General features: G+C 60.0%; 83 protein-coding genes and 6 pseudogenes. 44 read left to right on the top strand and 45 right to left on the bottom strand.

The genetic code is table 11. The annotated features are described in order from the left end of the window. Positions 1-81: 81 nt before the first annotated feature. Complete coding sequence (locus tag FEZ63_RS08140; RefSeq protein WP_150943176.1) at positions 82-330, bottom strand: hypothetical protein; 249 nt, start codon at positions 328-330, stop codon at positions 82-84. A 148-nt stretch (positions 331-478) separates the two neighbouring features. Between FEZ63_RS08140 and FEZ63_RS08135 the strand changes: the two genes are divergently transcribed. The 6 genes from FEZ63_RS08135 to FEZ63_RS08105 all read left to right on the top strand — a co-directional run bounded on the left by FEZ63_RS08135 (position 479) and on the right by FEZ63_RS08105 (position 7382). Then, the gene (locus FEZ63_RS08135) at positions 479-2311 is read left to right on the top strand and encodes an adenylate cyclase (protein WP_150943174.1); all 1833 of its coding nucleotides are present in this window, start codon (positions 479-481) and stop codon (positions 2309-2311) included. A 237-nt stretch (positions 2312-2548) separates the two neighbouring features. Next, entirely contained in the window at positions 2549-3358 is an 810-nt protein-coding gene (locus FEZ63_RS08125) for a transporter (RefSeq protein WP_150943171.1), read from the top strand. 234 nt (positions 3359-3592) lie between these two features. Beyond that, positions 3593-3814 carry a hypothetical protein gene (locus FEZ63_RS08120; RefSeq protein ID WP_150943169.1) on the top strand — a complete coding sequence of 74 codons (222 nt, stop codon included), beginning with the start codon at positions 3593-3595 and terminating at the stop codon, positions 3812-3814. A gap of 132 nt (positions 3815-3946) precedes the next feature. Further along, positions 3947-4303, top strand: a complete 357-nt coding sequence (locus FEZ63_RS08115) for an HdeA/HdeB family chaperone (RefSeq protein WP_150943167.1) — start codon at positions 3947-3949, stop codon at positions 4301-4303. 130 nt (positions 4304-4433) lie between these two features. Further along, the gene (locus FEZ63_RS08110) at positions 4434-5876 is read left to right on the top strand and encodes a DUF1254 domain-containing protein (RefSeq protein ID WP_150943165.1); all 1443 of its coding nucleotides are present in this window, start codon (positions 4434-4436) and stop codon (positions 5874-5876) included. Between the two features lie 63 nt (positions 5877-5939). After that, positions 5940-7382, top strand: a complete 1443-nt coding sequence (locus FEZ63_RS08105; RefSeq protein ID WP_338042201.1) for a DUF1254 domain-containing protein — start codon at positions 5940-5942, stop codon at positions 7380-7382. Between the two features lie 330 nt (positions 7383-7712). On the opposite strand, the gene FEZ63_RS08100 is transcribed toward FEZ63_RS08105, so the two are convergent. Further along, on the bottom strand, positions 7713-8612 hold the full coding sequence (locus tag FEZ63_RS08100; protein ID WP_150943162.1) for an alpha/beta fold hydrolase: 900 nt from the start codon (positions 8610-8612) through the stop codon (positions 7713-7715). Positions 8613-8616: 4 nt separating this feature from the next. Continuing rightward, positions 8617-9273, bottom strand: a complete 657-nt coding sequence (locus FEZ63_RS08095) for a DUF2239 family protein (RefSeq protein ID WP_150943160.1) — start codon at positions 9271-9273, stop codon at positions 8617-8619. A gap of 145 nt (positions 9274-9418) precedes the next feature. On the opposite strand from FEZ63_RS08095, the gene FEZ63_RS08090 reads away from it, so the two are divergent. Next, positions 9419-9754: a GIY-YIG nuclease family protein gene (locus FEZ63_RS08090; protein ID WP_150943158.1), complete on the top strand. Its 336-nt coding sequence runs from the start codon at positions 9419-9421 to the stop codon at positions 9752-9754. Between the two features lie 362 nt (positions 9755-10116). After that, positions 10117-10929 carry a hypothetical protein gene (locus tag FEZ63_RS08085; protein ID WP_150943156.1) on the top strand — a complete coding sequence of 271 codons (813 nt, stop codon included), beginning with the start codon at positions 10117-10119 and terminating at the stop codon, positions 10927-10929. 349 nt (positions 10930-11278) lie between these two features. On the opposite strand, the gene FEZ63_RS08080 is transcribed toward FEZ63_RS08085, so the two are convergent. The 3 genes from FEZ63_RS08080 to FEZ63_RS08070 form a co-directional block, all read right to left on the bottom strand. Then, positions 11279-12505, bottom strand: coding sequence for a hypothetical protein (locus FEZ63_RS08080; RefSeq protein WP_244622707.1), 1227 nt, complete (start codon positions 12503-12505; stop codon positions 11279-11281). A gap of 182 nt (positions 12506-12687) precedes the next feature. Continuing rightward, the gene (locus tag FEZ63_RS08075) at positions 12688-13695 is read right to left on the bottom strand and encodes a DUF1254 domain-containing protein (protein ID WP_244622741.1); all 1008 of its coding nucleotides are present in this window, start codon (positions 13693-13695) and stop codon (positions 12688-12690) included. A gap of 195 nt (positions 13696-13890) precedes the next feature. Further along, the gene (locus FEZ63_RS08070) at positions 13891-14712 is read right to left on the bottom strand and encodes an acid phosphatase (RefSeq protein WP_150944108.1); all 822 of its coding nucleotides are present in this window, start codon (positions 14710-14712) and stop codon (positions 13891-13893) included. 207 nt (positions 14713-14919) lie between these two features. Here FEZ63_RS08070 and FEZ63_RS08065 point away from each other — a divergent pair, with 207 nt between their 5' ends. Together FEZ63_RS08065 and FEZ63_RS25555 are read left to right on the top strand one after the other, a co-directional pair. After that, positions 14920-15663, top strand: a complete 744-nt coding sequence (locus FEZ63_RS08065) for an AraC family transcriptional regulator ligand-binding domain-containing protein (protein ID WP_244622706.1) — start codon at positions 14920-14922, stop codon at positions 15661-15663. A gap of 14 nt (positions 15664-15677) precedes the next feature. After that, positions 15678-15920 carry a helix-turn-helix transcriptional regulator gene (locus FEZ63_RS25555; RefSeq protein ID WP_244622740.1) on the top strand — a complete coding sequence of 81 codons (243 nt, stop codon included), beginning with the start codon at positions 15678-15680 and terminating at the stop codon, positions 15918-15920. A gap of 372 nt (positions 15921-16292) precedes the next feature. Here the strand turns inward: FEZ63_RS25555 and FEZ63_RS25550 are convergent, their stop codons facing one another. Further along, positions 16293-16475 carry a hypothetical protein gene (locus tag FEZ63_RS25550; RefSeq protein WP_244622705.1) on the bottom strand — a complete coding sequence of 61 codons (183 nt, stop codon included), beginning with the start codon at positions 16473-16475 and terminating at the stop codon, positions 16293-16295. Between the two features lie 519 nt (positions 16476-16994). On the opposite strand from FEZ63_RS25550, the gene FEZ63_RS25545 reads away from it, so the two are divergent. Both FEZ63_RS25545 and FEZ63_RS25540 read left to right on the top strand, forming a co-directional pair. Then, positions 16995-20675 carry an NACHT domain-containing protein gene (locus FEZ63_RS25545; protein WP_244622704.1) on the top strand — a complete coding sequence of 1227 codons (3681 nt, stop codon included), beginning with the start codon at positions 16995-16997 and terminating at the stop codon, positions 20673-20675. A gap of 14 nt (positions 20676-20689) precedes the next feature. Then, positions 20690-22609, top strand: a complete 1920-nt coding sequence (locus FEZ63_RS25540) for a hypothetical protein (protein ID WP_244622703.1) — start codon at positions 20690-20692, stop codon at positions 22607-22609. Positions 22610-23138: 529 nt separating this feature from the next. On the opposite strand, the gene FEZ63_RS08055 is transcribed toward FEZ63_RS25540, so the two are convergent. From FEZ63_RS08055 to FEZ63_RS08040, 4 genes are all read right to left on the bottom strand, one after another. Then, positions 23139-23642 carry an NAD-dependent epimerase/dehydratase family protein gene (locus tag FEZ63_RS08055; protein ID WP_244622702.1) on the bottom strand — a complete coding sequence of 168 codons (504 nt, stop codon included), beginning with the start codon at positions 23640-23642 and terminating at the stop codon, positions 23139-23141. 58 nt (positions 23643-23700) lie between these two features. Further along, positions 23701-24357 (bottom strand): SDR family oxidoreductase, encoded by a 657-nt coding sequence (locus FEZ63_RS08050; protein ID WP_150943152.1) that lies wholly within the window; start codon positions 24355-24357, stop codon positions 23701-23703. Positions 24358-24436: 79 nt separating this feature from the next. Next, a complete protein-coding gene (locus FEZ63_RS08045; RefSeq protein ID WP_150943150.1) occupies positions 24437-24817 on the bottom strand; it encodes a nuclear transport factor 2 family protein in 381 nt (126 codons plus the stop codon). 63 nt (positions 24818-24880) lie between these two features. Beyond that, positions 24881-26038 carry an NADH:flavin oxidoreductase/NADH oxidase gene (locus tag FEZ63_RS08040; RefSeq protein WP_150943148.1) on the bottom strand — a complete coding sequence of 386 codons (1158 nt, stop codon included), beginning with the start codon at positions 26036-26038 and terminating at the stop codon, positions 24881-24883. A gap of 147 nt (positions 26039-26185) precedes the next feature. Here FEZ63_RS08040 and FEZ63_RS08035 point away from each other — a divergent pair, with 147 nt between their 5' ends. From FEZ63_RS08035 to FEZ63_RS08025, 3 genes are all read left to right on the top strand, one after another. Further along, positions 26186-26815 (top strand): TetR/AcrR family transcriptional regulator, encoded by a 630-nt coding sequence (locus FEZ63_RS08035; protein WP_150943146.1) that lies wholly within the window; start codon positions 26186-26188, stop codon positions 26813-26815. 18 nt (positions 26816-26833) lie between these two features. After that, on the top strand, positions 26834-27112 hold the full coding sequence (locus tag FEZ63_RS08030) for a hypothetical protein (protein ID WP_150943144.1): 279 nt from the start codon (positions 26834-26836) through the stop codon (positions 27110-27112). A gap of 503 nt (positions 27113-27615) precedes the next feature. Next, positions 27616-27846 carry a hypothetical protein gene (locus FEZ63_RS08025; RefSeq protein WP_150943142.1) on the top strand — a complete coding sequence of 77 codons (231 nt, stop codon included), beginning with the start codon at positions 27616-27618 and terminating at the stop codon, positions 27844-27846. A 199-nt stretch (positions 27847-28045) separates the two neighbouring features. Here FEZ63_RS08025 and FEZ63_RS08020 read toward each other — a convergent pair whose 3' ends face one another. The 10 genes from FEZ63_RS08020 to FEZ63_RS07975 form a co-directional block, all read right to left on the bottom strand. After that, positions 28046-30832, bottom strand: coding sequence for a UvrD-helicase domain-containing protein (locus FEZ63_RS08020; RefSeq protein WP_150943140.1), 2787 nt, complete (start codon positions 30830-30832; stop codon positions 28046-28048). Between the two features lie 254 nt (positions 30833-31086). Then, complete coding sequence (locus FEZ63_RS08015) at positions 31087-32340, bottom strand: hypothetical protein (RefSeq protein WP_162419705.1); 1254 nt, start codon at positions 32338-32340, stop codon at positions 31087-31089. A gap of 248 nt (positions 32341-32588) precedes the next feature. Further along, a complete protein-coding gene (locus tag FEZ63_RS08010; protein ID WP_150943136.1) occupies positions 32589-33011 on the bottom strand; it encodes a hypothetical protein in 423 nt (140 codons plus the stop codon). Between the two features lie 342 nt (positions 33012-33353). Beyond that, positions 33354-34994, bottom strand: a complete 1641-nt coding sequence (groL, locus tag FEZ63_RS08005; RefSeq protein WP_150943134.1) for a chaperonin GroEL — start codon at positions 34992-34994, stop codon at positions 33354-33356. Positions 34995-35038: 44 nt separating this feature from the next. Beyond that, positions 35039-35356, bottom strand: coding sequence for a co-chaperone GroES (gene groES, locus FEZ63_RS08000; protein WP_150943132.1), 318 nt, complete (start codon positions 35354-35356; stop codon positions 35039-35041). 360 nt (positions 35357-35716) lie between these two features. After that, positions 35717-36205: an HU family DNA-binding protein gene (locus FEZ63_RS07995; protein ID WP_150943131.1), complete on the bottom strand. Its 489-nt coding sequence runs from the start codon at positions 36203-36205 to the stop codon at positions 35717-35719. Between the two features lie 903 nt (positions 36206-37108). Beyond that, complete coding sequence (locus tag FEZ63_RS07990) at positions 37109-39736, bottom strand: AAA family ATPase (protein WP_150943129.1); 2628 nt, start codon at positions 39734-39736, stop codon at positions 37109-37111. A 2-nt stretch (positions 39737-39738) separates the two neighbouring features. Then, positions 39739-40995, bottom strand: a complete 1257-nt coding sequence (locus FEZ63_RS07985) for a metallophosphoesterase family protein (RefSeq protein WP_244622701.1) — start codon at positions 40993-40995, stop codon at positions 39739-39741. A 235-nt stretch (positions 40996-41230) separates the two neighbouring features. Beyond that, positions 41231-42286 carry a nucleotidyl transferase AbiEii/AbiGii toxin family protein gene (locus FEZ63_RS07980; protein ID WP_150943128.1) on the bottom strand — a complete coding sequence of 352 codons (1056 nt, stop codon included), beginning with the start codon at positions 42284-42286 and terminating at the stop codon, positions 41231-41233. Further along, positions 42279-42872, bottom strand: a complete 594-nt coding sequence (locus FEZ63_RS07975; protein WP_150943126.1) for a DUF6088 family protein — start codon at positions 42870-42872, stop codon at positions 42279-42281. Before FEZ63_RS07975 ends, FEZ63_RS07980 begins: the two co-directional genes overlap by 8 nt. Before the next feature lie 133 nt (positions 42873-43005). Here FEZ63_RS07975 and FEZ63_RS26190 point away from each other — a divergent pair. Next, a pseudogene (locus FEZ63_RS26190) lies at positions 43006-43187 on the top strand (peptidase T); the annotation flags it as partial. Between the two features lie 48 nt (positions 43188-43235). Continuing rightward, positions 43236-43379, top strand: a pseudogene (locus tag FEZ63_RS26185) (peptidase T); the annotation flags it as partial. A 285-nt stretch (positions 43380-43664) separates the two neighbouring features. On the opposite strand, the gene FEZ63_RS07965 reads toward FEZ63_RS26185, so the two are convergent. Both FEZ63_RS07965 and FEZ63_RS07960 read right to left on the bottom strand, forming a co-directional pair. After that, positions 43665-44291 carry an HAD family hydrolase gene (locus FEZ63_RS07965; RefSeq protein WP_162419704.1) on the bottom strand — a complete coding sequence of 209 codons (627 nt, stop codon included), beginning with the start codon at positions 44289-44291 and terminating at the stop codon, positions 43665-43667. Positions 44292-44424: 133 nt separating this feature from the next. Next, positions 44425-44673, bottom strand: coding sequence for a WGR domain-containing protein (locus FEZ63_RS07960; protein ID WP_150943122.1), 249 nt, complete (start codon positions 44671-44673; stop codon positions 44425-44427). 744 nt (positions 44674-45417) lie between these two features. On the opposite strand from FEZ63_RS07960, the pseudogene FEZ63_RS07955 reads away from it, so the two are divergent. Both FEZ63_RS07955 and FEZ63_RS07950 read left to right on the top strand, forming a co-directional pair. Beyond that, positions 45418-45726 (top strand): annotated as a pseudogene (locus FEZ63_RS07955) (FAD-dependent oxidoreductase); the annotation flags it as partial. A 65-nt stretch (positions 45727-45791) separates the two neighbouring features. Then, complete coding sequence (locus tag FEZ63_RS07950; protein ID WP_162419703.1) at positions 45792-46502, top strand: polysaccharide deacetylase family protein; 711 nt, start codon at positions 45792-45794, stop codon at positions 46500-46502. Between the two features lie 510 nt (positions 46503-47012). Here the strand turns inward: FEZ63_RS07950 and FEZ63_RS07945 are convergent. The 4 genes from FEZ63_RS07945 to repA all read right to left on the bottom strand — a co-directional run bounded on the left by FEZ63_RS07945 (position 47013) and on the right by repA (position 51079). Next, positions 47013-47210: a WGR domain-containing protein gene (locus tag FEZ63_RS07945; protein ID WP_244622700.1), complete on the bottom strand. Its 198-nt coding sequence runs from the start codon at positions 47208-47210 to the stop codon at positions 47013-47015. Positions 47211-47534: 324 nt separating this feature from the next. Then, on the bottom strand, positions 47535-48683 hold the full coding sequence (gene repC / locus FEZ63_RS07940; protein ID WP_150943116.1) for a plasmid replication protein RepC: 1149 nt from the start codon (positions 48681-48683) through the stop codon (positions 47535-47537). 171 nt (positions 48684-48854) lie between these two features. Then, positions 48855-49871 (bottom strand): plasmid partitioning protein RepB, encoded by a 1017-nt coding sequence (gene repB, locus FEZ63_RS07935; RefSeq protein WP_150943114.1) that lies wholly within the window; start codon positions 49869-49871, stop codon positions 48855-48857. After that, a complete protein-coding gene (gene repA / locus FEZ63_RS07930; RefSeq protein WP_150943112.1) occupies positions 49868-51079 on the bottom strand; it encodes a plasmid partitioning protein RepA in 1212 nt (403 codons plus the stop codon). Before repA ends, repB begins: the two co-directional genes overlap by 4 nt. A gap of 640 nt (positions 51080-51719) precedes the next feature. On the opposite strand from repA, the gene FEZ63_RS07925 reads away from it, so the two are divergent. Further along, positions 51720-51920 carry a hypothetical protein gene (locus FEZ63_RS07925; protein WP_162419702.1) on the top strand — a complete coding sequence of 67 codons (201 nt, stop codon included), beginning with the start codon at positions 51720-51722 and terminating at the stop codon, positions 51918-51920. A 281-nt stretch (positions 51921-52201) separates the two neighbouring features. After that, the gene (locus tag FEZ63_RS25135) at positions 52202-52672 is read left to right on the top strand and encodes a hypothetical protein (protein WP_150943108.1); all 471 of its coding nucleotides are present in this window, start codon (positions 52202-52204) and stop codon (positions 52670-52672) included. A gap of 993 nt (positions 52673-53665) precedes the next feature. Here the strand turns inward: FEZ63_RS25135 and FEZ63_RS07910 are convergent. Next, a complete protein-coding gene (locus FEZ63_RS07910; protein ID WP_150943106.1) occupies positions 53666-54559 on the bottom strand; it encodes a recombinase family protein in 894 nt (297 codons plus the stop codon). A gap of 614 nt (positions 54560-55173) precedes the next feature. On the opposite strand from FEZ63_RS07910, the gene FEZ63_RS07905 reads away from it, so the two are divergent. After that, complete coding sequence (locus FEZ63_RS07905) at positions 55174-56319, top strand: RHE_PE00001 family protein (protein WP_275552341.1); 1146 nt, start codon at positions 55174-55176, stop codon at positions 56317-56319. Positions 56320-57422: 1103 nt separating this feature from the next. On the opposite strand, the gene FEZ63_RS07900 is transcribed toward FEZ63_RS07905, so the two are convergent. The 11 genes from FEZ63_RS07900 to FEZ63_RS07850 form a co-directional block, all read right to left on the bottom strand. After that, positions 57423-58937, bottom strand: a complete 1515-nt coding sequence (locus tag FEZ63_RS07900; RefSeq protein ID WP_244622739.1) for an FAD-dependent oxidoreductase — start codon at positions 58935-58937, stop codon at positions 57423-57425. A gap of 84 nt (positions 58938-59021) precedes the next feature. Beyond that, positions 59022-59732, bottom strand: coding sequence for a GntR family transcriptional regulator (locus tag FEZ63_RS07895; RefSeq protein WP_150943104.1), 711 nt, complete (start codon positions 59730-59732; stop codon positions 59022-59024). Further along, the gene (locus FEZ63_RS07890) at positions 59729-60463 is read right to left on the bottom strand and encodes an N-acetylmannosamine-6-phosphate 2-epimerase (RefSeq protein WP_150943101.1); all 735 of its coding nucleotides are present in this window, start codon (positions 60461-60463) and stop codon (positions 59729-59731) included. The genes FEZ63_RS07895 and FEZ63_RS07890 overlap by 4 nt, the downstream gene beginning before the upstream one ends. Further along, entirely contained in the window at positions 60460-61446 is a 987-nt protein-coding gene (locus tag FEZ63_RS07885; RefSeq protein ID WP_150943099.1) for an N-acetylglucosamine kinase, read from the bottom strand. The genes FEZ63_RS07890 and FEZ63_RS07885 overlap by 4 nt, the downstream gene beginning before the upstream one ends. Then, entirely contained in the window at positions 61443-62462 is a 1020-nt protein-coding gene (locus tag FEZ63_RS07880; RefSeq protein WP_201274115.1) for an ABC transporter ATP-binding protein, read from the bottom strand. Before FEZ63_RS07880 ends, FEZ63_RS07885 begins: the two co-directional genes overlap by 4 nt. Next, the gene (locus FEZ63_RS07875; RefSeq protein ID WP_150943094.1) at positions 62446-63456 is read right to left on the bottom strand and encodes an ABC transporter ATP-binding protein; all 1011 of its coding nucleotides are present in this window, start codon (positions 63454-63456) and stop codon (positions 62446-62448) included. Before FEZ63_RS07875 ends, FEZ63_RS07880 begins: the two co-directional genes overlap by 17 nt. A 79-nt stretch (positions 63457-63535) precedes the next feature. Next, positions 63536-65017 carry an ABC transporter substrate-binding protein gene (locus FEZ63_RS07870; RefSeq protein WP_162419700.1) on the bottom strand — a complete coding sequence of 494 codons (1482 nt, stop codon included), beginning with the start codon at positions 65015-65017 and terminating at the stop codon, positions 63536-63538. 81 nt (positions 65018-65098) lie between these two features. Next, entirely contained in the window at positions 65099-65986 is an 888-nt protein-coding gene (locus FEZ63_RS07865; RefSeq protein ID WP_150943091.1) for an ABC transporter permease, read from the bottom strand. Then, positions 65983-66906: an ABC transporter permease gene (locus FEZ63_RS07860; protein WP_150943089.1), complete on the bottom strand. Its 924-nt coding sequence runs from the start codon at positions 66904-66906 to the stop codon at positions 65983-65985. Before FEZ63_RS07860 ends, FEZ63_RS07865 begins: the two co-directional genes overlap by 4 nt. A 15-nt stretch (positions 66907-66921) precedes the next feature. After that, positions 66922-67893: a Gfo/Idh/MocA family protein gene (locus FEZ63_RS07855; protein WP_150943087.1), complete on the bottom strand. Its 972-nt coding sequence runs from the start codon at positions 67891-67893 to the stop codon at positions 66922-66924. A gap of 454 nt (positions 67894-68347) precedes the next feature. Next, a complete protein-coding gene (locus FEZ63_RS07850) occupies positions 68348-68743 on the bottom strand; it encodes an SET domain-containing protein (protein ID WP_244622697.1) in 396 nt (131 codons plus the stop codon). A gap of 123 nt (positions 68744-68866) precedes the next feature. On the opposite strand from FEZ63_RS07850, the pseudogene FEZ63_RS07845 reads away from it, so the two are divergent. Beyond that, positions 68867-69270 (top strand): annotated as a pseudogene (locus FEZ63_RS07845) (IS6 family transposase); the annotation flags it as partial. A gap of 473 nt (positions 69271-69743) precedes the next feature. On the opposite strand, the gene FEZ63_RS24950 reads toward FEZ63_RS07845, so the two are convergent. Continuing rightward, positions 69744-69992 carry a hypothetical protein gene (locus FEZ63_RS24950; protein WP_244622738.1) on the bottom strand — a complete coding sequence of 83 codons (249 nt, stop codon included), beginning with the start codon at positions 69990-69992 and terminating at the stop codon, positions 69744-69746. A gap of 535 nt (positions 69993-70527) precedes the next feature. Here FEZ63_RS24950 and FEZ63_RS07835 point away from each other — a divergent pair. Then, positions 70528-71282 (top strand): annotated as a pseudogene (locus FEZ63_RS07835) (IS5 family transposase). 94 nt (positions 71283-71376) lie between these two features. Further along, complete coding sequence (locus FEZ63_RS07830; RefSeq protein ID WP_150943081.1) at positions 71377-71808, top strand: transposase; 432 nt, start codon at positions 71377-71379, stop codon at positions 71806-71808. A 13-nt stretch (positions 71809-71821) separates the two neighbouring features. On the opposite strand, the gene FEZ63_RS07825 is transcribed toward FEZ63_RS07830, so the two are convergent. Next, on the bottom strand, positions 71822-72196 hold the full coding sequence (locus FEZ63_RS07825; RefSeq protein ID WP_150943079.1) for a nuclear transport factor 2 family protein: 375 nt from the start codon (positions 72194-72196) through the stop codon (positions 71822-71824). Positions 72197-72298: 102 nt separating this feature from the next. Between FEZ63_RS07825 and FEZ63_RS07820 the strand changes: the two genes are divergently transcribed. The 7 genes from FEZ63_RS07820 (at position 72299) to FEZ63_RS07790 (ending at position 80528) form a co-directional block, all read left to right on the top strand. Beyond that, a complete protein-coding gene (locus tag FEZ63_RS07820) occupies positions 72299-72778 on the top strand; it encodes a MarR family winged helix-turn-helix transcriptional regulator (protein WP_150943077.1) in 480 nt (159 codons plus the stop codon). Between the two features lie 334 nt (positions 72779-73112). After that, positions 73113-74156, top strand: a complete 1044-nt coding sequence (locus FEZ63_RS07815) for an extracellular solute-binding protein (RefSeq protein WP_150943075.1) — start codon at positions 73113-73115, stop codon at positions 74154-74156. A 245-nt stretch (positions 74157-74401) separates the two neighbouring features. Then, entirely contained in the window at positions 74402-75622 is a 1221-nt protein-coding gene (gene hutI, locus FEZ63_RS07810; RefSeq protein ID WP_150943073.1) for an imidazolonepropionase, read from the top strand. Continuing rightward, a complete protein-coding gene (gene hutH, locus FEZ63_RS07805) occupies positions 75619-77163 on the top strand; it encodes a histidine ammonia-lyase (RefSeq protein ID WP_244622696.1) in 1545 nt (514 codons plus the stop codon). Before hutI ends, hutH begins: the two co-directional genes overlap by 4 nt. Before the next feature lie 96 nt (positions 77164-77259). Continuing rightward, positions 77260-78924 (top strand): urocanate hydratase, encoded by a 1665-nt coding sequence (hutU, locus tag FEZ63_RS07800; protein ID WP_150943071.1) that lies wholly within the window; start codon positions 77260-77262, stop codon positions 78922-78924. 47 nt (positions 78925-78971) lie between these two features. Then, complete coding sequence (locus tag FEZ63_RS07795) at positions 78972-79559, top strand: HutD/Ves family protein (protein WP_150943070.1); 588 nt, start codon at positions 78972-78974, stop codon at positions 79557-79559. A 9-nt stretch (positions 79560-79568) separates the two neighbouring features. Next, the gene (locus tag FEZ63_RS07790) at positions 79569-80528 is read left to right on the top strand and encodes a UTRA domain-containing protein (RefSeq protein ID WP_150943069.1); all 960 of its coding nucleotides are present in this window, start codon (positions 79569-79571) and stop codon (positions 80526-80528) included. An 87-nt stretch (positions 80529-80615) separates the two neighbouring features. Here the strand turns inward: FEZ63_RS07790 and FEZ63_RS07785 are convergent, their stop codons facing one another. Further along, on the bottom strand, positions 80616-81353 hold the full coding sequence (locus FEZ63_RS07785; protein WP_244622695.1) for an aspartate/glutamate racemase family protein: 738 nt from the start codon (positions 81351-81353) through the stop codon (positions 80616-80618). Positions 81354-81629: 276 nt separating this feature from the next. On the opposite strand from FEZ63_RS07785, the gene FEZ63_RS07780 reads away from it, so the two are divergent. The 5 genes from FEZ63_RS07780 to FEZ63_RS07760 are packed head-to-tail and all read left to right on the top strand — an operon-like array spanning position 81630 to position 86256. Continuing rightward, the gene (locus tag FEZ63_RS07780; protein ID WP_150943068.1) at positions 81630-82736 is read left to right on the top strand and encodes an NAD(P)/FAD-dependent oxidoreductase; all 1107 of its coding nucleotides are present in this window, start codon (positions 81630-81632) and stop codon (positions 82734-82736) included. Next, positions 82720-83022, top strand: coding sequence for a (2Fe-2S)-binding protein (locus FEZ63_RS07775; RefSeq protein ID WP_150943067.1), 303 nt, complete (start codon positions 82720-82722; stop codon positions 83020-83022). Before FEZ63_RS07780 ends, FEZ63_RS07775 begins: the two co-directional genes overlap by 17 nt. Beyond that, positions 83019-84452 (top strand): FAD/NAD(P)-dependent oxidoreductase, encoded by a 1434-nt coding sequence (locus FEZ63_RS07770; protein ID WP_150943066.1) that lies wholly within the window; start codon positions 83019-83021, stop codon positions 84450-84452. Before FEZ63_RS07775 ends, FEZ63_RS07770 begins: the two co-directional genes overlap by 4 nt. Beyond that, positions 84449-85000, top strand: coding sequence for a TIGR02444 family protein (locus FEZ63_RS07765; RefSeq protein ID WP_150943065.1), 552 nt, complete (start codon positions 84449-84451; stop codon positions 84998-85000). Before FEZ63_RS07770 ends, FEZ63_RS07765 begins: the two co-directional genes overlap by 4 nt. Next, complete coding sequence (locus tag FEZ63_RS07760) at positions 84997-86256, top strand: DUF3422 domain-containing protein (protein WP_150943064.1); 1260 nt, start codon at positions 84997-84999, stop codon at positions 86254-86256. The genes FEZ63_RS07765 and FEZ63_RS07760 overlap by 4 nt, the downstream gene beginning before the upstream one ends. A gap of 35 nt (positions 86257-86291) precedes the next feature. Here FEZ63_RS07760 and FEZ63_RS07755 read toward each other — a convergent pair whose 3' ends face one another. Together FEZ63_RS07755 and FEZ63_RS07750 are read right to left on the bottom strand one after the other, a co-directional pair. Further along, positions 86292-86879 carry a UbiX family flavin prenyltransferase gene (locus FEZ63_RS07755; RefSeq protein ID WP_150943063.1) on the bottom strand — a complete coding sequence of 196 codons (588 nt, stop codon included), beginning with the start codon at positions 86877-86879 and terminating at the stop codon, positions 86292-86294. Between the two features lie 110 nt (positions 86880-86989). Next, entirely contained in the window at positions 86990-88318 is a 1329-nt protein-coding gene (locus FEZ63_RS07750) for a UbiD family decarboxylase (RefSeq protein WP_150943062.1), read from the bottom strand. A gap of 486 nt (positions 88319-88804) precedes the next feature. Between FEZ63_RS07750 and FEZ63_RS07745 the strand changes: the two genes are divergently transcribed. The 7 genes from FEZ63_RS07745 (at position 88805) to hutG (ending at position 97574) form a co-directional block, all read left to right on the top strand. Continuing rightward, positions 88805-90301 (top strand): aldehyde dehydrogenase, encoded by a 1497-nt coding sequence (locus FEZ63_RS07745; protein ID WP_150943061.1) that lies wholly within the window; start codon positions 88805-88807, stop codon positions 90299-90301. Positions 90302-90360: 59 nt separating this feature from the next. Next, on the top strand, positions 90361-92046 hold the full coding sequence (locus FEZ63_RS07740) for a thiamine pyrophosphate-binding protein (protein WP_150943060.1): 1686 nt from the start codon (positions 90361-90363) through the stop codon (positions 92044-92046). Between the two features lie 407 nt (positions 92047-92453). Beyond that, positions 92454-93479, top strand: a complete 1026-nt coding sequence (locus tag FEZ63_RS07735) for an ABC transporter substrate-binding protein (RefSeq protein ID WP_150943059.1) — start codon at positions 92454-92456, stop codon at positions 93477-93479. A 157-nt stretch (positions 93480-93636) separates the two neighbouring features. Next, the gene (locus FEZ63_RS07730) at positions 93637-94728 is read left to right on the top strand and encodes an ABC transporter ATP-binding protein (protein ID WP_150943058.1); all 1092 of its coding nucleotides are present in this window, start codon (positions 93637-93639) and stop codon (positions 94726-94728) included. After that, positions 94725-95594 (top strand): ABC transporter permease, encoded by an 870-nt coding sequence (locus FEZ63_RS07725; protein ID WP_244622694.1) that lies wholly within the window; start codon positions 94725-94727, stop codon positions 95592-95594. Before FEZ63_RS07730 ends, FEZ63_RS07725 begins: the two co-directional genes overlap by 4 nt. Further along, entirely contained in the window at positions 95594-96406 is an 813-nt protein-coding gene (locus FEZ63_RS07720; protein ID WP_150943057.1) for an ABC transporter permease, read from the top strand. The genes FEZ63_RS07725 and FEZ63_RS07720 overlap by 1 nt, the downstream gene beginning before the upstream one ends. Before the next feature lie 106 nt (positions 96407-96512). Continuing rightward, the gene (gene hutG, locus FEZ63_RS07715) at positions 96513-97574 is read left to right on the top strand and encodes a formimidoylglutamase (protein WP_150943056.1); all 1062 of its coding nucleotides are present in this window, start codon (positions 96513-96515) and stop codon (positions 97572-97574) included. Between the two features lie 288 nt (positions 97575-97862). Here the strand turns inward: hutG and FEZ63_RS07710 are convergent. Further along, positions 97863-98914, bottom strand: a pseudogene (locus tag FEZ63_RS07710) (IS3 family transposase); the annotation flags it as partial. Positions 98915-98967 lie beyond the last annotated feature (53 nt).

The raw sequence follows: 98967 nt of genomic DNA, 5'->3' as shown, positions 1-98967 counted from the left end.
CTGCTTATCGACAGTAAGCCGAAGCCGACGAGGATCGTACTTCGGAAATGTGCCAGGACCAGACTCTCCTCCAGTTCCAGGCTATTGTTGCGAATGCCGATCCAGCTCGGTCGCCAATTCGGCCGCGAGATCCATCACCAGCTCCCGGTACTCGGTGCAACTCGCCTCGTTCACGGACGAGGACGAGCGCTCCCACCGTGCGAGGACCGCCTCGGCCTCGGCGAGATCCTCGCAGAGAGACAGGAAGCTGTCGTCCGTCCTGGCTAGTTCCGCGATGGCGTGCCCCCGATCCGGAAAGCGAGCGATGGCGGCCTGAACCGCGTGATGCATGGCGCAACCTCCCCGTTGCCGATGTCGGGCAGCGCAGGTGCGCCGGCCCACGACGAAGAGCTTCGCCTCTGGCGCGACGCATGGGGAGTAGATTACTGTAGGTTACGGTAGGACGTGCGTCGCGCGCGTCGCACATAGGGACCAGCCCATGGATGGCGGCAGCAACAGCAGTGCCTCGCAGCGGGCCGCAATTGCGCCTGCTGCGGATGATGTGCGTGCCCAACTCGACCGCCTCATCGCCAGCCCCGATCTCGACGTTCCGGCGCGGGCTCGCAAGTTCTTGCGCTACGTCGTCGAGGAGACACTCGCCGGCCGCGCCGACCGCATCAAGGCCTATGCCATCGGCACCGAGGTGTTCGACCGCGATCCGAGCTTCGACGCCCAGACCGATCCGGTCGTGCGTATCGAGGCCGGCCGGTTGCGTCGGGCCTTGGAGCGCTACTATCTGTCGGGCGGCCTGTCCGACCCGGTGGTCATCACCATTCCGAAGGGGGCATACGTCCCGCACTTCGCCTTACGAACGCATGCGGTGGGCGCTCACGCCTCTGCGGTGGATGCTTTGTCCCCTGCGGCACCGCCGACCGGAGGACCTGTCGTGGCACCGCCATCGCGGCAGTGGGGACCTTGGCTCGGCGTGGCGGTCGCAATCGCCTGCCTTGTCGGGCTCGTGCTGTGGGGCACGTTGCGCGTCGGTCAGCCCCCAGACGCCCAAGCATCGGCGCCGTTGCCTCTTGGGGGACCGACCCTCGTCGTGATTCCCTTTGCGGACCTGGGAGAACGCCCGGAGACCAGGGTCTACGCCGACGGCCTGACCGAGGAGATCCTCAGCCAGCTCGCCCGCTTCAGGGAGATCACCGTTCTCGGGCGAGAGACGTCGCGGGGCATTCCGGCGGGTGCGGATGCCGCCCGCATCCGTCGTGATCTCGGCGTTCGATACGTGCTTGAGGGAAGCGTCCGAGCCGCAGAGAACCGCCTGCGCGTGACAGGCCGCCTGCTCGATGCCAGGACAGGTACCGTCCTGTGGTCTCATACCTTTGATGCCGACCTGCTGGTCCGCGACCTTATCACGATCCAGGATGATATAGCGCGGAAGGTCGCCACCGCCGTGGCGCAGCCCTACGGCATCATTCACCGGGCTGACCAGATCCGTAACGGCGCACGCTGGCCGGACGACCTCGAAGCCCCAGCGTGCGCGCTGGGGTTTTACGCTTACCGCGCCACCCTGTCGGAGGAGAGCCATGCCGCGATCCGGAGCTGCCTAGAACAGGCCGTGGCGCTCCATCCGGCCCATGCGACCGCCTGGGCGATGCTGTCCCACCTGTATCTCGACGAGGACCGGTTCGGATTCAATCCGAGGGCGGGGTCCAGCACCCCGATCCAGCGCTCGCTCGATGCCGCCCGCCGGGCGGTTCGCCTCGATCCGGCGAATGTGCGGTCCCTCCAGGCCCTGATGGTGGCGCTGTTCTTCGCCCAGCAGCCCACCGAGGCGCTGGAGGTCGGCGAACGGGCGGTGGCGCTGAACCCGAACGACACCGAGCTGCTCGGCGAGTTCGGGACCCGTCTGGGCCAGGCGGGAGCCTGGCAGCGCGGCGCCGAGCTGCTGGAGCAGGCGCTCGCGCGCAACCCAGGCCATTCCGGCTACTACAGCGGGACGCTGGCGGTGTACGCCTACATGCAGCGCGACTATGCTCGCGCCGAAAGCCTGATCAGGCAGGCGGCGCTGAAGAAGTTCCCGCCCTATCACTTCGTCGCCGCCGTGATCTACGCGCAGATCGGCAAGTCGCAGGAAGCCGCCGAGGCCCGCGACGAGTTCCTGCGGATGCGGCCGACGATCTTCGAGCACTGGGACGAAGAGATGGCGAAGCGGAATTACCGGCCGGAGGATGTCGCCCATTTCGCCGAGGGCGCCCGCAAGGCGGGTTTTCCTGTCCCGGTTCAGACGGCTGCTGAAAGCCTTCTGGCGGCTCGCCTGGAGCATTGAGCTGCTATCCCACCACGTAAATTACAGGATGCTACAGGCGCCAGGACCTCTCGATTGCTAGTTTCCGCAGCGGAATTTGGAAGGCCTCCGCGTTGCGACGGAGGTCGACGATTCGACTGCGCGAAATTGCGTAATGCGAGCTTTCAAGGGGATTGCGATGACAATGGATTTAACCCGCCGGCAGGCTCAAAGGCTTTCGGCATGATGACAGCGAAGGCATGCAGTCTGGGGGTTTCTATGCATTCCTATAGGCGCGCCATTGCGGCAGGGTTCGTCTCTTTCCCAGCTTTTGCTGGCTACGCGGTGGCGCAGGAAGAAGACCTCGCGAAGAAACTCAGCAATCCCGTGGCTGCCCTGATCAGCGTGCCGTTTCAGTTCAACTACGACGGCAGGATCGGCCCCGGTGACGACGGTGGGCGCGCGACGCTGAATATCCAGCCGGTCATTCCGTTTGCCATCAATCCGGAATGGAACGTCATCTCGCGGACGATTCTTCCCATCATCTCCCAGTGGGATATCGCGCCCGGAACAGGCCGGCAATTCGGCTTGGGCGACACGACGCAGAGCTTCTTTTTCTCCCCTTCGACACCAGGTCCCAGCGGGATCATCTGGGGCCTTGGTCCTGTCGTGCGTCTTCCGACCGCGACGGACGACCTGCTCGGCGGCAATCGATGGGGCATGGGACCGACCCTCGTCGTTCTCAAGCAAACCGGCGGATGGACTATCGGCGCTTTGGCCAACCACGTCTGGTCCGTCGGTGCCGCGACGCGCAGCGGCGCCGGTCCCGTCAACGCTACCTTTTTGCAGCCCTTCGTCTCCTACACGACTGCCGATGCGTGGACCTTCACGCTCAACACCGAGTCGACCTACGACTGGGCGAACGACAAGCTCACTGTCCCCATCAACGCCGTCGTGGCGAAGCTGATCAAGGTCGGGACGCAGCCGATCAGCCTGTTCGTAGGCGCTCGTTACTATGCCATGTCGCCGGAATCCGGACCCAAAGGACTTGGGCTGCGCGCCGGCGTGACCTTGCTTTTTCCCAAATAGGTCTCAGGGGCCTGCCCGCGCCAATAGTGCCATCGACATGTCAGGGAGGACATCATGAAGCCGCTCCACAGCAAACTCTCGGTACTCGCGTTCTCCTCTCGGCCACTGTGGTCGACATGAGGAACACTGGAAGATGATCTTCATGTCACCCCCTGAGTGCGATCGCAGATGCACTAGCCGTGAGGCTGGCTCACCTTGGCGTCGCCTGGCGCGACACAACAAAAGGAGAATTTCATGAAGCTGTTCCTGATCGCCGTGACCCTTCTCGGAGGGACCTTCGCTCTGAGCGCGACGGATGCGGGTGCCGCGGTGTGCGCCCGCGGCGTCTATCGCGCCGGCTGCGCCGGCCCGCGCGGCGCCGTTGTCGCGCCACGCCCCGTCGCTGTCCGGAGAGTCGTCACGCCACGGGTGGTTTGCGCCCGCGGAATGTACCGCGCCGGTTGCGTCAGCCGGTAGGCGCTGCGCCCATGATAACGGCCGGAAGCGCTACGAATTCGACATAGTCCAGCACGGGGCCTGTGCTTGGCGTCACGAGCCGTTGCTGAAATCGTCAGAAGTCCATCTGATACAAACCAAAAGGAAACCAACATGCGTACGCTTTTTCTTGCCACGATTGCCCTCGCAGCATGCATCGGATCTGGCGCCAATGCCCAGGTGGAGTTGAAGACCTATGCCGATGCCAAAGGATTTATCGACGTCCAAGCCTTAACCTGCGCCCAACTCGCCGGAACGTTTCAGGAAGATGCGGACCTGCTGACAACCTGGTACAGCGGCTGGTACAACGGCCTGGCGAAGAAGCACTACATCGACATAAGCCGTTCGCGCGAAGCCGAGCACGAGACGATTGTCTATTGCAAGGCCAATCCAACGGTAAAAGTCATCAAGGCGATGGGCCTGGTCTTTGACAAAATGCGCAAGGAGCAAGGAATCGTACTGGCGAAATAGCCGCCAGTGCTACCGCAGCCACCCACTGGTTAGTGGGCACTGTTGCATTGCAAACTTGGTGATGGCGATGGCTGCGTGCGTCGGCTGCCACCCGCGCCTGACCACAAATTGACCAAAAGAAAGTGCTCCGATGCTGACGAAACGCGACCTGCTTCGCTCTGCGGCGATAACCGCGCTCGCCGTCGCGACGGCGAAGTCCACGCCGGCAATTGCGCAGAACAAAGCCGAATGGCCTAACCTGTTGGAGGCCAAGGACATCGCCGAAGAAGGCTTCATCTACGGCTTACCGCTCGTGATGAATTATGCGGTCATGCAAGAATTTGCCGTGGACAAGAACTCGGGGCAATTCAAAGCGCCCTTCAACGAAATCAACAGCATGCACCACGTCGCCACCCCGGCGGATACCGCAATCATCACGCCGAACAGCGACACCCCTTACTCGTTCGTCTGGATGGATTTGCGCGCTGAACCGATGGTCATCTCGGTGCCGGCGATCGAAAAGGACCGCTACTACTCGGTCCAACTCATCGACGGCAACACCTACAATTTTGGCTACATCGGCACGCGCGCCACAGGGAGCGAGGCGGGTGAGTATCTGGTGGTCGGGCCCGATTGGAAAGGTGAAACACCCAGCGGGATCGAGAAGGTCTTCCGATCGACGACACCCTTCCCGCTCGCGATTATCCGTACGCAACTCTTCGACCCCGGCGACATGCCAAACGTCGAGAAGATTCAGGCCGGTTACAAGGCGCAGCCGCTCTCTGGCTTTCTTAAACGTCCGGCTCCGCCCGCCGCGCCCAAGATCGAGTTCCTTCCTGCCACCACCGCGGGGATCAAGGACAACTTTTTCCAGTATCTCGACGCCGCTCTGCAATACGTCCCCGAGACGCCAAGGGACAAGGCGATTCGCACGAAACTTGCGAAGATTGGCATCGGCCCCGGCAAGACCTTCGTGTTCAAGGATCTATCGCTCGAACACAAAGCCGAAATGCTGATCGGCATGAAGCAGGGTGACGACAAAATCGACAAATGGCTGGCCAGCGGAAACAAACCCATCAACGGCTGGAACGTCAGCTCGCTTCTTGGCGACGAGGCGTTCTACAACGGCGATTGGTTACTGCGGGCCGGGGCTGCCAAGGCCGGTCTCTATGGCAACGATGCCGTGGAAGCCATGTACCCCTTCACCCGCACGGACGCGACGGGTGAGCCGCTCGACGGAAGCAAGCACAAGTACACGATCACCTTTCCCGCCGGGCAACTCCCGCCGGTGAATTCTTTCTGGTCGGTAACGATGTATGACGGCAAGAGCCAGCTCCTGGTCAAAAACCCAATCAACCGCTACCTCATCAACTCGCCGATGGTGCCCGGCATGAAAAAGAACGCAGACGGCTCGCTGACGCTGTACATTCAAAAAGACAGCCCAGGCGCGGATAAGGAAGCAAATTGGCTTCCGGCACCCAATGACACAATCTATCTCGTGATGCGCCTGTACTGGCCGAAGACCGAAGCGCCTTCAATCCTGCCGGCGGGCGAAGGGACGTGGCAGCCGCCCGGTATCGCCGTGGCGCAATAAGCATTCCCCGATCATGAATACCTCGACCAAGCCGCCGTGTGTGGCGTCGGACGTCGATGAGGAGTGAACAATGATACGTATGACGAGACTGCTTTGCGTCACCGCCGCGGTGGTGCTGATGGGCTTGGGCACCGCTTCCGCCGAACGCTGAATCTCAATTACGGCTATCCGTCGGCCGATACCGTTGACAAAATTTACGACAACCTGGATCGCTCGCGCGCGCTACAGGCTTATCTGCTGGCGATTCCCATCGTCAATCAGGCCGGCATGCGCGAATCGCTACGCAAGTTCGGACCAGATAACCAGACCAACGTGATCTGGGAAAGTCTGATGGATTCCAAGACCGTCGCGCTGACTGGCAACGACAACACGATCTACAACTTCATGTGGGTCGACACGAGCAAGGGACCGGTGGTGGCCGAGATTCCGCCCAAGGTGCTCGGGACGGTCGACGACTTCTGGTACAAGTGGGTGGGCGACATCGGCATGACCGGGGCCGACAAGGGCGAGGGCGGCAAGTACCTCCTGTTGCCGCCTGGATTCAAGGGCGACATACCAGCCGGATATCATGTTTTGCGGCCGAGCACCTTCGGCAGCTACCTCGTCTTTCGCGCTTTCCTTGTAGACGGCTCAACCCAACCTGCGGTCGATTCGGTCAAGAAGAATCTGCGGATCTATCCCTTGGCCGAGGCCGCAAACCCGCCGCCGACGAAATTCACCAATGCCTCTGGAATTCCTTCGAACTTCGTCGCACCGGGCGACTACACGTTCTGGAGCCTGTTGAACCAAGTCATCCAGGAAGAGCCGGCGGAGGGTTCCGATCCCACGACCTTGGGCCTGTTCGCGTCGATCGGCATCGTCAAAGGCCAGCCCTTCAATCCCGATGAGCGGATGAAGAAGATTCTCACCGACGCCGCCAACATCGGCGCCGTTACGGCGCGGACCATCGCCTTCAAGGTTCGCGCGAAGGACGCGTATTTCTATCCGGACAGTGCGTGGCGTCTGCCGTTTTTGGGCGGCTACAAGTTCGAGACAGCGCCCGGTGTTAGCAACTTGGACGGTGCCGTCTTCTTTTACTACTTTGCAATTGCCGTGACGCCGGCGATGGAGGAGAAGATGGTGGGCTTGGGCTCGCAATATCCCTGGTCGGTTCAGGATTCAAAGGGCGATCCCTTGGATGGCGGCAAGACTTACAAGCTGCGCCTGCCGCCAAATATCCCGGTCAAGGATTTCTGGTCGGTCATCGTCTACGACAACCAGACCCGCTCGATGGTGCAAACCGACCAGCAAGCCCCAAGCGTCAGTAGCCAGAGCAAGGGCGTCAAGACCAATGCGGATGGTTCGGTGGATGTCTACTTCGGACCCAAGGCCCCGGCAGGAATGGAAAACAACTGGGTGCAGACGATTCCGGGCAAGGGCTGGTTCACGCTCCTTCGCCTCTACGGTCCGCTGGAGCCATGGTTCAACAAGACCTGGAAGCCCGGCGAGATCGAACTCGTCAGGTAGGAAACGCTGGCGGCAACCTGTTCGCTGAGAGATGGCTGCCAGTGTGGCAGCCATCGAGTTGCTACATTAGCCAGAACCAAGCCGTGGCTTGCGTTCCGACCAGCAGCCGTCTGCATGTTCGGTTTGGGTCAAAGTTTGATCTCTAAAGATCGCATTTAACGTCTGCTTCCCGCCCGTGAGCTGAACAACGCCGTACTTCCGAGATGTGCCATTTGCAGTCCTTCGCCCGCGAGCGTCGCAAGGTTTGCGGCACCGCGACGCAAAACGTAAGCGGTGTCGTGGCGGTTGGGAGCAGCGGGGATTGAACCTTTGAGTGCTTGGAGTGTCGCTTCAGCGCCTTGATGACCGCCTCGCTGTCCGGTCAATGGCCTCGATAATCGTCCGATCCAGCGCAGGCGACAAGTCATGCCCCATTCGCTCGATCAGCATGAGGTCCGCGTTCGGGATCGAAGCTGCGGTGTCCTGGCCACAAGCCGGAAGGATGAGCGGATCATCAGTCCCATGAATAACGAGCGTCGGTGCGGTGATGGTCGCCAGACGCGGGCGACGATCACCGGTCACGGCCATCGCGGCGATCTGCCGTCCGGAGCCGCCGGGATAATAGGCGCGCCGGGTCTCCTCCAGGATGAGGAGGCGATGGGCCTCCTCGTCGAACGCATGGCCGCTGCCGGCGATGCGGCGTGCGAAGGCAAGCCTGTGCGCGAGGAAGCCCGCTTCGTCCGAGACGGGATCCGGCGCCGGGCACGTCATCATCGCCATGACGTCCGGTGCCGCCTGCGGCAGCATGGGATTGCCCGTGCTCGACATGATCGAGGTCAGGGACAGCACCCGCCCGGGATGCTCGCTCGCCATGATCTGGGCGATCATCCCGCCCATCGACCGCCCCACGGCATGCGCCCGAGCAATGGCGAGGGCGTCGAGCAATCCGATGGCATCCGCGGCCATGTCGTGGAGCGTATAGGAAACCTCGGGCCGCTGTCCGGCCATGAGTGCTGCCGCCAGCGCACCGAAATCCGGCGGAGGGCACTGGTGGAAATGGGTTGAGCGCCCGGTGTCCCGGTTGTCGAACCGGATCACGCGATAGCCCCGCGCCGCCAGCGCCTCGCAGAACGGAACCGTCCACCGGATCATCTGCGTACCCAACCCGGCGATCAGCAGGATCGCTTCGTCGGCCCCGTCGCCCAAACTTTCATAGGCCAGATCGATCCCATTGGCTTTCACGACAGTCATGGTGCTATTCCGTCCGGGTTGAGGTTGGATGAGCCCGCGGGCCAAAGGCCAGGCGCAGGACGTGCGACCGGATGTCTTGCGGCCAATCCGCGATCCATTGCTCCAGCCTGGGGCGATCATCCGCGAAGAGCGCGCGCGTCGCCTCCTCATAGCCGGGCAGATCGCCCGCGATCGCCAGCATGAACTGATAGGCGGCATCCTGGGCGGCACGTCTTTGTTGTCGCGTCGCCCCGCTGCGCCGGGCGTCGTCCACTAGCCGTCTCAGGACGGCCGATGCGCCACCCGGCTGAGCGGCCAGCCATTCCCAGTGCCGCGGCAGCAATGTCACCTCGCGCGCAACAACGCCCAATTTCGGTCGCCCCCGGCCTCTTGGTTCGGAGGTCTCGTCTCTCGCAGGTTCGGATGCCTCATCCGCACCGGTGCGGTAGCGCCCGGCAGACGACCGGGAAGGCTGAGACAATCTTTCGATGATGTCGGCCTCTGACCCACGCAGATCCAGATCGACGATGCGGCCGGTCGCATCGTCGAAAACGAGGATCGCGTGCGATGAGCCGTTGTCGGTGGCCGCTTTGACCGCGAGAGCCACGTCGACAAGCGGGCCCGAGAGGAGCAGTCGATGACCGTCGAAGGTCGTGCAAGGTTTGGAGATGAGGTCGGACACGTTCAGCACCACAGGTTTCGCGTCGTTTATTATCCGGATAAAATCCCTGCGTCAATATTACCCGTGTAATATTCATGACGAGCGTCCTTCCGGGACCACGAGGCGAAACGCAATCGTCTCGCAACGTATTGAAAGGGGTGGAGGGATGAAGGGCGAGGCGCGCAAGGCGGCAGTGGCAGCCTACAAGGAACGCAAGGTCGTCGGTGGGGTCTATGCGGTTCGCTGCGCGGCTTCCGGTGAGACCTGGGTCGGGCACTGGCCCAACATTGAGACCATCCAGACCCGCCTATGGTTCACGCTCCGACAGGGCACGCATCCCAGAAAGGAGTTGCTTGAGGCTTGGCGTCGCCATGGCGAGTCGCAATTCAGCTTCGAGGTTCTGGAAAGGCTTGAGGATGAACCATCATCCTACACGCGTGACTCGGATCTGAGGGATCTGGCATCCCACTGGCGGGGAAAATTGAAGGCGAACCCGATATGAAAGGTGAAGAAATTTCAAATTCCGTCTGTCATGCGGGCGCGTCTGACCTGATCCATCACGGATGAGTAACATCACGAGAAAGGCCGTACTTCGTCTCTCAGAAGGACCGCTTTGGGTCAAAGTTCGACATCGAGAGTTTACAATGAACGTCCGCTTGCCGCCTATACGCTGACCAAAGCGGTACTTCGGACACGTGCCAGCAGTGGAACTTCAATAAGCAACCCTCAAAGGCAGCTTCGCGCCGCACTCCGGTCGTTCAAAGCGTCATAGCTGTTTGCCAAAAGCTGCCACGGACGCTTGGGCCGTAGCAGGGGGGCTGCCGAACAGAAAGGATCGCAATTCAGCTGCAAAGGTGGCAGAAAATGACAATCACCGCCTTCTTGAGAAGCCAGCATATTTTGATCCCACTGCCCCTAGAATATGAAACTATCGAAGCGAAGCTCAGGGCGCGGTCGATCACCGGCCATGAAGCTTCTCAAGCCATCTTTGTGGCGCGCCGTCGACTGGGATCTCCTTGGCATTGGAAATCTTGGAAGGCTGCACGAAAGCAGGTGCTGCGATCCGCCTGTGAAACCTGCGGAGCAGGCGAGGAAGCAATACTCTATGTGCAGCATACCGTCCGACTGCCTAGCATCAGCACACATAAAGAACTGGCAAAGCGCAACCTAGCGGGCAGAGAGATTGAGCCCATCGACTACTCGAGCATTCGGCAGCAAATGTATGCGATCCGAGACGCCGCTGAGCCAGAAGAGCGCGATTGCTGCCCAAAATGTGCCAGCCTATCTATTCAGTATCGGAAGCAGGCGGCGACTTGGATTTGTAACAGCAAGTCAACGGGGCGCTATTGTGCGCACGTGTTCACGGTGCCAGCCAAAAAGGCTGCTCTAACAGCTGATCAGAAAAAGTCGATCAATCGAGAGAAACATCGGACTTGGCGAAACACGATTCTCAATCGCGAGGATGACTGGATGCGGGACGCCATGCTCGCCTGGATAGGCGAAATGAGAGTTTACCTTTCGCTGCAACACACGAAGACTCTATGCAAGCGCTGTGCTTTTCTTGAGGATATGACGGACCAAAAGCCGTGCCGATCTTGCGGGTTCGCCTACCCAAGGACCGAGCAGGTTTGCCCTGACTGCGAACAACCGGATGGCGCTCAACCGATCATCGGTTGAGTTGCAGGTGCCACAGACTGTCGATGAGCCCACAAATAGCTATCCTCTGCTGTGCGCCGCATCTCTGCCGTGCAGATCAGCTTTGTTACATCCTGAAAGCAGACATTGGCTGCGGCGACGCTGGAGCATGCCACGAGTTCCCGTTGATCACTTCAGTCCACCAAAAAACTATCTATCCGTGTCGACCCGCGAAGTGAGCTTTGACGCTATCCGGATCGTCACTTTCCAGGAGCGCAATTCCCGACGGTCCGACACGCGCGCCACAGAACAACCGCGCCTGTCGTACGATATTGACACGATCTCTTCGCGCCCGATGAACGAAGCGAGCGGCAGTGGTGAACTATGTGCATCACAGCAGGAGCAATTTCTTTAAGATGGATAGGACCTCTTTGTATGGCAGCATCGTCGCCCCCACCACTGCGAAGGGAATAAGAGCTGCTGCGGCGACGGGGGCTACGGCTGTCCTGCTAACGAGGATCGTTGAAAGCTTGCTCATCGCCTCGTAGTGCTTGCCCGGATCCGACAGTTCCGTGTCTGGCTCGGGCATAGGATCCGAAAAGACATTCCGGCCGATAGCCTTCCGCTCGGCAGATCGATAAAATTGTGTTGCCTGAGCACCCAGCAACGACAACCCTTGCTCCTTCAATTGATGAAGCGGAGGGGTGAAGGCGGATAGCGGATAGGCGAAGAGACTGATGACGATCGAGAGCCAGCCGCTCATGACCATACTTAACGTCGTCGCGGATAGGTCTTCATGGAAGCTGTACTTTGCGACTGCTGCGGCTACGGCGCAGCTCATTCCAAAGACGAAAATGGCATAGGCGTTCGGATATTGACCCAGGAACGCCAATCCGCCGTTGCCGTCGGGATGGGTTGCAACCAAGCGGAGCTCAAGCTTGGCGAACTTTCGGAGCATGCGAGCCCACAAAAAGTGCCGCCACACACCCCGCAGAAAGAGGAAGACGAACAATGGAAGGCTGAAGCAGATCGACCACCAACCGGCAAGCGTAATTCTATTGCCTTCAAGCAAATGCTCAACCGCCCATGATGATGCTCCTACTGTGTGAAGATTCAGATAGGAAAGGATCGAAGCGAAAACCGCCAAGGCTAGGCAAATGAACTCCGCTCCCCGAGAGTCGCGCTGGCGAAGTGCCGACGACACAATAGCTGCGGCGACCGGAATTGACGTCGGAGCGACGATTGGCGCGCGCACCAACTGGGACAGCTTTGCTTTCAAGCCCTTTTCCACCTGTTGCTCAGCCAGAATGAAAGCACCGATCCCGATGAAAAACTTCGCCCATACTCCGAGATCGGCGAGATAGGCTCCTTGGCCGCGCTCCAAGGAGAGACTGCGTGGTAGACCAAGCAGAAAAGGAACGCCCCAAGCCAAGGCCACGAACAAGGCCGCTCGAGATCCTACATGAAGCGCGTTCCGCCGAAGCAATCCCAGTTGCTCTTGCAGATCGAAGAAAGGTCCGCCGTGGGACGCGAGAAATTCGACCAGATCAGGGGCGGCGCGCAGGGACGGATCTCCCGCCGCCACTTTCGCTGGGGCCGGAGCAGCAGTCTCGTTCACTTAGCAAGCCACTTCTTGGATAGGATTTTTGAGGACGTCTCGGGTAACATACCCGGCGGTTGGACCTGTAACGACGCCGGAACGGCGAGCGACCGCCGTTCGGTTCCACCATTCGGCCAACGGCAAGCTTGGGTGGTAAGTTATCGCTGTTTGCCGGAGCAAACGGACGAGGCTGATGCCTTCTACGATGCAGGTTGCGCCTCCGGCATCTTCCACTCGCCGTTCAGGATCACGGCTCGAGGACGGTAGAGACGAAATGTGTAATTCCACCCCTGCGTAATCGGCAGGCAATTCGCGATTTTCCCGTCGCAGCCGCCGAACTGGATGTCGATCGCGCCATCAGCGCTCTTCTTTCCGGTGAGGCTGTTGACCGAATAGGCGTCGTAATCGTTCTTCTGGAAGAAGCCCTTGTCGTTATAGACGCTGATCGACCAGAACGCATCGACGGGGACCTCCTTGACCCTGAGCTTGTAAACCGTTTTGCCGTCGTTTTTGGCCGGGGTCACTGAGGGATAGGATGCGTCCTTGTCGGGGTTGCCGCCCCAGCCGGCTGCCGTGCCTATCAGGTGCTTGACCGGATCGACCTTTCCCTTCGGGCCGAAAGCGTTGGTGAAGCTGCCGGATGCCGCGGACAGCGCTTCGAGCGCCTCACGGATCTTCTTCTGTTGAGCCAGATCCCAATTCGGGGCCTCGAACTTACCAACCGACTTCTGCTCCACCTTCAGCGCATCTTGCAGAGCGTGAACCTGCGCGAGGTCCTTGGTGTCGTTGGGATCGACAAGGATACGGACCGCAGCGAACACGTAACGGGTGCCGACCGTGTCCTTGGTGAGCGTCGTGCGGCCGGGCTCGTAGACCACCATCGGCGTGTAATGGTCTTCGTTGATGATCTGCATCGAGATGAAGCGCTTGCCGGCATCGGGAAGGGTGATGGTCACCGGGCCGGCGTCGAGGTCGAAGAGCGCCTGGGAATAGAGCGTATCCCGGTTCATCCGGACCACAGGCTGCTTGTCGATCGGCGTCGGTGTCCTGCTATGGACGAACTTGCCGAGGCCGCCGTCATCGGCCGTTTTGGCCATATAGAAATCGGTCTCGGCTCGCTTGAAGTTGTCGACATTGACCGGAACCGACTGTGAGAACGCCGCGCACGGCGCGAGAACCAGGAAACTCAGGCTGCAGACCATCGTCATTCGCATTGAACGGCACCTCATTGGCGTGTTTGATACATTTGCTCATCGGTGCAAGACCGAGTGGGTCCGCGCCCGTGCTTCGGCTGATCGTCGGCTGTGGGGCGGGAGATGCCCGTAATCCGCCCAGCTAGGAATGTCCGGTTCCGGGCGGCGAGCCAATGTCCGGAAGCGGCGCGCAGCGCCTCCCGGCCCCATTTATCGCTCGGACAGTGCAGCAGCCTCGGCGGCGCATTCGGAGACCGAGGGCACCTGCTTCGCGGCCTTCACCTCCGCTTTCACGGCTTCCAGATCGGCGAGGAAGGTCGGATCGGTTTGCAGTCGCGCGACGGTCGCAGCGCCCATGATCCGCCCGGCATCGACGTCGCTCTGCCAATGGGCATCGCAGACCACGCGGCTCTGCCCGAACTCGATGCCGCGCTTGAGCAGCGCATCGGAGCGCTCGGGATTGATCTGCGCGAAAACGAGAGCCCATCCCCAGCCGGCCGCCGTGTGGCCGGACGGGTAGGAACCGTCGCTCCGCAGAATGGCCTCCTGATCCGCCCGGCAGGTCGCTTCGTTGTGAACCACGAAGAGTCGGACCCGGTTGTACTTGTTCTTCACGCCATAGGTGGAGAGGCCGAAATCGGACAGCATCTTCTGCATCATCGCGTAGAGGCGCGGGGTCTGCCCGCTGTCGATCCGGACACCCATCGCGCAGGAGAAATGGTCGGCGGCCTGCGGAAAGGCGAGATCGGCGTCGGCATGGGCGAGCTTCCAGCGCTCGGTGTTTCGCAAGGGGATCGTCGCGCTACGCGCTTCCTCATCCCGGGCGAGCGCAGCCGAGCCCGTTTCGGGTGGCGGGCCGAGCAGCATCAGGCTGTTCGGCAGGTCGGACTGCTTGAGATACCCCGGTGCGATCTGGAAATGCGGGTCTGTGACCTCGGGCTGGGCTTCGTCCGCCTGCGCCAGAGCCTGCCCGCCGAGCGCGAGCAGCGCCAGCAGAAAAACATGTGCGGCCCGCACCGCAGTCCCGGTCATCGACATTCCCACTCCTTTCGACACTACCAAACGCATGAAGGCCCGGTCCTCGGCAGGCGAATCCCGTGGCGAGCATTTCGTGCACGAGCAGCTTGCCCGTCTTGCCATTTCACGCCAATTGCGACCGGCTATGCTCGTCTCCGCCGGTCGCGAATCCCCCGTGATTCGGTTTTGTGAAAAGCATCAACCCGGTTGCGGCGAGGTCCGATGGCTGATATCCCCTTGACGCGCGGCCAGTTCCTGCTGCCCTTCGTCAGCATCCTCGACGAAATCGGCGCTCCGACGGAGACGCTCCTGGAGAGGTCTCGGCTGCCATCATCCCTAGCCGAAAAGAGCGACCTCTACCTCCCGCTCCTGCCAGCGCTGCGCTTCGTCGAGACTGCCCAGAGAACCCAGGGCATCGAGGATTTCGGTTTTCTCGCCACCCGGCGCCTGCATTTCTCCCATTTGAGGGAAAAGACACGGGCCCTGATCGCGCATTCCCCGACGCTGCTCGTCGCGCTCCGGCACGCTTGCCATTGGGCGTCGCGGGAAGACACCATTCTGAGCATGTGGATCGAACATGACGCGGATCATGTGCGGGTCTGCAGCAGGCTCGCCGGCACAACCGGGCTCCTGCATCTGAAATACGCGCAATGGATCCAGAATATTTTCCCGATCTACATCGTCCGGCAATTCGCTGGGCCCGACTGGATGCCGACGGCGATTGCCTTTGAATCGTCTTATGCGCCGAGCCCGGCAACGCGATCGTCCTGGCCGAATGTGCGGTTTCTGTCTCATCAGCATGCCGCTTGGATCAGCATGCCGATCACGCTTCTCAGCCTCTCCAACCGGTCGACCGCCTTGTTTGCGCCGCCGCGGGACCAGGAGGACGGCCCGCCCGGTTACGACATCGTCGAACTGCTCAAGCTGATGCTGCCTGCTTATCTCGAAAGGGAACAACGGCGCTAGCCGACGTCGCCGACATCGCAGGCGTTAGTACGCGGACGCTTCAACGCAAGCTCGCCCATCTCGGCCTTACCTATTCGGACATACTCAAAATGGCAAGATATGAGAATGCGAGCCGGCTTCTGCGCGACACCGATTGCAGGATCATCGATGTCGCCTTTTCCTCCGGCTACACGGACCCTGCGCATTTCAGCCGCGCCTTCCGCCGGATGGCGGGCGCCACGCCGCGTCAGTTTCGTGAGCAATCGCGCCTTGGCTAAGCGTCCGCTATCGCACATACGAAGTCCTGAAGCTGCCAGTCTGCTGACGGCCCCCAGAATTGTCGCAAGCTGATTGGCAAATGCGCGCCCGGGCGTTGGGCCGGGAGAACTCCGGACGGGACCGCCCCGGCCCAACCGAAACGCACTTCGCGACGGTGACTAAATCAATGATATCCGCCAGAGCCGGACATTCCCCGGTTAAAAGCTCGGAATTGGCTGTTTTGGCGCTTTTGCGGCATGTATGCGCCGGCTTATTAGCGCGAAAGGTCGGAAGTAGTGCCAACAATCGACAATGCAAGTGATACTGTTCGCGCATCCCGCGCCGGCCACACCTTTCACGAAAGGTGGGCCGCACGCCGCGCGTTGCAGCTTCTATTTCCAAGCGATGGCCTCAATGCCATTGCTGTCGAGAATATTTCGCATACCGAAACCTCCAGCCCCGGTCAGCGTGCTGAGGAAGTCGCTGACCTCGTCTTCTATTACGGGTCCGGAGACAATTTCGAAAGCTGCACCCGACTCGAAACCGTGCAGTTCAAATACCGGCTCGACGAGCAACCCGTAACGGCCTCCTACCTCAAGAAGACCGTTCAGAAGTTTGCCGACACGATCGTTGGCTACGAAGTCACGCTCTCGGCGACGGATGTGGATGCGAAGGCCTCCTTCATATTCGTCACCAATGCGCCCTTTTCAGACTCCCTCTGGAAAGCGATCGCCTCGGTCATAGATGGAAGCACACCGTCCGACCCCGGTGCCGCAACGCAGGCCAGAAATCTCCGGCGCTGGTGCACCGAACGCAAGCTCTCCGACCCTGCACGCCTCTTCAGGTGCACAGTCTTCAAGGCCGCCGAGGAAGGCCTCGCGGCTCAGGACAGGGCCCTGAAACGGACCTTGACGGACTGGTCTGCGGGCGAAGACATCGAAGCGAAAGCCCGACTCTTCGAGCTACAGAATCTTGTCGTTAAGAAAGCCGGACCTTCCGGCCAGACGAACAACCTCATCCGTCGCGAAGATATCCTTCACGCACTGGATTGCGAGGTCGAAGATCTTTTTCCGGCCGCAGAGCGTTTCGCTCCGGTGGCCGAGGTCATCGAGAGGAAAGAGCTCACCATCGCGGCTGACCTTCTAAAAAGTCGCCTTCCCGTCTTCGTTCACGCCGATGGCGGCGTTGGAAAGACGGTTTTTGTTCAGAGCCTGGCCGCGATAATGACGAACGAATTCGAAGTTGTCGTTTTCGATTGTTTTGGCGGCGGCTCCTATCGGTCGGACAATCATTCTCGCCACTTGCCGAAGATCGGCCTTCTCCAGATCGTCAACGAGCTCGCTGCAAAAACACTCTGCGATCCAATTCTGCCGAGCGGCGACGACAACCGAAAGATCGTGCGCGCGGCGCGGCGACGACTGGCACAGGCCGCGAAGGCAGTCCGCGCACAATCGAAGAAGAGCGGCGTCCTCCTTATCATCGACGCCGCTGACAACGCGCAGCTGGAAGCCGATGCAAGAGGCGAGCAGTCCTTTGCAAAATTGCTGCTTGAAACGGTTGATGAAGAGCCCATCGAGGGTGTCGCTCTTCTTCTGACGGCCCGGCCATACCGCAAGGCAGGTGTCATAGGACGCACAACTGTGACGGAGATTGAGCTTGGTCCCTTCACAGATGGAGAGGCCAGAGCGTTCCTGGCGGCTCGGAAACCCGATGCCTCCGCTGTCGAGATAACAACCGCCTTGACCCGCTCGATGCGAAACGCTCGCGTGCTCGATTATCTCGTGCAGACTTGGGACACCAACGTCGTGGCAAGCGACGCGGCGTCTCCCATCACCGTCCCTGAAATCATCGCGCAACGATGCAGCAATATTATCGGCGACCTTCGTACTGCCGGGTGGAGCGATGCGGAAGTCGTTGAATTCTTCGTTGCGATATCTCTCCTGCCTCCCCCTATTCCGCTGGACGAACTTGCCCTGGCGCTCGGCTGGTCGATTTCTCACGCAAGGACAGCAGCTTCCGATCTCGCGCCCTTCCTCGAGATGACTTCGCACGGGGTCATCTTCCGCGACGAGCCGACCGAAACATACATTCGGGAGACATACTCGCAGCAACCGGAAGCCCAGCGATCCATTGCCGACCGCCTCATCGCCGCTCAATCGACCTCGACATACGCAGCGGAAGCGCTTCCCCACTTCCTCGTTGTCATCAAAGACAGCAACCGTGCCTTTGCGCTCGCCGACTCGACGAGCTTTCCTACATCGGTTCAATCGGACTTCGGAAAGCGTCGCCTGACACTGGCGCGACTTCGCTCAGCCTTTCGCTTGGCCGCCAATGAAAGTGACTTCGATCGCCTCATAGGTCTGAGTATGCGGCTTGCCCAGGTCACCACCGCTAATCTTCGCGGCGACGAGTTCATCAGGCGAGCACCAGAGCTAGCCATTCTTCTCGGCGATGCGGACTCCTATCGCCGTCTTGTAGCCGACCGTACCGGCTGGAGAGGGGCAAAAAGCGCACGTCTTACAATCGCCCACCATTTTGCGCGCGATGACGCCGAAGCAGAAATCCAGAGTGAAAACACAATCCGGTGGATCAACTGGCACGTGCAGCAACCACGCGACCGGACCGAGCGCAATCCACCTGGCCCCGACGCCAAAGATTACGCGGCCATCCTGTTGCACAACGTGATTGGCGGCGCGTTTGAAAACATCGACCGGAACCTTTGCCGGTGGAACGACGGGTTTTCATTTTCGGTGTCTACCGAGCTAGTCCGACTGCTGGAGCTCTACGACACCGTCATCCTTCGAAACCTCGTAGAGTTCGCAACCAGTGATAAGTGTCGCTCGAAGATGCTCCAGCTTAGGTTGTTAGCTCTTCCGAGGCTGCTCACGCAAAAGCAGATCAAGCTGCTTTCCGCCGCGATCGGGACACCTTCGCCTATCGAGAACGATGAGAGCGAAAGCTTCTCGCTTCAGCCGCCAAAGAGCAGCACTGGGGAGATCATAGGAGCTGCATTGACGGCTCTCGTTTCGAGCTCCCGAAAAGCGGCCGCCACTATCCTCAGAAGTGTCGTTGTCGATCGCCCGTCCGCCTACGACTATAGCGACCAATATGGCTACTCTCGCGCTTGGGGACCCGTTCGCTATGCGGCTATTCGCACCTGGTCATCGGGCAAGCAACTAAAGTTTCATCATCTGCTGCCGCGGGACGTGAAGATCGACACGCCCGCAAAGGCGATTACGTCCAGGACTGAGGCCAAGACGTTTCTAAGAAGCCTGACTGAACCGAAGCCACCATCCAAACTAAAGAAAGGGGAGAAGAAAGGCGTTCAGGCAAAGTTTAGCGATAAGGAAGCCGCTGAGATAAGTGAGGGTATCGAACTCGCCCTGTCGCTCCTTCGTCCAATTGAGGAAGCGGTTCTTTCCCGGAAGGGCATTACTGCTGCGACTGTCTCTGCCTTCATGTCGGTCTGGGGCAAGTTGTTGCGCGACGATGTGCATTGGCGGGCCGATAAACCCTCGGACTTGCTCGCTCGGACGGCCGGCTTTGGATGCCTCAACATCCTGCTGACGCATGCGCAAGAGATTACGGCCGCGCAGGCAGAGGAAATCGCAACCACGCTTTCCACTGGCCGCTTCTACGTGTCTCAGAAGATCGATGTACTGTCGGAGCTTGCGAGAAACGGCGAGTTGCATAAGGCGGCGGGCCGGTTTGCGCAAGCGATCGCGGGACAAATCCGGCAAGACGACAATATCGGCCTGCGTGGTGAGTACTACTCCGATCTGGCGAGCGCCTTGGCCCCGATGAGTGTTGATGAGGCGAAGGAGTACTATCTGCAGGGCCTCGCACAGCTCGATCAGATGGGCGGAGAGAGCTACGATCAGATCTACTCGCTGCTCCATTTCGCGGCGGTCCAGAGTGGCGGGTTCCTGGCGCAGCAACTCGGCCAGCGTCTCATGAACCTCTGCCAGACTATCGTTTCCAACGATTCAAGCAAGTTCGGATGGACGCTGTTTGCGCGCGCTGCTGCTAACTCTATCGGCTTTCCTGCAATCATGAAGTTGGTCAGATGGCACGACCAGGATGTGGCGCAGCTATCCTACGGTCTGCCGCAGCTCGGGTGTTTCCTTGCCGAGAAGGGTCACCTCGACCCTCGCCGGGCAGCGTTCATACTCACAATCTGCGAGGACCATGGCTGGCATGACTGGAGATCAGGTGAGGCAATGGCTCATCTGTTGGAGATGTCGCAGCCCGTGGATCGAAAGCGCATCTTTTCCGCCATATTGTCCAAACTTAAAGCCGAGCGCCCATTTGGGGGGTGGCCCGGTCTCTGGGAAGGATATCTCACAACGGCATCCAAATTCCCGGGCCTCATTACGGCCAGTGATGTAGCTGAGCTAGAGGCGCTTAGGTCTGAGGCACAAACGAAGCAGGATGAGTTCAATTCCCGAAACAGCTCGTCGCGTGATTTTGTCACCAACGCCCCTGCAAAGCCAACTGAAGGGGAAGTTGCAGGTCGCATCGCTGAATGGGTTGCCAGGTGCGACGTTTCCAGCGCGCCTTCGATCGACAGCATTCTGAAAGAGATCGGCCTTGCCGAGAACCTCCCGTACGACACCCGCCAGCGCTTCATCCTGGCACTTCGCGCGGCCTGTCCTTATGCGGAGCGCCTTCCTTTTCTCCTTGCGGTCATCGACGCGACAGATTTTGGCTACGCTCAATCGCTCGACATCGTGTCGGAATGCATCGCCAGTGGAAAAGCTCCTCGGCTCACTTAGTCTCTCAGACAGGATTGCTCGCCAAACGCCTTTTCGACGCGAAGGGCATTGAACTGTTCGAGGGCCAATTCTCCAGTGTCTCTCGCGGAATCCAACAGCTAGCGGATTTCTGCGGTGATAGCCGACTGGTGCTTGAGCTTATCATCCGCAAAGTGGTGGCCGATGAGGCAGAGCTCGACGGCGATCAATGGCTGCAGCTTGCGACAGCCCTTTGTGACCTGGCATCGGGACCAGCGAGCCTCGCGGGCCTGGAATTGATCCTCTCGGGACCGGCCTCTCGTTTCGCTGATGAGATCGGCGAAGGGCCTTTGCGCCCAGAGCAAATTCAAAGCGTGGGCGAAACAGATCTGCTGGCTGATCTGCTGTGGCATCTTCTCGGCGATAGTGATGCGTATATCCGGTGGACGGTTGCGAGAGGCATAAGCGATTTGGTGCACCTCGGTCTGATGGAAGAAGTCGACGCGCTGCTTGCACGGTTCGATCTGAGAAGCATCCCCGCGCTCGCATCCACCGAACACCCTCTTTCCTTTCAGAACTCTCAGCAGTGGCTGTTGATGGGATTGGCTCGGGCGACATGGCGTGAGCCCGGCGTACTGGCAAGTTTGCGGCCCACTCTCCTCAAGCTTACGAAGAGGGAGGATATTCACCTCGTCAACAAGACGCATCTGTTGCGGGCGCTCGCTAACATCGACGGCGGGTTACAAGAACGCGATGTGGCCGCCTTGCGAAGCGCTAACGATGAGCCTGCCCAGGGCGTTATCGTCAAAGATTCCTACCCCTCTGGCGCCGGCCCTGAGACTACGTTTCACTTCGACTACGACTTCAAAAAGACGGAGATTTCCGGTCTAGCGCGGCGGTTCAACATCCCCCAAGCAAGTGTCGTTGAGGCGATGGAGAAGGAGATATCCCGGCTTTGGCCAGAAGCGACCTCAATGGACTTCTTTCCCGGTCGATCCCGCTATCAGTGGGACGTGAGCGATCGTTATGAGTTTTATCGGGAGCATGTCCAACGACATGCCTTGCTGAGTGCCGCTACCACCTTGTCCAAGCGCGTCCCCGTCGTCATCAAGAGCTACGAGGTCGATGAGGAGTCACCATGGATTGGTTGGCGCGATCGCTATGACGTGACGTTCGATGATGGGTCGTGGTTGTCGGACAGAAAAGATCGGGTGCCGCTACAGGCGGGCGAGAACTTCCTCGGCAAGAGGATAAATCGACAAGACACTCTGAGAGACCAGGAAACCATCCTTCGCCAGCTTGGCTTCTTGCCTGCTGCGAAGGAAGCGCTTCTACCGATCTATGGCAGATGGACGGCGCCGGACGGTGTGACAGTCAGCGTCACTTCGGCGCTGACAGATCAGAAAGGCGCAGTCGGCAGGTGCAAAGATTTCGCCACACGGCCGGCAGGTGACTTCTGGCTCCCTGAGTTCTGGGATGGCGGCTACTACGATCATCGCGACCGTCAGGAGAGCCCGTTTGCTCCATTGATCTGGGCCCCGGAGTCACATGGCCTCGGTATCGACGAAGGTGACGAGCTTGCGGCTCAGGGTCCGGCGATCCGTCCTCGCCTTGGAATTGACTTAACCATGCCGCTTGGCATTCACCAGAAGACAGTCTCGACAGACTGGCTCGCGGCCGACGGCAGTCTTGCATTGCGGAGCCAGGTTTGGGGAAGCTGGAAACCGGACCCCGATCAGCGCCGCTCGCGTCATCATGATGACGGAGAAATTCTCTGGGCGTCACCAACCTGGCTAGACGGCGCTCTGAAAGGCATGAAGCAGCAGCTCGTTACCACGATCACTTTAAGGAAGTACAAGTCGTCGAGAGATTATGACGATTCCACAGGAGTGAAATTGGTTCTAGTAGGGCTACGGCAGAAGGACGGAGGCATGCGATTCTGGCACGCGAAGAAGGCCTCTAGCCAAGACTACTAGCCCCTAACCACGACAAGCTCGGCATTGACGGGGATCCTGCGCGAAGCGCTGGGGCAATGCCGTTATCGCTACCCGCGCTTCGATGACACGCAGCCGTTGTGACGAGTCTGACAGCGTAGTCTACGCCCGCTTGGGCCACTTCCGGCCCTAGGCTTCCATCGACGGTATGTCCGCTTCTCGTTGAACGTCCCCAATAGCGGACTGTCCGCTACCGGCCCCAGAATTGTCGCAAGCCGATTGGCAAATGCGCGCCGCGAAGCGGACGTTCGATGTACTTCCGGAATGTGCCATTAGACGACATTCCTGGCGATACTTGATCGAACATTGCCTGTTCCGCCGAGGCTAGCCCGCCAGGGGAAAACGGAAGCGAGTGGTCTCGATCTTGTCGACAACGGCCACGCGCATCAGGTCAAGTCCCCGGAAGAGATGATATGGGTCCCGGGACGCCCCGCGATAGCCGCCTCGATCATGGCGGCAGCAATTCTTCCAGCCGGATTGATGCGCCAAGCCCGCGGAAGCGCCGGACCGATCACCGAAGAGCTTCCGCCGCGATCCGCTCGGCCGGACGGAATTCGTCCCGCTTTCCGCCGATCAAGCCCGGCCGCGCGAAGGTCAGGGAGCGAAAGCCCATTCCGGTGAGCTCTTGCTCCACCTCACCCTTCACCCGATTGTAGAAGATGTGGGAGGTCGGGTTTGCGCCGATCGCCGAGTTCAGGACGAAGGTCCGCGTTCCATGCTGCCTGGCAAGTTTGGCGACAGCGAGCGGATAACCGTGATCGACACGGCGAAAGGCCTGCTTCGAGCCGGCTGTCCGCATGGTCGTGCCAAGGGCGCAGATGACCGCGTCGGCCTGCCACCATGCCGGGTCCTCGGGCAGGCTATCGAAATCCACGACCGGTGCGAACAGCCGGGGGTGCTCGGGCAACGCGCGGCGAACGGGCGCGATCAGCCTGTCGACGCGCCGGTCCATGAGCGCCACACGCAGGACATGGCTGCCGACGAGGCCCGTTGCACCTACGAGCAGAAGCTTCATGCCAGTCAACCTCGATGCCTGCCGATTTCATTTCATTATGTTGGCGTGGGGTGAACGCCTAGCGGCTTGCGATCCGCGTCAGGGCGTCACCGATCGGCGTGTCGCCTTCCGTGAGCTCGATGATGACATGGTTCACCTCCGGTCGCTCGATGATCTCCACAAGGGTAGCGGCGACATCGTCCCGGGGAACGCTGCCGTAGGGGATGGCGACATCGGCCCGTGCCCTGCCGGTGCCGGGAGCATCCGACAGCGTTCCCGGCCGCAGGATCACCCAGTCGAGATCCGTGGCGACCAGATGGGCGTCGGCGAGCTTCTTGACGCGGATGTAGTTCTCGAAGCCTTCGGAGCGCTCGCCAGCGCGCAGGGCGTCCGGGAACACCGAGACGAGCAAGAAGCGGGAGACGCCCGCGATCCGCGCAGCCTCGACGGCGAGCTCCAGCCCGCGTCCGTCAATGGCGTTGGTCACCTCCATGCCCGCGCCACCGGCGCCGGCGGAGAAGACGATCGCGTCGCTGCCCTTCATGAGCCCGGCCAGCTCGGCCGCCGACAGCTTCGTCAGGTCCCCCAACACGGGCGTGGCACCGCGCGCAGCCAGATCGTCCGCCTGCTCGGGGTTGCGATGCAGAGCAATCGGCTGATGACCACGCCGCGCCAATTGGTTTGACATCCGGCGTGCGACCTTGCCTGCCGCCCCGATGATGAAGACTTTGGACATGGTCGTATTCTCCTGTGTCAGCGTTGTTCGTCGACATGGCGCGGACGGGATCCCGTCCGCGCCGCTCGGAAACGAGAGATCACGCGCTCGGATGCGTGTGATAGATCTTGCTGACGACGGTCCACTGGCCGTCGACCTTCAGTAGGTTGAAGAAGTCGGTGAAGCGGTAGCCGGAGATGTTGTCGGTATCGACACGCGCGCTGGCCGCGGTGCCGACGATATCGACGCGGACGATCGCAGCCTTGGCGTTGGGCGATGGCTTGAACGCGCTGTCGATCGTGTCGAACAGCCCCTGGATCGGGCCGCCGGCCAGCTTGCCGTCTTCGATGCCGAAGATGGTGGCCTTCTCGTTGAAGGCCGGCTTCATGATGGCGCTGTTGGCCTTCGCGCCGCCTTCGTTGTACTTGTTCAGCACCTCGACGATGGCGTTGTATTCGTCAACATAGGTCGGGTTGGACATCTCGTGGTTCCTTTCTTGAGAGTAGCCCCCGGAGGCTGCCGGGACAGGAAGTACCGGAAGGGTTCAGGCAGCGGCTTCCTGATCCGGAGCCCATGGGCCGAGCCTTGTGAGCTTTCGCTCACGGCCGTTCAGCCACCAGCCGATCTGCGGCGGCCAGTTGTCGAACGGGCTGTCGGGATTCGCCGCACCCAGCGCCTGCTCGGCATGCAGGGCGAAATTCGGCTCGCGCAGTGCCTCGCGCCCGAGGGCGACGAGGTCGGCTTGGCCCGAGGCCACGACCGCCTCGGCCTGGCGCGGGTCGACGATCAGACCGACGGCCATCGTCCTCAGGCCGGTCTCGGCCTTGATCCGCTCGGCATGGGGCACTTGGTAGCCGTAGCCATTGGGATACTCGTAGGGCGTGCCAATGCCGCCGGTTGAGCAGTCGACCACGTCGACGCCGATCCTGGCCAGTTCCCGCGCGAAGGCGATGCTGTCCTCGATCGTGACGCCGGCGCGGCTGCCGTCCACGGCCGAGATGCGCACGAACAGCGGCTTGTCCTTGGGCCAGATGGCGCGCAGCTCGCGGGCGATCTCCAGCGGCAGTCGCATCCGGTTCTCGCGGCTGCCGCCATACTCGTCGCTCCGCTTGTTGGTGAGCGGGGACAGAAAAGAGTTCAGGAGGTACCCGTGGGCACAGTGGAGCTCGAGCGCCTCGACGCCGGCTGCAAGTGCACGCTGGGCTGCGGCGGCGAAGTCCGTTCTCACCTTGATGATGCCTTCGGTGTCGAGTGCTGTGGGCACGAGCCAGCCTTCAGCGACCGGCAGCGCACTTGCCGAGACGATTGGCCACGGATGGTCGCCGCGGCCATGGTCCTCGGCCGCCAGCGGGCCGTCGCCGTAATACGGGCGCTGCATCGCGGCCTTCGGGCCCGCATGGGCTATCTGGATCGCGGGCACCGCGCCCTGCTTCTTCAGGAAGGTGGCGATCGATGCCAAGCCCTCGATCTGGGCGTCATCCCACAGGCCAAGGTCACCGTGGGTTATACGGCCCTCGGGTGAAACGGCAGTGGCCTCGATCATCACCAGGCCGAAGCCGCCCAGGGCGAACTTGCCGTAGTGGACAAGGTGGTAGTCGGTCGCGAAGCCATCCAATGCGTCATACTGGCACATGGGAGAGACCGCGAGGCGGTTGCGCAGCGTCACGCTGCGAAGGGTGAGTGGGTCGAATAATTGAGTCATTGTTACACTTGTTTCCGGTGCGCCTTGCGAAGGAGGCGTTGATCTGGCATTGTCAGATCATTGTAGTGATCGCTACAGACGCTATAACTGTAGTGTTCGCTACAGACAGTCAACCCCTTTCATCCCGCCAAGCTGCCAGAAACGACGATGCCGAGAGAAAAGTCCGCAATCACCCCTCACCGAAGCAAGGGACGCCCCCGCACCTTTGACCGCGCGGCGGCGCTGAACCGGGCCTTGGACGTGTTCTGGCGGCGGGGCTACGAGCCGGCATCGGTGGCCGAGCTCTGCATGGCCATGGAGGTCAATCCGCCCAGCCTCTACGCCGCCTTCGGCAACAAGGCGCAGCTCTTCATGGAAGCCGTGCACCATTACGAGAAGGTCTACTGGGATGCGGCTTGGCAGTTGCTGGAGGAGGAGCCGGACCTGCACCGGGCGATGGCCGGCTTCTTCCGCGAGGCGGCCAGGATCCTGACCTCCCAGGATGCGCCTTGCGGCTGCATGGTGGTCCTGGGTGCCGCCAACGTTTCCCCGGATGCCCAGGACGTGAACGATGCACTCAAGGCGCTGCGCCGGGAAGGGAAGGACTGCTTCCGGCACCGCCTGAGGAAGGGCGTCGAGGACGCTGACCTTCCGTCCGGGACCGACGTCGAGTCCTTGGCCCTGACGCTGAACACGGTCTTCGAAGGGATGTCGGTGCAGGCGCGTGACGGCGCCTCGCAGGCCGAGCTGGAGCGCATCGCGAGGACCGCGATGGCGTTGCTGCCCGCGCGCTCCTGAACCCTCACGAGATCCGGCATGCAAACCGCCGCTCCGGCCGATCGGACGCTGGACGGTCATGTCATGGCAAATGCCGCCGAAGCGCACGCGATGGGCACCGAGGGCAAGGACCAAAACCGTTTCGGCAACGAGTGTTTCGAGTGGCTTGCGCCCCTGCTGCGCCGCGACTTCGTGCACGGCACGATCCAGCAACTGGCCGAGGTGCCGGCCGACCGGGTCGCCGAGATCCCAGGTTTTTCGAGGAGGATCCGTTCGCGGAGCATGGGATATCGGGAGAAGGCTACCTCGCACCACTGAAGGCCTATGACGACTCCGTTTTGATATCGCCGCGAGCAAATCACCAGATGACCCCCGAGCGCAACATTCTCTACGCGCTTAACAAGCTCGACCGGCGGCGCTTTGACGAACTTGTCTCGGCAGAGCTTGAGCCTTCGTTTTTCGCCCATGCATAGCAGCTGACCGACCGGATTCCGGGTGTCCAGTCACGCACCAATGTTCATTGGCGCGACGGAGAAATCGACCTGCTGGCTTTCTGCCAGGTGACCAATCCAGATCCAGGCCAAGGCGGCAATCCCCGCCAATGGAGCCCGCATGACGCGCCAGCTCGAAACCAACACGCGCACGGCCGTTCGGCAACGGCAACTCCAAGGCTTCGAGAACATGGGGCCGGCGAAAAAGATGCTGCGATCCAGACAGCGTTCGGCGTTCGAGCGCACGAGGTGAGATGGGCGTCCGACGTCCTTTCCCGTTCGTCTTTCGGTTCCGTTTCGGCGTGGGAGGCGATCGGCGAAAGAGAGGCAATGAACCTACCGCTGCTGAAGCTCGTGACCGAACAGTTCGAGGTCGAGTCAAGTGCCGATCTTGCGACCGTCCCGGAGCGCGCGGCCAGACTCCTAGCAGAGATTGCAGATGACGGGATCCTCGGCTGGGAGAATCAGCCCCTAGATGTTTTCGGCACCGACATCATCATTCCCCTCTTGCGACTGAACAATGGCGCGATCTCCCGGTGGCGCGCCGCTGTTGTGGAGTGATGAGCGTCGCCCAGATACTACAGGAGTCAGCTAACGCACCTCAACCGCCGAAAGCAGCCCGACCGCTCCCGGCCGATGAAGACGTCCGACGCGTTGACGTCTAGCGCCAGCTGCCGGCGCAATATCGGCCCTTGGGCCGCCCGAAGGCGGGACGTTAGCCGCTTCCCGCGGGGAAAATTTGGAGGGAGCGGCTATGGCACTACTGAACTGTAGGTCGCCGTAACGCTCGCGATCTGATTTGCTTCTGCTTGCCGGAGAACACCACGTGCCTGCAGTTTGGATACTGGCTGCAGCCGACGAACGAGCGCCCGGTCTTCGTTTTCCTTTCGACCAACTGACCAACTCGGCAGGCCGGGCATTGCTGTAGCGCTTGGCCGTCGATGGTCTCGAAGCGGATCTCCTCACCCGCGACCTCGCAGAGCTCTTGGATGTAGCGCGAGGGTCGGGCACCGTCGGCCAGCAGGAAGACGCCGCGGCTGGCCCGGGTCAAGGCGACGTAGAACAGGCGTCGTTCCTCTGCGTACGCGAAGGTCTCGGGATTGGGTATCACTAGGTTCAGCAGCTCATCGTCTTCGACACGGCTCGGAACGCCATAGTCGCCCTCGCTGATGTCGAGCAGGATAGTGTAGTCCGCTTCGAGGCCCTTCGAGCGGTGGAAGGAAAGCGCCGAAACCTCGAAATGCGCGAATGCCGGCATACGGCCGGCGAACGGATCGAGATGGTTGTAGCGCCAGAGAACGAGTGCTTTTAGCTTCTGCCTTCCCGTGCCGCGCCACTGCTCCGCAATGCTTCCCAGGAACACATCCAGCCGGGATAATAACCGCAGGCAGGCTGCGCCGAAGTCCGGCCTCTCCTTTGTGCCCTCGATCGGGATGACGCGGATCGATTTGGGAATAGCGGGCCGTATCGACCGCACTAACTTCCTGAGCTGTTCTGGGTTCCGTTGAACGAAACCCGCCGCCGTCTCCGCGATCAGCTGGTTGCAGCGGTAAGTTTGCTCGAGCCGGCCTTGCCAACTTGTCCCGAAGTTCGCCTCGAACCTTGTGAAGAGGGTCACATCCGAGCCAGCAAAACGGTAGATAGATTGCCAGTCGTCGCCCACGGCGAAGAGTTTGGAGAACGGCTTCTGGTCTCGCAGCGACTTGATGAGTTTAGCCCTGGGTCCAGATATGTCCTGGAATTCGTCCACGAGGATCAGCGAGTACGGACTGGTGTACCGTTTCGTCTCAACCAGCTGCGTCGCGTCGGCGATCATGGAATCGAAATCGATCCGTCCGGCATCCACGAGCTTTTGGGAATAGGCCTCGGCGATCCTGTAAACGACGCGCGAAAATATCCGGGCGCGTTCCCTATCGTGGAGGGACTGCGCGCGCTCGAGCAGTATGTCGAGCGTCAGATGGTTCGCCCGGATGTGCTTGATGCACGTGCCGATGAGCTGGTGGTAGTGCTTGACCACCACCGGCTCCAGCGCCTTCGCAATCTCGCTATACTGCTTCGCGACGAGTGGTATCCCACGACCCTCAAGTTGTTTGCGCATGACATCGAAAATAGTGCCGTCCGCGGCCTGGGCCGATCGCGTCTCGAAGAAATCTTTCTGCCCGACCTGATAATCCCGGCGCTTTGCCTCGGCGTGGTCGACATAGTCCTTGAACGGTGAGGCGCCGTTTGCGTCGATCGCGAAATGCTCGTGCACGGTACCGGTCGCCAGATAATAGAAGTCAGGATGAATATGGCGGACGGCGCCTTCCGCATCCCGCACCTGGACTTGTCGTTCGTATTCGAACGCAACTGAGTTCAACCAGAGCCAGTTGGCGATCGACTGCTCCTGCAGCGATTTGACGTAAATTCCGGCCAGCGAGCCGATCGTCGCCTTACCCTTGGTCCGCCGCTCCGTGACGTATCGTTGGTAGTCAACCTCGCTGTCGAACGTTTCCCGGGGGATATCGGCCTTGGGATGCACGACCAGGAGATCAACCCAAAGCCGCATAAACTCCCTGTCGGAACTGGCTAGTTCAACGATGATTTCCTCAATCGCCTTGGCTTCCCCGGCGGGATGTTCGACCCAGTTGGCAAGCTGGGGCGGCCGCCCGTCGACCTCCTGGATTATGCCGCGGCCCAAGGCGTGGAAGGTCGTCACACGACATTGAAGTTTGTCGGGTTCGACCTTCAACTGCCTGGCGATGCGCTCCCTCAGCTCGTCGGCCGCGTTCTTGTTGAAGGCCAAGACCAGTATTTCGTCAGGGCGTACCAACTTCTTCTCGAGCACATACGCTACTTTGCCCACCATCGTGGCGGACTTGCCCGATCCCGCCGACGCAATGAGCAGGTTGCTGTCCTCGAGGCGGATACAGGCCTCGCGCTGCTGCCCGGACAACGACCGGCCGTCCAGGTCGTCGAAGAACGCCGCAAAAGCGGCCAGCTCGGCCACGACGAACCGCTCGTTGTAGTGATGGCGCACGTTCGGATCGGTTAGGAAGGAGTAGGAGGCCGGCAAGGCGGCCTCGAGCGTCTGCGCCATCCGCCTGGGATCGAACATGGGGTGCGAAAAGGCCGTTGCCGCCTTTCCTGGCACGCCGGCTATTGCGCTGCCGAGGTCTGAATGCGCCAAATACCGGTAGTTGTCCGTCACGACCGCGCCGAGTCTCGCGTCGATCTCACGCAGCTGATTAGTCTCGGAACGGATCAGCTCGCCCAGATATTCGTTGACGAACCCCACGAGATCGGCCGCGAGTTCGTCTGCGGCGCTTCGGCCGAGGCCCGATAGCCGATCCATCCTGGTCCTCGAGCGGATCTCAACGGCGTGCCACAGGACCCCCTTGGCGGTTTGGACCGACTCGAGGTCTAAGCATTCCAACTCGGTCTCGCCGCCGCCCGACGCCAGGCAGATACCGGCCGTCGAACGCCGACCGGGCGTCAGTTTCCAGTTCTCGCCGGAGAACAGCCGGGCGAATAGTCCGGGACGATATGTGCGGGCGCGCTTCAGCATGACTGTCTTAATCGAGGACCTGGCGGGCTTGGGCTCAGGAAGTGCGAGCTCATTCTTGTGCCGGGCTCGACAGCTGTTTGCCTTCGAGAGCGGAACGTCAACTATTTGCTGAATGCGAACTTATAGCGGACTGGCAGCTTCCGGCCACACTCATTCTCTGTGCCCCGGCTGCAGCATAGGCAATGCGTCTTGATATCTCTCGGGCTGCGGAGGTGCTTTATCATCCGTAGTGACATTCACATCCACCTCGTCGCTTAAAGCAGGTTCGTCAGCGTGGTCATTTCACGTCCTGTTATTGTATCCATGAACACACTTTCTTCGAGCCGGGTAACTTGAGCCGCGCGTACGGAGAACTTCCATGAGTCCCAAGGTTGGAACACCTGCATCTCACCGCCAGCTAGTGTGGTGCTGGTGAAAGGCCGGACGTCCTGCTGTTCTATAGTTAGATGAGTTGGCGTCTCCGAGTTGAGATAGAAATGAGTGGCATCGCGCAGCGACGCTTTGGTGTGCACGCGAGCCGCCAGTTCACCGAACTGATGGGGCAAGACTGTCACGCCCTCTAGGCCATACGGTCCTTTCTCGCCGTGAATCATCTGCAGCCCACCATCGTTTACGAAGGCGAGTCCCAACTTACCTACGCGCATCGCGATCGACTGGCCGACGATGTCTGTCGAGAGATCGAAACCATTTTCTAGACCGTCAATACGATACCAATAAAGGGTAAAGGGGAACGTGCCGTGTAGAGCGCCGAACCGCGCGGGTTTTCGAGCGCTTTGAAGCAGTAGCTGACAATGAACGAGCTCACTTATGAAATCGGCTGTCACGATGTTGCCCAGCGTTGGATCCTTTCGATCCAGCAGGAGAGCAGTTTCCTTGACCAAGATGCCGACGAGAATCTTGGCCATCCAACGTGCCACGGAAAGCCTGTCTGCGCTGGTTTCAACAGAACCGCGTTCAACTATTTCCTGCACTTCGGTCTCAATTCGGGACAGGAACCCCGTGTTGCACTCAGCACAGCAGGGAACGGTTAGACTGCGATAGGGAATGAAAGTGCCGTTGATTAGCGTAAGCCGCTCGTCGAATAGCCCGAACCTTGTTTGAAGCCACTTTGGGAACACGTGTTCGCCGACCCCTGTCGTCGGCTGGTCTCCGCAGACGAAACAGCGTCTTGCACGGATATTGTCGCCATCTACGGCACGTTCGACCTTTATCATGACGTAGTCGTTGTGGGGGTCAAAACCCTTAACCTCAAACATTCGACCTAGCCTTCTGTATTTGATTTTCCGCTGCGTGATCTGCCAATCCGGGACCTTAGCCCGATTGGCTTGAAGGTCCGCTATTCGCCTCGCGGTGCCTAAAGCTGCCAGCCCGCTGTCGGCCCATTGCGGTTCTTCCAGAACGCGCGGCCAAAGGGCCACTTTTGGCGCGACCGCGACCTGCCGTTTGGCTCTCCCAATGTCGGCCGTCGGGGTCCGGTTGAAGCGGCTTCGGCGACCGACCTTGTTCACCACCAACTACGATTTATTCAATGAGACAGCAATGGTCCGCCCTGCCCTGCCCTGCCCTACGCCAGCGGCTTCTCGGCGTGATCGAGCGTCGCTTCAATCCTGCCACCTTCCGTTCTGCGTTGGCCGAACAACTCGACCTCACGGGCCGTAAATGGTCAGCTGTCGATGGCTCGTGCTTTCATGGAACCCGCGCAACGGATCATTGACGTGGAGCGAACCGAATTCAGCGCATGGATAATGGTTGGTTGTCAGACGAGCCGCGCAGGAGACTCGTCACCACGCAGCAAAGCAGCTCGCAGTGCCATTTGAGCGGCCGAAATCGCCGCCATTCCCGGCAATTCAGACCGTTTTCTGGCGCCAACCCGGCCCGCTGCCGCATGCAACTGCCGGTGAAGTCGGGTACTGGCGTCTTTGAGCAGACGCTGTTTGCGGAACATCGGCTGAAGCCTCAATGGCCAGTCCCTTACGACTGCCCTGGCGGCGGCGTAGAGGTCGTCAACGGCAGCCTCAACACCGGGGTCTCGTTGCAACAGGCCCATCACATCGACAAGAAGAATTCGAAGGTCGTGCAGGTCGGACTCACTTGCACCCTGCGCGATCCAGCTCACCGCGAGTTCGATCGACTCGAGCCGTTCGTCGATCATTGCGATGAAGGTCTTGTATGAATCCACATGCCATCTCCCAATGCGAGCGGCCTGCACGGATGAACAGGAGAGCCGCCGTCGAGGATGGACTGGCATGGTTAACGAAAAGTTAGCATCAGCTCGCGGTGCCCCGAGGAGCTAGCTCAAGCTGGATTGATGCACGCGTTCGTAACGCGCTATCTGTGAAAGGGATTCAAATCGCGATCGAGATTGGTTGAAGGCCCCAGCGTTTGATGAGAGCCGCTCGCCGCAGCCTTCGGATCCTCATCTCGCGCGCCGAATCTCGGAGATCTGATCGTTTTGCTGCGCAAGCAAAGGCCCCGGATCGCTCCGGGGCCTTTGTCCTGTGTGATTGGACGCCTTCGAATTTCAGAAGCCCATGCCGCCCATCCCGCCGCCGCCGCTCGGCATGGCAGGAGTGGCTTCCTTGTTCGGAGCTTCGGCCACCATGGCCTCGGTGGTGATCAGGAGGCCGGCGACCGAGGCTGCGCCCTGAAGCGCCGAGCGGACGACCTTCGCCGGATCGACAATGCCGGCTTTTAGCATGTCGACGAACTCCTCGGTCTGGGCGTTGAAGCCGTACGTCTCCGATTTGTTCTCGAGGATTTTGCCGACCACGATCGAGCCTTCGACACCGGCGTTCTCGACGATCTGGCGGATCGGGGCCTCGAGCGCGCGCAGGACAATGGTGATGCCGGCGCGGACGTCAGCGTTACCGGTCTTGAGCTTCGCCACCGCTGCCTTGGCGCGGAGCAGTGCCGTGCCGCCGCCGGGAACGATGCCTTCCTCAACCGCCGCCTTGGTGGCATGCATGGCGTCCTCGACGCGGTCCTTCTTCTCCCTGACCTCGATCTCGGTCGCACCGCCGACGCGGATGATCGCGACGCCGCCTGCGAGCTTGGCCAGACGCTCCTGGAGCTTCTCACGGTCGTAGTCCGAGGTGGTGTCCTCGACCTGCGCCTTGATCTGCGCCACGCGGGACTCGATGTCGGCCTTGGCACCGGCGCCGTCGATGATTGTGGTGTTTTCCTTCTCGATGCGGACGCGCTTGGCGCGGCCGAGCATGTCGAGGGTCACGGTCTCGAGCTTGATGCCGAGATCTTCCGAGATGACCTGGCCGGCGGTGAGGACGGCGATGTCCTCGAGCATCGCCTTGCGGCGATCGCCGAAGCCCGGTGCCTTGACGGCAGCGATCTTGAGACCGCCACGGAGCTTGTTAACAACCAAGGTCGCAAGAGCCTCGCCCTCGATGTCCTCAGCAATGATGAGCAGCGGCTTGTCGGTCTGCACGACGGCCTCAAGGATCGGCAGCAGGCTCTGGAGCGATGAGAGCTTCTTCTCGTGGATGAGGATGTACGGATCCTCAAGCTCGGCGATCATCTTCTCCGCGTTGGTGATGAAGTACGGCGAAAGATAGCCGCGGTCGAACTGCATGCCTTCGACGACATCGAGTTCGGTCTCGGCGGTCTTGGCTTCCTCGACGGTGATGACACCCTCGTTGCCGACGCGCTGCATGGCTTTTGCAATCATCTCGCCGATGGACGCATCGCCGTTGGCCGAAATCGTGCCGACCTGCGCAATCTCCTCGGATGAGGCCACCTTCTTGGCACGCGCCTGGATGTCCTTGACGGCCTCGGCTACCGCGAGATCGACACCGCGCTTGAGGTCCATCGGGTTCATGCCGGCAGCCACCGCCTTGGCGCCCTCGCGCACGATCGACTGGGCCAGAACGGTTGCGGTCGTGGTGCCGTCGCCGGCGACATCGCTGGCTTTTGAGGCAACCTCGCGGACCATCTGGGCGCCCATGTTTTCGAACTTGTCGGCGAGTTCGATTTCCTTGGCGACCGTCACGCCGTCCTTGGTGATGCGCGGAGCGCCGTAGGACTTGTCAAGGACAACGTTGCGGCCCTTGGGACCGAGCGTGACCTTGACGGCGTTGGCGAGGATATCGACGCCGCGGAGCATCTTGTCGCGCGCGTCTGAGGAAAATCTAACGTCTTTGGCAGCCATGATTTGAAATCTCCAATGGTCAATAAAACGAGAAGGATCGGGCTTTAAGCCGCCTTCGCCTTTGAAACAGTGTTCTCGATCACGCCCATGATGTCGGATTCCTTCATGATCAGGAGGTCCTCACCGTCGATCTTGACCTCGGTGCCGGACCATTTGCCGAAGAGAATGCGGTCGCCGGACTTGACGTCGAGCGCCACGAGCTTGCCGCTCTCATCGCGAGCAGCGCCAGGGCCGACGGCGACAATTTCGCCCTCTTGCGGCTTCTCCTTGGCGGTGTCGGGGATAATGATGCCGCCTTTGGTCTTGTCCTCGGCATCGAGACGACGCACGACAACACGGTCATGCAAAGGGCGGAACATCATGGCTTAATCCTGTCTTCTGAAAATGGAGGCCTAAACACGTTCCATGTCTATTAGCACTCGTGATGTAAGAGTGCTAATGGATTCCCCCGATCCGGTCCGGTCAAGGCAAAGAGTTCAAACAGAGACCGGCCCCGGGAGAACCCTCTGCCCGCTCATCGATCGCGACCAAATTAGGAAAACAGAGACATTGCATTCGTCAGTTTTCGGACCGACCGCCGAAATCCCTTCAACGAGATCGAGCGTGACGAAACCTCGCCCGCTAATGCCGGCAGCGAGATATCCAAATCTGCGAACGCCTTTATAAAGCTCGGGGAACGCGAGCCTCGGTCTGACGAGTTCGGGCTGTGGTCACGTCAGCGTTTAAATCGAGTCTTTCAGTTCCTTCGCGGCGCGGAAGGCGACTTTCTTTGAAGCCTTTACTTTCACGGGCTCCCCTGTGCGTGGGTTGCGTGCCATTCGTGCCGGGCGCTTGCGCACCTGGAGAATACCAAGACCACTCAAGCGGACCTTGTCACCTTTTCTCAGACTCTTCGTGATGACCTCCAGGACCTGGCCGATGATCTCGTTGGCCTGACGCTTGGTCAATTCATGCACATCGGAAATCGTCTCGGCGATATGGCGCAGCGTCAGAATGGCGCTCGAGTTCGACGCAGCGGACTTCGTCGTCTTCCTGACAGCGGTTTTATTCGGCGCCTTCCTGGCTTTGGCAGGCACCTTCGCGACAGCCTTCGTCGCGGTCTTCTTGGCAGCAGCCTTTGTGGTGGATGCTCTTGTGGCAGTCGTTTTTTTGGCTACCGCCTTGCGAGCAGGCGTTTTCTTCGCAGGTGCCTTTGCAGGAGTTCTGGCCATGTGCATGTCCTTCCAGGAGTATTCGGCCCGAGAATAAGTGTCAGATAATTCACTTTCATCCAAGCCTCAAATGGGAAGCGGTCACTTCTAGCAAATGGCGCGGCGAGACATGGCCCATCATTCTACAGGAACGAATGCAGGCTGAAGGTCCGCGGGGGTGCGTGCCGTCCAAGATCTGTTGCGCGAGTGCTGCAGGCAAGAACGCCAGCATAACGATGCGGGCGACGTAACGTTCGTCCGTCTGGTATACGCGTGCGATCCCTCGCATCGTCGCGTAGCGCTGTGAAACCAGGGCCCTCCACGAGCGATGGGGGGTGCCAAGCTTCAATCAGCACGGGATCCTGTTCCGGTTCGCGTGCAGCACTCCCCAGTCATTTGAGTTCAATAACGTCGACGTCACTCCCCAGTGTCTTCTCTGCGAGGTCGGCGACACTGCGGTGATGAGTTAAAAACGATCGGCTGAAGGTAGCACTGGCCAGGGCAAGGGACCGGATGGTCGCTGCGGTTCGGTCATCATCAAAGGTCTGCCGCGTGACATCGAGCACTGCACCTCGAAGTATTGAACAATATCATTGAGGCGGATCATATTGAGGCGGATCATGGCGCGCTCAAGCGCTTGATCCGACCCGGGCGCGTGGCCTTCAACGAATGCGAACGGCCTACGCCACCATCAAAAGTTCGGATCATGTGCATGATCCGGCGCCGTCGTTGCGTCCTGCGAGAGCCCGGAGTGGCAGGCCAAATCCGTTTTGTCAATCCGCTGTTCAGCCTTGCCGCCTGATGGACCCGCCGGCGGAATCGTGGAGTCCCGACCAAGTTACTGCAATACAGCCCTCCAGCGCAGGTTTTGGCAACCCGGCCGATGACGTGGTCGTCAAGACTCGTAGACTACATTTTTGACGGTTAAACACGCCTGACCCGGGCACCAAGCTGGGTAAAATCGCGCTCCCTGCAGGTCAAAATAAGGATCTGCAGGTTCGCAGCCGCCTTTCGAAGAACGAGGTGCATCCTCTTGAGGCGCTCCTCATCGGTATTCACGAGGGCATCGTCTAGAATGACGATTGAGGGCTGTCCGGAGGCGCGTAGGACGTCAGCCAGGGCCAATCGGGCAATCACCGCGGCTTGCTCTCTTGCTCCGATGCTGAGCCCATTGAAAGGTTCCTCGACACCACCGCGGACGAACTGCTCGATCTCGAGCGTGTCCTCATTCAAAATGATGTCTGACTCGGGCTGAATGAGCTTGAGATAGGGCTGAACGCGATCCCGGACAGGACCAAGCCAACGATCCTTCGACTCACGCTGGGCCCGAGCCAAAGTCTCGTAAAGCAGTCGGGAGCCACCGGCTTCAGCCGCCATGGCGTGATACTGGCGCTGCTTGAGGGTAAACTCGCCCTGAACCTCCGAAAGCTGCTCACCAAGACCGTCGCGGCCGAGGGCTTTGAGCTCGATTTCAATTTCTCTTGCCTCTTTCGCGGTTGCCTCGATGTCGGTTCGGATCGTCTCTTCGGCTTCTTTTGCCATCTGGAGAGCGATGGTGACAGCCTCAGGATTTGAGTGCTCAAGCGCGGTCGCAGCTTGGCTCTCGACCGTTTGAGCGTTCTGAAGTTTGGTCAAAGCGGCGCCGTGCGAGGCCAGAAGCTCGTCGTCTGCGACCGCTTGGCAGGCCTCCTCGAGTTCGCGGCGCTTTGCTGCTAGATCTCGGGTGGCCGCGGCAACACGCTCTGTTTGCACCGCGAGTTCTATGTTGGCGGCATCTCTGGCTGCTTTGGCGCGGCTTGAGTCTTCCTGGGCGGCAGCTTCCTGCTTGCTTTCCAGATTCTGATACTTCCGCGCAAGTTCGAGCGCCTCTTCGGTGGAATCGGCTGGCGAGAGATTATGTGATGCGAGGCGTTGGACCCGCGTTCGCTGGGTTTCGACTTCCTGACGGAGAGCATCGAGGCCCTTTGCGGCGCTGGCTGCGATCAACTTCTTCTGCAGCTCGGCCTCGTTTGCAGCTTCAGTTTTGCGCTGGACCTGTGCCTTGGCGTCTTCAACCGATGCAATTCCAAGCTCCTGAAGCGATCGCTGAAGAACATGCTGAGCATCTCGAAGGGATTGCACCAAACTGTCGATGCCACCTCCGGGGTGAACGACAAGTCGGCCGTATCCTTCAAGTTCGAGAGTGGTGTCGTTCGAGAGGAGGAGGGGGGACTTGGGATCACAGACTTTGCCGTCGATCGACACCATTCCGGCTGCTGCGGGCTCCAGGAGGATTCGGACACTGGCCGCTTCGATACGCGCCTCGACCTTGGAGCATTCTGCCACGGCCTTTTCAAGCTTGGAAATTTGCTTCTGATCAAGTTTGATTGACTCTGCCGTGGCGAGTGCCATGCGGCGAAGAGAGTCGGCCATATCAGCATCCGTGAGTTGCTGCTCGAGACGGGTCAAAACCTCGTGTGCGCGACGATGATTGATGGCCTGCTCGATCTCGGCAACGCTCTGATCGGCCTTCAATTTGTCCGCACGAGCTTGGGCGAGCCGCTCGTTGGCCGTCTTGTCAACGTTTTCAAGGCCGGAAAAGGATGCCTTGAGCTCGTTGGCCGCCGTGGTCACCGTCCCGAGAGCGATCGTTGCAACCTCGATCTGTCTGATGAGGCTTTGGCGGGTTTCCAGTCGATCAGCGATGACTCTAGCTCGCGCTTCTGACAGCTTTCGCTTTTCGGAAGCCTCGATGGCGTTCGCTTCCAGCTGTTTTGTCAGCGTGAAGTTGCGCTGACATTCAACGAGTGAGGCGGTGGCCTTCTCAAGGGTAGCGTCACGGTCGTGCCGGGACAGGATCTCGCGCTTTTTGAAGAGAAGCTTGATTTTCTCGTCATACGCCGCCAAGCGAAGCTCAAGGTCAGCCTTTCGTGCAGCTAGGGCCTCGACTTCGTCGGCGAGTGTCTTCAACTCGCCTCTGGGTTTGCCTCGCTTGTCCCAAAAGAGATTCTTGCGGGTTTCGGCTGCCACCAAAAGGGCTCGCCCGCGTTCGCCGCCAATGACCTGTCCGACTTCACTCTCCAAGGCGGAAGCGATCGAGTCGCGACCGGCACCGATACCAAGCTCGCGGTGCGAGACACCCTGCTCGACCCAAAGTAGGCCATAGATGCCCTGATGATCCTGAGGCTTGGATCCGCCACGACCGGGAGGAGTAAAACCGAACAATTGGGCAAGACGCTCTTCGGCGGGATCGCCAGTATGGCGTTCGCCCGCACCAATAAGCTCAACCTCCTGCTTTTGGCAGAAAGCTTTCCGAAGTTTCCAGAAGTTGCCGTTGAGGTCGAAATCGAGGCTAACCTCCGGGCGGACCGATTGGTTGTATGGGAGCATGGCGGTCGCGGCGTCACCGGTAACGCGGTGTCGCTCGAAGAGCGCCGCCCTTAAGGCGGCCAGGATGGTCGATTTCCCAGCCTCATTGTCCCCCGAGAGGACGTTGATCCCGTCTTTCAAGTCATCGATGACAAGGTGCCGGATTTTGCGGAAATTCGAGATTTCGAGGCGACGCAGAAACATGATCAGGCACTCTTCGCAAAATGATCGAGATACATCATCCGGAGTGCCATCCGAGCAGTCCCGGAGTCCGGGTCACTGGCGTCGGATGCTTTGGCGCGAAGCCGTTCAACGGCAAGCCTGACAAATCCGGAATTGTCGAGCGCGTCCAGGTCATCGGGAGTCGGTTCATCAATCAGTCCGGTGTCATCAATCTCGAGGTGATGGAGCCTTGCTTCCCATTTCCTGAGTTCGGCTTCGAGCCGTCGACGTTCGGCAAGACTGACGGCGCCCGTCAGGTTGAGCGACACAACGCAGGAGCGATGCTCTCCCGAGAGCTGGGCGAGAGCTTGGAGGGCTCCGTTGCAGGTCCCGTCGACTAGTTCAGCATCAATGCGGACCCAGCAATACCGGCCGACGTTGAGCGCCTCGACCCGTTCTGGAGCCCGGTGCGATTCGATATCGACGACGAAAATGGATCCGGAATCGTTGGCCTTATGACGGTCTGGCTCGGGGGCACCCGAATACCAGGTCCGCGGCGCAATATTGAGGGCGCCATGCCAGTCGCCAAGGGCCAGGTAGGAGAGGTCAGCACGTCGGGCTCGATCTTCAGGGATTTCATTGGAAGAATCCGCCGACCCCGGCAGGCGGTTGGCGACGCTGCCGTGAGCAAGCCCAATACGGGCAGCGCCATCTGGCGAGGAAGCGCCGTCGAACCACTCGGTTTGGTCAAGAGACTCCCTGCGGCGGCGGAGTGGGGCCGGGAGGACGATTGCCCGATCGTTCCAAAGGCTGATCGGTTCAGGCTTATCGGCGATGATAATGTTGCTGGGCAGGTCCATGGCCTGCATTCTCGTCCAGACCGAATGCGCTAGAGCGGCATCATGGTTGCCGGGCAGGAAGATCCAAGATCCATTATAGGAGGCAAGGGCTTCGATTGTCCGCATGATCGTGCGATCTGAAACTTCATTACTATCGAAGGCGTCGCCCGCAACCAGGACCGCGTCGACGGCACGCCCAATCGCGACCTGAGCGATACTCTCGACGGTCTTGATGCGTTGCGACCGAAGCTCAGCTCCAGAATCGCCCGCGATGTTGGCGAACGGTTTGCCGATCTGCCAATCAGCGGTGTGGAGAAATCGAAATGCCAAGGTTGCCCCCGAAGGTGGTTGATGCGCCTGGAGATGGAATCGCTGCCCCAGGTTGGGCTTAGGAGGCCGGCGAAGGCAACAGCGAGAGCGGGTGTGACCGTGGTTGTTCGCTTGAAATGTGTCGGCACGCATTGCCGCTAGAGCCGATCCATGATCTGCCACTAATCGGCCACCAAGTCCTGGCTGTTAGTTGGAGCCATGCCTGCCTTCGAGTCCAGAAATAAGCAGGTCGCCTGGTATGAATGTTGAAGGCGCCGTGCTGGCGAATTCGAGAGACAGCAGGTAGGCGTCGCCGCCGCGGCGGCGAGCATTTGAACCCGCGCCGCGCGATCACGTGCGAGGGTGCGGTGCGCCAAAACTCGCCGCTTTATTGCGCAGCGGATGACGACGCATTGATTGCGTCTTGCAGTTTTTGGATGCGGGCAAGGATTTCATCGAACACCAAAGGCGTGTCGTCGAACATCATCGGCGCCATGGCGCGGTAATCAGCGCGAAGATCCTTCAGTCTCGCCTCAGACGGCATCAGTCGCAAGGTCCCGGGCCGCGCACTGTCGTAGTTCGCCCAAGCTGCACGGAAGAACACCGATTTGTGCTTGGCGACCTGCTCGAGAAGTTCGAAGTCGGTAGCCGCGGCCTTCCCCTCCTCCGTTTCGAGGAGCATGGCGATATCGTAGTAATGTCGCGAAAAATATTGCGGCGTCCGCGTTTCGTCCGGCCGATGAGCCTCCGCATGCAACGCCGTGGCCTTCTCCCAGAAGGTGCGCCGCGCTGACAGAACAGTCACGCGGCAATTGGCATTGTCGAAGAAATCTGGAAACTCGTCCGCCGCGTACGGGCGAATGGTGCACTCTTCGGTCGGCCATGGATCTCCGCGTGCGCCGAACTCCAGTTTCACCCGTGGTGTGATGTAAGCCATGCCGGCGTATTCGTCCTCCGATAGGGAGGTCGGATAGTGAAAGTTCACGGTCTGCGGGTCGCCGGGGTCGATCTCCAGCGACCATTCGGCTTTCTTCGGCTCGCCCAGATGGCCCATGATGGCGTCTCGAAGGGCCGGTAGCAGCATCTCCGCAATGTGCTTTTCGACGTCGCCGGCGAGTGCTTCGATGAGCCTGTCTGCTGCTTTTCGGCTGAGCCCCTCCTTTTCCGGATCGCGATCGCCGATGTAGCCGAGGTCGCTGCGATCGAAGGAGAGGTCGATGTCCTCCGAGAACCGGCGGATTGCACTGAATGCCTTGGATAATGAGGTGCCGCCCTTGAACACCAGAGTCGGGGCGTCCTTCTTCTGTAGTTCGAAGAGACGCTTCAGCGTCCAGCAAACCCAGAAGTCCTTCTCGACGATGGTGTCGGCGACGCCAAGCGCCGCTCCAGTCTGGCCAAACAGGGCTGACCGATCGGAGCGGCGTGAAACAGCAACCTTATCCATCGGCAAGCTTCGATGGAGCTTGAGCAATGGACACCAGAGTTGGCCTCATCCAAGCCGGGGCTTGAACGGCACTGTTGGCGAGCACCTTCTTGTCGCCGGCAGACAGCCTGCGGGCAGCCACGTGAGCGACATCCGGGGCCCGGACAGGACCAAGGTGCCGCAAGGCCTGCACGACGGTCCCGGCTGGACTACCCGGCGCGATCAGATGCTTCGGCGAGGCGTGACGCAGGTCGACGATCCGCTTTCCAAGAACGACGCGTCTTGAGGGACCGTTGGTCAGATAGGTGCTCTTGGCAGGCACCTGCGTCGAAAGGCCGAGGGCATTCGCCGCCCGTGCTCCGGCGATCTGCACCTGCGATCCGGTCTCACGAGCGAGCGCTTGGGCCACGTCGTCTGGAGCTGGCGACAACGGACCGAGCTTTGCGTGCATCTTGGGGAAGTCGTAAAGGCCACGAGCCAGGCGGCGGAGCTTGCCGCCCTTGACCAGGCGCGACAAAGCTTGGTCCACCGCCGCCCGGCCAGCAGCATCGAGAAAATCGCTGGGCGTGAAAACGCCGCCGCGCCCGTGGGCGCGGGCTCGCTTCATGATCCGGTCTGGCACTGATGGAACCGTCGTTTTCATACGTCAGAAAATAGGCCATCTTTTTCTGACATTCAAGTCCCCCGAGGATCTCGGGATTGCTCGGCTTCGGGCGCTGCCCGGTGAGAGGCAGCGCTCCATAGTCAGGTGCCATCAGGGCGGCGACACCCAACTACCCGGCCGACACTAGCCAAATCATTCGGGTCACCGAAAACCCAGTGCTGAAGGACCAGAGCGGCAACGACATCATCACTTCGGACGGTACGACGCTCCCGGGGCCGCGACGACAAGGCCGGAATCGTCGAAATCGTGGCGGCAGCCGATTTCCCGACGAGGAATCGCATGTGGGGGGCGACAAGGTCGACCTTCAAAAAATTGGGCGCAAACTTCCGCTCCACGATGGACGGCGAAACGGCTGGCACGATTGAGGACGAGACCTTCTCCGCCGATGCGGTGGAGATCGCCATCAAAGGCGCGGCGATCCATCCGGGTTTCGCCTTCGGCAAGATGCAAACGCCGTCCGGACATGGAAAGGGCGGTAAAGACTCTTGTCGAACTCGCCAAGCATTGGGAGGAGCACGCGTAAGCGCCGCCTCGCCTTGAACAGGCGCATCTCCCGTTTGACGGTCGGTGATCCGCAGCACCAACATGATAGTCGACCATGGGTTCACAAAAGATCATAAGCCGCCGAAGATCGTTCCCCCTCAATGTGCAGACACGTCAAGTCTTTAGCCGTCAAAAGCCCGAGAGCCTAATCCCGAGCAGCTTGTCGCGACTGGAGTTTCAGAACGGCTCACGTCAACGGCGCGCCTGATCTCGAATAGCGGTGACGAGTTCGGCGGGCAGATAGCCAAACGCCGTGGTCCGATCCGTGAGGTGATTCTCGAACTCGGAGATGAGCATCGCCGGCATTCCGATTGATCGCGGACCGTCGACATCGGACGATTGGGTGTCACCGACGAAGAGAATCTGCGCAGGTCGAAGGTGAAGCCAGTCGCAAACCAGCCAAAAAATCGCCGGATCAGGCTTGATGAGGCCGACCTGATAGGAAAGGACGACCGCGTCGGGTGGATCCGGGAGTTTTGACAGGAGGGTCGGGCCATAGGGAAGAGCCAGATTTGAGCAGACGCCAATTTTCAAGCCCGTCTGGCGTAGCGCGAGCCAAATATCGTCGATCCCGGGCCGGAGGCGAACGGACGCGCACTCCGCCAGCAGATCGTTCTCGAGTTGCGAGAGGCGATCGGCCTCGCTGCCGTGGGCGAGGATCCGCACGAGCCCGCGCAAGTCGAGCGCTGTCGTAAGGACTTCTGTCGCCGCCTTGCCTTGGACCTCATCTCTCAACAGCGTTTGAAAGGGTCGACGCTTGTCGGTGATCTCGACGAGCGTTCCAAAGGCGTCAAAGCAGATGGCGCGGATCTCGGTCACGAGTTGCTCCTGCTCTATTGGCGATGACGGACAATCAACATCCGGTTGCAAGCAAGCGGAGATCCTGACCGGCCCGGTGCCGTCCATCAAGCCCTCTCCCCGATCAAAGCAGATCCGCAATGAGGCCCGATCGCTATCGCCGCGCCTCGTAACCGCGTCGACGTTTCCGTGCGAGCCAGACACTCAATGCTTCAGCGGCCCGGACGGCATCGGCGTGGCGTTCGACCCGTCGCTGGCCGTTCCGGCCGATACGTCCCCACTCGCGCACCAGCAGGGTGTCGCCGAAAAGATCCGGTTCAAGCGCTAGGACGTAATAGCGGGCCATGTTCCGCTTGGGATCGCGGCGATCAAGCACCAGATACTGGATCATCTCCTCGGACATGGTGGCAGTGTGACGCGGATACGCTGGAGCGGTCCAATTGATTACGTGAATCGGTCGGGGCTGATCGATTCACGGTCGGAATGAAACAGCGTCATTGCTGTGTCACCTCGGCGCGATACGCCTCGCGTGGTCGTTTGGCCGCGAGGGACAGGAGGCGGCACAGATGCACTGGCGTTTTCCAGTCGCCTCACCCATCCGGGCCGCCGTGGGAGTGGCGCAGAGGCAATTTGCCCATTATCAAATCTGCACGACCACCTCGACATTGAAGTCCGGATTCTCCCGACTTCCGTCGCGAAGCGGATACCCTGCTTGATCCGACAGGATTCGGGTCCGTCCGACGTGATAGTCATGCGATCCATGATCGTGACCGTGAACCCAAAGATCGGGCTGCCAGCTTTGAATCATGCTCGTAAGATCCGATGCAAAGCGGGAGACAAGCTTGAGCCACGGTGACGATCTTGGATCGATCCGGGGTGAGGTGCATGATGAGTTACCACGACCGTCGCACCATCGAACGGCACGGCCAAGTGCTTCTCAATAAAAGCGAGATCCGACCGGTGAAGCATTTCAGCGTGAGAAGGGGAAAATCGCTTCGTCGATCCGCGTTGTGCGATCTGGATCAAGCGATGGTCGTTCAGCTGTTGAAACGCCGAAGTTTTTCCGCTCGGTGGATGTTCCAAAACGGCGTAATCCGTCCAAAGCGTGGCGCCGATCACCCGGACGTCACTGAAGACAGCGATGCCAGTCGCCGCCTTTGCTTACGCGGTGGACCAGCTCGCAGCACTTTTCGGCGCGGATGTCCGACGCAGGCTCCGCCCGCTTGTCGCCTCGAATTGGAGCCGAATGGAGTATGTGGGAGGCGCCTATAGCTACGCCCTGCCGGGGCGTGCTGGCGCGCGGGGCGAGCTGGCCCGTCCGTTCGACCAGCGGCTTTTCTTTGCCGGCGAAGCGACCCAGCGTCACGATTTCTCGACCGCCCATGGCGCTTATCAGAGCGGGACGCGGGCTGCCGAGGAAGCAACCGCCGCACTCACGCGCTCTCAGGCCCGATGAACGGGCACGCCGACCCAACGGCACCTGAGGAATGATCGCCTTCGGACTGCAGGGATCCCAACATCGTGCTGCAAATCGAGCATTACGAGTTGCTGACGCCAGAAGGCGCCAAGGGCGAGTTCGGGACGTTCACGTCCGATTACCGAACCTGGCCGTATCGCCAGTACGGCAATCGCGTCGGTTTCTATCGGGTGCTTGAGATTCTCGACGAACTGGCGGTTCCTGTCACGGCAGCCATTGGCGCGGGAGCCATCGAGGCGCATCCCGAGATCGTCACGGAGATCGTTTCGCGCCGATACGAGATTGCCGTGCACGGCCTGACTGCCAATCGCATGATCACGAGCCGGATGACCGAAGACGAGGAACGCGCTCACATTCAACACTCCCGCGACGCGCTTCGTACCACGTTCGGGGCATCGCCTCGAGGCTGGCTTTCGGCACACACCTCGCACGTCCGCGCTTCTGCGCGAAGCAGGCTTGTCTACACGATGGATTGGGCGAACGACGAGAAGCCCTACCGACCCCTCGATGCAGGGGGCCTGATCGCCCTCCCAGCCCCCAGCGGATGGGACGACGTGCAGACGCTCTGGCTCCGAAAGCTGTCAGCCGATCGCTTTCCGAGGCTCGTCTCCGACGCGATTGACGCGCTCGCACGTGCGTCGGCGATGAGCGCCCGGGCCGTTGCCATCGGCATCCACCCTTGGGTTTTCGAAGCCGCGCATTGCATCCGCTATCTTCGCGAGACCCTCGCCGTCGCGGGACGGGTCTATTCGTGACTCGGGCTTCTGCCACCCATTCCGGTATCGTGGAGTACGACGTCACCGATTTCGACGAGTGACGTCGAGGAGTGCCCGCACTGCCTCTATCATGTCGCAGCGCTATCCGGCAGATCGTAGAGCTATGGCGCCCGGTTTTCCTCATCCCGGACGAGACCCGCTAAGCCCCACGACCGTGCTGCCCGCGAAACACAAGTGCTTGATCCAGCAAGGGTTAAATTCGCTTAAGGGAGTGAAGTGACTGCATTCTACTTCCGCTGACGGGCTTATGTGCGCGTACAAATGCACTTCCGGCGTCGATTGGCCGATCCCCGCCCGCGTCGAACCGGTCGCCGCGGTCAAATTCGCGTTCGCGCGCCGGAAACTCCGGAGATGAGCCATTACCAGGCCGAGAGACTCCGATAAGGAGAATGCCGATCAGGTTTAATGTCAAACCACCTCATCATCGATCATTAAGACTTCCTTCACTTTCGCAAACAATTGGGAGAGCGCTGAACTTCCCAGCGTTGCTCAACCTCGCAACGTGTAATCCCTTTTTTGTTTGCGTCGAAGCCAGATCGCGAGTGCTTCCGCAGCCTTGGTCCGATTGTTATGGTTCTCGACCCGCCGCTGACCTCTCCTGCCGATGCATCCCCACTCGCGGATGGGGGTCTGTCTCCGAACAGGCTTGGTTCGATTGCAAGCACATAGAAGCGCGCCATGTTGCAACTCGGTTCGCAGCGATCAAGAACCAGGTACTGGATCATTCCTCGGACATGCCCCAATTTCATCCGGGTGCTCCGCCGGCATCCGGTGAAACCCTTGAATCAGTTTGCCTCAAACGATTCACTTTGGTGATGCAAACGCAAACTCCCCTGGCGTGTTCGTGTGTCATGCCTCTCACCCGATAAGCACCGAATTTATCACGCCTTTTCTTTCCGCACCGTCTGGAATTCCCAGTTTATCGACCTGCCTCGCCGAAATCGGGTTTGCTCATGATCTGCCCCCCTCCCCGGTTGGCGTCATCACGCAGATCGATATGCCGGTCGACCATCAACTCATCCTTCGCCGGCGCATGGCGAGCAGCTCAACTTCGAGGTCGATTTTCCCGGCTTTGACCATGCGAATAAGCGCGCGGAAGTAGCCTCCCGGATTCTTGATCCGATTGCCGCCGCTGGAAACATCATCGTCGTAGATCTGCAGCACGTAGATGACCGCAATGGAGGCCCTGACCGCGCCGATTTCGGCCACGGCCTCGTTCCAGGCGCTTTCATGGGCGCCCAGCGAGGCGCGAAGGAACCGCCCTGCCCTCACCAGATCGGGCACATCCCGGATCGGTTGGCCGAAGTCCGCCAATGTCGGGCAGGCTTCAACGATCACAGCCGGTGATAGATGCTCCAGCGGTTGTTCGGCTTGAAGAACGGCCCCAGCTTTCTTCGGAAAGCCGTTGTTACAAGTCTCACTAGGAGATTTATTGTCTGCTTTATTGTGCCGGAATCGGATTCCGCCACTGCCCGCTTCATAGAAGGTTTCTTCGGTGTGATCCCTGAGGCTCTGCCACTCTTCGAGAAGTCTCGATGGCAAGGTTCGGGTCGAGCGCTTTGGCGTCCTCCCCTGCAGGTCCTGGAGGCGGACTTCGAGCTCAGAGCGGTCAACGCTCGGGAAATGCTGCGCAAGGGCGCCCAGCGCCTCCTCTGTGGCTCTGCGGCAGATCGTGACGTCGTCGAAAGCCTGCTTCTGCATCTGACGCAGCTGCTTTTGCTCAAGGACGAGCGCTGCCCATTCGCCACGGCGGGTGTAGAGCGGTGTCAGATCGAAGCCGAATGCGTCAATGATCTCGCCAGATAGATCCTTGATCGCGTAGCGTTTGCCGTTGGGAGAATCCTTCGGGACGATCAGCTGGAGGTCGGTCAAAGCCCGAATTGCAAAGCGGATCGCCCGTTCGGTCAGCCCGGTCCGGCTCTCGAGGTAATCGTTCGACGGCCACACGAGCAGCCGGTCCCAGGCCTGTTCGCCCCAGCAAGCGACCAGCTCAGACAGCACCAGGCGGAGGGTCGGGCGCAATTCGAGCGCCTTCTCTGCCTCCCGGCCTGCTGCCGATAGTTCTTTGCGGGTCACTGTACGCCCTGTCTCGAGCGCAAGTTTCCGCGCGGCCAATGCAGCATGTCTCAGCCGCCGGCCTCCAGATGATGCCAATTGCACCGTACCCTCCCCTTCTGAGGGCAAAGCAGGACCGTTCACCGAATCAGTGTCTTGACACCCGAATCATCAGGATGGCATAAGGGGGAAGTGAGTTGCCCTTGCCGTCCTTGGTGAGGTTCCAAAGGCCTCGAAGTGTCCAGCTTCGGGGCCTTTTGCTTTACCGCGGTTACATTACGACGTCCCCTCGCCCCTGCCCTTCGCAAACCGCTCAGCCAGGATTGGAAGTTGCTCGGCAAGAAAATCTGCGAATGCAGCATCGAATTCCTTGTCGACCATGATCTTCAGCTCCCGCCCACTCTGTGTGATCTGAGCGACCTTCTGACCTGAAGCCGTTGTGACACTCCGAGGCTCTCCCTTCGAAGTATCCTGTGGCTTCGCAGTTGCTGCAGAGAGCACTGCTAGAAAACGAGCGTCGGTGTCGCGGCGTTGAAAATCCGCAGACTGCATCGCCGCCCTCGCCGCTGTCATTGCCGCTGGTGACGACCTCAAAGCATCCGCTAACGCTTGCCAGCGTGGACGACCGACTTTGGGAGCCCGGCCGATGGCCTCGATGAGGTCAGCTGGCAGCGCCTTGGCAACTGACACAAGCTTGGACGCTTCAGCACGGTCAATGGATAGTGCATCCTGAACGACCGAACGTTCATGTCCGGCGTTCTCGAGACGGGCGGCAAAAATAGCTCGTTCAATAAAACTGAGGTCCTGGCGCGCCGAGTTCTCGACGCCCTGTGCAACGACCAAATCCTCGTCGGTCAAGTCTCGGACGACAGCGCGGACCGGTATCGCTAACTCGCGCGAGGCACGAATGCGTCGATGTCCGTAGGCGCTCTGGTAGCGTCCCTGAACCGCCGGATGCGGCCGCAACAGAACAGGCACCTCTTGCCCGCGCTGTTGAATTGAAACTTTTAAGAGCTCGAAGCCTTCTTCATCCTGATCTTGGAAGCGGTCCATAATCGGGGATGGATCTATAAGGTTTGGGTCAATCTCTCGTATCGTCAGACTGGATGCCAGCTTTGCTCTAAGATCCTCATTCTCTCGCTCGGCGGACGAGAACGATTCTTTCATGGATCGGACGGACCCAGAGGACACGCGAGGCAAGGGCGCAGGTTTGTTGTCAGCTGACAACGACTCCGGTGCCTCGCCTTGAGGCGCTGTCAGCAATGATCGAATTGCGTCCATGCGCTTGCTCATCGCCCCCAAACTCCTTTGATCAGGTCAAGAATCTCGGCGTTGACGGCATCCACAGACTCCAGCGCTCGGTCGTAAGCCGCGCGTCCGACCGAGCTGCGGTCGAGTTCGTAAAGCGACTGCTTGGTCAGGCCGGCATTGGCAACCGCAGTGGACTTCCATGCCGTCGACTTGAGCACGTCGGAGCCAAACAGGTTCCGCAAGAGTGCGACGATCTGAGTCTCAGGCACATCATTCGGGTCATGTCGGGTGACAACGTACCGAATGAAGTCGTGGTCCAACCGCCCGCCCGCCTCTTCAACCACCGTGATAAGCTCTGAGGTCATAAGGAGGAACTGGTTCATCGAAGCTACGTCGACCATCTGAGGATGGACGGTAATCAACATGGCGGTCGCGGCGTTCAGGGCGCCAAGTGTGAGATATCCAAGCTGCGGCGGACAATCGATCACAACAACGTCGTACTCGTTGCCAACTTGATCGATTGCCGAGGCTACCCTCCGGAAGAAAAGATCGTGACCGCGCGTATTCCGCTCGATCATTGCCCGGGGGGTATGGTGTTCGAACTCCATGAGCTCAAGATTGCCAGGCACAAGATCAATGCCGTCGAAATATGTCTTGCGAACGACTTCGCTCATCGGACGGCGATGTTCATCGTATCGAATAGCGCCGTACAATGTCTCGTTTTCGGCGATGTCGAACTCTGGTTGATAGCCGAACATCGCCGACAGTGACGCCTGCGGGTCGAGGTCGATTGCTAGAACGCGGATTCCCTGCAGCGCGAGATACTGAGCCAAGTAGAGCGATGTCGTGGTCTTGGCCGAGCCGCCTTTGAAATTCGTGACGGCAATCACCTGAAGTTTGTCGTCGTGTTGCCGTCCTTGCTTAAACGTTAGCGTCTCGCGAGGCCGGACATCCGCGAGGTAGTTGCGCATCTCGTTGATCTGGGCGAGCCGGTACGAGCGGCGGCCGCCTGTACCGATTGTCGGGATTGGGCCTTGCCCGTCCAGCGAAAGTTGGCGCAAATACCCGTCAGAGACGCCCAGAATTCGCGCCGCTTCTCCAGACGTGAAAGACCGCAGGCCCTTGCTTGCGGCGGGCGGAAAGAGGGCGGTTCCGAGTTGACGCAATTGCGCAGACAACACGCCGGCATGTCGCGCTATTCTTTTAGAAGTAGTCTCGCCGGTGGTTTGCTTTTCCGCCTGCTGCGCCATCTGGTTCCCTCAAAACGGCTTCTGTGCGTTTGACGCTCAATTGCCGTCTTCACTTATGGCCACGATTCGGCAGAACGAACAAGAGTTTTAGTCCTAACAAACTGTTAACGGTTTTTGCCACCGCGTTGTCAGCTGACAACGATCACTAGCGCGCCCTCGGCTCAGGCTGCGCGGCCCCGCGAACGCGCGGGTAGGTAGGCGAGGGTAGGTGAGGCCATCGAGGCCCGCTTCGCGCCCGGGTAGGTGCCGATGAGCCAACGTCACATCGGTCTTCCACCGATCGGGCTGATGGACGACGGCTGCTCTCAAATATACACGCCGTATTCGATTTGAGGAGGGCCGCCGTTATGCGTAAGAGTGTAGGCCTCTCCGCGAAAGAAGAGTTCAGTCGAGAGAACCGGCGGCGCCTTAGCGGGCCGGGCCTCCGGACCTTTCTCGCCGCGGCCAACCAATGGGGCCTCTCTGAGGAGCAGCAAATTCGCATCCTCGGAATGCCGCTCCACTCAGTCTACCAAGCCTGGTGCAGGAAAGCGCAATCCGATCGGCCGCTGATTCTAAACGCCGCGCCCTTATGCGGATCTCGGCTGTCCTAGGCATCTACGGATCTCTCCAGGTTCTCCATGAGACGAGGGAGGAGGTGATGGAGTGGCTACAGGCTTCTCACGGCGCTGCCCCGTACAACGGCCGGGCTCCCATCGCGCTCATGGCCACCGGATCATTGGAGGATCTGATGGCCGTCCGGAGTTTTCTCGCGGCAGCTCAACAAGGCGCCTACATGCCCCCAAACGAGACGGATAAGGGTTTTACGCCATACCGGGACGAGGATATTCACTGGTCGTAGGAGCCCATGGGGAGGGGTGATGGCTCGAGTTGCCGGTGGGCAGCTTCACGTAATTGAAGCGGATGGGCGTGACAGAATAGGGCCCTGGAATGCACGGAAAGGCGAGGGGACAGCAATGAGCGTGTGGGATCATATCAGGTGCGAGATGCCCCTTCCCGAACCTCGGCCGGCTGAGGGTACTGTGTTCATGACGCGCGATACACCCAGTCAGTTTTTTGAGGACTACACGATTTCAGGCGACGGGCGCCTGGTTCATCACCGCAGGGAGGTGATCCCAGAGGATGAGCGGCCTCACCGGGACCGGTCCAGGCATCCTTGGGAATTCCTTTGGCGCATGGCGCCGTGCTCCAGACTGTCACGAGGAGATTCCGTTCAACGGCGATCTAACCTTTACCGACCTAAGCTCCGCTTCGAGCCTCGCTTACGTCGCCTGCTTTATCGATGGTCACTGCGTCAGGATCCTGACGGAAGATCAGCACAAGCGGCTCATGGAGGCCGGCCGGCGACTGGTACTTTCGGACAATATTTTCGAAGACTTGATGCGAGACGGTGAACCTAGTGTTCGCCGAAGCAAGCCATTTGCCCCGACAAAGCCGGAGGAGGTGTATGGGATATTGCATGACGGACGAGAGCCCGTGCCTGTCGAGAACATGCGACCACGCGATGTGCGGCGCGTCCTGTTAACGTCGGAAACCCCAGACGACATCTTGCACCTGCTAAAGGACGAGTTGGATAAGTTGGACCCTGAATAGGCGCGCAAAGTTCAGGGACGCGCTTACTCAGTCGCAATCCCAGCACACGCCCGAGGAACAAGCGGAGCTGGAAAAGAAGTTCGAGCCATAGCCGGGTTGGACATTGAGGACTGCGGGTCAGGTCACGAACCGGTAGGGGAGGGGCTCTTTCTCGGGTGTTGGCGGCTGGATCCGGACATGAGCCGGAGCGTCTGCGCTATCCGGTCAAGCGACAACCGAAACCCTGTCAGGGACAAATATGGTTAACTGAAGCTTAATAGCTCAAACGGCGATCCCGTGTGCGATACGGTTGAGCAGAATCTTCACCTCGCGCGCGCCCTCAGCAGAGTCCAGAAGCTCGCCAGGCTTGGGAATCCTCTGTCCTGGATCCAATATCGCGACTTTCCATGGTTCCGGGTACTATAGCAGCACAGACGGAGCCAGCACGCCGATGAGCACCTATGATTGCCTGAAATGCGAGATGCCCCTCCCGGAGCCCGTCCTCCGGAGGGAATTGTCTTCCTGACCCAGGATACCGATGCCCAGTGGACGGAGGACTAGACGATTACGGCGGACGGTCGCTTGATCCATCATACGATCGACATCGAGGAAGCGCCCCTGAGGAGAGACCGCGAGGCAGTGCCGAAGGGTTCAAGTGCATCGTCGGTGCGCCGCGCGCGTTCCGGCTGGAGACGTCGAGATCCCGTTCAACGGTGACTTGGAGTTCTACGGGAGGGGTCGTCATGGCACACGCTACACGTACATCGCCTGCTTCATCGATGGTCGTTGCGTCAGGATTTTGCCAAAGGACGAGCATCAGAGGGTAATCGAAGAGGGGAGGCGATGGTCGCTGACCCGAGATCTTCCCAAATTGTCTGACGAAGCGGTGAGGGCTGTGGGAAGCGGCGACCCAAACCCGCCACGCACGCTTGGCGCGTTGAAAGGTCAAAAGCATCAGCGACGATTTCGGTGATCCAGAAAATCTCGACTGCTGAAAGGCGGGTGGATTTCAGGTCAATGTAGCCCCAGTTGTCGCGCTCGATCGAGTTGCTGCTTCACAGATGACGCCGACCACTGGGTGCCACCGCGTGGCGTCCGTTCCCGCATTCGTTCGAGCTGAGCTGCAATACCCCTGAGGGAGAGGTTCGGGTCGGCCATGGCGATGCCAGCCACAAGGGTCATAAGGCGTTCTTGCTGGGCGCGGGGAGGGGAGCGCTTGAGCAAACTAGCGTCGGCCATCCGCTCCGAAACCATCTTGCCCACCGCGCGGCGAAGTCGCTCGACCGTCCATTCCTGACCGCTGCCGTTCAGAACGCGTGTCACGTCCCCCCAGGTATGGGCAGGCCGCATCCGCCTCACCGTCGGCATCCACCGATCGGCAGTCTCGATAATGTCGTCGAGATAGGCTTTCCGGCGCGACAGAGAGAGTTTTCGAATGGATTCCGGCCGCCGTTCCTTCATCGCGCGGCTGCCCAGGATCTTTCCGCGGGCCTTTGCGGCCCTCAGGCCAGCTTTCGTGCGCTCCGAGATGAGAGAGCGCTCAAGCTGTGCAACGGCGCCTAATACCTGCAGCGAGAACATGCCCTGTGGGGTCGAGGTATCGATCGGGTCCCGGATCGATTTAAAATGGGCCCGCTTTCTCTCGAGCCCCTCGATCACCTCTAGGAGGTGGCTCACTGACCGGGCAAGACGGTCGAGGCGAACGACGACAAGAACATCGCCGGGCCTGATCTCTCGCAGGAGTCGGGCTAGCACGGGCCTTGCTCTGGAGGCGCCAGAGCCGTGCTCCTGGTGGATGACTGAGCAGCCCACTGCCTTGAGTTCAATCATCTGGGCGTCGGTCAGCTGTTCGTCGGTCGAGACCCGGGCGTAGCCGATCAGGCGCTGCTTTGGGGGAGGGGAGGGCATCTGAGCATCCAAACTGGTGGGCCGATGATTGGACGTACATCGTGAATCAGCTTTCGGAGCATTTGTACAGAGTCGCTTAATACCACAAGATGACCGTCTCTAGACGTAGCTAGATCCCGTTCCTGGCTACATAACGGCAATCTGTGGCGCCCGCGGCCGTGCTGAGGGACGATTTCCCCTCGCGGAGGCGGCCAGATGGGCCAAATCACGCCTTCGTATGCCAAGTGCAGGGTCATCTAGGACTCTGCAGGAGATCTGAGGAAAAAGCGTCAGTTCTGAGGGGCACTCGGTGATATGGAGTCCTCCGTAACAACGGCGTGTTTGACTCCGCTAACTTCAATCCTCCTCGTTGCTTATCAACAGTTTAAGGACCGATCCAATTGACGCTGTAATCGGATGTATGGTCGATTGTACAGCTCGGAGGCAGCACTGTCCCGCTCGAGCTGCCTCTCGGCAGCCGATCTGGCGTCCTTGGTGAGCGGGGTGGGGGTTGTAGCTATGGGGTGGATCAGTTTGATTGCAGTCGCTGGGCCTGCTGGTCGTCCAACCATTGCAGACGCCGCACCCATCTGCATGCCACTCAATGTTCTCCTGACATCATCGCGCTTCGGGTCATGCTGACGTTCACCGACGAACATTCTCCGCCGGCAGTGGAGTTGCCCTCCCTTCCTTGGGAAAGGATCGCGGGCCGACTTGAGCAGGTTAGCATCGCGGTGATGAAGCTCGATGCGCGGCTCGACGCCTCCGGCCTGGCGACGGGATGGCAATCACGCTGTGACATGACCGAGGCAGTGCGAGCGCTGATCCTGGATGGTCATCTCGTCGATATCGGCGACGTCGTCCTGCACGATGCCGGCATGGATGTGAGAAGCCCCACCCATGAACTAACCCGCGCCGCAACCGCCCTGCGCGCGAGACGTACGGTTCTTGCACGCAAGGCACCGTGGCCGATTTCAATCGATGGCCTTGCGGCCTTGCGTGGCATCATGCCGACAACCGGGGAGGGGAGGGAAGTGCGCTCTGATTTTACCCCTGCTGACGGCGAGGGTGAGCGCGATGAGGATTATCCGGCCTTCGCCAATGACGCCGATCCATGGAGGGCGCAATTCGCCGATATTGATGCCCTGCTTGCGCGAACCAGCAAGGTGTTGGCCGGCGAGACCCCGATCCGGAGCAGCCGTTCACACCTGGTCTATGACCCCGAAATCGACGAGGGGCAGAACGAGGATCTCTGGCTCGATCTGGTAAAGCGGACCGCGCCCTGGCCGGCAGTTGCCGCCGCGGCGATGGCCTGGAAGGCGTGGCTCGATCTCAACCTCTATCCGCGCCAGCCCTGGCTCGGCTTTATCATGGCCGGGTGCATTCTGCGGGCCCGCGGCCTGACTGGACATCTGTTGCCGCTGGCCTCGGGGTTCAGGGCCGCCAAGTTCCGGCCGCAGGGAAGGGAAGGGGCCCCCGAGATCGTCGCCGGCTTCTGCGCCGTAATCGAGGAGGCGGTCGCGCAAGGGCAAAAGGATCTCGAGCGTCTGATCCTGGCGCGCGAGACCATGGACCGGGTCACGCGTACCTGCCGCAGCAACTCGAAGCTGCCGGAGCTGGTCGAGCTGTTTCTCTCTCGTCCCCTGGTGACCGTGGCGCTTGGGGCCAAACTTCTCAAGGTGACGCCCAAGGCAGTCGATCTGATGCTGATGCAGTTGGGCGGTGCGCTGCCACGCGAACTCACGGGTCGCCGCCGCTACCGCGCCTGGGGGATCGTGTGACACTGGACGGTCCTACCTAGCATCGATCAAGCCTTCGATTTTGGGGCGACATCGGGTGTCTGACCTATTCTCAGAGCTTAAAGTTAACAGCTTCAAATCCTGTCCCCGCAACCCTCTTGGATTGTCGTGCGACAAAACCAGGATTCTCGTGGTCCAGCTTTTTCTACGCCCGGAATCCGCAGCCCTCACTCGCCGAGCAGTTTGAGAGGCTCGCTGCCTGAAGCCAAGACACCGCCTCAACCATTCCCTCGCCTCCGCTCAGATTTGCGACACAGCCCGCCTGGGGGATCGCCCAGTCACAGACGTTGTCTGGATTCGGGGCGGGCGTGAGCGACAGCGAATTTCAGGTGGAGGAGGCTGCAAAGGCGGCGCGGTGGGCCGAGGGATGTCGACGGCACGACGCGTTCCATCGTCTTAGATCTCACCTTGGAAATTTCTTTTCGTGCCGCTCAATGACACGATTCGAAAGGTTCATCTCAAGCCTACGCGACCGACCCTGACCCACTTGGTCAATGAGGTCCATGCCAGGTGTACTGATAAAAATCTGCCGTTACCTGATCGTAGAACAGTGCGGTCAAGGGTTAAAGCGATTGATGCCCGTGTAAGAGGCCCGAAGCGCGGGGAAGCCGCAATCATCAAGGACACGACGGCAACTCCCGGCAAATACACAGTCAGCCGTCCGCTCGAGGTGATTCAGATCGATCATACTTTCCGATGGGACGTTTTTTTGGGAACGAACATCTTTCAACGTTGGCTGCCGTTTTAAGGTCGAAAACAGCGGCGCACTCAGAGTGCGCTGCTGTAGCATTGACATCTAAATTGAGAAGGCGAACCGGCCACTTGTCTCACTATTGATGTCCAAAGCGCCAGAAACACCGATATTCTCATCCCAAAATGTCAACTGACAGCTGCATGGTGCGGGCCGTCTCGTGAAATGCGGTGGCTAGGCAATAAGCGCGAAACTCTTCGGGCATGAAGTCCGGGGGAAGCGTCAAGAACGGCCCCGTTCCGTCAACTTGCAGCCGTAAGCGTGCTGCCAAACGGCAAGCCGCGCACGGCGTCCAGGACGGCAATAAATCTTGCTTCGCTGAAGCTAGATGAACTTACGCCGGGAGCCTCTCATTGCCTTGCCAGCGCAGATCCGAGCCCGCTTTCTGCAATAACGTCTGAAAATCTCCCAGTAGCAGATCGCTCTCCTGCACCGACCGCGGATCACAACTGCGTTGCAAGCAAAAGGCGGCAAGGCGCCCTGCCGCTTCCCCTATGGACCATTCGGCGGGATGGACGCGATAGCAGCCATTGGTGATGTGGGTTGTGCCGATGGTTTTGCCAGCCGCAATCAGATTGTCGACCCGTTCTGGTATGAGCGCGCCAAGCGGGATCTCGAAGGGGTGGGCCGCGACGTCGAGGTACGGATCACCTTCCGTCGTTGGATGAAGGTCGATGCGATAGGCTCCAGTTCCCACGCTGTCACGGTAGTGAATAGCTCCAGCATCGCCGCGCGCGGACACCGCCAAATCCTGCTCGACCACTGTCGTGACCGCGCGAAGTCGACGGGATTCGCGGATGTAGGGCGCTTGCGCAAGGCCGTCTCCGGTGCCCAACACGTCCGGGCGCAGCCGAAGACCCGGATAGCCGACGTTTCCATTTGGACGAGGCGCTTCGGTCTGCAGCCAATAAAAGAGCGACAAGCTTAGCGCTCGGGCGCGCGCCTCATGGACTTCGGTATCAGGAACACCGAGGAGTGGACCCTCTAGGTAGTCATTCATGGGCCAGTTCACGAGGGTAACGTCGCTTTGGAAAAACCTATTTGTAAACAGGCTCCGATCGAGAATTCGCCGATAGCTCCAAAGATCCGGATGACGCAAGGCCTCCTCATGGGATTCGTGATCGGCGATATTGGGCCGGAAACGTGGAGTCGTCGGCCTCAATGTGCGCGGATTGGGATAGGTCCAACTAAGCAGAGGCCCTGTCCAGCCCGGCGGTGTGACATTGCGCCAATGGTCGTAGTCGACAGGACGATCGATCACATGGTGTCCGTCCACATGATCCATAGCGAAGACGATTGTCACCGCTTGCATCGCGAGTGGTCGAGAAGCCGCGGCGGCGCTGGGCTCTCCTGTATCGGATGCGGATTCGATCCCGGTCCGATGTTCAACATTCGCAAGCGCCAAGAGGTCACCACGTTCGGTCGCTTCCAGGAAATAGGATGCCTCGACTACGATCTCGGTGCCATCCGCCAGGCCTATGCGCGCGGCCACGACCCGATCCGCATGAGCCTGTGCCTCGATTAACCTCGCCCGCCGATGGACGGTGATCCTGCCTGATGCTTCGTGGGGAAGGAGCATAGCCTCGAGTACTGCCAGAGAGACGCGAGGATCGTGGCACAGTGGCGAGACCCAGCCTCCTCCGGGATTAAGGAATGGGTCCGCGGCTGCATCTCGGGTGAGCGGGTAGTACCGTTGGTAGTGGGACCGCACGCCATTGCGAAACGCCCGATACAAGGCGGTGGATCCATGCGTCTCGATCCACGGATGTTCGTCCGGTGGTACGGCCTGTGACGTCAATTGTCCGCCGATCCAATCGTACGGTTCGACCAGAACAGCGCGGCAGCCCATTGAACACGCGGCAAGGGCGGCAGCTACCCCACCAACGCCGCCGCCGAGGATAAGAATGTCAGTGTGAATGTCAGGCATGTTTATTTACTCACGAAGCGAGGTGTCTCGGCGGATCGTCATGGTGAAATCGTAGCGGTCGCCCCGGTAGGTCGTAACCGTGCGCTCGATGGCGCGATGCCGATGGTCGAAGCCGATGCGGCAAACCTCGAGGAGAGCCGCGCAACGCGGAACCTGGAGCAACCGCGCCTGTGCCGCGCTGGGCACGATTGCGCGCACGTGTTGGCGGGCAAAGACCACTTCCAGGCCGTATTGCTGTCGCATGAGATCGTAGAGAGATCCCGACAATTCCTCTCGCAAAAGGCCTGGGAAGAGTTCGGCAGGCAGATGCACCTGCTCTATGCACATCGGCGTGGCGTCGGCGGTTCGCAACCGATCGATGCAATGCAAAAGACTTCCCGCCGCCAATCCGAATTCATCGGCAAGGCTGACTTCGGCGAGAGTCTGTCCGACCTTGAGAATCTGAGTCGCCGGCTGCAGTCCACGCTCCACCATGTCTTCGGTGAAACTCGTAAGACCGGTACCTTTTGAGATACGGCGATCTGAGACGAAGGTACCCTTGCCTCGCACGCTGTAGATTAATCCGGCATCCGTCAGCTCGCGCAACCACTGGCGAAGACTGGTTCGACTTACGCCGAGTTCCTCTGCCAAGTCCCGCTCGCGCGGCAACATCGCGTGCGGCGGCAACGCGCGCACCCTCTCAGAGAGAGCGTCTCTGATTTCCCGCAATCGGCTCATGCGTCATCACCCAATGTCTCAGGCAAGAGGTGATGGGAACAGGCGCTAACGAGACGACGCGTCAAGGCCACTGGATCGGTGATGGCCCCACCGACAACAACGCTCCAGGCACAGGCGTCGAAGGCCGCGCGCACCTGCTCAGGCGTTCGATAGCGGCCCTCGGCGACCACCGGTACTGTCAGGCGCCGGGCGAGTTCTGCAACAAGTTCAATATCAGGCTCATGCGGTATAGGGCCCAGGGTATATCCGGATAGGGTCGTTCCAACCAAATCCGCTCCCGCCTCGACTGCGGCCAGGGCCGCGTCGACGCAGTCCACGTCGGCCATGAAAAGAGCCCCCGATTGATGAGCCGCCGCGACGAGTTGCTCGGTCGTCTCACCGGAAGCACGGGTTCGGCCTGTCGCATCCGATGCGACGATCTGTGCTCCGGCAGCAGCCAGCAGTTCGACGTCGCAAGCGCGTGGAGTAATGTATACGGCGCTCCCAGGCTCGTCCCTCTTGATCAGGCCGATGACCGGATGGCCAAGGCGCGCAATTGCCTGAACGTCGTCATAGCCCTGAGCGCGAATTCCTGCCGCACCGCCCAAGAGAGCGGCTTCAGCCATCGCGTACATATGCGCGGTAGCCTTCAGCGGGCTTCCCGCTGGTGCCTGGCAAGAAACCACCAGATGTCCACGCAACCTTGCCAGAATGCCTGATTGCGCTCGGCGGCGGAGGGAGCCGGAACTCATTGGCCTGCCCCTCTACTCGCTGCTACCGGCTCCGGATCGCATGCCGCTTCCGTGGCTCGCTCCACCAGGTTCCCGAAAGCGGCGGGATTGGGCAAAGTGATCAGCGCGAGGGCTCCCTCGAGCGGGTCCCCGGGGGCAGAGGAGATCACGGCACGGGGATGCCTTTCGCTCAACGCGTTCTCAAAGGACGCCGCCACGAGATCCCTCGCTGCGAAGACGCCTCCCGTCGCCGCAACGGGAACATCGCTCCGCTCCAAGCCGGCCATGCTCAACGCATAAGACACGGTCTCCGCGAGCGATATGCCTGCTTCCCGCCAGATCGCTCGTGCGGTCTCGTCACCTTGTCGGGCAACTTCCGCCACGTCGGTGGCAAAGGCCGCTATTTGATCTGGCGTCACCACGAGGCTGCGCCACAATGCGGGCATCTCAACTGCCGGACCGAAGCGCTTTTCTAGCGCTGTCAAAAGGTGCCCACTTGCGCCGCCGTCCCGCCCGCGCAGAGCCCGCCGAACACCCTCACGTCCGATCCAATAGCCCGATCCGTGATCGCCGAGCTCCGCCCCCCATCCGTCGCAGCGCCCCCAGCGAGTGACCATGTCCGTGGCAAGGGCCACCGTGCCAGTACCAGCTGCCACGACGGCTCCGGCATGCGTGCCAATGGCGCCGAGATAGGCGGTTACGCTATCGTCAGCGGCCGTGAGAGAGTGAAGCCTGAAAGCCTCGCGAAGTACCCGCGAAAGCTCATCGATGGGCACGGCGTTGCCGTTCAATCCAGTCATCCCGATCCCAACCTGTATTGGCGTGTGCGATGGGATCATTGCGGTCATGACGCTCTGCAAAACGGCGGAAACAACGCCATTCCCGGCGGCTGACCAGTAGCCAGGGGAAACGTAGCGCTCCGTCCGCGTTCCCCGCCGAACGATAACACGGGTACCACCCTGCCCCACATCGATCCCCACTTGAAGGGTCTCATTCTCAGTCATGGCGTCCCCACAGGTCCCGCGGTAGCGACGACCTCCTCTGCGAAGTGGCAGGCTGTTTGTCGACCGGCCACTTCCCTCAATTTCGGTTCATCGGTACGGCACTGCTCCCGCGCCATCCAACAGCGGGTGTGGAAGCGACAGCCAGACGGCGGTGCAAGTGGCGACGGAAGCTCGCCCTTCAGAACGATTCGGGCGGGCCTGGAGACGGCCCAGGGTCGCGGGATCGGCGCTGCCGACATCAAGGCTCGGGTATAGGGATGGGCTGGCGATGCATAGATTTGTCCGACCGCCCCCGTTTCGACGATTCGGCCGAGATACATGACGGCAATCGTGTTGCTCACATGCCTGACTACCGAAAGGTCATGGGCGATGAACACGTAGGTGAGTCCAAGTTCATGCTGGAGATCCGACAACAGATTGAGGGTCTGAGCCTGCACAGATACGTCGAGGGCGCTCACAGGTTCGTCGCAAATCAGGAGGCGCGGCCGCAGAGCCAATGCGCGAGCGATGCCGATGCGTTGCCGCTGCCCCCCCGAAAACTGATGCGGGAACCGATCAGAAAGCGCAGGATCGAGTCCGACTTTTCGCATCAGCAGGGCGGTCTCCGCATTGCGCTCGGTTGCGTGCAAGAGATCCGGATGAACTTGCCAACCTTCGCCAATGATCTGCGCAACCGTCTTGCGTGGATTGAGCGATGCAAAGGGGTCCTGATAGATCATCTGCATGTCACGGGCGAGTTGCCTCCGTCGTTGAGGCGAGGCCATCTCGATCCGTTCTCCAGCAAAGGTGATTGTCCCGGAACTGGGTTTATCCAGCCCGATGATGGCCCGCGCCGTCGTCGACTTGCCGCATCCGGACTCGCCGACAATCCCCAAGGTCTTACCCGGCATCACACTCAAACTGACGCCAGCGACGCTGCTCACTTCCATCAACGTGCGGCGCAGGAAAGTCGATCTCACAGCAAACGTAACACGCAGGTCGTCGATCGAGAGCAGCGGTTCAGGAGACAGGGTCAAGACGAACCACCTCCTCGGCAAAATGACAAGCCGCCATTCGCCCTCCGCTCAGCGCGCGCATGGGCGGTCGCTCGACCGCGCAAACCGGCTTCGCAAAAGAGCAGCGGGGATGGAAGGGGCAGCCGGAAGGACGATCCCTGGGATTGGGCGGAAGGCCCGGAATGGTTGAGAGTGGACCGTCGGATTCATCGAGAGACGGAATCGACGACATGAGTCCGCGGGTATAGGGGTGAGCGGGATGGTCATAGACAACCCTCACCGGCCCTGTTTCCACGATCCGGCCGGCATACATGATCGCAACGCGATCGGTCACGTCGGCAACGACCCCCAGATCGTGGGTGATGAGGAGAAGGGCCATCCCGGTCTCCCTTTGAAGGTTGCCGATGAGTTCCATGATCTGCGCTTGAACGGTTACGTCGAGCGCAGTGGTCGGCTCGTCAGCGATAAGAAGACGCGGTTTCAATGCGATCGCCATGGCAATGACGAGACGTTGGCGCATTCCTCCTGAGAACTGATGCGGGTAAGCATTGAGACGATGGCGCGCATCGGGAATACCGACCGCGTCAATCACATCCGCAGCAGCACTCCAAGCAGTGCGTCGGCCATATCCCTGGCGCACCTGGAATAATTCGGCGATTTGATCTCCGACCGTGAAGACGGGATTGAGCGCGGTAAGCGGATCCTGAAAGATCATGCCCATCTGGGTGCCACAAAGAGCCCGCGTGCGGGATCGGGGAAGACTCACAAGGTCCTCGCCGGAAAATGCGATATGGCCGCCGGATATCTCGGCGTTGCCCGGGAGTAGTGCCATCACCGCTTGCGCGGTCACAGATTTTCCTGAACCGGATTCGCCGAGGAGCGACAATGTCTCCCCGGCTTCCAGCTGAAACGACACGTCCTCGAGCGCGAGAAAGCCGCCGTCGACCCCACCGAAACGCACGGCAAGGGACTCGACTGCAAGAAGTGGCTCATGGATCTGCTTTGGAACGGTCATTGGGCGTTGCATCTCTGAGTTGCGAGGGCGCGAAAGCCTCCGTTGGACCAGGTCAAGGTGACAGGGGCCGACGCGAAGGTCAGTCTTTGCTCACGTTCTCGAACCGCGGCATTGCGTTGGGAGTCGGCTTGAATCCCTTCACATTGCTGCGGTAGACCGCATGCACCATCATATCGAGGGGAAAGATGCCCACCGCCTCGTCCCAGATGAGGCGCCCCGCTGAAGCGTAGAGCTCGGAACGCTTCGCCTGATCGAGTTCTGCACGTGCTGCAAGCAAAATCTCGTCAAGTTTTGGATTGGCATAACCCATGCGCTTGGCTGACGAGAGATAGAGTCGCGCCAGAGTGAAGTCAGCATCACCGGTGAGAGTGTTGCCATCGGTGAGCGTGCTATCCCAGTCGAGTTTCAGAAGCCGGTCGAGCCACGTGGCGCGCTCCAGTTCCTGGGGCGTTACTTTGATCCCGACTGCCGCCCAGTAACTCACCAGGGTCTCCGCGAACTCACGAACTGCGGCGCAGCACTGGCTGCTCCACATCATCGCCGTTTCGAATCCGTTAGGATAACCGGCATCAGCAAGAAGCTTCTTTGCCTTCGCCACATCATAGGCGTAGGGCGTTTGAACTGATGAGCCGAAGACGGCCTGCGGGATCGGTCCCTTCGCCAGACTCGCCGTACCGGGGAAAAGGTCCTTCTGAATTTGAGCGAGATCCACCGCATGCCACATAGCCTGGCGCACCCGCGCGTCGGTGAAGGGCTTTCTCGAATTGTTGAACCACATGTAGTAGTTGGAGTAGGTCGGGAAGGACTCAACGGTGAGACTCTTGCTGTCCTTGACTTGATCGATCTGATCTGGGGGAAGTCCCCACGTGAAATCGATCTCGTTGTTTTCCAAGGCCGTGATCCGGCCGGATACTTCCGGAATATACCGATACTCGATCTGTGACAGCTTTGGCTTTTCGCCCCAGTAATTTTCGTTGCGGACCAGACGCACGAGTTGACCGGCGGTGAATGACGCGACCTTGAACGGCCCAGTGCCATAGGGCGCACTGAAAAAGTTGGGATCTCGAATCTTTGCTGCAGGTGCGATTCCCAGCATCGTGAGATTACTCAGGATCGTGCCGACGGGCTGCGTCGTCTTGATCTTAAATGTCTGTGCATCCGGCGTTTCGATGGCCTCAACGGCTGCCCACAGGCCCGCTAGAGGTCCTTTTTCCGCGATCACACGATCGAGCGACGCCTTGACGTCAGCGCTCGTCATCGGCGAGCCATCGGCAAACTGGATGCCGGACTTGAGATGAAAAATCCAGGTCAGATTGTCCGGGTTCTCCCACCGCTCCGCCAACCAGGGATGGATGGCGCCGTCCCGACGCATGACGAGCGGCTCAAGCACCTCCTGCGTTACCGTCAACGTCGGCTGGTCGGCGGCCTTTGCGCCGAAGGGATCGAGCGACACCACCGCGACCGGGTTGGCCACCCGCAAGGTCTGTGCCGCGCTCTGCGCAAATGCACCCGATAATGGCATACTGGCGGCGGATGCAGCTATGGTCAGTCCGGCAAACATGCCGAGACTTTGACGGTGAAGGTGCAAAATCGTCATTGAAATAACCCTCCTTTGTTGCGGTGCGGGTGCGCGGAAGCGCTATCACCGGGTCGTCAAGTTTGGATCAAAGCGATCACGCAACCGGTCGCCGAGGACGCCGACTGCGATGACAAGTGCGGACAGTACGAGACCCGGCATGGTAGAAATCCACCAGGCGGTCGCGAGGTAATTTCGGCCACTGGCAATGGAAACACCCCAGCTCGGGGTTCCTGCAGGCATGCCGAGACCAAGAAAGCTCAAGGAAGCTTCAGCAACGATAACCAGCCCGAACTGAACCGTCGCCACGACGAGCACCGGGGCAACCAGAGCCGGAAGAATGCAATGACGCACGATGTGCCAGTCGCCGGCCCCGAGGGTGCGTGATGCACTAACGAAATCGCGATTCTTGACCGCAAGGGTCTGCGCGCGTGCGACACGCGCGAAAACCACCCAGCGCGTGAATGCCAGGACAAGAATGATGTTCAAAAGGCTTGGGCCCACAACCGCCGCGACCAGTACCGCGAGAAGGATTGACGGAAAGGCCAGTTGGATATCAGCGAGACGCATCAGGACGGTATCGACCCATCCGCCGCGGTAACCGGCCAACACTCCGAGAGCTGTTCCAAGGATCCCAGCGATGACCAATGTGAGAAAACCGACAGTCAGGGAAATCTGGGCTCCTGCGATCACCTGCCCAAGGAGATCGCGTCCTACTTGGTCGGTTCCGAACAATGCAATGGAACCGTCGCGCAGCTCCGAAAACGGCGGCCGCAGTCGCTGGCTTGTATTTGTAGCCACAGGATCGTAGCGGGTGAGGAATGGTCCGATGATCGCAACGACCACATAGACCACACAGATCAATCCCGGCACAAGCAAGCGCAGATCGATCTTCGATCGAGCGGAGATGGATGACAAAGCGCGAGCTGGAACTGGTGCGGTCGCGGACTTCATGATCCCACTCGCACTCGCGGGTCGAGAAAACCGTAGAGAAGATCGACGACAAGGTTGATGAGTACGAAACCCAGCACCAGAACGACGACACAGGCCTGAACAACGGAATAGTCGCGTGCAGCAATCGAATCGATTAGTAGCCGGCCGAGTCCGGGCCAGGCAAAGACAGTCTCGACGATGACCGCGCCGCCGAGCAGGCCTCCCAGTTCGAGACCCACAATCGTGACGACCGGAATGAGCATGTTCCGCAAGGCGTGTCGCCCGACCACACGGGTCTCCTTCAATCCTTTGGCACGGGCAGTCTGCACATAGCCTTCCCCGAGCACTTCGAGCAGTCCGGAACGTACAAGCCTCACGACCACGCTCAGGAAAGGCAATGCGAGTGTCAGTGCTGGCATAAGAATCGCTCCGGGCGATTCCGCTCCTCCACTCGGCAGAATGCGCAAAGTCCTCGAGAAGATCAGGACAAGCATGATGCCGACCCAAAAGCTCGGTAATGCCTGCCCGGTCATGGAGAAGATCGAAACGACTCGATCGACCCAACCATTAGGCCGAAGTGCCGAGACAATGCCTAAGGGAAATCCAGCGACGAGGGCGACGCAAAGCGAAATGAAGGCCAAGGAAGCGGTCGCCGGCAGGGCGTTTGCAATCACTTGGCCCGCAGGCATTCCAAGCCTGAAAGACGGGCCGAAATCGAACGTTACCATGCGAATGAGGAATTGCAGGTATTGGCTGAACACCGACTGGTCGAGACCGTAGGAACTGCGCAAGGCCGCAATTTGCTCGGGCGTCGCAGATGGGCCCAACATGACAATCGCAGGATCGCCCGGAACAGCACGAATGGCGACAAAGATGATGGTAGCCGCGCCGAGGATGACGACGAAGGACGAAAGCAATCGATGCGCCAGATACCCGCTCACCTTTCGGCTCTTTCCTTACTGCTTTCCAAGTGCCGTTTCGACAGCTTCGACGAGAGCGACCGCCGCACGCCCTTCGCTCCCCGGGATCGGCGAGGGTCCCTTGGAAATCGCTGCGCGAATGAATGCCTCCAGTTCCGTGCGAAGATTGGATGCGCCAGCTCCTTCGCGGCTGGGCCAGAAGTACGTGTCCATGTTGACCGCATTGCCTTCGCGCGGAACCATGAGAAGGTCCGTATGGCTCAAGGTGACCTCGATGGCACCCTTGGACCCAATGATCCGAAGGCCCGCGTCGGCACGGGAGGGCCGACTATGGGGGAGCGTCCAGCTATTCTCCATGGTGGCAATCGCTCCACCATCAAGGCGCAACAACGCGTGCACGACATCCTCCGTGCCAGGAGAGAGCACGTTGCGGCCGATAGCAGCCACCACCTCCGCTTCCTGACCCGTGACGAAACGCAAAAGATCCGCATCATGGACACCCAGGAACCACGCGACGGAAGTTCGATCCCAGATGCCGACCCCTACCGCTTGCGATGTCGAGCGCCACACCTTGGCGTGCCAAATCTCTCCGATATCCCCGGCGCGCACAAGCTCGCGAGCACGGATGACGCGAGGGTCGAAGCGCAGGATCTGACCGATCATCAAAGCATCCGGATCAGGACATCCCGCCATGATGCGATCGCAACTCGCGGTCGAGATAGACATGGGCTTCTCGAGGAGGACCCGCTTTCCGGCCGCCAGCGCCTTCAGTGTCGGCTCCTCATGCAAATGATCGGGCAAGCAGATGGAAACCGCATCCACGTGGTCGAGAAGGTCGTCGAGAGAGCCATATCCAAGGACTCCGAACGTTGCTTCCGCCTTGCTTCGACGGGCGCCATCCGCCTCCGCCACGCCTACAAAGTCTGCCTCCGGTATGGTCTTCAGTACCTGCGCATGCAGATTTCCTTGAACGCCAACTCCCAAGACCCCGATCCGCAGGCGATCCATCGTGTATGCATCCTCTTAGGTGTGAACCTGAATATTATCAGGTATGTACCTACCGATACAGTTCGTTCGCTGTCAAGCCGTCTTCTGGATCGCGGCCAATCGCCATGGGTTCTGTCGCAACCTTGAAGTATAGGGTTTTTTTGCGCTATTCGCCCGCCATGGCGATGGCGCTAAGCCATTGATTTTACAGCATCCGGTCAGTGCGAATCCGCTAGTATCGGCAAGTAAAAACCGAGTTTGCGGCAGAACCCGGCGAAGCCGTGCGCGATTCTGGAGGCGCGGGGATTGTTTTTTGCAGCGTTCGCCATGCTGGGGGAACCAACATCGTGGCCCACCGGCCACGCAATGTTTCAATAATTGTGCAGACGGATCATTTCAAGATCAGCGTCAGGGTCGGCTCACAGACCATCCATGTAGGCTTGTATTTCTGAACAGGTCCACGAGCCTACGTAACTCATCCGGCGGCACCCGGCTCGCATTTCGGGCATTTGCAGCCTTTAGGTGCGATGAATGCATCGAAATAACTCTTGCCGTAATGGTAGGCGATCTCATCACCTGGTCGAATCCGCTTGCGGGCTTTGATCCGAATCCTGCCCCGCGTAATCACAGCCTCGGCGTTCGGCCTGCAACAATGATTGATATAACGGGCAAGGTTCCACCGCGGAGATCCATCGACGGTCCATCGGCTATTCACGGTGAAAAGATACCGTGTATTCCTGCGTTCCTCGACTTCATCATTGGTGAGGCGTGGGCCATCGTACTCGACAATGAATTCGCCCTTCTCGATAAGCCTTGTTGCAAATAGGCCAAGGCCAGTTCTCGATCGCCCCACGCGGTATGTGTCGCCCAACGAGCTACTCCTCATCTCAATGCACCAGATTCCCACTCTTATTGCACAGTCGCCGAAGCGGGAACTGTCGCAAACTCTCCGGTAACCTGCTCCGGCCTACACCCCGGTAAAGTTCGGAGGTGTATGACGTTTAAAGGCCGCCATTTCGATCGTTCGCTGATCTTGCTGTGCGTGCGCTGGTATCTTGCCTACGGACTGAGCCTCCGCAATCTCGAAAAGATGATGGCCGAGCGCTGCATCACCGTCCACCACGCCACCATCCATCGCTGGGTCGTCCGTTATTCACCGGAACTGCTTCAGCGTGTCAATTTGCAAAAGCGTGCTGTCGGCCGAAAATAGCATGTCGATGAAACCTACATCAAAAATGCGCTGAGAATGGAGATATCTCTACCGCGCGATCGACAAATGGGCGATACGGTCGAGTTCTGGTTCAGCGGACACCGCGACCTGGCGGCCGCGAAACGCTTCTGACCAAGGCTCCTGAGCGGCATGGAAGTCCTAAACGCATCATCATCGACGGCAGCCAAATCTTGCATTGACCGCGGAGGCATTGCGGTATTCTCCGTCGGGTGATCGTGCGCGCGGGCACCGCACGGAATGGCATGCGCAAAAAAAAGGCCGGGCACGAGGCCCGGCAAAGTAGAGGTCCGACAAAAGAGTCAAAACCTTCCAGAGGGAACGGCCGACACGGGATCACCGGGAGGAAGAAAGTGATGCCGTGATGAATTCGACCAACGCTGATATCGGATGCATCGTGCTCTTTTGCAAGGCGACGTGCGTCATGAAGCGGCTGCAGCAAGCGCAGGGCCTATCTGGAAGGCGCTATGAACCGATCTACGGAGGAACTGACGGTGGATCGATCGCTCACATCTGGGCCCTCTTGTCAGCACGTCCAATCTCTTCCTTCTACCAGAGCGCAAACCGGCCAATGTTCAGGCTTTCCACTGGGCATGGTTCTGCCCTGCGTCTTCCTCGGCCCGCATGGCCTCCAGACGCGGCGTCATGCCGTCCGGTGCAGTCGCCGGATCGTCTCTGATAAAGCGGCACCCACTCCTGGGATCTCCTGGAGCCGTCCTGCGGCGATTACCTGCTCAAGGGGTTCAACGAGCAACTGGAGGCTCTCCGCAGCCCGGGAGTAGGAGCGTGCCTTGTAAGGGTTCTCTCCTGCGAGCACGAGCCGCTGCCCGATCTCATCCAACAGCCGGGCGACGGCGGGCGCATCGAGGCCCTCAGAGGCTTGGGCGGTCATATCTGAAGGCGGTGATGAATGGACCATTCGCTCGTAACGTTTGGCAGGACCGGGCAGTTTCCGAAGGCGACCTGATGTCCCGCATACCGGATTTTTGTGTGTACGCCCGGATGAGTGCCATCTCGCTGAGAGAACGTGAGCGGACGAAACCAACGCAAAACTCAAGACTTGTCGTGGGCCGCCCATCGTCGAGCCTCACAGGCATTTTAGAAAATCTATGCTTATTGAAACCAAGAGGGAATTTCGTAAACATTACCCAATTGGCGGTTGGTTGGTCTGAGTAGTCCTATGGTTATATCGCAACCTGATGGTAATTCGGGTTTGGCACAATCAGCCATGCCTAGCGCCTTCCTGACGCACCTCGATAAGTTGCGACTCGGTAAGTTTGGCGAACATTTCGCCAAGGCCTTTTTGGATGTGTACTCGCAAAGGGATTTTCCATGTAGGTGTCGATATCCCTAAGGTCTGTACTCAATCACGCCTAGGAATCTGCATTTGAATATGATTCAAGCTCTGAATTGACGGAGCTTGGATCGTGGCGAACGAGTTTTGGTTGAGCGATGCGCAGTGGCTGGCGATCGAGCCGCATCTGCCAAAGAACCAGCCCGGCGCCCGCCGGGTCGATGATCGGCGGGTGCTGAGCGGCATCATTCATGTGCAGATGTCGGGATGCCGGGGGCGGGATTGCCCGCCGGTCTACGGCCCCTATACGACGATCTACAACCGCTGGAACCGGTGGTCGCGGCGCAAGCTCTGGCAGCGCCTGTTTGAGGCCTTGCGCCAACTCGCGCCGGATGACGACTTTCACGCGATTGACAGCACCACCGCCAAAGCGCATCGCTCGGCGGCGGGTGAAAAAGGGGGGCCGAAGCGCAAGCGATCGGTCGCTCGCGCGGCGGCAGGACAACGAAAATCCACGCCGTCTGCGATCCCCTCGGACGCCCCATCGCGCTCGAGGTAAGCAAAGGCCAGCTCGGCGATATCCGCGCCGCGCTCCCGCTCCTCGGCCCGCTGCCTCCAGCGCGACTGTGCGCCGCCGACACCGCTTACGATGCCAACGGTCTGCGGCAGTTCCTCGCCGAACGCGGAACGACGCCCGTCATCCCCAACAATCCGACCCGCAGACGCGTCCATCCCTTCGATCGCCAAGCCTACAAGAGGCGCAACCTCGTCGAGCGCATGTTCTACCGTCTCAAAGACTGGCGCCGCATCGCGACCCGCTACGACAAGCTCGCCCGAAACTTCCGATCAGCCGTCGCTCTCGCCGCCCTCGTCCTCTGGTGGGCATGATTGAGTCCAGACCCTAGGGCTCAAACCCAATCAAAGGCTTGAGGCGGAGCAGCTTTCCTGATTCACGGATGGCGTGGATCACGGGAGGTGGCGCATGGCGCTGTTCTGGTTGTCGGATGAGGCGTGGGCGGCGATCGAGCCGCATCTGCCGAGGAACCAACCTGGCGCCAGGCGCGTCGACGACCGACGGGTGATCTCCGGCATCCTTCACGTGCTGAAGGTGGGCTGCCGCTGGTGTGACTGCCCGACCGACTACGGGCCGTCGACGACTGTGTACAACCGGTTCAACCGCTGGTCCCGCCGAGGCTTCTGGCTCCGCGATTCTGGCGCCGTTCCCGTCATCCCCGGCCGGCGCAGCCGCAAGCGCGCCATCTGCTATGACAAGGAACGTTATCGCGGCCGACACCTCATCGAGAACGCCTTCTGCCGCCGCAAGGACTTCCGCCGCGTCCACCGCTACGACAAACTTGCCGCCAACTTCCTCTCAGGCGTCGCCCTTGCCACCGCTATAGCGTTCTGGCTCTAAACGGGTCTGGGCTCTAGGTAGCATCCTGGATGTCGAAGCGAGCCACCTTGCCTTCTCGAAGACGGAATACGTGTCCGACCGTCTTGTCTTTAAGCCCGTGCGTCTGCCCCTCGAGCGGTTTGCCTTCGAGATCGCGGACGGACTGCCGAACCTCTGCGATGATCGCGCCATCCGCAGTTCGATGAAAACCCACAGGCTCGACGTGCGGACTGACCATGGTCCATTGGCGCGTCCAGTACTCGCGTACGGCCTCGCGGCCATGAACGTAGCCACCATCCATACCGTTGGCCCAAGCGACATCGTCGGTGAGCGCGGTCATCACGCCGTCTATGTCCCGCGCGTTAAAGCGATCGTAGATGCGTTCAAGGACTTTGACGTCATCGTCCACTGGGTCTCTCCTTGCATAGTACGGATGTTGCGTTAAAGGCCAACTCATTTATATATGTACGTATGCATCACGGTGGCGGTGGGTGCAAGGGATGAAAATGCGATGGACCTAGATGTGCTCGCGACGCCTGGGCACCTGATCAGTCTCGCGGCGCGCGGCTTCGCCCGCCTCAGCGAAGCGCGGCTCAAGCCGCTTGGCTTCGGCGTTGGACAACTGCCTGTGCTGGTCGCGCTTCAGGATGGCCGGGCGAGCACGCAACGTGATCTCGCCCGCTTCGCCAAGATCGAGCAGCCGCCGATGGCGCAGATGCTCGCCCGCATGGAGCGAGACGGGCTGATTCAGCGCGCGCCTGACCCGACCGATGGGCGTAGCAGCCGCATCACACTGACGGAGGTGGCAGAAGCGCGCCTGCCGGACGCGGTTGCTGCCTTACTCCGAGGTAATCATGAGGCACTCCGCGACTTCACAGACGAGGAGGCCGGGCTGCTCATTGCCCTGCTCACGCGCTTGATCGCAAACCTTGATCGGCTCGTGAGCGTCGAAGCGTCGCCCGGCACGCCAATTTCTGAGAAGGGAGACTGATCGGACCGTCCGTTGGAGGCTGATTGAGTCCGAACCCTAATACACGGTATTTTCCGGTAGACGAAACGTCGGCCGTGAATGTGGATCCGACACCGCGCTGCATTCGGGGCGCCAAGGCTCGCAAGTCCCATTCAATTCGACGACACCCGCCGGCACCTCCCTCAGGAGCAGGTAACCGGCCAGGCATGTTTTCAAAAAACAAACATGTTGCATAGACATTAACGGAATGTTGTGGCCACATATGAAAATCAGTCGCTGCGCGCACTCGTTTTTCCGTCCTGCCCGACGAGGGACGCGTGCGAGAGGTGGCGAGTGACGGATTTCGGAGAGACCCATGAACACATATTCGTCAGCTGCTCCCGTTACCGCGGCGCTGCCATCAGGATCGCCATCGCGGAATGCGGGTGAGCGTGTGTTGCGCGTTACCACGTGGAGCGGGAGTTATCGGGAAACCTACGAGAGTCTCGTCACCGAGTTTGAATCCATCCACGATTGCAAGGTGCAATGGGTGGTCGGTTCAAGCGCAGATCACCTGACCAACTCGCGCCTTGGATATGTGGATGTTGCAACCAACACGTTGCTGAATTCCATCGCGGGCGAGAAGGAAGATCTATGGGAACCGCTCGATGCGACCCAAGTGCCGAACATGAAAAATCTCTACCCGAATGCGATCCATTCACCCTACACGATCTTCGCCAATGTCGGCGATTATGTGCTCGTCTACGATTCAACCCATGTGACCGACGGACCAACATCGTGGGATGCTCTGTGGGATCCCAGATACAAGAACCGCGTCGTCATTCTTGGGCTCGACCAAAGTTCGTCGCTCAGCCTTGCGGTGCTTCAATCCCAGAAGGCGGGTGGAAGCATCGACGACATGCAGCCCGGCCTGAAGCGGATGGCCGCGCTTATTGAGAGCGGAAATCTCATCCGCCTGGCCGATTCCGAAAGCGAGGTCGTTTCGTCGCTGCAGGCAGGGAACGCTTGGCTCGCCGTGTTGCCGGCGGGGCGTGTGAAGGAGCTCTGGCAGAACAGAGCCAACAATATCAAGATCGCTCGACCGAGCGAGGGAACCTTTCCGCTGATCTCAACGGTCAATGTCACTCGGTCCGCAACCGACCTGACGTTGGCCATGGCGTTTGTAAATCACGTCTTGAGCCAAACCTGGCAGGAGGCGTTTGCCCTCAACAGCATTTACGCACCCGTCGTGGCAAATGCCGTGATCCCGAAGGACTTCGCGTATGGAGAGCTTCTCGTCCAGAATGAAGCGTTCCGGCGTCTTTTCCTACCCGATCAGGATAAAGTCGTCGCGCAGAAGGCGTCATGGCTCGAGGTGCTCAACAACCTGCCGGGCAACGCGAAATCGCTCGCCCGGTAAGCGCGGAAGTTTCAACAGAGACGAGCGCCGGCATCACGTGGTGACGTGGCACTGCGGTGAGAGGCTTGTCTCAAGCCGGATGAGCGGCCGACTTCTCCATGGAATGCTCTCAGGCTCGGGAACCCCAAGCCGAGAAGGCCATGTCGACGCATGCATGGCGCCACCGGCAGGTGTCGGAATAATTGTATAGACAAGACACCCTGCCTGCAATTATCTAGGATCGAAATGGAGCTCTGGAGCGCGTGATGTCTGACACGGCCCCCCACTTTGACAGGATCTGGCTGAATGCCCAGCTCGCCACGCTGGCCGGTGCCGCCGGCGGGCTCGGCGAAGTGAAAGCGGCCGCCATTGCCTGCGCGAATGGACGCATCGCGTTCGTCGGGCCGATGGCGACCTTGCCGGATGGCTGGGAGGCCGGTGAGACGATCGATTGCGAAGGTCGCTGGATTACACCGGGACTTATCGACTGTCACACGCATCTGATCTTCGGCGGCAACCGGGCAGCCGAGTTCGAGATGCGATTGCGGGGCGTTGGGTACGAAGATATTGCCCGCGCGGGCGGCGGCATTGTTTCGACGGTCAAGGCCACGCGTCAGGCGAGCGAAGACGATCTCGTGAGGGCCGCTCTCCCACGCCTCGATCATCTCATCGCCGAGGGTGCCACCACGATCGAGGTCAAGTCGGGTTATGGACTCGATACGCAGAACGAACGGAAAATGCTGCGCGCGGCGCGACGTCTCGGCGACGAACGGCCTGTCTCCATCATCACCACGTTTCTGGGCGCTCATGCGCTTCCACCGGAAGCGACCGACCACGATTCGTATATCGATGAACTTTGCTGCGAAACGCTTCCGACCATCGCCGGCGAGGGTCTTGCAGATGCGGTCGATGCGTTCTGCGAAGGCATCGCTTTCTCTCCGGAGCAGGTGGAGCGCTTCTTCACGGCAGCCAAGATTGCCGGCTTGCCGGTGAAGCTGCACGCCGATCAGCTTTCCAATCTGCACGGCGCGAAGTTGGCCGCCGATTTCCGGGCATTGTCCGCCGACCACGTCGAATATACCGACCAAACAGGCGCGGCGGCGATGGCCAAGGCCGGTACGGTCGCGGTCCTGCTGCCCGGCGCCTTCTATACCCTGCGCGAGAAACAGCAGCCGCCGATAGAGGCTTTTCGCCGGCACGGCACGCGGATTGCAATCGCAACGGATTGCAATCCCGGCACCTCGCCGCTGACGTCGCTGCTGCTCACCATGAATATGGCGGCGACACTCTTCCGGCTGACGGTTGACGAATGCCTTGCGGGTGTGACCCGGGAGGCAGCGCACGCTTTGGGCAGGAGCGGCGAGATCGGCACCCTTGAATGCGGAAAGTGGTGCGACCTCGCCATCTGGGACATCGAACATCCGGCCGAGCTTGTTTATCGCCTCGGCTTCAATCCGCTGCATACTCGAATTTGGAGAGGGAAGTGACAGATACTTTCACGCTTGAACCCGGATCTGTACCGCTGTCCACCTGGCATGCGATCTACCGGGGTGCCGATGTCCAACTTGCTGCGAGCTGCAGACCTGCAGTCGAGGCCAGCGCCAGGACGATCCAATCCATCATCGCCAAAGGTGCGCCGGTCTATGGCATCAATACGGGCTTTGGGAAGCTCGCGAGCGTGCGCATCGCTGATGCCGATCTGGTCGCGCTCCAGCGCAATATCGTGCTGTCGCATGCAGCGGGTGTCGGCGAACCGCTCCCGGTTTCAGTCACAAGACTTATCCTTTCGTTGAAGCTTGCCAGTCTCGCGCAAGGCGCTTCCGGCGTCCGGTGGGAAACGATCGAGTTTCTGACCACATGCCTGGCGAAGGGACTCGTACCGGTCATTCCCGGACAGGGATCAGTCGGAGCTTCGGGCGATCTCGCACCTCTGGCGCATATGACCGCGGCGCTCATGGGTGTCGGCGAGATGGTGGTCGCAGGCGAACGCCTGCCGGCCGAAACCGCACTTTCGCGGGCTGGATTGGAGCCATTGACGCTCGGTCCAAAAGAAGGCCTGGCGCTTCTCAACGGAACGCAAGTCTCGACTGCGCTCGCATTGGCGGGTCTGTTCGAAGCCGAACGCGCTTTTCAGGCCGCGCTCGTCACCGGAGCTCTTTCGACGGATGCGGCAAAGGGGTCGGACAGCCCGTTCGATCACAGGATTCAGGCACTGCGTCGCCACCAGGGCCAGATCGAAGTCGCCGCGTCCCTGCGCCATCTGATTTCCGGTAGCGGGATTCGCGCCTCGCACCTCGTCAACGACGAGCGGGTGCAGGATCCGTATTGTGTGCGTTGCCAACCGCAAGTGATGGGCGCTTGCCTTGATCTCCTCCGGCAAGCGGCTCACACGCTCGCGCTGGAGGCAAATGGCGTCTCCGACAATCCGCTGGTTTTTGCGGAAACCGGCGAGGTGATTTCCGGCGGCAATTTCCACGCCGAGCCGGTGGCCTTCGCGGCGGACATGATCGCCATGGCGCTGTGCGAGATCGGTTCGCTTTCCGAGCGTCGCATCGCCATGCTGGTCGATCCTGCCCTGTCGGGACTTCCGGCCTTCCTGACGCCGAAGCCGGGGCTTAATTCCGGCTTCATGATCCCTCAGGTCACGGCCGCGGCTTTGGTCTCCGAGAACAAGCAGCGGGCCTTTCCGGCAAGCGTCGATTCAATCCCGACCTCCGCCAATCAGGAAGATCACGTGTCGATGGCAACCCACGGCGCGCGGCGGCTCCTGGCTATGGCGGAGAACACCGTCGGTGTCGTCGGCATCGAGTTGTTGACCGCGGCGCAGGGCTGCGACTTCCACAAGCCGCTCACCTCGAGCTCTCCCCTTGAGGCAGTCCGATCCACCGTACGGGCCGTTGTTCCAACGCTTGTCGACGATCGCTACTTTGCTCCCGATATCGCCGCCGCGATGACGCTCGTTCGCGCGGGGACATTGGCGGAGGCCGCCGGGCGCGACACGCTCCCTTCCGTCACCAACGCCGTCTGATGGCGGCGGATGACCTTCGACATCAACGCTGCCAGCGTGACCCATAGCACTATCGCGATGGCGGGCTCCGCCCCGTCGACTGACTGAGGATCTGTCATGACCCGTATCGATAACACCCGTGTCATCCGCGCCGATCACGGCACCGCCTTGTCGGCGAAAAGCTGGCTGACCGAAGCGCCGCTTCGCATGCTCATGAACAATCTCGATCCGGATGTTGCGGAGAAGCCCGGCGAACTCGTGGTCTATGGCGGCATCGGTCGCGCCGCGCGCGACTGGGAGAGTTTCGATCGCATCGTCGCCGCGCTCAAGACGCTCGAACAGGACGAAACCCTGCTGGTGCAATCCGGCAAGCCTGTGGGCGTCTTTCGCACCCATGCGGATGCGCCGCGTGTTCTGATCGCGAACTCGAACTTGGTGCCGCATTGGGCGAATTGGGACCATTTCAACGAACTCGATCGCAAGGGCCTGATGATGTACGGCCAGATGACGGCCGGATCCTGGATCTATATCGGATCCCAAGGCATCGTTCAGGGCACATACGAGACCTTCGTCGAAATGGGTCGTCAGCATTACGGCGGCAATCTTGCCGGCAAGTGGGTCCTGACGGCGGGGCTCGGCGGCATGGGAGGCGCGCAGCCGCTCGCCGCGACGATGTCCGGCGCGTCGTGCCTTGCGGTCGAATGCCAGGCGAGCCGGATCGAGATGCGCCTGCGCACGGGCTATGTCGACGTTCAGGCGAAGGATCTCGACGACGCCATTGCGATTATCGACAAAGCGCGCAAATCCGGCAAGGCGATCTCGGTGGCGCTCCTCGGCAATGCCGCTGAGGTCTTTCCGGAACTGGTTCGGCGCGGGATCCGGCCGGATTGCGTCACTGACCAGACCTCTGCGCATGATCCGGTCAACGGCTATCTCCCCAAGGGCTGGACGGTGGCCGAGTGGGAAGCCAAGCGCGAGACGGATCCGAAGGCCGTCGCCCAAGCGGCCAGGCACTCGATGGCAGAGCAGGTCCGCGCCATGCTCGACTTTCACCGGATGGGGATTCCGACTGTCGATTACGGCAACAACATCCGCCAAATGGCGCTGGAGGAGGGGGTTTCGGATGCCTTCGACTTTCCCGGATTCGTGCCGGCCTATATCCGCCCATTGTTCTGCCGCGGCATCGGGCCGTTCCGCTGGGCGGCGCTTTCCGGAGATCCGGAGGACATTTACCGGACCGACGCCAAGGTCAAGGAATTGCTGCCCGACAACAAGCATCTCCACAACTGGCTCGACATGGCAAGGGAGCAAATCAAGTTCCAGGGCTTGCCTGCACGGATCTGCTGGGTCGGCCTTGGCGACCGGCACCGCCTCGGACTTGCCTTCAATGAAATGGTGGCGAACGGCGAATTGAAAGCGCCGATCGTCATCGGCCGCGATCACCTGGATAGCGGGTCCGTCGCTTCGCCGAACCGCGAGACGGAAGCCATGAAGGATGGCTCGGATGCCGTCTCCGACTGGCCGCTGCTCAACGCATTGCTCAATTGCGCGTCCGGTGCGACCTGGGTTTCCCTCCACCATGGTGGCGGAGTCGGCATGGGTTTCTCTCAGCATTCCGGTATGGTCATTGCCTGCGACGGCACCCCGGATGCGGCGAGACGCATCGCAAGGGTCCTATGGAACGACCCTGCCACCGGCGTCATGCGCCACGCCGATGCGGGCTACGAGATCGCGCAGGAATGCGCTCGCGAGCACGGCCTCAATTTGCCGGGCCTACGCTGAGTCACGCTCGCGAGAGCGGGGCGGCATGAATTCGGTGAGGTGCCTTGATGCGTATCAGTCGCGCGGCCGATTACCGCTCGATGCCCTGGAAGAATGGGGCCGGAACGACGACCGTGATAGCGGTCTTTCCGGAAGGAGCGACGCTTGACGATTTCGACTGGCGCATCAGCCGGGCAAAGGTTGCGGCGCCGGGAGCGTTCTCGGCGTTCCCGAGCGTCAACCGGACCCTGTGTTTGCTCTCAGGCGAAGGCGTCATGCTGAAGGTTTCGGGGCAGGGGCGTCGGAAACTTGATGTTGCAAGCCCTCCCTTCACGTTTTCCGGTGACACGCCCGTCGATGCAGAACCGATCGGCGGGGCGGTCGAAGATCTCAACGTCATGACGCGGCGGGGACGGGTGAGCCATCGTGTAGAGAAGATCGGCGTTCGCTCCACGGTTCTGTTGCGTCGAAATGGCGAAGATGTGTTGATCCTGCACGCTTGCGGGGCCCCTCTGCGGGTGCGCTCGGACGATGGAACGGCCGACCTTCGACCGAACGACACCGTCCTGCTAGACAGTCGATCTCCATCTGCGATAGAAGTCAGTTCAGCAGAGAGCGCCGAATTTTTTCGCATCGATCTTCAATATATCCGATGATCGCCCCTGATGCATGGCAGAATCTGTGCCAGACGCCAAACAGCTGGATCGAAATGCGCCCAGTTCGTCACTCATGAGATACGAGACAGCACAGTGCACCGAGAGCCGCGCAGATCCACTCACGCTCGAAAGAGCCCGCAAGATAAAACTCCGCCGGCGCGAAAGCAAAAGGCTCGCAGCATTGTCGCCACCGCCGAAGCAACTAAAACCGCCCAGGAAAAAGCTAAAACCGCTCAGGAAAAAGCCAATCTGAAACTCGATGGCCAGGGACCGCTGTGGCGCCAGATCCGCACGGCCATCGAGCGTATGATTGCCAGTGGGGTTTGGCCGCCGGGTCATCCGATTCCGTCGGAATTCGAACTCATGGCGCGTTATGGCGCCGCGCGAATGACCGTGCACCGCGCCCTGCGGAGCCTTGCGGCTGACAACATCGTTCTTCGCAGGCGCCGGGCGGGCACGATCGTCGCCGAACGCGCGCCCGAGCGGCCCGTCTTCGAAATGTGGGACATCGCCGCGGAGGTGAAGCGAGCCGGCGACGAATACAGCTTCGTGGTCGTCGAACACGAATCCGTCGCCAAGGATGACGAGCGCAGGAAGCTCCTGGAGGTCGAGCCTTCGGTCGGGTTGGAATGGGTTGTCTGCGTCCACCTGTCGAACGGCATCCCGTTGCAGCTTGAAGAGCGCCTCTTTGCACCGAGCGCTATTCCAAAGGCGCTGAACAGGGATTTCGGCGCCGTGCCGCCCAAGGAGTATCTGCGCGACACACCCTGGACCGAGGCAGAGCATGTCATCTACGCCAAAAGCGCGCCGCGATACGTCGCGACTCACCTCAAGGTGCGGGCGGGCGCTGCAAGTCTCGTGGTCGAACGCCGAACCTGGAATGATTCAGGACCGGTCACGTTTGCACGGCTGTGGCATTGCGGAGAACGCTACCGGATCGCGGGACGATTCAAGCCAAACGCGACCTGATGCTCCATTTTTCTCCGACCGGAATTACCAATCTGGCGTCCGGCCGACGAAAATGATTGATCCGGCGCAGCGCCTGCGGAACGCGGCTTACGAACCGTAGGCGCGGGGTCTCAGCCCCGCATGGAACCACTCTACCAGCGTCACGATATCGTAAACCGGAAGACCGAACTTCCGCTGCAGGCTCGCGGAATAGGGCGGAAAATTGGCGCATTCGCTGACGAGCGCGCCGATATGGGGGTTGTCGTTGAGAAGACGCTCCGCAACATCGAGGACTTCGCTCTCCTGCTGCGAGAAATCCGGATCGAGCGCATTGGCTTTCATGTTTCGCCGGATGATTCCATCAGCCGGAAGTTCGCCGATCGGCAATCCGATCGGCGCACCCACTCCGGTGAAATGCGCATCCGTCAACGATGCTTTGTCGGAGACGAGGACGCCAACGGACTTGACCTTGGGCAACGTACTCTGCACCAACGGAATCTGCTGAAGACTTGAGGTTGCGATCGGCACGGGGCTGTGCGCCTGCAACTGGGGATGCAACGCCGAGAGAAAGCCGCACGTCGTCGTGATCCCGTCCACGCCGAGCGCCGCGAGATCGTCGATTGCGGTGCGGAACAGATCAATGACGGACTCGCACTTTTCCTCAATGACCTTCTGAGGCGTCGCGCCACGCACGACGGCGAACTGCACCGGAAAGCGCCACGTCGAGGCATTCGCGACATCGCCAGGGAGGCGCAAAAATCCGGTGTCGAGAACCAGGATCCCGATTGTCACCCCGTGCACCGGCCGGTGACGGAATGTGCCCATATGGAATTGTTCGGACGACATTGTAACCTCTGATACGATCGACCTGTATCCCAGGTGAGCTGCGTCGATCGACGTCGCGCTTCCCCACGAGAGAGCACATTCTTGGGGTTCGCCTCGACGATCCCGGTGGGCAGCAAGACACGGATCGGAGATCCGCTTTACATGCCCTGCTAATATGAATAGACATATCGCCGCGATTGGGCAAGTATGGCGTTCTCCAATCCACAGCCGATGATCGGGAGTTGGTCGCGGTGTCGGTGCGGAATCCTAGCGCATTCCTGATCGCGTGGAGGAAAAATGAAGGCCTATGATTTCATCGTTGTCGGTGGTGGCCTCATTGGATCCGCAATCGCCTGGGGCATCGCCCGGCAAGGCGCCAGTGTCGCATTGCTGGACGAAGGGGACACGGCCTTTCGCGCTGCCCGAGGCAATTTTGGCCTCGTCTGGCTGCAAGGCAAGGGCCTTGGCGCGCCCCCTTACATGCGCTGGAGCATCCGGGCAGGACGTCTCTGGGATGACCTGTCCGCCGAGCTTGCCAAAGTGACAGGGATGGATGTCGGCTGGCGGCGACCCGGCGGATTGCATTTTTGTTTCTCCGAAGCGGATATGGATGCGCGGCAGAAGGTGATTGAGCGAACGCGCGCGGAGGGCGGCGATCTCAGCATTCGGGTTCTCGATCGCGCCGATCTTAAAGGCATGGTTCGCGCAATCGGGGATAGCGTGGTCGGCGCTTCCTATTCGCCGGAGGATTCACACGTAAACCCGCTTCTGTTGCTGCGCGCCTTTCAAAGCGGGCTTCAACTGGCGGGGGGCGAGTATCATGCCGGATGCCCGGTCGCTGATATTATTCCGGGCAAGAGCGAGTTCACTGTCCTCTCCGGTGAGCGGCGATTCCATTGCCGCCAACTGGTGCTCGCAGCCGGCCTCGGGGGCGCGCGACTGGCACCCATGGTGGGAATGAACCTGCCGGTGAGGCCGCTGCGAGGCCAAATCATCGTCACGGAACGCCTGAAACCATTCTTCGGCTTTGTCGGAAACTCCGTTCGCCAGACGGTCGAGGGTTCTGTCCTTTTCGGGAGCAGCCAGGAGGATTCCGGTTTCGACGATGGCACGGATGTACGGACGATCCAGAAGCTCTCCGCCAACGGCGTGCGCGTCTTTCCCCAACTTGAGCAGGCCAATGTCGTGCGTGTCTGGGGATCCTTGCGCGTCATGACCCCCGACGGACTACCGGTTTACGAGCAATCGTCAAAATTCCCGGGGGCCTATATCGTCACCTGTCATAGCGGCGTCACGCTTGCGAGCGTCCACGCCCTCGATCTTGCTCCTGCGATCGCCAGCGGTCGACTTCCCGGTGACGTGAGCACATTCACATGCAGGCGATTTGATGTTCAAGCGGCTTGAGACGGACCATGAATCAGACCGGCGCGTCGTTCGACTGCGCTTTGAACATCAGGAAATTCTTGCCTCTCCGGGCGACAGCGTCGCTGCCGCTCTGCTCAGCGCCAGCGTTCCCAGGTTTCGTGACGCAGCAATCAGCGGTGAACCCCGCGCTCCCTATTGCATGATGGGCGTGTGTTTCGAGTGTCTGGTCGAGATTGACGGTATCGCCAACCAGCAAGCTTGTCTCGTCACCGTCCGGGAGGGAATGGCGGTTCGCCGTCAACGTGGAGCACGCGATATCCGATGAGCAACAATTGGGATGCGATCGTTGTCGGCGCAGGTCCTGCCGGAATGGCCGCAGCGACGTTGCTGAGCCAGCATAAGGCCCGGACGCTCCTCGTCGATGAGCAATCGGCACCGGGCGGTCAGATCTATCGCGCCACCGAGGCCAATCGCGACCAGACGGCGCTTCTTAAAGTTCTCGGCGACGACTACGTCTACGGGAATAGTCTTTCGACACGATTCCTCTCAAGCGGAACCACCTACTACGCCAACGCCGCCGTGTGGCAGATAACGCCGGGTGGAGAAGTCTGGATCACGCGCGTCGGCAGGGCCGAAAAGCTCAATGCTCGCAACATCATCCTCGCAACCGGTGCCATGGAGCGCCCGGTCCCGGTTCGCGGCTGGACGCTTCCGGGGGTCATGACAATCGGCGCGCTCCAGGTCATGCTGAAATCGGCTCGCCTGGTCCCGGCAGATCCACTGGTTTTGGCAGGTTGCGGCCCGCTCTTTTACCTTTTCGCTTATCAGTGCCTCGCCGCGGGCGCTCGTCCGCTTGCCTTGTTGGATACGACGCCGAATGCGAATATGCGGGCTGCTGCGCCCCTCCTGCCGCAGGCTTTTCTCGGTGAAGGTTGGCGCTATCTTGCAAAAGGGATCAAGCTTATGGCCGGTCTCCAGGGAAGCGGCGTGCCGATCTTTCGCGGCGTCAGCGACCTGAAGATCGAAGGTTCCGATTGCGCCACTAGTGTCTCCTTCGCGAGCCGTGGCAGAACTCACCATGTGCCCTGCAGACTTGTTGCCCTTCACGAGGGTGTCATCCCGCATCAGCAGCTTCCGCGCTCCATCGGATGTGAATTTGAGTGGGACGATTCGCAGCGTTGCTTCCGGCCGAAACTGGATCAATGGGGCCATACGACAATCGAGGGAATTTTTGTCGCCGGCGATAGTGGCGGCATCGTCGGTGCGCGCGCTTCCGAACATTCCGGGGAACTTGCAGCTCTCGCCGTGCTGGAACGATTGGGCGTCCTGTCGACAGGGGAGCGCGACACCGCCAGCACACCCGCGCTGAAAGCCCGGAAGGCACATCTCACGTCGCGCCGCTTTCTGGATCGACTCTACGTTCCGCGGCAGGACATTCTCAACCCGCCAGATGACGTCGTCGTCTGTCGCTGCGAGAATGTCCATGCCGGTGCAATCCGGCTCGCTGTCCGGCAAGGTTGTCTCGGACCCAACCAGACCAAAACCTTCCTTCGCTGCGGAATGGGTCCGTGTCAGGGACGCATCTGCGGCCCGACCGTCGTCGAAATTATCTCGCGCGCAACCCAGCGCAGCCCGGAGGCCGTCGGCTATTACCGCATCCGATCGCCGATCAAACCTGTGACTCTGGGCCAGCTCGCAGCACTCGACCAAGAGATATCGCGTCATGCCAATCAAGGACAGGACGTCCTGTCATGATGCACGAGAACGAACTGGAAGGCCCGCATTGGCAGTTTGCCCTGAACGTTTACGGCCGCCCGGGAGTGGCTCAGATATGCGTTGAATTGCAGGATCGAGTGGGTGTCGACGTCAATGTTTTGCTGATGGCGCTCTATCGTACGTATCACTCTTCGACCTCAGTATCTGAGATCGTCGTGCGCGAAATGAACAACGCGGTTGAAGAATGGCGGGACGATATTGTCGTCAACCTCCGCTCCATCCGCAGGAAAATGAAGGGAAAAAAATGGCCGGTCCCGCATGGCGCCGCCGAGGATCTCCGCAATCGCCTGAAATCCCTTGAACTCCTTGCCGAGCAGATTGAATTGGCAGCGCTCGCCGACATTACTGTCGACCTCCCTTGCGGGATCGCCGGAAGCCTGACCGGAGCATCGGCCGAAACGATCGGCAATGTCGTTGCTTACTATTTACAGAAGACTGCCTTGCCTGAGGAAGCGATAGTTGCTGATCTCTCCGGCAAGGTTTCGACAATCGCTGCCGCCGTGGTCGCTATACGCCATGAATCATGAACACGTCAGCGTCGCCCGATCATCGTCTGCGGCGGATCCTTCACGACGAATTGCACGCTCGGTCGTCTCTCTATTTCGAGGCGCCTGCGAATGTGTGGCACGTTGCCATGCTTATCGATCCCGCTATGGACGTTCCGCCCTCACTGCTGATATTGCCGGACGTCGAGGTTTCTCCGGACCGGCGGCACGGCATCGCGCCGCTGGGCGAGGGCAGGTTGAAATGGGAACGGCACACTGAGTTCCTGACACTCACGTTCGTGTTCCCCGCGCGGCCCGGACAACGTTGGTTGCAGGAGCCCGACAGGGCCGTCGCGCTGTGCAAAACAGTCGCTAGCGAGCGCATCGCCGCGGTCCACATTCGTGTCGAGACCCAAGAACACGGAGCAAGTATCCTGGGCACATGCGGATTTGTCGATCCCGTCGCCTCGCATGTCGGAGGCCGCGACGGAACGGCGTGGTCCGATTTCCGGCTGGACGCGGGCGGCTACGTCCGAATTCTCTTTGGTTGTCATCGGCTGAATGCCTATCGCACGGGGCGCATGGTGCGGCGGTTGCTGGAGATCGAAACCTATCGCATGATGGCCTTGTTGGGATTGCCGCTCGCCCGCGAGGCGGCCCAGAAGCTGAACCTGCTCGATGTGCGCCTGACCTCTCTGGTCCTGCAAATGCGAACTGAGACGCGGTCCGAAAAGGATCTCTTGTCCGACATCACTCGCCTGTCGTCGGAAGTGATGGGATTTATTGCATCCTCTCGAGATCGATTCAGCGCGACTGCTGCTTACGCCGAGCTGGTCATGGATCGGATTGCAGAGCTGCGGGAGGACCGTGTCGAGGGACACCAGCGCGTTGGAGTATTCCTCGAGCGCCGCTTCCGACCCGCGATTCGCACATGCGCGGTAACAGAGCGCCGCCTCGACCGATTGGCTGAAAGTGTCGCGCAAGCAGGAGATCTACTGCGGACAACCGTGCAGGTTGCGCTCGCGGAGCAGAACGCTGCCTTGCTGCATTCGGTGGAGCGGCGCGCCCGCACGCAGGTTCGTATCCAGCAGGCCGTCGAAGGTTTTTCCATTATCGCGATCAGCTACTATTTGATCAACTTGTTCAAGCTCGCTATGGACAGCGCCGTGAACCTAGGTCTGGACGGCAAGGGCGCCAAAAGCGCGATGTTGATCACTATTCCGGCGGTCCTCGCCGCGGTTGGATTGGTCGTCCGGAGAGTGCGGCGGGCGATTGCGGACGAGCAGGCGGGTTCATAGCAGTCGGGCCGCAAGGGATCGACGTCGGATATGTTCTAGTCGGAGGGCTTCATGCCCTGCCAACGGCGCACGGCATTGGTGTCGATCTCGAACAGGTCCAGTGCGCGACCGACGCTGTGGTTCACGATGTCATCGATGCTTTCCGGCCGTGCGTAGAAGGCGGGGACCGGCGGCATGAGAATTGCACCCATTTCGGTCGCAGCAGTCATGCTGCGCAGATGGCCCAGATGCAGCGGGGTCTCGCGCAGCATCAGGACAAGGCGTCGACGCTCTTTTAACACCACATCGGCTGCCCGGGTCAGAAGTGTGGAGGTGACGCCGGAAACGATTTCGGAAAGGGTCCTGATCGAGCATGGGGCGATCAACATGCCGGCGGTTTTGAACGATCCGCTTGAGATCGTCGCGCCAATATCCTGGATGCGGTGCACGACCGACGCCCTCGCGGCGATGTCGTCCGGACGCAGAGACATTTCCTGCATCAAGGTGAGACTTGCCGCGCGGCTCATGACCAGATGGGTCTCCACTCCTGCCGCCGCCAGGAGCTCAAGCGCCCGCACGCCATAAATCGCGCCGGATGCGCCGCTGATACCGACGACAAGACGTGTAGGCCGCTCGTTTGGCATAGGATGATCTCGGATCGATGGTGCTTCGCCCCGAAAGGCGGTTGGGCTTTGCAGAATTGTCTCGGTCCGGCCTCCAGCGCTGTCACCCGCCGGAGGCCAGGTCTTTGCCGTTAGGATCGGGCAAACCAGTCGCTGAGATTGACCTCGTGCGCGCCCTTGATCCGCTTGCGTTCGAACTCCGCTCTGCGGTTGAAGGGAGCCGTCGCGTCAATCAGCAAACGCCCCCAGTGATCCTTGTCCGGATCCCGATAGAACGAGGGCGTGTCTGGAATCAGCATCACGTCCTTGTCGGGCCGCGACCGGGTCAGAATAGCCCACATGACGTCGTTCATATCATAGATGTCGACATCCGCGTCGACCACCGTGCAGGCCTTTGCCCAGGTCGGCTCGGAACCGATGACCGAGAGAAGAACCTGGCGCGCATGCCCCTCATATTGCTGGTCGATCTTGACCACGGCATGCAGAACGAACGGCTGGCAGGTGACATCGAGAATGCCCGGCAGGACTGCGCTGATGCGCTGGTAGATGTTCGCTGCGACGGAGAGTTCGAGTGTCAGCACCTCTTCGGGCGAGCCGCACAGGATGCTGTGAAACACGGCGTCGCGCCGGCACGTCACGCCCAGGACTTCGAAGACCGCATTCGGGCCCTCGGGCGTGTAATATCCCATGAACTCGCCAAATGGCCCTTCGGGGCGGCGCTCATTCGGCAGGAAGCGTCCCTCGATGACGATCTCGGTGTCCGCCGGCACCTCCAGGTCGATGTGCTTGCACTTGCGCATCGCGATCGGCTTTCCGGCGAGCTTTGCCGCGACTTCCATCTCGTCAACATCGTAGGGAAGGGGCGCAGCGGCCGTGAGAAAGGAGGTTGGCGGCGGGCCGATCAACATCGCGGCCTCGAGCGGCTGGCCCATCTTCTCGGCCTTCTCGTGATAGAGCGTCAAATGGTGGCGCGGAGCAAGGCGGCAGCGCAACTCATTGTCACTCACATACATCGAGCGATGAAACGAAAGATTGCCGACTCCGGTTTCCGGCTCCTTGGCCATGAACATCGCAGATGTAAAATAGGGTGCAGCATCGCGCTCCGAATAGGTGATGAGCGGCAGATCGCTGAGTTTGCACTCGATAAGATCGAGATCCTCGTTGCGAACGAGAATCTTGGCGGGCTGCGGTGAAGAACCGCCGAGACTTGCCAGGTTGTTCCACTGCTTGCAGAAATCCTCGGCCTTGATTCCGATGAGTTCCGCAAGTCGTTCCCGCGAGCCGTAGGTATTCGTCAGGACCGGGAAGCGAGTGCCCTTGACGTTCTTGAAAAGAACCGGTTTGCCCCACTTCTCCTGTGCCGCATAGGTCACGGCGGCCAGCTCATGGTGGGGATCGATTTCGCGTTCCACCTCCATGAGATCACCCCGCGCCTGCAGCCGGGCCATGTAATCTCTCATGCTTCTCTCCTTCGTCTCAACGCACTGCTTCAACCCGAGGGGTTGGTCGGCCGTACCCGGAAAACAATCGCAATCGCGCGAGTTGCTGCCGAAATCAGCCACCATGGTGGACGGCGCCGAAAGGCAGCGATGCGCATTCCCGGAAGGTTCGTATCGCGCTGGCTGCACGAAACGTCTGCCAGAAATGGCATTCGGCAACTCGCTTGCACTTTCAACAGCCGTGCCATCGCTCGGCAGGCTTTTTGAGGACGACCGTCGCTCCCAGAGCCGTAGCTTACGACACCAATTCGGCGAATGTCTATACAATAAAGAATGGCACCGACAGAAATTTCTCGTGCGGTTCTTTATGCGCCCGCCGTGTGAATTTATTTGTGCAGACATATTGCGAACCGCCAAAAATTAGGCAAGGATCGCGTCACACCGATCGCCATTGCGACGAGATCCGCAAATGAGCGCATGCCGCAAGAACCCCAGGAGCAACTGAATATGGCTATCCACGATACTCAACTGCAGCGCTTGCAGATGTATATCAATGGCGAGTGGGTCGCTCCCGCTTCCGGCGAGTATTTTGAGACCGTCGACCCCTTCACGGCGAAACCATGGGCGCTCATTCCACGCGGCAACGCGGAAGACGCCGAGAGGGCCGTCGAGGCGGCGCATCGCGCTTTCAAAAGCGGCCCCTGGGCCACGATGCATGCGTCCCAACGCGGGAAGCTGCTTTACAAGCTCGGGATGCTGATCGAGGAGCACGCAGACGAGCTTGCAGAAATTGAAGTGCGGGACAATGGCCGTCTGCTTGCGGAAATGCGGCATCAGATCCGGTACATCCCGAATTGGTTCTATTACTATGCCGGTCTCGCGGACAAGATCGAGGGTGCAGTTCACCCTTGCGACAAGCCGGCGTTGAGTTTCTCGCGGCCTGAGCCGCTTGGCGTCTGCGTCGGCATCGTTCCCTGGAACGCGCCCCTGTTGCTCCTGGCGTTCAAGGTGGCACCCGCACTTGCGGCCGGAAACACCATTGTGATGAAGCCTGCCGAACACACATCGGCGACTGCAATCAAGTTGATGGAGCTGGTGGAAAAATCAGGGATACCGAATGGCGTGATCAATGTGGTGACCGGTTTCGGGCGCGAAATCGGCGAGCCGCTTGTGACGAATCCTCTTGTGCGCCACCTTGGATTCACTGGATCGACCAATACCGGAAAACACCTCTACGCGCTCGCCGCGCGAGACATGAAGCGCGTGAGCCTCGAGCTAGGCGGAAAGTCACCGAACATCGTATTCGCCGACGCTGCGTTATCGAATGCGGTTCGTGGCGTCGTGGGTGGGATATTCGGTGCGACCGGCCAGACCTGTATTGCGGGATCGCGCTTGCTCGTCCAGGACACGGTGCATGACGAATTCGTGGACATGCTGACCAAGTTCACCAAAGCAGCGCGGGTCGGAAGTCCGTACAACCTCAAGACCCAGATCGGCCCGATCGCCAACCATATGCAATACGAGAAGGTGTTGGGCTACATCGATGTTGCGAAGGGCGAGGGCGCCGAGCTGACCTTGGGAGGCGGCAGGCCCGACCTCGACGAATGCCAGGCTGGGTACTTCATCGAGCCCACGATCTTTACGGGCGTGAACAATCAGATGCGCATCGCACGTGAAGAGGTTTTTGGTCCCGTTCTCTCCGTGATTCCCTTCCGAGATGCGGAAGAGGCCCTCGCAATCGCCAACGACACCGAGTTCGGTCTCTCGGCGGGCGTGTGGACGGCCGATATGCGGCAAGCGCTTCTCATGTCGCAAAAGTTGGAGGCTGGCACGGTCTGGGTGAACACATATCGGGACATCAGCTACACGACACCATTCGGCGGGTACAAGCAGAGCGGTATCGGGCGCGAGAACGGGTTCGAGGGAATCCGCGAATACCTGCAAACCAAAGCCGTGTGGCTTTCCACCGCCAAAGAAATCGAGAATCCCTTCGTCATCGGCTGATGAATTGGACACGGCCCCGCGGCCGGCCTTCGATAAACACAATAAGATTGAGAACCTAAATGGCTAAGAGAACCGGCAGCGAGATCCTGGCGGATACGCTGAAGATCAACGGAGCGGAGATCGTTTATCATGTGCCGGGAGAAAGCTTTCTGAGCGTCCTCGATGCGATGGCTGTCCGTCACGAAGACATCCGACAGGTCAGCTGTCGTCATGAGGCAGGCTCTGCGATCATGGCGGAGGCCTATGGCAAGCTGACCGGCCGGCCAGGCATCGCGATGGTCACCCGCAGCCCTGGCGCCACCAATGCGGCTTCTGGCGTGCACACGGCGTTTCAGGATTCGTCGCCGATGATCCTGTTCGTAGGGCAGGTGAAGCGCTCCATTCTGGAGCGCGAGGCGTTCATGTCCTACGATTTTCGGCAGATGTTTGCGCCGATGGCCAAGTGGGTCGCACAGATCGACGATGCCGCCCGCATTCCCGAATTCATCCAGCGTGCCTACCACACGGCCATGACCGGGCGAATGGGACCGGTGGTGCTGATCCTTCCCGAAGACATGCTGGAGGAGGAATGCGAGGTTGAAGACGGGAGGCCTTATGTGCGGGCATCCGGCGGCGCACCGACGCATTCCGACATCGACAGGCTATATGGAATGCTGGCCGAAGCGCGGCACCCCCTCATGATCGTCGGCGGTTCGGGCTGGACGCAATCGGCCCGAGACAACGTGCAGAAATTCGCCGACGCCAACAACGTGCCTGTCGCGACGGCCTTCCGAAGGCGCGATATTATCGACAATGGGCACAAGTGCTACGTGGGCGAAATCGGAATTGGATCAAACCCGGCGCTCCTGGCACATATCCGGCAGGCCGACTTCGTGATCATGTGCAATGACGCCTTGAGCGACGTCAACACGATCGGCGCCGGCTACATGGAAGGCTTTACGCTCTTCAGCATACCCACGCCCAAGCAGAAAATCGTCCACGTGTGCGGGGGCGTCGAAGAGCTCAACCGCGTCTTTCAGGTCGATCTCGCGATCCTGGCGGAAAACGAGCATTTCACGGAGGCTCTCGCACGCCATGCTCCGGTTCTCCATCGTAGCTGGGATCGCTGGACGCAGGACCTGAAGGATACCTACAACGCCGAATGTGCATCTGCGGGTTGCCCAGGGGACATCGATCTTCCGGGTATCATGAAGTGGCTTCGCACACGCTTGCCCGCCAATGCGATCGTCACGAATGGCGTGGGAGCCTATGCAACCTGGAGCCAACGCTACTTTTCTCACTCGGAATTACACACCCAGCTTGGTCCGATCAGCGGCTCGATGGGGTACGGCCTGCCGGCTGCGATCTCGGCGAAACTTTGCTATCCCGATCGTGTCGTCATCAACTTCGTCGGGGACGGATGCTACCAGATGACAGGCGAGGAACTGGCGACCGCCGTTCAGTATGGCGTTGGAGTCATCGTCATCCTGTTCAACAACAATATGTACGGGACCATTCGAATACATGAAGAAAATAAGCTTGATGGACGGGTCAACGGCACACAACTCACCAATCCAAACTTTTACGCACTGGGGAAGGCGTACGGCGCCCATAGCGAGAGAGTTTCGCGCACGGAGGAATTCGAACCTGCGTTCGAGCGCGCTCTGACAAGCGGGAGGCCGGCGATTATAGAAATGATCATCGATCAGGAGGCGATTCATACGCGCTACTCTTTGACAGATCTGAGGAACCGGCGGCGTCGATAGTTCATCTGGAGCGATAAAAATCGTTGCGCTAGGCGGTGCTCTGCTTCTTGAGGCGATCGCTGCCCAGCACTTCTGAATCGCCAAAAAAAGGGACGAGAGAAGACTCTGCACCATGCGCAGCGGCAGGCGTCTAACCCTTTGACCGGCGTAGGTTTTGTCGCTCCGTCCCCGCGTCCGCGGAGGCCGTTTTGCGCAGCGAATGCTTTCATGTCACCCGTGCTGCCACAATGGTTACTTTGGTGATCTTTTGTCTAGACAATGACGTTTGAAAGTGACTAGGATTACGACGGCAGCCATGCAAACGCCCTAGATGCCAAGCTGGCGCTACTCGCCCTTAACGAACATCGAGCGACTGAAACAGGTCGCAGCAAAGAGCGAGCGGTTCAGGCAAATTCCGGAGAGGACCTATGAAAATGAAGTTGTCAGTATCGTGTCTTGCCATAACTCTCTTCGCACTTTCCTCCCCTCTTGCGGCGCAGGAATGCGCAGTTCGGGTGACAACCTGGGGAGGAAGCTACCAAAAGACCTACGAGGCCGTCGCCGCTGAGTTCGAGAAAGCCCATAATTGCAAAGTGCAATGGGTTGTGGGTTCGAGCCCCGATCACCTCGTCAAGTCTCGCCTCGGTCAGGTCGATGTTGCAACCAACACCTTGCTGAACTCCATCGCGGGAGAGAAGGAAGGTCTCTGGGCGAAACTCGATCCTGCCCAGGTGCCAAACATGGCCAATCTCTATCCCAATGCGATTTACTCGCCCTATACGGTGTTTGCCAATGTCGGCGATTACGTGCTGGCCTACAATTCCGACAAGGTAACCGAAGAGCCGAAATCCTGGGATGTTCTCTGGGATCCAAAATACAAGAACCACGTCGTCATCTACGGATTCGAGCATATTCCATCGCTCAGCCTCGCTGTGCTTCAGGCGCAGAAGTCGGGCGGAAGCATCGACAATATGGATCCAGGCCTCAAGAAAATGGCCGAGTTGAACAAGAGCGGCAATCTGATCGGCGCCCTCGATGTGGAAAGCCAGATGGTTTCGCTCATGCAAACCGGGGACGCGTGGCTCGGGATCCTCGCGACAGGCCGCGTGAAGGAACTCTGGCAGAAGGGTGTCAAAAACGTAAAAGTCACCCGACCTGTGGAGGGAACCTTCCCGTTGATTTCGACGATCAATGTCACGAAATCTGCGAAGGACCCCAAGATGGCGATGGCGTTCGTGAATTTCGTGCTGAGCAAGTCCTGGCAGGAGGCATTTGCGGTCAACAATCTCTATGCGCCGACAGTGAAGAATGCCGTGATCCCGAAGGATTTCGAATACGGTCCGCTTCTGGTTCAGAACGAAGCATTCCAGCGGCTGTTCCTGCCTGACCAGGACAAGATCACCGAGCACAAGGCCGCGTGGCGCGAGAAGCTGAACCGTCTGATGACGAACTGACGGCGGGCTGGCCGAAGAATACTGCCAATCTCCGAGCTCGGCCGGCGCAACGTCCGTCAGCCGGGCTCTTGAACGAAAACGCTTCCAGCCGTTACCTAGCGGCGTCGTCTCGATCGTGCATTCCACAATCGATCGATCAGTATTCGGAGTTGACAAGATGACTCATGCGCTAACCCAGAGCATATGGGTAGACGGCGTTGCCAAAAAATACGGCGATGTTTCTGTCGTGGATGATGTCTCGTTCGACGTGCGGCCCGGAGAATTCGTTTCACTTTTGGGGCCGAGCGGGTGCGGCAAGACCACCACGTTGCGCATGATCGCTGGCTTCGTCATGCCTTCGGGCGGGCGTGTTCTGGTCAATGGCGCCGACGTCACATATGCCCCGCCGGACAAGCGCAATGTCGGGTTCGTTTTTCAGAATTATGCTCTTTGGCCGCACATGACGGTCCTCGAGAACATCACATTCGGACTGAAGCTGCGAGGTCGGACGAGTACCGCGATCCGTTCGAAGGCCGATGAGGTCTTGGGTATCACGGGTCTTACCGGCTTCGAGGGGCGGCTGCCGCGGCAGTTGAGCGGTGGCCAGCAGCAGCGCGTGGCGCTGGCTCGCGCCCTTGCTCTCGATCCTGCGCTCCTGTTGATGGACGAGCCGCTCAGCAACCTCGACAGAGCGCTTCGCATCACGATGCGACGCGAATTGAAGCAGTTGCAGAGCCGCCTGAACATGACGACGCTGTACGTCACCCACGACCAGGAGGAGGCGTTGTCCATGTCCGACCGCGTCGTCATCATGAGCGGCGGCAAGATTGCTCGCATTGCGAAACCGCGCGAGATCTACGAGGACCCGCGCTCGGAATTCGTGGCCGATTTCGTTGGGAATACAAATTTCTTCGACGGTCGGGTTGTGGAAGTGGCAGACGACAGGGCGGTCGTTCAATGTGGTGCGTCATTGAAGTTCGCGGTGACGCGCGAGGATTCGATCTCCGTCGGCCAGCAGGTCCGAGTGCTCTTGCGTCCTGAGCGCATCCGCGTGAAAAACCGGCCAGAAGCGCGGGAAAACGAACTCTCCGCCTGTATCGAGATGATTGAGTATTTCGGACCAACCATTCGCTACACTGCAAAACTTCAATCGGGCGAGAACCTTTATATCGAAACGCATAATACGAGCCAGGATCACGTCATCGACGACCAGATCTGGATCGAGATCGAGCCGAAACACTTCCGCCTGCTGCACCGAAACAAGGCATGATTGTCATGCGCGCTGGTGTTGTCGCTTTTCTTGCTCCCTCGCTTGTCCTTCTCACGATCTTCGTCCTGATCCCGCTTGGCTGGGTGATCCGGATCAGTTTCAACGAGAATGTCGGCGGTGCCTATATGAGGTCCGCCTGGGTTCTCGACAACTACATCCAATTCCTGGGCAGCACCTGGTACTTGGTCAATACGCTCTGGTACACGGTCTATATCGCGTTCTTTGCGACAGTCCTGTCTGCTCTCCTGGCTTATCCTGTCGCTCTCTACATTGCTCGCTCGACGGGTTTTCAGAAGAGCATTCTCATGACCTTGGTGCTCTCGCCGCTTCTGATCGGCCTGGTCACGCTCGTCTACGGCTGGATCGTGATCTTCCGCGGCGGCGGCATTCTCAATTCGCTCCTGATCGGTCTCGGCGTCTATGATGAGCCCGCGCAATATATGTGGAACATCAAAGGGGTGGTGATCCTGCTGGTCTATATCGGCATGCCCTATATGACCATGTCGCTTTTGGATTCCATCGAGCGCATCAATCCCTTCCTGGCAGAAGCGGCGCGCAACGTTGGCGCGAACCGATGGACGACATTCTGGAAGATCACGTTCCCGCTGACGATGCCGGGCTTGTATGCCGGACTCGTCATTGTCTTCACGTTGAATTTCGCAGCCTTCGCCGTGCCGCTGATGGTCGGACCGGATGAGACGCGCATGATCGGCCTCCTGATTTACAAGGAAGCCCTGATCAACAACAATTTGCCTTTTGCATCCAGCATCTCGGTCATCATGATTGCTGCGAGTTCGGTCACCATCATTGGTTTGGGTTACCTCTTCAACAAGATGATCCTGAACAAACTTGAGGCGAAGAAGTGATGAGAATCGATTTCGGCACATGGATGTTGCGCCTGTTCACTTACGTCGCAATGGCCTTCCTTTTCTTTCCCATCGCCATCACCTTGCTTGTCTCGATCAACCCGAACGAGTTCATCCTGCCGCCGACCGGGGTCACGATGGAGTGGTTCCGGGCCGCCTGGACGTCAAGCAAGTTCGTCGACGCCATGGTTGTCAGTCTTGTCCTCGGCATCGTCGCGACATTATCCGCAAATGCGCTTGCGTTGCTCGCGGTCCTGGCGCTCGTGCGGTACAATTTTCCCGGTAAGGCGTTCGTCAATCTCCTGATCATGTCGCCGATCCTGATCCCGGCGACGATCTTCAGCCTCGCGCTCTATGTGTTCCTCGCCCGGATCGGCCTTGGCGGCAGCATCACAAGTCTTGTGATTGGCCATACAATCCACGTGCTGCCGTTTGCTGTGAGGATTCTCGCGGCGAGCCTGCAGAATTTCGACACGTCCTTGGAAGAGGCCGCCCGCAATGTGGGAGCCAGCGGCACCCGAACGTTGTTTTCGATCACGCTACCGGTCATCAAGACGGGGTTGATCTCGAGCCTGACGCTTTGCTTCGTGCTGTCCTGGAACGATTTTCCCATCTCGGTGTTTCTGGCGCCTCCCGGTTGGACGCCACTTCCGGTGGAACTGTACTCGTACATCAAGTATCAGTACGACGCCGTGGGCGCGGCTCTCGCAAGCTCCTTGATCATTCTCTCGGCGATCGCGATCATCATTCTCGACCGTGCCACGGGCATCCGCCGTGCGATCCGGGGAGAGGCACCCGGGGTCAAGTCATGACCATCCGTTGGACGTTCGACACTCACTCACTCCTCTATGGCTATCGGAACGATATAGCCTTGGTGAGGGTGGTTTCTCGCATGCCCCGCGGTGGAGGATGAGCGCGATGCCGAACGAGAGAGAAGGCCATTCGGGAACGGCCGGCCTCCCCGCCGACAGCGGGGAAGATGGTCCTGTTTTCCGCGTCAAGGATGTCCTCCAGCCCTTCGATTCCACCTCACAGGGCGGCTCTGCTATCCTGGGCTTTGGAAGCGACGAGGGCGTGCGTCGCAATGGCGGCCGCGTCGGTGCGGCCGGGGGGCCGGGTGCGATCCGCAACATCTTCGCGCGCCTTCCGGTCCATCGTCCTGCCACACTTTACGATGCCGGCGACATCCTGTGCGCGGACGGGGACCTGGAGGCGGCGCAAAGCCTTTACGCCGATCGGGTGGCAGCCCTCCTGGAGCGCAACATCCGACCTGTCGCGCTCGGGGGCGGGCATGAAATCGCCTATGGGAGCTTTCTTGGCCTCGCCCGCCATCTCGGCGACCGACTTGCCTCGACGAATGTGCTCATTGTCAATTTCGACGCGCATTTCGATCTGCGACTTGCGTCGAAGCCGAATTCCGGCACGCCATTTCGCGAGATTGCCGAGCTCTGCGCTGCTCGCGGCGCCACTTTTTCCTACCTTTGTTTTGGCATCAGCGAACTTGGAAATACGTCTGCCTTGTTTAACCGTGCTAAAGCACTGGGCGTCGAGTATAGGCTCGACGAGGAGATGCGTTCCTCCAATTTTGACAGCCTGCGCAGCACGCTCCTGAAGAGGCTGGAAGGCGCCGACATGGTCTATCTCTCGATCGACCTCGACGTCCTGCCCGCCGCGGTGGCTCCCGGCGTTTCTGCACCCGCCGCACGAGGTGTTGCGTTGGAGATCCTGGAGGATCTGGTCGACGAGATTCTCCGGACGGGGAAATTGACGTTGGCGGACATCGCCGAACTCAATCCAGTGTTCGACCGAGACGATCAAACCGCGAGGGTCGCCGCTCGATTGGCCTATCGCCTTGCGCTGGCATCGCGAAGCGAGCCTGGCGAAGGTTGCACCGCAACCCGTCGCCGGTCTAGCTCTTGCGACAGGCATGGGCACCCGCCGATGCCCTCAGACGGTGACGAAGAGAAGAAAGCGATCTGAACGAGATGCGTCGCTGACCTTGCCAGCGCCGCCACCGTTGCATATGGCGATGTCCTTTTCGTGCAGCAGACGCTTATGGGCCGGCTGCGGAGGCCACTGGACCATCCGACGATGGGTGTTTAGGGCGGCCATGCTGTCGATGGCCTCAGGCGTGCCGCCCCAGGCTGGCCCGCGGCCTGACCCGCTATTGCTGCCGCTGGCCTCGGGTTCTAGGACCGCCAAGTTCCGGCCACAGGGCAGGGAAGGGAAGGGGCTGGCCAGCCCCCACGAGGTGATCCGCTTTGATTGCTAGTGCATGATCGGTCGTGGCGCTACCGTCGGGGTGGCCGGCGGAGCTGGTCGGGGTTGCGCAGGCCATAGTACCGCCTTTGGGGCGGGTGGCTTGTAGCCGAGGGATGAGTGAGGACGCACCGTGTTGAAATGGCGTCGCCAACTCTCGATCACCGTCTGCGCGTCCTTGAGCGTGTAGAAAATCTCGCCATTGAGCAGTTCGTCGCGGAGTTTCGAATTGAAGCTTTCGCGGTATCCGTTTTCCCACGGGCTGCCCGGCTCGATGTAGGCTGTCCTGGCGCCAACCGCATTGATCCAGTCGCGAACCGCTTTGGCGATGAACTCCGGGCCATTGTCGGATCGAATATGGCCTGGGACGCCCCGCAGGATAAACAGGTCCGAGAGCACGTCGATGACATCGACAGCCTTCAGCTTTCGGCTGACGCGGATCGCGATGCATTCGCGGGTGAACTCGTCGATAACGTTGAGCATGCGGAACCTGCGTCCATTATGCGTGCGATCCTCAACAAAGTCGTACGACCAGACATGGTTGGGATACTCGGGTCGCAGACGGATGCAGGAACCGTCGTTGAGCCAGAGCCGCCCCTTCTTCGGCTGCTTTTGCGGCACTTTCAGCCCCTCCCGTCGCCAGATCCGCTCGACCCGTTTGATGTTCACCATCCAGCCGGCATCCCGCAGCAGAGCGGCAATGCGCCGATAGCCGTAGCGGCCGTACTGAAGGGCAAGCGCGATGATGTCCGCGGTCAACGTCGCCTCGTCATCAGGTGTCGTCGGGATCTTGCGCTGCGTGGAGCGACGCTGGCCGAGAACCCGCCAGACCCGTCTCTCGGGTAGTCCCAGTTCTGCGATCACATGATCCACGCAGGCGCGGCGGCGGGCGGGGCTTAATAGTTTCACCGCGCAGCCTCGGCGAGGATCATCTTGTCGAGCGTCAGGTCCGACACTGCCCGACGAAGCCTGGCGTTCTCAGCCTCAAGCTCCTTCAATCGCTTGACCTGATCGCCCTTGAGGCCGCCGTATTCCTGACGCCAGCGATAGTATGTAACTTCCGGGTTCTGTTGCAAACTTTTCGGTTACGCTTGGTATGGCATTGACCTCCGGT

Origin of the sequence: Microvirga brassicacearum, from assembly GCF_008757455.1 — a bacterium.
Taxonomy (GTDB): domain Bacteria; phylum Pseudomonadota; class Alphaproteobacteria; order Rhizobiales; family Beijerinckiaceae; genus Microvirga; species Microvirga brassicacearum.
This window is presented reverse-complemented; position numbering and strand designations above follow the sequence as displayed.

Excerpts from the sequence above, each read along its gene's own strand:
- FEZ63_RS08140 (WP_150943176.1), bottom strand. The coding sequence starts at position 330 with ATGCATCACGCGGTTCAGGCCGCCATCGCTCGCTTTCCGGATCGGGGG.
- FEZ63_RS08135 (WP_150943174.1), top strand. The coding sequence starts at position 479 with ATGGATGGCGGCAGCAACAGCAGTGCCTCGCAGCGGGCCGCAATTGCG.
- FEZ63_RS08125 (WP_150943171.1), top strand. The coding sequence starts at position 2,549 with ATGCATTCCTATAGGCGCGCCATTGCGGCAGGGTTCGTCTCTTTCCCA.
- FEZ63_RS08120 (WP_150943169.1), top strand. The coding sequence starts at position 3,593 with ATGAAGCTGTTCCTGATCGCCGTGACCCTTCTCGGAGGGACCTTCGCT.
- FEZ63_RS08115 (WP_150943167.1), top strand. The coding sequence starts at position 3,947 with ATGCGTACGCTTTTTCTTGCCACGATTGCCCTCGCAGCATGCATCGGA.
- FEZ63_RS08110 (WP_150943165.1), top strand. The coding sequence starts at position 4,434 with ATGCTGACGAAACGCGACCTGCTTCGCTCTGCGGCGATAACCGCGCTC.
- FEZ63_RS08100 (WP_150943162.1), bottom strand. The coding sequence starts at position 8,612 with ATGACTGTCGTGAAAGCCAATGGGATCGATCTGGCCTATGAAAGTTTG.
- FEZ63_RS08090 (WP_150943158.1), top strand. The coding sequence starts at position 9,419 with ATGAAGGGCGAGGCGCGCAAGGCGGCAGTGGCAGCCTACAAGGAACGC.
- FEZ63_RS08085 (WP_150943156.1), top strand. The coding sequence starts at position 10,117 with ATGACAATCACCGCCTTCTTGAGAAGCCAGCATATTTTGATCCCACTG.
- FEZ63_RS08075 (WP_244622741.1), bottom strand. The coding sequence starts at position 13,695 with ATGACGATGGTCTGCAGCCTGAGTTTCCTGGTTCTCGCGCCGTGCGCG.
- FEZ63_RS08070 (WP_150944108.1), bottom strand. The coding sequence starts at position 14,712 with ATGACCGGGACTGCGGTGCGGGCCGCACATGTTTTTCTGCTGGCGCTG.
- FEZ63_RS08065 (WP_244622706.1), top strand. The coding sequence starts at position 14,920 with ATGGCTGATATCCCCTTGACGCGCGGCCAGTTCCTGCTGCCCTTCGTC.
- FEZ63_RS08055 (WP_244622702.1), bottom strand. The coding sequence starts at position 23,642 with ATGAAGCTTCTGCTCGTAGGTGCAACGGGCCTCGTCGGCAGCCATGTC.
- FEZ63_RS08050 (WP_150943152.1), bottom strand. The coding sequence starts at position 24,357 with ATGTCCAAAGTCTTCATCATCGGGGCGGCAGGCAAGGTCGCACGCCGG.
- FEZ63_RS08045 (WP_150943150.1), bottom strand. The coding sequence starts at position 24,817 with ATGTCCAACCCGACCTATGTTGACGAATACAACGCCATCGTCGAGGTG.
- FEZ63_RS08040 (WP_150943148.1), bottom strand. The coding sequence starts at position 26,038 with ATGACTCAATTATTCGACCCACTCACCCTTCGCAGCGTGACGCTGCGC.
- FEZ63_RS08035 (WP_150943146.1), top strand. The coding sequence starts at position 26,186 with ATGCCGAGAGAAAAGTCCGCAATCACCCCTCACCGAAGCAAGGGACGC.
- FEZ63_RS08030 (WP_150943144.1), top strand. The coding sequence starts at position 26,834 with ATGCAAACCGCCGCTCCGGCCGATCGGACGCTGGACGGTCATGTCATG.
- FEZ63_RS08025 (WP_150943142.1), top strand. The coding sequence starts at position 27,616 with ATGAACCTACCGCTGCTGAAGCTCGTGACCGAACAGTTCGAGGTCGAG.
- FEZ63_RS08020 (WP_150943140.1), bottom strand. The coding sequence starts at position 30,832 with ATGCTGAAGCGCGCCCGCACATATCGTCCCGGACTATTCGCCCGGCTG.
- groL (WP_150943134.1), bottom strand. The coding sequence starts at position 34,994 with ATGGCTGCCAAAGACGTTAGATTTTCCTCAGACGCGCGCGACAAGATG.
- groES (WP_150943132.1), bottom strand. The coding sequence starts at position 35,356 with ATGATGTTCCGCCCTTTGCATGACCGTGTTGTCGTGCGTCGTCTCGAT.
- FEZ63_RS07995 (WP_150943131.1), bottom strand. The coding sequence starts at position 36,205 with ATGGCCAGAACTCCTGCAAAGGCACCTGCGAAGAAAACGCCTGCTCGC.
- FEZ63_RS07990 (WP_150943129.1), bottom strand. The coding sequence starts at position 39,736 with ATGTTTCTGCGTCGCCTCGAAATCTCGAATTTCCGCAAAATCCGGCAC.
- FEZ63_RS07985 (WP_244622701.1), bottom strand. The coding sequence starts at position 40,995 with ATGCGTGCCGACACATTTCAAGCGAACAACCACGGTCACACCCGCTCT.
- FEZ63_RS07980 (WP_150943128.1), bottom strand. The coding sequence starts at position 42,286 with ATGGATAAGGTTGCTGTTTCACGCCGCTCCGATCGGTCAGCCCTGTTT.
- FEZ63_RS07975 (WP_150943126.1), bottom strand. The coding sequence starts at position 42,872 with ATGAAGCGAGCCCGCGCCCACGGGCGCGGCGGCGTTTTCACGCCCAGC.
- FEZ63_RS07960 (WP_150943122.1), bottom strand. The coding sequence starts at position 44,673 with ATGTCCGAGGAGATGATCCAGTATCTGGTGCTTGATCGCCGCGATCCC.
- repB (WP_150943114.1), bottom strand. The coding sequence starts at position 49,871 with ATGAGCAAGCGCATGGACGCAATTCGATCATTGCTGACAGCGCCTCAA.
- repA (WP_150943112.1), bottom strand. The coding sequence starts at position 51,079 with ATGGCGCAGCAGGCGGAAAAGCAAACCACCGGCGAGACTACTTCTAAA.
- FEZ63_RS07925 (WP_162419702.1), top strand. The coding sequence starts at position 51,720 with ATGGAGTGGCTACAGGCTTCTCACGGCGCTGCCCCGTACAACGGCCGG.
- FEZ63_RS25135 (WP_150943108.1), top strand. The coding sequence starts at position 52,202 with ATGAGCGGCCTCACCGGGACCGGTCCAGGCATCCTTGGGAATTCCTTT.
- FEZ63_RS07910 (WP_150943106.1), bottom strand. The coding sequence starts at position 54,559 with ATGCCCTCCCCTCCCCCAAAGCAGCGCCTGATCGGCTACGCCCGGGTC.
- FEZ63_RS07905 (WP_275552341.1), top strand. The coding sequence starts at position 55,174 with ATGCTGACGTTCACCGACGAACATTCTCCGCCGGCAGTGGAGTTGCCC.
- FEZ63_RS07900 (WP_244622739.1), bottom strand. The coding sequence starts at position 58,937 with ATGGGCTGCCGCGCTGTTCTGGTCGAACCGTACGATTGGATCGGCGGA.
- FEZ63_RS07895 (WP_150943104.1), bottom strand. The coding sequence starts at position 59,732 with ATGAGCCGATTGCGGGAAATCAGAGACGCTCTCTCTGAGAGGGTGCGC.
- FEZ63_RS07890 (WP_150943101.1), bottom strand. The coding sequence starts at position 60,463 with ATGAGTTCCGGCTCCCTCCGCCGCCGAGCGCAATCAGGCATTCTGGCA.
- FEZ63_RS07885 (WP_150943099.1), bottom strand. The coding sequence starts at position 61,446 with ATGACTGAGAATGAGACCCTTCAAGTGGGGATCGATGTGGGGCAGGGT.
- FEZ63_RS07875 (WP_150943094.1), bottom strand. The coding sequence starts at position 63,456 with ATGACCGTTCCAAAGCAGATCCATGAGCCACTTCTTGCAGTCGAGTCC.
- FEZ63_RS07870 (WP_162419700.1), bottom strand. The coding sequence starts at position 65,017 with ATGTTTGCCGGACTGACCATAGCTGCATCCGCCGCCAGTATGCCATTA.
- FEZ63_RS07865 (WP_150943091.1), bottom strand. The coding sequence starts at position 65,986 with ATGAAGTCCGCGACCGCACCAGTTCCAGCTCGCGCTTTGTCATCCATC.
- FEZ63_RS07855 (WP_150943087.1), bottom strand. The coding sequence starts at position 67,893 with ATGGATCGCCTGCGGATCGGGGTCTTGGGAGTTGGCGTTCAAGGAAAT.
- FEZ63_RS24950 (WP_244622738.1), bottom strand. The coding sequence starts at position 69,992 with ATGACCGCCCAAGCCTCTGAGGGCCTCGATGCGCCCGCCGTCGCCCGG.
- FEZ63_RS07830 (WP_150943081.1), top strand. The coding sequence starts at position 71,377 with ATGGCGCTGTTCTGGTTGTCGGATGAGGCGTGGGCGGCGATCGAGCCG.
- FEZ63_RS07820 (WP_150943077.1), top strand. The coding sequence starts at position 72,299 with ATGGACCTAGATGTGCTCGCGACGCCTGGGCACCTGATCAGTCTCGCG.
- FEZ63_RS07815 (WP_150943075.1), top strand. The coding sequence starts at position 73,113 with ATGAACACATATTCGTCAGCTGCTCCCGTTACCGCGGCGCTGCCATCA.
- hutI (WP_150943073.1), top strand. The coding sequence starts at position 74,402 with ATGTCTGACACGGCCCCCCACTTTGACAGGATCTGGCTGAATGCCCAG.
- hutU (WP_150943071.1), top strand. The coding sequence starts at position 77,260 with ATGACCCGTATCGATAACACCCGTGTCATCCGCGCCGATCACGGCACC.
- FEZ63_RS07795 (WP_150943070.1), top strand. The coding sequence starts at position 78,972 with ATGCGTATCAGTCGCGCGGCCGATTACCGCTCGATGCCCTGGAAGAAT.
- FEZ63_RS07790 (WP_150943069.1), top strand. The coding sequence starts at position 79,569 with ATGCATGGCAGAATCTGTGCCAGACGCCAAACAGCTGGATCGAAATGC.
- FEZ63_RS07785 (WP_244622695.1), bottom strand. The coding sequence starts at position 81,353 with ATGTCGTCCGAACAATTCCATATGGGCACATTCCGTCACCGGCCGGTG.
- FEZ63_RS07780 (WP_150943068.1), top strand. The coding sequence starts at position 81,630 with ATGAAGGCCTATGATTTCATCGTTGTCGGTGGTGGCCTCATTGGATCC.
- FEZ63_RS07775 (WP_150943067.1), top strand. The coding sequence starts at position 82,720 with ATGTTCAAGCGGCTTGAGACGGACCATGAATCAGACCGGCGCGTCGTT.
- FEZ63_RS07770 (WP_150943066.1), top strand. The coding sequence starts at position 83,019 with ATGAGCAACAATTGGGATGCGATCGTTGTCGGCGCAGGTCCTGCCGGA.
- FEZ63_RS07765 (WP_150943065.1), top strand. The coding sequence starts at position 84,449 with ATGATGCACGAGAACGAACTGGAAGGCCCGCATTGGCAGTTTGCCCTG.
- FEZ63_RS07760 (WP_150943064.1), top strand. The coding sequence starts at position 84,997 with ATGAACACGTCAGCGTCGCCCGATCATCGTCTGCGGCGGATCCTTCAC.
- FEZ63_RS07755 (WP_150943063.1), bottom strand. The coding sequence starts at position 86,879 with ATGCCAAACGAGCGGCCTACACGTCTTGTCGTCGGTATCAGCGGCGCA.
- FEZ63_RS07750 (WP_150943062.1), bottom strand. The coding sequence starts at position 88,318 with ATGAGAGATTACATGGCCCGGCTGCAGGCGCGGGGTGATCTCATGGAG.
- FEZ63_RS07745 (WP_150943061.1), top strand. The coding sequence starts at position 88,805 with ATGGCTATCCACGATACTCAACTGCAGCGCTTGCAGATGTATATCAAT.
- FEZ63_RS07740 (WP_150943060.1), top strand. The coding sequence starts at position 90,361 with ATGGCTAAGAGAACCGGCAGCGAGATCCTGGCGGATACGCTGAAGATC.
- FEZ63_RS07735 (WP_150943059.1), top strand. The coding sequence starts at position 92,454 with ATGAAAATGAAGTTGTCAGTATCGTGTCTTGCCATAACTCTCTTCGCA.
- FEZ63_RS07730 (WP_150943058.1), top strand. The coding sequence starts at position 93,637 with ATGACTCATGCGCTAACCCAGAGCATATGGGTAGACGGCGTTGCCAAA.
- FEZ63_RS07725 (WP_244622694.1), top strand. The coding sequence starts at position 94,725 with ATGATTGTCATGCGCGCTGGTGTTGTCGCTTTTCTTGCTCCCTCGCTT.
- FEZ63_RS07720 (WP_150943057.1), top strand. The coding sequence starts at position 95,594 with ATGAGAATCGATTTCGGCACATGGATGTTGCGCCTGTTCACTTACGTC.
- hutG (WP_150943056.1), top strand. The coding sequence starts at position 96,513 with ATGCCGAACGAGAGAGAAGGCCATTCGGGAACGGCCGGCCTCCCCGCC.